This window comes from Sphingomonas sp. HMP6 (genome assembly GCF_013374095.1).
In the GTDB taxonomy this organism is placed as follows: domain Bacteria; phylum Pseudomonadota; class Alphaproteobacteria; order Sphingomonadales; family Sphingomonadaceae; genus Sphingomonas.
This window is the reverse complement of the sequence record NZ_AP022672.1, coordinates 1091992-1205033: the sequence shown is the minus strand read 5'-3', so window position 1 is coordinate 1205033 and position 113042 is coordinate 1091992. Positions and strand designations below refer to the sequence as shown.

Annotated in this window: 106 protein-coding genes and 4 tRNA genes (1 of these 110 running past the window's edge); 69 read left to right on the top strand and 41 right to left on the bottom strand. The window is 64.0% G+C overall.

Features of this window, described 5'->3' with window-relative positions:
• Positions 1 to 129 precede the first annotated feature (129 nt).
• Entirely contained in the window at positions 130 to 1863 is a 1734-nt protein-coding gene (gene rpsA / locus HMP06_RS06090; RefSeq protein WP_176496292.1) for a 30S ribosomal protein S1, read from the bottom strand.
• A 284-nt stretch (positions 1864 to 2147) separates the two neighbouring features.
• On the opposite strand from rpsA, the gene HMP06_RS06085 reads away from it, so the two are divergent.
• Both HMP06_RS06085 and HMP06_RS06080 read left to right on the top strand, forming a co-directional pair.
• Positions 2148 to 2345 (top strand): ribbon-helix-helix domain-containing protein, encoded by a 198-nt coding sequence (locus HMP06_RS06085; protein WP_176496291.1) that lies wholly within the window; start codon positions 2148 to 2150, stop codon positions 2343 to 2345.
• Positions 2326 to 2724, top strand: a complete 399-nt coding sequence (locus HMP06_RS06080) for a hypothetical protein (protein ID WP_176496290.1) — start codon at positions 2326 to 2328, stop codon at positions 2722 to 2724. The genes HMP06_RS06085 and HMP06_RS06080 overlap by 20 nt, the downstream gene beginning before the upstream one ends.
• Here the strand turns inward: HMP06_RS06080 and cmk are convergent.
• From cmk to aroA, 3 genes are read right to left on the bottom strand one after another with little or no spacing between them, the layout of a single operon-like run.
• On the bottom strand, positions 2699 to 3331 hold the full coding sequence (gene cmk / locus HMP06_RS06075; protein WP_176496289.1) for a (d)CMP kinase: 633 nt from the start codon (positions 3329 to 3331) through the stop codon (positions 2699 to 2701). The genes HMP06_RS06080 and cmk overlap by 26 nt on opposite strands.
• Complete coding sequence (locus tag HMP06_RS06070; protein WP_176496288.1) at positions 3328 to 3576, bottom strand: CBU_0592 family membrane protein; 249 nt, start codon at positions 3574 to 3576, stop codon at positions 3328 to 3330. The genes cmk and HMP06_RS06070 overlap by 4 nt, the downstream gene beginning before the upstream one ends.
• Entirely contained in the window at positions 3573 to 4904 is a 1332-nt protein-coding gene (gene aroA, locus HMP06_RS06065) for a 3-phosphoshikimate 1-carboxyvinyltransferase (RefSeq protein ID WP_176496287.1), read from the bottom strand. Before aroA ends, HMP06_RS06070 begins: the two co-directional genes overlap by 4 nt.
• A 114-nt stretch (positions 4905 to 5018) precedes the next feature.
• Between aroA and HMP06_RS06060 the strand changes: the two genes are divergently transcribed.
• From HMP06_RS06060 to HMP06_RS06040, 5 genes are all read left to right on the top strand, one after another.
• Positions 5019 to 5336 (top strand): FYDLN acid domain-containing protein, encoded by a 318-nt coding sequence (locus tag HMP06_RS06060; RefSeq protein WP_176496286.1) that lies wholly within the window; start codon positions 5019 to 5021, stop codon positions 5334 to 5336.
• Between the two features lie 110 nt (positions 5337 to 5446).
• Positions 5447 to 5522: transfer RNA gene (locus HMP06_RS06055), tRNA-Ala, on the top strand.
• A gap of 91 nt (positions 5523 to 5613) precedes the next feature.
• Positions 5614 to 6693 carry a DUF6538 domain-containing protein gene (locus HMP06_RS06050; RefSeq protein ID WP_176496285.1) on the top strand — a complete coding sequence of 360 codons (1080 nt, stop codon included), beginning with the start codon at positions 5614 to 5616 and terminating at the stop codon, positions 6691 to 6693.
• A gap of 96 nt (positions 6694 to 6789) precedes the next feature.
• Positions 6790 to 8142 (top strand): IS1380 family transposase, encoded by a 1353-nt coding sequence (locus HMP06_RS06045; RefSeq protein ID WP_176495742.1) that lies wholly within the window; start codon positions 6790 to 6792, stop codon positions 8140 to 8142.
• A 204-nt stretch (positions 8143 to 8346) separates the two neighbouring features.
• Positions 8347 to 8844, top strand: a complete 498-nt coding sequence (locus HMP06_RS06040; RefSeq protein WP_176496284.1) for a hypothetical protein — start codon at positions 8347 to 8349, stop codon at positions 8842 to 8844.
• A 47-nt stretch (positions 8845 to 8891) separates the two neighbouring features.
• Here HMP06_RS06040 and HMP06_RS06035 read toward each other — a convergent pair whose 3' ends face one another.
• The 4 genes from HMP06_RS06035 to HMP06_RS06020 all read right to left on the bottom strand — a co-directional run bounded on the left by HMP06_RS06035 (position 8892) and on the right by HMP06_RS06020 (position 12645).
• Positions 8892 to 9353: a DUF4826 family protein gene (locus HMP06_RS06035; RefSeq protein WP_176496283.1), complete on the bottom strand. Its 462-nt coding sequence runs from the start codon at positions 9351 to 9353 to the stop codon at positions 8892 to 8894.
• 70 nt (positions 9354 to 9423) lie between these two features.
• Entirely contained in the window at positions 9424 to 10263 is an 840-nt protein-coding gene (gene istB, locus HMP06_RS06030) for an IS21-like element helper ATPase IstB (RefSeq protein ID WP_269473422.1), read from the bottom strand.
• 17 nt (positions 10264 to 10280) lie between these two features.
• The gene (istA, locus tag HMP06_RS06025) at positions 10281 to 11768 is read right to left on the bottom strand and encodes an IS21 family transposase (protein ID WP_176495463.1); all 1488 of its coding nucleotides are present in this window, start codon (positions 11766 to 11768) and stop codon (positions 10281 to 10283) included.
• Positions 11769 to 11988: 220 nt separating this feature from the next.
• Complete coding sequence (locus tag HMP06_RS06020) at positions 11989 to 12645, bottom strand: hypothetical protein (RefSeq protein WP_176496282.1); 657 nt, start codon at positions 12643 to 12645, stop codon at positions 11989 to 11991.
• Between the two features lie 288 nt (positions 12646 to 12933).
• Here HMP06_RS06020 and istA (HMP06_RS06015) point away from each other — a divergent pair, with 288 nt between their 5' ends.
• Positions 12934 to 14460 (top strand): IS21 family transposase, encoded by a 1527-nt coding sequence (istA, locus tag HMP06_RS06015; RefSeq protein ID WP_176496194.1) that lies wholly within the window; start codon positions 12934 to 12936, stop codon positions 14458 to 14460.
• 13 nt (positions 14461 to 14473) lie between these two features.
• On the top strand, positions 14474 to 15214 hold the full coding sequence (gene istB / locus HMP06_RS06010) for an IS21-like element helper ATPase IstB (RefSeq protein WP_176495471.1): 741 nt from the start codon (positions 14474 to 14476) through the stop codon (positions 15212 to 15214).
• Between the two features lie 567 nt (positions 15215 to 15781).
• Here istB (HMP06_RS06010) and HMP06_RS06005 read toward each other — a convergent pair.
• Complete coding sequence (locus HMP06_RS06005) at positions 15782 to 16009, bottom strand: hypothetical protein (protein ID WP_176496281.1); 228 nt, start codon at positions 16007 to 16009, stop codon at positions 15782 to 15784.
• Between the two features lie 48 nt (positions 16010 to 16057).
• Here HMP06_RS06005 and HMP06_RS06000 point away from each other — a divergent pair, with 48 nt between their 5' ends.
• Positions 16058 to 16228, top strand: coding sequence for a hypothetical protein (locus HMP06_RS06000; RefSeq protein ID WP_176496280.1), 171 nt, complete (start codon positions 16058 to 16060; stop codon positions 16226 to 16228).
• Positions 16229 to 16356: 128 nt separating this feature from the next.
• Here HMP06_RS06000 and HMP06_RS05995 read toward each other — a convergent pair whose 3' ends face one another.
• Together HMP06_RS05995 and HMP06_RS05990 are read right to left on the bottom strand one after the other, a co-directional pair.
• Complete coding sequence (locus HMP06_RS05995) at positions 16357 to 16614, bottom strand: hypothetical protein (RefSeq protein WP_176496279.1); 258 nt, start codon at positions 16612 to 16614, stop codon at positions 16357 to 16359.
• 580 nt (positions 16615 to 17194) lie between these two features.
• Positions 17195 to 17950: a recombinase family protein gene (locus HMP06_RS05990; RefSeq protein WP_232089881.1), complete on the bottom strand. Its 756-nt coding sequence runs from the start codon at positions 17948 to 17950 to the stop codon at positions 17195 to 17197.
• 472 nt (positions 17951 to 18422) lie between these two features.
• Between HMP06_RS05990 and HMP06_RS05985 the strand changes: the two genes are divergently transcribed.
• The 3 genes from HMP06_RS05985 to secA all read left to right on the top strand — a co-directional run bounded on the left by HMP06_RS05985 (position 18423) and on the right by secA (position 22802).
• A complete protein-coding gene (locus tag HMP06_RS05985; RefSeq protein WP_176496277.1) occupies positions 18423 to 19478 on the top strand; it encodes a hypothetical protein in 1056 nt (351 codons plus the stop codon).
• Positions 19479 to 19656: 178 nt separating this feature from the next.
• Positions 19657 to 19983, top strand: coding sequence for a hypothetical protein (locus HMP06_RS05980; RefSeq protein ID WP_232089880.1), 327 nt, complete (start codon positions 19657 to 19659; stop codon positions 19981 to 19983).
• 86 nt (positions 19984 to 20069) lie between these two features.
• Positions 20070 to 22802, top strand: a complete 2733-nt coding sequence (gene secA, locus HMP06_RS05975; RefSeq protein WP_176496275.1) for a preprotein translocase subunit SecA — start codon at positions 20070 to 20072, stop codon at positions 22800 to 22802.
• A gap of 59 nt (positions 22803 to 22861) precedes the next feature.
• On the opposite strand, the gene HMP06_RS05970 is transcribed toward secA, so the two are convergent.
• Positions 22862 to 23488 carry a CC0125/CC1285 family lipoprotein gene (locus HMP06_RS05970; RefSeq protein WP_176496274.1) on the bottom strand — a complete coding sequence of 209 codons (627 nt, stop codon included), beginning with the start codon at positions 23486 to 23488 and terminating at the stop codon, positions 22862 to 22864.
• Positions 23489 to 23727: 239 nt separating this feature from the next.
• On the opposite strand from HMP06_RS05970, the gene HMP06_RS05965 reads away from it, so the two are divergent.
• Positions 23728 to 23802 (top strand) — tRNA-Asn (locus tag HMP06_RS05965).
• A 22-nt stretch (positions 23803 to 23824) separates the two neighbouring features.
• On the opposite strand, the gene HMP06_RS05960 is transcribed toward HMP06_RS05965, so the two are convergent.
• Together HMP06_RS05960 and moaA are read right to left on the bottom strand one after the other, a co-directional pair.
• A complete protein-coding gene (locus HMP06_RS05960; RefSeq protein ID WP_176496273.1) occupies positions 23825 to 24604 on the bottom strand; it encodes an NAD kinase in 780 nt (259 codons plus the stop codon).
• Positions 24601 to 25608, bottom strand: a complete 1008-nt coding sequence (gene moaA / locus HMP06_RS05955; RefSeq protein WP_176496272.1) for a GTP 3',8-cyclase MoaA — start codon at positions 25606 to 25608, stop codon at positions 24601 to 24603. The genes HMP06_RS05960 and moaA overlap by 4 nt, the downstream gene beginning before the upstream one ends.
• 89 nt (positions 25609 to 25697) lie before the next feature.
• Between moaA and HMP06_RS05950 the strand changes: the two genes are divergently transcribed.
• On the top strand, positions 25698 to 27704 hold the full coding sequence (locus tag HMP06_RS05950; RefSeq protein WP_176496271.1) for a putative bifunctional diguanylate cyclase/phosphodiesterase: 2007 nt from the start codon (positions 25698 to 25700) through the stop codon (positions 27702 to 27704).
• Here the strand turns inward: HMP06_RS05950 and HMP06_RS05945 are convergent.
• Positions 27661 to 28641 carry an acyltransferase family protein gene (locus HMP06_RS05945; RefSeq protein ID WP_176496270.1) on the bottom strand — a complete coding sequence of 327 codons (981 nt, stop codon included), beginning with the start codon at positions 28639 to 28641 and terminating at the stop codon, positions 27661 to 27663. The genes HMP06_RS05950 and HMP06_RS05945 overlap by 44 nt on opposite strands.
• A 78-nt stretch (positions 28642 to 28719) precedes the next feature.
• Here HMP06_RS05945 and HMP06_RS05940 point away from each other — a divergent pair, with 78 nt between their 5' ends.
• Positions 28720 to 29157: an SgcJ/EcaC family oxidoreductase gene (locus tag HMP06_RS05940; protein ID WP_176498383.1), complete on the top strand. Its 438-nt coding sequence runs from the start codon at positions 28720 to 28722 to the stop codon at positions 29155 to 29157.
• Between the two features lie 152 nt (positions 29158 to 29309).
• On the opposite strand, the gene mfd is transcribed toward HMP06_RS05940, so the two are convergent.
• Complete coding sequence (gene mfd / locus HMP06_RS05935; RefSeq protein WP_176496269.1) at positions 29310 to 32762, bottom strand: transcription-repair coupling factor; 3453 nt, start codon at positions 32760 to 32762, stop codon at positions 29310 to 29312.
• An 81-nt stretch (positions 32763 to 32843) separates the two neighbouring features.
• Complete coding sequence (locus HMP06_RS05930; RefSeq protein ID WP_176496268.1) at positions 32844 to 33110, bottom strand: FAD assembly factor SdhE; 267 nt, start codon at positions 33108 to 33110, stop codon at positions 32844 to 32846.
• A 73-nt stretch (positions 33111 to 33183) separates the two neighbouring features.
• Here HMP06_RS05930 and recG point away from each other — a divergent pair, with 73 nt between their 5' ends.
• Positions 33184 to 35244: an ATP-dependent DNA helicase RecG gene (gene recG, locus HMP06_RS05925; protein ID WP_176496267.1), complete on the top strand. Its 2061-nt coding sequence runs from the start codon at positions 33184 to 33186 to the stop codon at positions 35242 to 35244.
• Here recG and HMP06_RS05920 read toward each other — a convergent pair.
• The 6 genes from HMP06_RS05920 to HMP06_RS05895 all read right to left on the bottom strand — a co-directional run bounded on the left by HMP06_RS05920 (position 35241) and on the right by HMP06_RS05895 (position 40728).
• On the bottom strand, positions 35241 to 35561 hold the full coding sequence (locus HMP06_RS05920; RefSeq protein WP_176496266.1) for a PilZ domain-containing protein: 321 nt from the start codon (positions 35559 to 35561) through the stop codon (positions 35241 to 35243). The two genes, recG and HMP06_RS05920, sit on opposite strands and share 4 nt — an antisense overlap.
• 124 nt (positions 35562 to 35685) lie before the next feature.
• Positions 35686 to 36927 carry a tyrosine--tRNA ligase gene (gene tyrS, locus HMP06_RS05915; protein WP_176496265.1) on the bottom strand — a complete coding sequence of 414 codons (1242 nt, stop codon included), beginning with the start codon at positions 36925 to 36927 and terminating at the stop codon, positions 35686 to 35688.
• Positions 36928 to 37087: 160 nt separating this feature from the next.
• Positions 37088 to 38179: a M23 family metallopeptidase gene (locus HMP06_RS05910; RefSeq protein ID WP_176496264.1), complete on the bottom strand. Its 1092-nt coding sequence runs from the start codon at positions 38177 to 38179 to the stop codon at positions 37088 to 37090.
• 29 nt (positions 38180 to 38208) lie between these two features.
• A complete protein-coding gene (gene surE / locus HMP06_RS05905; protein ID WP_176496263.1) occupies positions 38209 to 38973 on the bottom strand; it encodes a 5'/3'-nucleotidase SurE in 765 nt (254 codons plus the stop codon).
• 134 nt (positions 38974 to 39107) lie between these two features.
• Positions 39108 to 40388, bottom strand: a complete 1281-nt coding sequence (gene serS / locus HMP06_RS05900) for a serine--tRNA ligase (protein ID WP_176496262.1) — start codon at positions 40386 to 40388, stop codon at positions 39108 to 39110.
• Between the two features lie 106 nt (positions 40389 to 40494).
• Positions 40495 to 40728, bottom strand: a complete 234-nt coding sequence (locus tag HMP06_RS05895) for a hypothetical protein (protein WP_176496261.1) — start codon at positions 40726 to 40728, stop codon at positions 40495 to 40497.
• 37 nt (positions 40729 to 40765) lie between these two features.
• Between HMP06_RS05895 and HMP06_RS05890 the strand changes: the two genes are divergently transcribed.
• The 3 genes from HMP06_RS05890 (at position 40766) to HMP06_RS05880 (ending at position 43099) form a co-directional block, all read left to right on the top strand.
• Complete coding sequence (locus HMP06_RS05890) at positions 40766 to 41443, top strand: hypothetical protein (protein ID WP_232089878.1); 678 nt, start codon at positions 40766 to 40768, stop codon at positions 41441 to 41443.
• Positions 41444 to 42177: 734 nt separating this feature from the next.
• Positions 42178 to 42639 (top strand): RNA polymerase-binding protein DksA, encoded by a 462-nt coding sequence (gene dksA, locus HMP06_RS05885; RefSeq protein ID WP_176496260.1) that lies wholly within the window; start codon positions 42178 to 42180, stop codon positions 42637 to 42639.
• Positions 42640 to 42718: 79 nt separating this feature from the next.
• On the top strand, positions 42719 to 43099 hold the full coding sequence (locus HMP06_RS05880; RefSeq protein ID WP_176496259.1) for a PilZ domain-containing protein: 381 nt from the start codon (positions 42719 to 42721) through the stop codon (positions 43097 to 43099).
• Between the two features lie 42 nt (positions 43100 to 43141).
• Here the strand turns inward: HMP06_RS05880 and HMP06_RS05875 are convergent, their stop codons facing one another.
• Entirely contained in the window at positions 43142 to 43297 is a 156-nt protein-coding gene (locus tag HMP06_RS05875) for a YdcH family protein (protein ID WP_176496258.1), read from the bottom strand.
• Between the two features lie 175 nt (positions 43298 to 43472).
• Between HMP06_RS05875 and HMP06_RS05870 the strand changes: the two genes are divergently transcribed.
• The gene (locus tag HMP06_RS05870) at positions 43473 to 43670 is read left to right on the top strand and encodes a YdcH family protein (RefSeq protein ID WP_176496257.1); all 198 of its coding nucleotides are present in this window, start codon (positions 43473 to 43475) and stop codon (positions 43668 to 43670) included.
• A gap of 122 nt (positions 43671 to 43792) precedes the next feature.
• Positions 43793 to 44236, top strand: coding sequence for a DUF1465 family protein (locus HMP06_RS05865; protein WP_176496256.1), 444 nt, complete (start codon positions 43793 to 43795; stop codon positions 44234 to 44236).
• Positions 44237 to 44290: 54 nt separating this feature from the next.
• Here the strand turns inward: HMP06_RS05865 and HMP06_RS05860 are convergent, their stop codons facing one another.
• Positions 44291 to 45262, bottom strand: coding sequence for an NAD(P)H-dependent flavin oxidoreductase (locus HMP06_RS05860; RefSeq protein WP_176496255.1), 972 nt, complete (start codon positions 45260 to 45262; stop codon positions 44291 to 44293).
• Positions 45263 to 45430: 168 nt separating this feature from the next.
• On the opposite strand from HMP06_RS05860, the gene HMP06_RS05855 reads away from it, so the two are divergent.
• Positions 45431 to 48022, top strand: coding sequence for a M1 family metallopeptidase (locus tag HMP06_RS05855; RefSeq protein WP_176496254.1), 2592 nt, complete (start codon positions 45431 to 45433; stop codon positions 48020 to 48022).
• Here HMP06_RS05855 and HMP06_RS05850 read toward each other — a convergent pair.
• Positions 48019 to 48543 (bottom strand): gamma carbonic anhydrase family protein, encoded by a 525-nt coding sequence (locus HMP06_RS05850; protein WP_176496253.1) that lies wholly within the window; start codon positions 48541 to 48543, stop codon positions 48019 to 48021. The two genes, HMP06_RS05855 and HMP06_RS05850, sit on opposite strands and share 4 nt — an antisense overlap.
• Positions 48544 to 48653: 110 nt before the next feature.
• Between HMP06_RS05850 and HMP06_RS05845 the strand changes: the two genes are divergently transcribed.
• Entirely contained in the window at positions 48654 to 49106 is a 453-nt protein-coding gene (locus HMP06_RS05845) for a YaiI/YqxD family protein (RefSeq protein WP_176496252.1), read from the top strand.
• A gap of 128 nt (positions 49107 to 49234) precedes the next feature.
• Positions 49235 to 49309 (top strand) — tRNA-Val (locus tag HMP06_RS05840).
• A 99-nt stretch (positions 49310 to 49408) separates the two neighbouring features.
• Here HMP06_RS05840 and HMP06_RS05835 read toward each other — a convergent pair.
• From HMP06_RS05835 to HMP06_RS05825, 3 genes are all read right to left on the bottom strand, one after another.
• Positions 49409 to 52171 carry a TonB-dependent receptor domain-containing protein gene (locus tag HMP06_RS05835; RefSeq protein ID WP_176496251.1) on the bottom strand — a complete coding sequence of 921 codons (2763 nt, stop codon included), beginning with the start codon at positions 52169 to 52171 and terminating at the stop codon, positions 49409 to 49411.
• Positions 52172 to 52249: 78 nt separating this feature from the next.
• A complete protein-coding gene (locus tag HMP06_RS05830) occupies positions 52250 to 53986 on the bottom strand; it encodes a hypothetical protein (RefSeq protein ID WP_176496250.1) in 1737 nt (578 codons plus the stop codon).
• A gap of 194 nt (positions 53987 to 54180) precedes the next feature.
• A complete protein-coding gene (locus HMP06_RS05825) occupies positions 54181 to 54846 on the bottom strand; it encodes a prolyl hydroxylase family protein (protein ID WP_443026499.1) in 666 nt (221 codons plus the stop codon).
• A 140-nt stretch (positions 54847 to 54986) separates the two neighbouring features.
• Between HMP06_RS05825 and HMP06_RS05820 the strand changes: the two genes are divergently transcribed.
• The 14 genes from HMP06_RS05820 (at position 54987) to HMP06_RS05755 (ending at position 67535) form a co-directional block, all read left to right on the top strand.
• A complete protein-coding gene (locus tag HMP06_RS05820; protein ID WP_176496249.1) occupies positions 54987 to 55853 on the top strand; it encodes a type II secretion system protein N in 867 nt (288 codons plus the stop codon).
• On the top strand, positions 55850 to 58060 hold the full coding sequence (gspD, locus tag HMP06_RS05815; protein ID WP_176496248.1) for a type II secretion system secretin GspD: 2211 nt from the start codon (positions 55850 to 55852) through the stop codon (positions 58058 to 58060). The genes HMP06_RS05820 and gspD overlap by 4 nt, the downstream gene beginning before the upstream one ends.
• A gap of 164 nt (positions 58061 to 58224) precedes the next feature.
• Positions 58225 to 59772, top strand: a complete 1548-nt coding sequence (locus tag HMP06_RS05810; protein WP_176498380.1) for a GspE/PulE family protein — start codon at positions 58225 to 58227, stop codon at positions 59770 to 59772.
• Positions 59773 to 59885: 113 nt separating this feature from the next.
• On the top strand, positions 59886 to 61112 hold the full coding sequence (gspF, locus tag HMP06_RS05805; protein ID WP_176496247.1) for a type II secretion system inner membrane protein GspF: 1227 nt from the start codon (positions 59886 to 59888) through the stop codon (positions 61110 to 61112).
• Between the two features lie 8 nt (positions 61113 to 61120).
• The gene (gene gspG, locus HMP06_RS05800) at positions 61121 to 61579 is read left to right on the top strand and encodes a type II secretion system major pseudopilin GspG (RefSeq protein ID WP_176496246.1); all 459 of its coding nucleotides are present in this window, start codon (positions 61121 to 61123) and stop codon (positions 61577 to 61579) included.
• Positions 61580 to 61586: 7 nt separating this feature from the next.
• Entirely contained in the window at positions 61587 to 62051 is a 465-nt protein-coding gene (locus HMP06_RS05795; protein ID WP_176496245.1) for a GspH/FimT family pseudopilin, read from the top strand.
• Positions 62014 to 62424, top strand: coding sequence for a type II secretion system minor pseudopilin GspI (gspI, locus tag HMP06_RS05790; protein ID WP_176496244.1), 411 nt, complete (start codon positions 62014 to 62016; stop codon positions 62422 to 62424). The genes HMP06_RS05795 and gspI overlap by 38 nt, the downstream gene beginning before the upstream one ends.
• Positions 62421 to 63059, top strand: a complete 639-nt coding sequence (gene gspJ, locus HMP06_RS05785) for a type II secretion system minor pseudopilin GspJ (protein ID WP_232089877.1) — start codon at positions 62421 to 62423, stop codon at positions 63057 to 63059. The genes gspI and gspJ overlap by 4 nt, the downstream gene beginning before the upstream one ends.
• Positions 63043 to 64035: a type II secretion system minor pseudopilin GspK gene (gene gspK, locus HMP06_RS05780; RefSeq protein ID WP_176496243.1), complete on the top strand. Its 993-nt coding sequence runs from the start codon at positions 63043 to 63045 to the stop codon at positions 64033 to 64035. Before gspJ ends, gspK begins: the two co-directional genes overlap by 17 nt.
• The gene (gene gspL, locus HMP06_RS05775; protein ID WP_176496242.1) at positions 64032 to 65129 is read left to right on the top strand and encodes a type II secretion system protein GspL; all 1098 of its coding nucleotides are present in this window, start codon (positions 64032 to 64034) and stop codon (positions 65127 to 65129) included. Before gspK ends, gspL begins: the two co-directional genes overlap by 4 nt.
• The gene (gene gspM / locus HMP06_RS05770) at positions 65126 to 65602 is read left to right on the top strand and encodes a type II secretion system protein GspM (protein WP_176496241.1); all 477 of its coding nucleotides are present in this window, start codon (positions 65126 to 65128) and stop codon (positions 65600 to 65602) included. Before gspL ends, gspM begins: the two co-directional genes overlap by 4 nt.
• On the top strand, positions 65599 to 66324 hold the full coding sequence (gene gspN / locus HMP06_RS05765) for a type II secretion system protein N (RefSeq protein ID WP_176496240.1): 726 nt from the start codon (positions 65599 to 65601) through the stop codon (positions 66322 to 66324). Before gspM ends, gspN begins: the two co-directional genes overlap by 4 nt.
• A gap of 53 nt (positions 66325 to 66377) precedes the next feature.
• Positions 66378 to 66454: transfer RNA gene (locus tag HMP06_RS05760), tRNA-His, on the top strand.
• A 28-nt stretch (positions 66455 to 66482) separates the two neighbouring features.
• Positions 66483 to 67535, top strand: a complete 1053-nt coding sequence (locus tag HMP06_RS05755) for a Leu/Phe/Val dehydrogenase (protein ID WP_176496239.1) — start codon at positions 66483 to 66485, stop codon at positions 67533 to 67535.
• Here the strand turns inward: HMP06_RS05755 and HMP06_RS05750 are convergent.
• The gene (locus tag HMP06_RS05750; protein ID WP_176496238.1) at positions 67532 to 68284 is read right to left on the bottom strand and encodes an HAD-IIB family hydrolase; all 753 of its coding nucleotides are present in this window, start codon (positions 68282 to 68284) and stop codon (positions 67532 to 67534) included. The two genes, HMP06_RS05755 and HMP06_RS05750, sit on opposite strands and share 4 nt — an antisense overlap.
• Positions 68285 to 68401: 117 nt before the next feature.
• Here HMP06_RS05750 and HMP06_RS05745 point away from each other — a divergent pair, with 117 nt between their 5' ends.
• Positions 68402 to 69019, top strand: a complete 618-nt coding sequence (locus HMP06_RS05745; RefSeq protein WP_176496237.1) for a tetratricopeptide repeat protein — start codon at positions 68402 to 68404, stop codon at positions 69017 to 69019.
• A gap of 78 nt (positions 69020 to 69097) precedes the next feature.
• Here the strand turns inward: HMP06_RS05745 and HMP06_RS05740 are convergent, their stop codons facing one another.
• Positions 69098 to 69367, bottom strand: a complete 270-nt coding sequence (locus HMP06_RS05740) for a hypothetical protein (protein ID WP_176496236.1) — start codon at positions 69365 to 69367, stop codon at positions 69098 to 69100.
• 156 nt (positions 69368 to 69523) lie between these two features.
• Positions 69524 to 70933 (bottom strand): M20/M25/M40 family metallo-hydrolase, encoded by a 1410-nt coding sequence (locus HMP06_RS05735; protein WP_176496235.1) that lies wholly within the window; start codon positions 70931 to 70933, stop codon positions 69524 to 69526.
• A gap of 102 nt (positions 70934 to 71035) precedes the next feature.
• On the opposite strand from HMP06_RS05735, the gene HMP06_RS05730 reads away from it, so the two are divergent.
• The 3 genes from HMP06_RS05730 to HMP06_RS05720 all read left to right on the top strand — a co-directional run bounded on the left by HMP06_RS05730 (position 71036) and on the right by HMP06_RS05720 (position 74940).
• Complete coding sequence (locus tag HMP06_RS05730; RefSeq protein WP_176496234.1) at positions 71036 to 72085, top strand: 50S ribosomal protein L11 methyltransferase; 1050 nt, start codon at positions 71036 to 71038, stop codon at positions 72083 to 72085.
• 112 nt (positions 72086 to 72197) lie between these two features.
• Positions 72198 to 73877 carry an energy-dependent translational throttle protein EttA gene (gene ettA / locus HMP06_RS05725; protein ID WP_176496233.1) on the top strand — a complete coding sequence of 560 codons (1680 nt, stop codon included), beginning with the start codon at positions 72198 to 72200 and terminating at the stop codon, positions 73875 to 73877.
• A gap of 100 nt (positions 73878 to 73977) precedes the next feature.
• Complete coding sequence (locus HMP06_RS05720; protein WP_176496232.1) at positions 73978 to 74940, top strand: hypothetical protein; 963 nt, start codon at positions 73978 to 73980, stop codon at positions 74938 to 74940.
• Here HMP06_RS05720 and HMP06_RS05715 read toward each other — a convergent pair.
• The 4 genes from HMP06_RS05715 to HMP06_RS05700 form a co-directional block, all read right to left on the bottom strand.
• On the bottom strand, positions 74930 to 75202 hold the full coding sequence (locus HMP06_RS05715; protein ID WP_332103023.1) for an acylphosphatase: 273 nt from the start codon (positions 75200 to 75202) through the stop codon (positions 74930 to 74932). The genes HMP06_RS05720 and HMP06_RS05715 overlap by 11 nt on opposite strands.
• Positions 75203 to 75337: 135 nt before the next feature.
• Positions 75338 to 75829, bottom strand: a complete 492-nt coding sequence (locus tag HMP06_RS05710) for a GreA/GreB family elongation factor (protein ID WP_176496231.1) — start codon at positions 75827 to 75829, stop codon at positions 75338 to 75340.
• Between the two features lie 5 nt (positions 75830 to 75834).
• On the bottom strand, positions 75835 to 76584 hold the full coding sequence (locus HMP06_RS05705) for an NYN domain-containing protein (protein ID WP_176496230.1): 750 nt from the start codon (positions 76582 to 76584) through the stop codon (positions 75835 to 75837).
• Between the two features lie 44 nt (positions 76585 to 76628).
• A complete protein-coding gene (locus HMP06_RS05700) occupies positions 76629 to 78647 on the bottom strand; it encodes a lytic transglycosylase domain-containing protein (protein ID WP_176496229.1) in 2019 nt (672 codons plus the stop codon).
• A gap of 87 nt (positions 78648 to 78734) precedes the next feature.
• On the opposite strand from HMP06_RS05700, the gene dapA reads away from it, so the two are divergent.
• Together dapA and HMP06_RS05690 are read left to right on the top strand one after the other, a co-directional pair.
• On the top strand, positions 78735 to 79607 hold the full coding sequence (dapA, locus tag HMP06_RS05695; protein WP_176496228.1) for a 4-hydroxy-tetrahydrodipicolinate synthase: 873 nt from the start codon (positions 78735 to 78737) through the stop codon (positions 79605 to 79607).
• A 24-nt stretch (positions 79608 to 79631) separates the two neighbouring features.
• Entirely contained in the window at positions 79632 to 80549 is a 918-nt protein-coding gene (locus HMP06_RS05690; protein ID WP_176496227.1) for a DUF808 domain-containing protein, read from the top strand.
• Positions 80550 to 80560: 11 nt separating this feature from the next.
• On the opposite strand, the gene HMP06_RS05685 is transcribed toward HMP06_RS05690, so the two are convergent.
• On the bottom strand, positions 80561 to 80977 hold the full coding sequence (locus tag HMP06_RS05685) for an acyl-CoA thioesterase (RefSeq protein ID WP_176496226.1): 417 nt from the start codon (positions 80975 to 80977) through the stop codon (positions 80561 to 80563).
• A 146-nt stretch (positions 80978 to 81123) separates the two neighbouring features.
• Here HMP06_RS05685 and smpB point away from each other — a divergent pair, with 146 nt between their 5' ends.
• From smpB to HMP06_RS05645, 8 genes are all read left to right on the top strand, one after another.
• Positions 81124 to 81606 carry an SsrA-binding protein SmpB gene (gene smpB / locus HMP06_RS05680; RefSeq protein ID WP_176496225.1) on the top strand — a complete coding sequence of 161 codons (483 nt, stop codon included), beginning with the start codon at positions 81124 to 81126 and terminating at the stop codon, positions 81604 to 81606.
• Entirely contained in the window at positions 81599 to 82180 is a 582-nt protein-coding gene (locus HMP06_RS05675) for a DUF2062 domain-containing protein (protein WP_232089876.1), read from the top strand. The genes smpB and HMP06_RS05675 overlap by 8 nt, the downstream gene beginning before the upstream one ends.
• Before the next feature lie 58 nt (positions 82181 to 82238).
• Positions 82239 to 84308, top strand: a complete 2070-nt coding sequence (locus tag HMP06_RS05670; protein ID WP_176496224.1) for a M13 family metallopeptidase — start codon at positions 82239 to 82241, stop codon at positions 84306 to 84308.
• A 124-nt stretch (positions 84309 to 84432) separates the two neighbouring features.
• Positions 84433 to 86493 carry a M13 family metallopeptidase gene (locus HMP06_RS05665; protein ID WP_176496223.1) on the top strand — a complete coding sequence of 687 codons (2061 nt, stop codon included), beginning with the start codon at positions 84433 to 84435 and terminating at the stop codon, positions 86491 to 86493.
• Between the two features lie 220 nt (positions 86494 to 86713).
• The gene (locus HMP06_RS05660) at positions 86714 to 89137 is read left to right on the top strand and encodes a response regulator (protein WP_176496222.1); all 2424 of its coding nucleotides are present in this window, start codon (positions 86714 to 86716) and stop codon (positions 89135 to 89137) included.
• Between the two features lie 37 nt (positions 89138 to 89174).
• The gene (locus HMP06_RS05655) at positions 89175 to 89528 is read left to right on the top strand and encodes a response regulator (RefSeq protein ID WP_176496221.1); all 354 of its coding nucleotides are present in this window, start codon (positions 89175 to 89177) and stop codon (positions 89526 to 89528) included.
• A gap of 151 nt (positions 89529 to 89679) precedes the next feature.
• Positions 89680 to 90753 carry a recombinase RecA gene (gene recA / locus HMP06_RS05650; protein ID WP_176496220.1) on the top strand — a complete coding sequence of 358 codons (1074 nt, stop codon included), beginning with the start codon at positions 89680 to 89682 and terminating at the stop codon, positions 90751 to 90753.
• A gap of 310 nt (positions 90754 to 91063) precedes the next feature.
• Positions 91064 to 91696 (top strand): glutathione S-transferase family protein, encoded by a 633-nt coding sequence (locus tag HMP06_RS05645; RefSeq protein ID WP_176496219.1) that lies wholly within the window; start codon positions 91064 to 91066, stop codon positions 91694 to 91696.
• Between the two features lie 188 nt (positions 91697 to 91884).
• Here HMP06_RS05645 and HMP06_RS05640 read toward each other — a convergent pair whose 3' ends face one another.
• A complete protein-coding gene (locus tag HMP06_RS05640) occupies positions 91885 to 93213 on the bottom strand; it encodes a dicarboxylate/amino acid:cation symporter (RefSeq protein WP_176496218.1) in 1329 nt (442 codons plus the stop codon).
• Between the two features lie 117 nt (positions 93214 to 93330).
• On the opposite strand from HMP06_RS05640, the gene HMP06_RS05635 reads away from it, so the two are divergent.
• From HMP06_RS05635 to alaS, 3 genes are all read left to right on the top strand, one after another.
• Positions 93331 to 94584: a M24 family metallopeptidase gene (locus HMP06_RS05635; RefSeq protein WP_176496217.1), complete on the top strand. Its 1254-nt coding sequence runs from the start codon at positions 93331 to 93333 to the stop codon at positions 94582 to 94584.
• Positions 94539 to 95258, top strand: a complete 720-nt coding sequence (locus HMP06_RS05630) for a phytanoyl-CoA dioxygenase family protein (RefSeq protein WP_232089875.1) — start codon at positions 94539 to 94541, stop codon at positions 95256 to 95258. The genes HMP06_RS05635 and HMP06_RS05630 overlap by 46 nt, the downstream gene beginning before the upstream one ends.
• 67 nt (positions 95259 to 95325) lie before the next feature.
• The gene (gene alaS / locus HMP06_RS05625) at positions 95326 to 97983 is read left to right on the top strand and encodes an alanine--tRNA ligase (RefSeq protein WP_176496216.1); all 2658 of its coding nucleotides are present in this window, start codon (positions 95326 to 95328) and stop codon (positions 97981 to 97983) included.
• A gap of 36 nt (positions 97984 to 98019) precedes the next feature.
• Here alaS and HMP06_RS05620 read toward each other — a convergent pair whose 3' ends face one another.
• A complete protein-coding gene (locus tag HMP06_RS05620; RefSeq protein WP_176496215.1) occupies positions 98020 to 98190 on the bottom strand; it encodes a hypothetical protein in 171 nt (56 codons plus the stop codon).
• Between the two features lie 194 nt (positions 98191 to 98384).
• Between HMP06_RS05620 and HMP06_RS05615 the strand changes: the two genes are divergently transcribed.
• Complete coding sequence (locus HMP06_RS05615; protein WP_176496214.1) at positions 98385 to 98798, top strand: BLUF domain-containing protein; 414 nt, start codon at positions 98385 to 98387, stop codon at positions 98796 to 98798.
• 180 nt (positions 98799 to 98978) lie between these two features.
• On the opposite strand, the gene HMP06_RS05610 is transcribed toward HMP06_RS05615, so the two are convergent.
• On the bottom strand, positions 98979 to 100769 hold the full coding sequence (locus HMP06_RS05610; RefSeq protein WP_176496213.1) for a cation:proton antiporter domain-containing protein: 1791 nt from the start codon (positions 100767 to 100769) through the stop codon (positions 98979 to 98981).
• Between the two features lie 36 nt (positions 100770 to 100805).
• Positions 100806 to 102026: an NADP-dependent isocitrate dehydrogenase gene (locus HMP06_RS05605; protein ID WP_176496212.1), complete on the bottom strand. Its 1221-nt coding sequence runs from the start codon at positions 102024 to 102026 to the stop codon at positions 100806 to 100808.
• Between the two features lie 164 nt (positions 102027 to 102190).
• Here HMP06_RS05605 and HMP06_RS05600 point away from each other — a divergent pair, with 164 nt between their 5' ends.
• The 12 genes from HMP06_RS05600 to bamA form a co-directional block, all read left to right on the top strand.
• Positions 102191 to 102937, top strand: a complete 747-nt coding sequence (locus tag HMP06_RS05600) for a phosphatidylserine decarboxylase (RefSeq protein ID WP_176496211.1) — start codon at positions 102191 to 102193, stop codon at positions 102935 to 102937.
• A 10-nt stretch (positions 102938 to 102947) separates the two neighbouring features.
• The gene (locus HMP06_RS05595) at positions 102948 to 103769 is read left to right on the top strand and encodes a CDP-alcohol phosphatidyltransferase family protein (RefSeq protein WP_176496210.1); all 822 of its coding nucleotides are present in this window, start codon (positions 102948 to 102950) and stop codon (positions 103767 to 103769) included.
• 2 nt (positions 103770 to 103771) lie between these two features.
• Positions 103772 to 103945 (top strand): hypothetical protein, encoded by a 174-nt coding sequence (locus tag HMP06_RS05590; RefSeq protein WP_176496209.1) that lies wholly within the window; start codon positions 103772 to 103774, stop codon positions 103943 to 103945.
• Between the two features lie 247 nt (positions 103946 to 104192).
• On the top strand, positions 104193 to 105038 hold the full coding sequence (gene rpsB, locus HMP06_RS05585) for a 30S ribosomal protein S2 (RefSeq protein ID WP_176496208.1): 846 nt from the start codon (positions 104193 to 104195) through the stop codon (positions 105036 to 105038).
• A gap of 85 nt (positions 105039 to 105123) precedes the next feature.
• Positions 105124 to 106059 (top strand): translation elongation factor Ts, encoded by a 936-nt coding sequence (gene tsf / locus HMP06_RS05580; RefSeq protein ID WP_176496207.1) that lies wholly within the window; start codon positions 105124 to 105126, stop codon positions 106057 to 106059.
• 218 nt (positions 106060 to 106277) lie between these two features.
• Positions 106278 to 106952, top strand: coding sequence for a UMP kinase (gene pyrH, locus HMP06_RS05575; protein WP_443026510.1), 675 nt, complete (start codon positions 106278 to 106280; stop codon positions 106950 to 106952).
• Positions 106953 to 106954: 2 nt separating this feature from the next.
• Positions 106955 to 107512 (top strand): ribosome recycling factor, encoded by a 558-nt coding sequence (gene frr / locus HMP06_RS05570; RefSeq protein WP_176496205.1) that lies wholly within the window; start codon positions 106955 to 106957, stop codon positions 107510 to 107512.
• A gap of 83 nt (positions 107513 to 107595) precedes the next feature.
• On the top strand, positions 107596 to 108264 hold the full coding sequence (gene uppS / locus HMP06_RS05565) for a polyprenyl diphosphate synthase (protein WP_232089948.1): 669 nt from the start codon (positions 107596 to 107598) through the stop codon (positions 108262 to 108264).
• A gap of 23 nt (positions 108265 to 108287) precedes the next feature.
• The gene (locus HMP06_RS05560; protein ID WP_176496204.1) at positions 108288 to 109061 is read left to right on the top strand and encodes a phosphatidate cytidylyltransferase; all 774 of its coding nucleotides are present in this window, start codon (positions 108288 to 108290) and stop codon (positions 109059 to 109061) included.
• 11 nt (positions 109062 to 109072) lie between these two features.
• Positions 109073 to 110254 carry a 1-deoxy-D-xylulose-5-phosphate reductoisomerase gene (locus HMP06_RS05555; protein ID WP_176496203.1) on the top strand — a complete coding sequence of 394 codons (1182 nt, stop codon included), beginning with the start codon at positions 109073 to 109075 and terminating at the stop codon, positions 110252 to 110254.
• Positions 110251 to 111384 carry an RIP metalloprotease RseP gene (gene rseP / locus HMP06_RS05550; protein ID WP_176496202.1) on the top strand — a complete coding sequence of 378 codons (1134 nt, stop codon included), beginning with the start codon at positions 110251 to 110253 and terminating at the stop codon, positions 111382 to 111384. The genes HMP06_RS05555 and rseP overlap by 4 nt, the downstream gene beginning before the upstream one ends.
• Positions 111385 to 111451: 67 nt before the next feature.
• A protein-coding gene (gene bamA / locus HMP06_RS05545) for an outer membrane protein assembly factor BamA (protein WP_443026498.1) crosses the window boundary here: on the top strand, positions 111452 to 113042 show its 5' portion. 1184 nt of this gene lie beyond the right edge of the window; the window shows 1591 of its 2775 coding nt (coding positions 1–1591); it begins with the start codon at positions 111452 to 111454; its stop codon lies off the right edge, out of view.

The following is a 113042-nucleotide window of genomic DNA, read 5'->3' as shown; positions in this document are numbered from 1 at the left end:
CTCGATTTGAAACGGAAAGGCCACTTCGGACTTAATATAGCTCAAGTCCATTTACGGGTATAGGCACGAAACGACACGAAAAAACAGCGGCGAGGCTACTCAATTTGGACGAGTAGCCTCGCCTGCCGCTTACTTCTTGCTGTCGGAGCCCTGCGCCTTCAGCGCAGCGCCGAGGATGTCGCCGAGCGACGCGCCCGAATCCGACGAACCGTATTGCGCGACGGCCTGCTTCTCTTCGGAGATTTGCATCGCCTTGATCGAGAAGGTCGGCTTCTTCGAACGATCGAAGCCGGTGACCATCGCATCGAACTTCTGGCCGGTCTGGAACCGCTCCGGACGCTGCTCGTCGCGATCGCGGCCGAGGTCGGTGCGCTTGATGAAGCCCGTCGCGCCGTCGTCGCCGACCTGCACTTCGAGACCCGCGTCGCGGACTTCGAGCACGGTGACCGTGACGATGGCGTTCTTGTTGAGGCCTGATGCCGCGGCCGTGGTGCCGCCGGCCGCAACGCCGCCAGCCGCCGGAGCGCCCCGCTCAAGCTGCTTGATGCCAAGCGAGATACGCTCCTTTTCGGCGTCGATGTCGAGCACGATGGCCTGAACCACCTCACCCTTGCGATGCAGGTTGAGCGCGTCTTCACCCGAAACGCCCCAAGCGATGTCGGACATGTGGACCATGCCATCGACATCGTTGTCGAGACCGATGAACAGACCGAACTCGGTCGCATTCTTGACTTCGCCTTCGACGGTCGAACCGATCGGATGCGCTTCGGCGAAGGCCTCCCACGGGTTGCTGATCGCCTGCTTGAGGCCGAGCGAAATGCGGCGCTTGTCGGGATCGACCTCGATGACCACGACGTCGACTTCCTGCGAGGTCGAGACGATCTTGCCCGGGTGGACGTTCTTCTTGGTCCAGGACATTTCGGACACGTGAACCAGGCCTTCGATGCCCGGCTCGAGTTCGACGAACGCACCATATTCGGTGATGTTCGTGACGCGGCCCGACAGCTTCGCGCCGACCGGATACTTGGCGGATGCGCCTTCCCACGGATCGCTCTCGAGCTGCTTCATGCCGAGCGAGATGCGCTGCGTGTCCTTGTTGATGCGGATGATCTGCACCTTGACGGTATCGCCAATGTTGAGAACCTCGCTTGGGTGACCAACGCGCTTGTACGACAGATCGGTGACGTGCAGCAGGCCGTCGATGCCGCCCAGATCAACGAACGCACCGTAATCGGTGATGTTCTTGACGACGCCGTCGATGATCTGGCCCTCGGCGAGCGACAGGATCAGGCCCGAACGCTGCTCGGCGCGGGTTTCTTCGAGGATCGCGCGACGCGACACGACGATGTTGCCGCGCTTGCGGTCCATCTTGAGGATCTGGAAAGGCTGGGGGATGTCCATCAGCGGGGTGACGTCGCGCACCGGACGGATGTCGACCTGCGAACCCGGCAGGAAGGCCACGGCGCCGTTGAGGTCGACGGTGAAGCCGCCCTTGACGCGGCCGAAGATGACACCCTCGACGCGAGCGGTCTTGGCGAATTCGGTTTCGAGCGTGTCCCAAGCGGCTTCGCGGCGTGCGCGGTCGCGCGACAGCATCGCTTCGCCGTGGACGTTCTCGACGCGGTCGACGAACACTTCGACTTCGTCACCGACCTTGAGGTCAGCCTTTTGGCCCGGCATTGCGAATTCGCGCAGCGGCACGCGGCCTTCCGACTTCAAGCCGACGTCAATGACGGCGAGGTCGTTTTCGATTGCGGTGACGGTGCCCTTGACGACGCGGCCTTCGAAGCTGTCGGCACCGCCGAGAGTCATTTCGAGAAGCGCGGCAAAATCGTCGCGGGTTGGGTTTGGCTGAGTGGCCATAAAGTCCTGTATTCCTAAGCTATGTTCCGGCCAGCCGGTTGTCTCCGGCGGTCTTGGCCTATGCTATCGCACGGGCCGAGTGCCGAATGCGACATCCATCCGGGACGTTTTTCATGAAGGCTTCGTCAAGCGAAAAAGGCGCAGGAAGAAACCTTCCGCGCCGGACCTCCACGAACCACGGCTCGCTGGACGCATGCGCCTTAGCGGAACGAGGTCGTTGGGGCAAGCAGGCGCTGTGTTGACAGGGTGAATGAAAATGGCAGTCTGTATCAAGGGAGTTTGTTGTGGCGATCCTGAAAGTCTCTTTACCCGACGAAGCGCAGCATTGGGTGGACGGACAAGTGCAATCCGGCCTCTTTCTCGATGAAAGTGATGTGGTGCGTCACTTGATTCGTTGCGAAATGGTCCGTGCGGACAAGCTCGCATGTGTGGAGCCTTCTTCGATCGTCGAGGGTGAAACCGGTGGCAACGATCGTGCGTGATCGTTCCGCGCCGCATGTTTGGCGTGCGCTGATCGTTGGATGCACCGGTGCCGCCCTTCTGATTGGTATAACATTAGCTTTTAACGATACTGCCCGGACTAATTGGCCCGATGTGTTGTTTGGCGGAGTGCCAATTGCCGTAGCCTTTTCCTTCCCGTTCGTCTGCATGGCACTACTTAAATATGACCGTCCGGAAGCGTGGATCACCGTCGGCAGCCTCGAAGTGGCGATGTGCGCTTGGCTGGCGGGTGACTTGATCTGGCGGCCGGGTGACATGGATTTCGGGTGGGCCTTTGCCTTGCTTCTTTCACCAGGGTGGCTGTTGTTTGCCGGATGGGCGGTCGAAAAGGCCGTTAGGCTCCGGACGGAGTGCGTTTAGCCTCCACGATCGCAATCGCGCGCTGGACCGATGCCTCGATCGACAGAAAGCTCGTGTCGAGCAGTGCCGAATCCTTCGCCGGTACCAAGGGCGCGCTCGATCGCGTCGAATCGCGTAGATCGCGCGCGCGGATGTCGGCGAGCACCTTGTCGATACTGATCGTCGATCCGGCGGTGCGCAGCTCCGCGTGGCGGCGTTTCGCGCGGATGTTGGGGGTTGCGCGGATGAAAAGTTTGGCGTCGGCGTCGGGCGCGATCACGGTGCCGATGTCCCGTCCGTCGAGCACTGCGCCGCCGGGCTGGTTGGCGAAACGCCGCTGCCGCTGCAGCAGCGACGCGCGCACCAGCGGATGCGCCGAGACGACCGAGGCGAGCGTGCCGATCGGATCGCTGCGCAGGATCGGATCCTCCAGCAACGAATCGTCGAAATCGCAGGCGGCAATCGCGTCGGCCTCGATCGAGCCGTCGAGTTCGAGCCGCAGCACGTTTGCCGCGACCGCGCGGTACAGCAGGCCGGTATCGAGATGCGGCAAGCCATAATGCCGGGCCAGAGCACGTGCGATCGTGCCCTTACCCGATGCGGCGGGGCCATCGACGGCGATAATCATCGGCGAGCCACCACGGTGCGTACCAATCCAAATAAAGCGATTGCCGCCCACGCTGTCTCCAGCAGAAGCGCGGGCAAATTATAGTTCACGATCAGCGACAGCGCGAGCAACGAAGCGCCGATGAAGTTGAGCGCGTTGGACAGGCGATCGGGCGCGGCGTTGCGCAGCGTCTGATAGGCGAAACCGCTTAGGATCGTTACCGCGCCGATGAACCCGGCGATATCGGCGGTGGCCGAATCGATCATGCCGCGTCGCCCTGAAGCTGTGCGATCTGGTCGAAGAAGGCCGGATAGCTGGTTGCGACGGGCGAGGCATCATCGAGCGTCACGTCCGCGCGACAGTTGAGCGCTGCAACGCTCATGCTCATCGCGATGCGGTGATCGAGCAGCGTCGCGATCGTCGCGCCGCCGGGTAGTGGATCGCCGCCGCTGCCCTCGATTAGCAAGCCGTCTCCCACTTCCTCGACCCGCGCCCCGATCGCGCTCAGCGCGGCGGCCATCGCGGCGATCCGGTCCGATTCCTTGACGCGCAATTCCTCCGCCCCGCGTGCGATCGTGCGCCCCGTGGCATAAGCAGCGGCCACGAACAGGATTGGATATTCGTCGATCATGCTCGGCGCGAGATCGTGCGGTACTTCGATCCCGGACAGTGCGGCGTGGCGCACCCGCAAATCGGCGACCGGCTCGCCGCCGACCTCGCGGCGGTCCAGCTCCTCGATGCTCGCGCCCATCAGGCGGAGCGCGGTGAACAGCCCGGCGCGAGTCGGGTTGAGGCCGACATTTTCGACCACTACGTCCGATCCCGGCACGATCGTCGCTGCGACCACCAGGAAGGCGGCAGAGGAGGGGTCGCCCGGCACAATGATATGCTGCGGCTTGAGGTCTGCCTCGCCGGTGATCGAGATGATCTTGCCCTGCGCTGCGGCCTCGACCGTGACGGTTGCGCCGAAGCCGCGCAGCATCCGCTCGCTATGGTCGCGCGTGGCGATCGGTTCGATCACGCTGGTGATTCCCGGGGTGTTGAGCCCGGCAAGCAGTACCGCCGACTTCACTTGCGCGGATGCAACGGGAAGCGTGTAAGTGATCGGAATGGCGGGATACAGGCCGCGCAGCATCAGCGGCAAGCGGCCGCCCGGGCTCGCAGTGAACTCCGCGCCCATTTGTGACAGCGGCGTGATGACACGCCCCATCGGCCGCTTCGAGAGCGATGCGTCCCCGATGAAGGTGGCGGTGATCGGATGGCTCGCCACCAGCCCCATCAGCAGCCGGGTCGAGGTCCCCGAATTGCCCATGTCGAGCGCACTCGCCGGTTGCAGCAACCCGCCAACGCCGACCCCGTCGACGCTCCAGCCGTCGGCATCGCGCACGATCGTCGCGCCCATCGCGCGTAGTGCTGCGGCAGTGGCGAGGACGTCTTCGCCCTCCAGCAGGCCTTCGATGCGGCTGGTGCCGACCGCGAGCGCCGAGAACATCAGCGCGCGGTGGCTGATCGATTTGTCGCCGGGTACGCGGACGCGGCCGGTGAGAGGACCGGAGGGAGGGATGGTGCGCGGTGCAGGGGAGGGGTGTGCCATTGGCCCGGCGCTTTGACAGTGCGCTTGCGCTATGGCAAGGCGCGCCCCACTTTGCTGGCCAAGGACCACCACGGTCTGCAAAACTCCCATCTTTGACAATGAGGTCTACGGCATATGATCCAGCCGGAATGGGGCACGAAGCGTTCGTGCCCGAAATGCGCCACCCGCTTTTACGATCTCGGCAAGGACGATCCCGTCACGTGCATCAATTGCGGTGCGCATTGGGAGCCGGAGCCGATTCTGAAGTCCAAGCAGCCGCTGCCGTTCGAGCAGGCCAAGCCTGAGCTGATCAAGAAGGACGACGATCTGGCCGGCGATGACGAGGATATCGACACCGGTGAAGACGAGGAGCCCTCGCCCGACGACGAGGTCGATCTCGGCGGCGACGATGATCTCGGCGTGGAAGCCCCGATCAGCGAAGATGAGCATTGATCTGCACGTAATCGGAAATTTTTAAGGGCAAGCGGCAGTCAGGCCGCTTGCCAAGGGTGCGTCGCCTCGGTAGGGGCGACGCCTTGCCCGGGACCGCCCACCCGGGAGATGGGGCCGTAGCTCAGCTGGGAGAGCGTTCGCATGGCATGCGAAAGGTCAGGGGTTCGATCCCCCTCGGCTCCACCAATCTGTATAAGCCACTGAAAACTGGCTAGATACTTGGAAAACATAGGCTTTTTACGGGCGTCTGTTACATCTGGAACAGGAGCCAAGGGCCATGTGCAACTATCTCGATAAGGTAGGCTCGACCTATTATTTCCGTCGCGCTGTGCCCGATGGAGTGCGACCGTTCATCCGAACAGCCTCCGGGGCGGCGCGCACCGAGTGGAAGTTTTCCCTCCACACCAAAGACCGCGACAGGGCGAAACGGCTTGTGCCGTCCCACACCCTCGCGACAGACGCTCAGATCGATGCGGCCAGGGAGCAGGCTCAAGCTGCCCAGCAAACCCCTCAGGCGGTCCCTCAGGCCCTTTCGCCCCGCGCAGAGGCGATGGCAGCCGCGACGTGGGAAGCTGGCCTAGAGAGCGCGCTCGTTGAGTCGCGGGCGATTGCCGAAAAAGATCATCGGCGTGAGGATGTCGCTCGCTTGATCGCGTTTCTAGAAGGCAGGCTGCGGGGGTCCACTGCTGAAATGCCCAGAGGCTTGCGCGCCTTCCGGTATATTCTCGACGGGGTAAACTTTGATAGGGACCGCTTGAAGGAAAAGCTTCGAACCGCGAAAGCCCTTCCGGGCGCACTTGTTGCCTCTACCCCAGTGCAAACCAATGAACACACAGATGCGGCTCCCATTGAAGGCGCTGCCGCTACCGGCGGCGGGACGATGCTCGATACCACCGTCGTTGACCTTTGGGCCGCAGAGCGAAAGCCGGTGCAGAAAGGCATCGATACCCATAGGGCGGTAGCCCGTTGGTTCTATGAACGGGAAGGGCAAATCCCTGTTGATCGAATCACCCGCAAGCAGGTGTTGAGCTTCAAGAACAAGCTGGTCGCTGAGGGGCAATCTCCTGCGAACATCAATATGAAGCTCTCTCGGCTGCGGACGCTGCTGCAATGGGCGTTCAACAACGACCATACCTCAGCGAATGTGGCGGATGGCATCACGATCAAGGACACGGACCGGGCACGCAACCAACGTTTGCCGTTCGATCTCCCCGCGCTCAGGCAGATATTTTCAGGCCCGGTGCATACCAAGGGCATCCGGCCTGCTGGCGGTAAGGGAGAAGCTGCATACTGGTTGCCGCTACTCGCGCTATTTACCGGGGCACGCCTAGCCCGGATTATTCATCGGGAGCGATAATCGGTGGTGGCGATCGTGGTCTAAGTCTTTGGTTTGGAGTAGAGAAAGGGTGCTTACGCCATCCCTCTGCTCCAGACAGAAAGTGCCACGACCGCCATGGCCGACGATAGTGGGTTCTCCTTCACCTTCCCAGCCATTCGTGGTCGAAAAATCACCGCCGCGTTCGACGGCGGTCGGCTGACGTCGGACGGCGGCGTGCTACTGCTCGCACAGGCCGAGCGGCGGTTGGGGATCGCGGATCGGCTCGCCGCCTGCATCGCTGATCCGCGCGATCAGGGTCGGGTGATCCACCGGGTCGCCGACATCTTGCGCGCCCGCATGCTCGCGATCTCGTGTGGGTATGAAGACGCCAATGATCTCGACGCCCTGCGGCATGATCCAGGGTTCAAGCTGGCGCTCGGCAAACTGCCGGGTGATCCGTTCGGGCTGGCCAGCCAGCCGACGATGAGCCGGTGGGAAAACGCGCCGACTACGCGCGAGTTGATCCGTCTGACCGGTACGCTGGTCGACCTTTATTGCGCGAGCTACCCCGTGCCACCTGCGGCGGTGACGCTCGACATCGATGATACCGTCGACGTCGTACACGGCGCGCAGCAGCTCTCTTTCTGGAACGGCCACTACGGCGAGCGCTGCTTCCTGCCGATCCATGTCTACGACACCGCTACCGGGCGGCCGGTTGCGATGCTGCTGCGCACCGGCAAAACGCCGTCGGGCAAGGAAGTCGCCGGCCATGTTCGCCGGCTCGTGCGACGTATCCGTCGCCACTGGCCCGATACCCGGATCACGCTGCGCGGCGATGGTCATTACGGTCGGCCAGAGCCGATGGCCTGGTGCGAGGCGAACGGAATCGACTACATCTTCGGGCTGCCCGGCAACCGCACGCTCCACGCCGATCCCGTCATCGTTCGGGAAGGCGATGCCTGCGCGACCGACCGGGCATTGCAGGGACTGGTCGAACTAAGGCGTTACGCAGAGACGCGCTACGCTGCGAAAACCTGGGGGAATACCGAACGTCGCGTCGTTGCTCGCATCGAGGCGAGCAGCCTCGGCCTCGACATCCGCCTCGTTGTCACCTCGCTTGCCGAGGGCAGCGCTGAACGGATCTATGACACGCTTTACTGCGCCCGCGGCCAGGCGGAAAACTTGATCAAGCTGCATAAAACGCAGCTGAAGAGCGACCGAACCTCCTGCTGCTCGGCCAACGCCAATCAGATGCGGCTCATCCTTCACACCGCCGCCTACTGGCTGATGTGGGCCGTGCGGCACGCTATGCCCGCAACCGCCACGCTCCGCACCGCCGAGTTCGCGACCATCCGCCTGCGGCTGCTCAAGGTCGCCGCGCGCGTCGTCGAAACCACCAGCCGCATCCGCATCGCCTTCGCAAGCGCCTGTCCCGATGCCGCGCTGTTCCGATCCATCGCGCTCAACTTGCGCACCACGGGACCATGATCGATGCGGCAGTGGCCGCCAAACGAACCCCGCCCATCAACTCCGCCCCAAACTGTGAACCCGCGATGAGACAGGCGCTTGGGACCCATGCGCCCTGCCTGCGGCTACACGACGCCTGCGCTGACCCATCGGCTGAGAAACGCTGCCGGTGAATAGATCAGGCTAGAGGAACTAGGCCAGCTACGCCCCGGTGATGTCGCTCAGATGGATTACCCGGATGCGGATGGGGGCGATCAGCGCGGCTGGTTCATTCGCGTTACCGAGGATCGGAAGGACGACGCCAAAACCGACACCCGATTGAAGAACGCTGACAGTGAGCGCGTTGTGCCCCTTCACCCGGAACTAGTGCGATTGGGCTTCATCGCTTTCGTAGAGGCAGCGATTGCCGCCAATACCGCTCGCCTATTCCCGATGCTCAAAGCCAACGTCTACGGGCGCTTGTCCGCCAAATGGGGTGAGTGGTTTGGCCCATATATGCGAACCACCTGCGGCATCACCGATAAGCGCATGGTTTTCCATTCCTTCCGCCATACCTTCAAACACTACGCCCGTAGTGCTGGCATCATCGAAGGTGTGCAACGTCAGATCATGGGGCACAGCCCCGGCGACACTGCGGATGAGTACGGAAATGGGTATCCGCTGCATCGATTGGTCGCGGGTATGGCAATGTACAGGGTGCCGGGGCTCAACATAGGCGTCTAGCGGCTCGTCGCCTGTATGTCTCAAAGTGGTGGCAAGCCGACGGGCGGCTATTGCTCCCAATTGCGGTCGTCGGCTGCGAAGTCGAGGAACAGTTGCGCACGGGTTGCAAGCAATGGTGCCAGTTCATGCTCGTGCGCAGCGTTTCGTAGCTGGAAGCCTTCCGCAGGCTTCTCGTCAAGCCAACGCGCGGCGGCTTGTCCCCAGCGGTCGCCGATGTCGCGAAGCGCTTGGCGCGGGTTCCGATCTCCCGAACAGATTATGTAATCGGTTGGAAAGTCGCCGGAAACAGCCCACCAGCCAACGGCTCCGGGATGCTCAATGCTCTCAACAGCCCAGACGGACACAACAGGGGTGACGTGCCACGCGGGCCAATCCCCCACGGCTGGCGCGCGGAAGCCTTCCTCGGACAGGTAGGCAATGACCTGCTCACGCTGCTTGGCGCACCACCGGCGATCCGTGTCAACGCCGGTCGGATTCCAGGCCAGCGGGGCGGAGTAAAAGCAGGCCATTGTTGATGCGGGCCTGACGATATGAAGAGGGCCCCGATCGGGGCCCTCTTCATATCGTTGTCGTCGTCGATCAGGTGTCGGTGATCTCGCCGGTTTCGGGGTCGATGATCTCGGTGCCCTGGTTTTGCTCTGCCCTTGCGGCCGAGCGTCGACGGCCGGCGGACTGCTTCAGCCGGTAGCTGTCGCCGTTCATCGTCAGGATGCTGACGTGGTGAGTGAGCCGGTCGAGCAGCGCGCCGGTGAGCCGCTCGCTGCCGAGCACCTGGGTCCAGTCCTCGAACGGCAGGTTGGAGGTGACGATCGTGGAGCCACGCTCGTACCTTTGGGAGAACACCTCGAACAGCAGCTCGGCGCCCGTGGGCGACAGCGGCACATAGCCAAGCTCGTCGATGATCAGCAGCTTCACCGCTGCAAGGTCGCGCTGCATCTTCAGCAGGCGCCGTTCGTCGCGCGCTTCCAGCAGCTGGCTGACCAGCGCGGCGGCGGTCGTGAACGTCACGGTAAAGCCCTTCTGGCAGGCGGCCAGACCGAGGGCGAGCGCGACATGCGTCTTGCCCGTGCCGCTGTTGCCCAGCGCGATGATGTTCTCTCGCCGCAGGACATACTCACAGCGGGCAAGCTCCAGGACGAGCATCTTGTTGAGGCTCGGGATCGCGGTAAACTCGAACGTGTCGAAGCTCTTCACCGCCGGGAACCGTGCCGCGCGGATGCGCCGCTCGATCGTGCGCCGTTCGCGATCGATCAACTCGAGCTCGATAAGCCGCAACAGATAGCGCGGGTGGTCGGTGCCATCGCGCGCGCACTCGCGGGCCACCTTGTCATACTCGCGCAGCACGGTGGGCAGCTTCAACTGCTTGAGGTGATGGGCCAGCAGCACCTGCGGCGTGCCGCTCATCGTGCCGACCGGCATCGTATCGGGTGCGCCGCTCATGCCGCCAGCACCGCATAATCGGCGGCCGAGGTCGTCTTCACCGCCGTTCGCGGCAGGTGCGGATACGCCGCCAGGTCGAGCCTGGCAGGTCGCTGCTCGATGCGCGCCAGCGCGATCAGCTTGATCGCATCGAACCCGACCGCGCCGATCTGGATCGCGTGAGTTACGGCACCCGTGACGATGTCGAGCGGCAGCGCCTCCAGCAGGCGCAGCACCTGGATAAACTCACGCTTGCCCCGGTTGCCCATCCGCGCTTCGAGCAGGTGTCGCAGGTGCTGGAACACGTCCGGCAACGCCCAGCCCTGCAACGCCGCGGCTTGGTCGAGCGCGCCGGGCTTGGTTTCGATCAGCGCCAGATAGTGGAGCGGGTCGGCGACGAACACGCCTTCGCCATAGCACCGCTGGTGGCGAGCGATCTCCTTGCCGCCGCACAGGATCACGACCTCGGCGACGAAGCCCTTCACCACCACGTCCTGGAAGCCGTAGGCGGTCGGCACCGAGTAGTCGTTGGTCCGATAGCGCACGAGCGCCATCGACGAGACCCGCCCGCTGCGCTTCTCGCAGGGCTCCAACGGCACCGCTGGCAGCGCCCGCAGCGCTGTGCGATCGGCCACCAGCCGCTCGCTGATCGTCTCGGCATGGCGGCCGGCACGATCGCGCTGTCGAGCGCGGCAGCGCTCTTCCAACATGGCGTTCAGATCGTCGAAGCTGGCAGCGTGCGGGACCGGCACCATGAAGTTGGCGCGCGAGAACTTGACCAGCCCTTCGACCTTGCCCTTGTCGTTGCCCTTGGCCGGCCGTGCGAAGCGATCGCGGAACAGATAGTGGCTGCACAGCTCGGTGAAGGCCCGCGTGCGTTCACGCTTCCCGTCGCCCAGGATCTTCGCCACCGCGATCGTCGTGTTGTCGTACAGGATCGACAGCGGCACGCCGCCGAAGAACGCGAACGCCGACACATGCCCGTCGAGGAACGCCTCCGTCGTCTCGCGCGGATAGGCCTTCACAAAGCAGGCATCCGACTGCGGCAGGTCCATGCACATAAAGTGGATCTTCTGACGCACGCCGCCGATCACGCCGACCGCCTCGCCAAAATCCACCTGCGCATGACCCGGCGGGTGTGACAGCGGCACGAACGTCTCGCGCCCTCGTGCCCGGCAGAGCCGAACATGGTCCTTCACCACGGTATATCCGCCGGCAAAGCCATGCTCGTCGCGCAGTCGTTCGAAGATCCGCTTGGCCGTATGCCGCTGCTTCACCGGCGCTGTCTGGTCCGCTTCCAGGATCGCATCGATCACCGGCAGCAGCGGCCCCAGCTTCGGCTTCGCTGCAGGCTCCTTGCGCGTATATCCCGGCGGCAGTGAGAACCGGCACATCTTGGCCACCGTCTCCCGGTTCAGCCCGAACACCCGCGCTGCCTCCCGACGGCTGTGACCCTCAACGAACACGAAGCGCCGAACGGCGGCATAGCTCTCCACGGCAAACATCCCCGGCCGCTCCCAAAAGAAGCAACCTTACCAACGGCCGGATTTTACTCCGCCACGCTCAGCACACCGCCGGCGTTCCGATGGCCTGCTTTGTCACCGCCGCATCCAGATCCGCCTCTTCGTCTGGATCATCGAACACTCGAGCACGATATCTCCCAAGGGGAACCTGAGCAACGTGGGAACGACCGACTTTGGGCGTTTCCTGCCTGTCCGCTTTTCCCTAGATGCTACCGCTGTCCGGGGTCACGGATGAATGCCCGGCGGCTGATACCCGTGCCGCTTCCCGCATTGCCTCAAGTGTAAGGCCGTTGAATGCGGACACGTCGGGGGCAAATCCGCTGTAGTGGGCAGGCGCAAGATTAGCCTTTGCTGCAACCATGCCTGCACCGGCAACCGCCGATAGCTGATACCCATTGGAGTCGGTCGGGGAAGGTTCCTCAGGGGTAGTGCTGACATCAGAAAACGCTTGCTGCATGGCAGGGCTAGGGACGGCCCCCAGTGCTGCCTCTCCCGTGTCGCCTGCCTTCATTTCCCCGGCGCGGATAGCGAGCGCCATGCTGTCCGCTGCGATCATCGGGGCTAAGGCGTTCATGGCGGCATCATTGCCGGTGGCGATGTACTCGGTCAGGGCGCGGTCATAGGTAACGATGGATTCCGGGGAGCTTGCGCCGATCAACCGGGTAACCTTTGACAGCATCGGCGCTAGATCGGCGTGTTGCCCTGCGAAGGCGTTTAGCGCCAAGCCGTAGGCGGCACCGGGCGCTAGGCCCCTCGCGATATTGACGGTAGCTGCCTGTGTGATGGCGCTGGCATTAAGTCCGTTGTCGTGGATGATACACAGGGCGGCGTTCACCTGAGCGCGCTCCTTCGTCGTCATTGTCGTCAAATCGAGGTTCCTTCGGGGTTGGGATTCCGCCGCCGATATACGGCGATAGTTTCGTGGGTGCTGGCGATAGCGCGCAACAGGTGAGGTGCTGATTCCGAGGCAAGCCGCCCCCTCATTCCGAAATAATGCCGCCCCCGGATTCCGAGAAATAGTCGCCCCCGGATTCCGAGATGATGTCGCCCCCTTGCGGGGTGGGTCGGACCGGGATCGCCGGCAGGGTTATCGTCGCTCCTTTGGGTCTGTCCGAAGGAGTGAATGATGCCGGCGGGAAGGGTGAGTATGCGACGTGTCCGCGAGATGATGAGATACCGGTTCGAACAGGAGCTGGGATACAAGGCGATATCGCTGCGCGTGGGTGCGGTGCCCTCGACGGTGCGGGCGACCTTGAAGCGTGTCGCGGATGCGGGACTGAGATGGCCGCTGGACGAGACGCTCGGCGATGCTGCGCTGGAGGCATCACTCTACCGCGATGCGGGCAAGAAGACCGGCCACCGCCGCTGTCCCGAACCCGACTGGGCGCAAGTTCATCGCGAGCTGAAGCGCAAGCATGTCACGCTGCAGGTGTTGTGGGACGAGTATATCGCCGAGCATCCGACCGGCTATCGCTACAGCCGATTCTGCGACCTGTATCGCGGCTGGGCGATGAAGCTGCCGGTTACGATGCGTCAGAACCATGCGCCGGGTGACAAGCTGTTCGTCGATTATGCGGGCGACAAGATCGCGGTGGTGATCGACCGACTGACGGGCGAAGTGCGTGACGCGCATATCTTCGTGGCGGTGCTGGGGGCGTCCAGCCTGACCTATGCCGAGGGAAGCTGGACCGAGACGCTGCCCGACTGGCTGGCGGCGCACACGCGCGCGCTCGCAATGTTCGGCGGTGCGCCGGCGCTGTTCGTGCCCGACAATGCGAAGGTCGCGGTGATCAAGGCTTGTCTTTACGATCCGCAGGTCAACCGCAGCTATGCCGAGATGGCGGCGCATTACTACAGCACGGTGCTGCCGACGCGGCCGCGCCGCCCGCGCGATAAGGCAAAGGTCGAAGCTGCCGTGCTGATCGTCGAGCGCTGGCTGTTCGGACGCCTTCGGCGTCGGATCTTCTACAGCCTGGCCGAACTGAACGCCGCGATCGCCGGGTTGCTTGCCGAGTTGAACGATCGGCGCGTGCTGCGCCGGGTTGGGCAGACGCGTCGTCAGTTGTTCGAAGAGATCGACCGGCCCGCGCTGAAGCCGCTGCCAGCCGAGCCCTATGTCTACGCCGAATGGCGGCGCAGGCGCGCAGGACTCGATTATCACGTCGAGATCGAGCGGCATTATTACTCCGTCCCATACCGCTTCGCACGCGAGCCGATCGAAGCGCGGATCACCGCGGCGACCATCGAGCTGTTCCACAAGGGCGAGCGGATCGCCGCGCACATGCGCGGCTCGGGCAATGGCCGCCATACCACGATCCCGGAGCATATGCCCTCGTCGCACCGGCGCTTTGCCGACTGGACAGTAGAGCGGATCGCGCGCGATGCGACCGCGATCGGGCCATGTACGGCATTGCTGTGCGAGAAGATCCTCGTTGAACGGCGCCATCCCGAGCAGGGCTTCCGGGCCTGTATGGGCATCATGCGCATGACGCGCAGCTTCGGTGCCAAGCGGATCGAAGCGGCTTGTTCGCGCGCGCTCGATATCGGTGCGCTCACCTACGGCTCGGTCAGATCGATCCTCGACAAGAACCTCGACCAGATCCCGTCATCGCCTCCGGTTGAGAGCCCGCCGGTCGATCATCCCAACATCCGGGGCTCACGCTATTATCACTGAAAGGAACACGACGATGCTCGCACATCCGACGCTTGATCGGCTGAACGAAATGGGCCTGGCCGGTATGGCCAGGGCGTTCGACGAACTTGCCACCAATGCCGAAGCGGATCGGCTTACCCATCCCGAATGGCTGGCACTCCTCCTCGATCGCGAATGGGGCGTCCGTCACGATCGCAAGCTTGCCGCCAGGCTGCGGTTCGCCAAGCTGCGCCATCAGGCCTCGCCCGAGGACATCGATTATCGCAAACCCCGCGGGCTCGACCGCGCGCTGGTCGTGAAGCTCGTGGTCGGCGACTGGATCGCCGCCCACGACAATCTGGTCATCACCGGACCCACCGGGGTCGGTAAGAGCTGGCTTGCCTGCGCGCTTGGTCACAAGGCCTGCCGCGACGATCGCTCGGTGCTCTATCAGCGCGTCCCCAAGCTGTTCACCAGCCTCGCGCTTGCCCGCGGGGATGGTCGTCACGAACGCTTGCTGCGAAAGCTCGGCGGCGTGCAGCTACTCATCCTCGACGACTGGGGCCTGGAGCCGCTCGACGCACTCGCGCGCCACGATCTGCTCGAGATCCTCGAAGAACGCTACGGGCGGCGCTCGACGATCGTTACCAGCCAGCTGCCCATCGCCAGTTGGCATCAGGTGATCGCGGATCCGACCTATGCCGACGCGATCCTCGATCGCCTCGTCCACAACGCCCATCGGCTCGACCTCGATGGCGATAGCATGCGGCGTGCGAAAACCAGCCAGATCGCTTGACGTAAGCACCGAACGAAACAACAACGATCATTGCCGACAAGGCCCCGCTTCCGGGGGGCGACATCATCTCGGAATCAGGGGGCGCGATCATCTCGGAAACGGGGGGCGACTTCGTCGGAATCAGCAGGTGAGGGCTTCCCACCTGCTTCCAATCCTCGACCGTTTCGTTGGCTACCCGCACTGCCTCCGCCTGCAATTCCGGCGAAAGGCTAGGCAGTTCGTTTGGCTGTGGCTTGCCAGACAGACTGGGGTAACCCCGAGCGCGATCAGCATTGCGACACAAATTGATTGCCCCAACGGCGACCGCCACGCTGTTCGAAAGTTGCACTTCCGGGGACATGCCCATCAGGAACCCAGACACGGCACCCCAAGATGCTTCACGTACCGCCGCATCCCCGTATTGCCCGCACACAGTCCGTAACTCGTCGAGCGACTGAGGGCGTAGTTTCACGGTGATGTAGCGGGTGTGGCTGGGACGCTGCATCTGATTAGCCCGCTGAGAGAAAACCGGGGAATACCGGTCTTCTACCGGGGCCGTTCGGCGTAGCCCCGCCAACGTCCTGTTGCTCATGCTCCACGCACCGGGGAAACGTCATGATTGGATGCGGTCAGGTGACCACGAGCTAAGCCCACAAAGAACCGATTGAAGGCATCGGCAGGGTTAGGCGCAAGCCGCATGATCTTGTCGGGAATCTGGTCCGGATGACGCTCGATAAGGTACGCCAGCACGTTCGACGGCAGGCTGTCAAAGCCGACAATGGTGTTCGATGCAGGCAAGGACTTGTTCGAAAACATGTCATAGGTGAGAGCGATATAGGTGATCTCATAGCTAGACCGAAGCGCTTGCTCATCTGGTGTTTTATCAACGACGACGATGCCGGACAGGCCGGTAAACCGAGCATTGGCATCGAGTTTGGCCCGTGCGGCGACCTCGGATTGATGTTTCCGTGTCAGCCGGTCATGCTCAGCAAGGAGTTCGATCAGGCGGGCACGGGCATTAGTGAGGCGCTCTAGCTGGGTAATATCAGACCGGGCTTGCTCAATTTCCGCAGCATTACGGCGTAGGTCGTTTGGGGTATCGCGTAAGGTAGTTATCTCGTCAGTCCTTTTCAGATGGGAATGCGGTTAAGCCGGTAGGGCTGTCAGGCTGTGGCTGAATTGGGTTTGCGATCTGCCAGCACGGTTGAGGGTGTCGGGGGATTGTCCCGGTTATACGCCTCTAGGGCAGCTTTCGCCGGGGTAACCCCAGTTGCCTTCCGGCGAGCATATTCAGGGACAGGAAGCCGCAGCATTTCGAGTGTAGCCCTGAGGCCGATCATCACGCGTCTGTCGGCATTGGTGAAGTAAGTTGCGGCCTGCTGGCTTTCGATAAGATCGGTCGTCACGGTAAGAGTCGGCATTATTTCTCCGGGTTGACATTGGTTGAACGATTGACGGACGGTTATATTGAGTCCCAAAGATGGATAGAGATGGCTCTCAGACGGAGTGATTTATCGGCACCGCCTTGTGCTTATTTGGGTGTCCGGCTGATTATAGTGGGTCGGTGTCACGAGTTCGCTACCTAGGCTTCCTATTATGGTTTCCTAGTTCATATTCTACTTGGGTATCCCGATCGAAGGTATAGATGGGCTCATCCCGCCTTCGGTCCACAAATAGATATGCGTTTAATGTAACCGGCCTTGCCAGAAGGGTTGGCGAAACTGCATTCTACTTGCTCAACCCCGTTAGTGTCGCAGTTAGATCGGGCATGGTTCGGTTTTATCGCGCAGCCCTGATGCGATCCTGAACGGACTACGCCTGTTTCCCTGTGGGAGACGGTATCAGAACGTGCCCGGTGGTCCCTGCGGCCCCGCGCGGCATCCCCGGGGCACTCTCGTGGAGTCCGCATGCCCGCCAGCCCCGGCACAAGCCCCGTGAGCGCATTGGTGGCGATCCGGGCATCATCGCGTCTTCGGCCTTTCAGGCAGCGCAGTTGCGGCCTCAGGCGGCGTGGTTGTGCCCCGCGATCTGGCCAGCGCCAATTATATCGCTCACGGACTGAGGACCCCATTTGCCCCCGCGTGCGGTCATGATCCCGCGAGCGTTTAGTTCGGCGGCAATGGCTCTCAAGCTACTATGCCCATCGGCACGTATCGCAGCGACGATAGGAGCAACATCGGCTGCGAATGCTGCTGACTTCGCCTTGATCGCTTCGACCGCAGCGACGTTGCCGCCCGAGCGTGCCGCGATCTGTGCAGCCCGGTTAGCCTGCTGTGGACGTTCTGCCCGCATCTTACGGCTTCCCCCAAAGGCTGCTGCACCATCGGGATTGCCCAACTTGGTGCCTCGGGCTTTGGCAGCGGCAAGTGCTTCCTTCGTGCGGCGGCTAATTGCTTTCCGCTCCGCCTGTGCGATTACCGCCATGATGTGAATGGTGACCTCATTGGCCTCCGGCATGTCCGCCGCGATGAACTTGGTGCCAGCGTCCTGTAGAGTGGCGAGGAACGCGAGGTTGCGGCTAAGGCGGTCGAGCTTGGCGATGATGAGTGTCGCCCCGGTGACCTTCGCATGCTGCAACGCCTTGATAAGCTCCGGTCGGTCATCCCGCTTTCCGCTTTCAACCTCGACGTACTCGGCAACCTGTTCGCATCCGCGTTCTGCACAAAACGCCTCGATTGCGGCACGCTGTGCTGCTTCACCCAAGCCGCTCCGCCCCTGCTTGGCAGTGGAGACACGGTAATAATTGATGGTGCGCACTGGGCTTGCTCCGTGTGGTGAGCAGCCCATTTAGGCGCATGTCCAAGATTGTCAAACGTTCGTTAGGGGGTTGTGGACAAGGGGCTGAATTGATCGTGGTCTTGTTTTGTTCTCTCGGGCTAATGCCATGATGCTATTAGATGCGCGAGCGGAGGTTATCTCGATGACACGATGGGAAGCTGAGACGTTGCAGACGTTGGCGTTGATCGACGCGGGCTATCCGAGGCTTGCTGCGGGTCTTGCAGTCGTGCGCAGCCCCGTGGCCCGGATCGTCGCCGGGGCCGCTGCGAGCGGTGCACTCGTTTGGGTTGGCCTGCCGACAGCGGTCTTAAAGTTGTGGGGCTAGGGGCTACGGGGGAGAACGCCCGCTATTTTGGTCGGACTTGCCCTCTCAAAAACCAATATCATTTTTTGGTCGTTGGCAGATTGGTGTATGTCGGGGAGCCGGATACCTCAAGTTTGGACGTCGAAATTGAACGCAAGTCAGCCTCATCCGCTCATCAGTTTTGCCCTCAGGTATAGTGATCCGTCCCTCGACTACCTGAACGCTTACATGGCCGAGCAACGGTTAGATGTGCTCCTAGATGATCTGATATCTCTTCGTAAAACCGTCGAAGATAGTACCCCTGAAGAACGGCGTTGGTCTCCGTGGTACGGATCTGAGATATTCTCATACTACGCGGTGGGATTCGTAACGTGTCTGGAATGGCATGCAAAATCTCGCTTAGTGGATATGCTGTCCTACAACCCTTCTAGCATCCGTATCGATGACATTAAGGGGACAATAAGCGACAAAGTCATTGTCCAGGCCGTGGAGAAAAAGGCTTCGGTTATTCAGTTAGTCGGCGCGAGCGTAAAGGTTAGTACCACCGAGTCATACTTTTCGGTAATTGGCAGAGTATTTAAAGAGCTGGGCTTTCCATTTTCTCTCAAAGAATGGCTCACCGGAACAGCCGAAGGGTCAACGGTATGCTGGGTGCAAGGCGATCAGATCGCTGTGTTAGATAGCATATTCACATTCAGGAACCAGCTCGTTCACGAGATCGGTCTTGAGTCTATGGGCCACCCTAATGCTAGAGACTCATGGGACCCAAAGTTAGCATTAGCGAACGGTCTAATCGTGGCCTCAGTTATGAGGGGCGTGGAGGCCGCATTTACGGCCCATGCTCCAAGTTTGTTTCCCAACCTTATGACCAAAGAAGGATATCCCGTAGGAAATGTGACGAGGCTTCAAAATGAACTTAACCGCTTAGATGAGGTTGCCGACAGGGCAATTAGGATTTGGGACTGGACCGACCCTAATAGCGCTGAGGGTTGGAAGGCGGCTCGCGATAAGTTCAGAGACTACATGATCTGCGAGACTGAGTTCATCGATAAAGCCGGTCTATTTCATTGGAAATACTTTGACGCTCGGTCTCCGATGATGGTTCGTATGATTCAGTATCGCATCGATACTATCAACGAACTTCTCTCCCACATTGATCTGACAGAAGAGCCACCCGACGCCATGTCTAGCTTCTCAGCATAGTCTACCATCCGATTTGATTCATTGCGGAGCACGTGTTACATCCACCTATAGCAACGGTAACAGGCGAAAAGAAAAAGTCTTTGTTTTCCAATGGTTATGGACCGGGTTTTCGATCCCCCTCGGCTCCACCATCTTTCCAAAATTTCCGGTCTTCGTACCGTCGGGGCCTGGCTCCCGCGTGGCCGCAACCACAGTTCGTCATGGACGTTACGCTGGCGAACGCTTACATGCGCGGCACACGATGAACTGGTTACTCGTTCTTTCCGCGCTTTTTTCGACGCTGACCGGCGTAAGCGTCGGTGCGCGTCCGCTTGCCGCGGTCGTGCAGCAGTCGGCACTTGCGACCGCGATTCGGCAGCGTGTCGCAACCGCCGCACCGATGGCGCGCGCGCATGTCCATCTGCTCGGAGCCTTTGGTGTGCAGCGGGTGTTCGCGCTGGTATCGAATCTGCCTGCACCCGCGGCAACGCGCGTGCCGTTGTATCTGGGTCGCCTGCGGGTTTGATCCTGCGGCGCTGATCGCGCTGCCTCACCATATTTTTCGGCACCGCGCGCCGCGCGGGCCACCTCCCTTCATTTCAGGAAATCTCTATGCTCGGCGGCATTGCCAAAACGCTTTTCGGGTCGTCGAACGACCGGTACGTCAAATCGCTCGGATCGATTGTCGACAAGGTCGGCGGGTTCGAACCGTCGCTGCAGGCCATGTCGGACGCTGATCTCGCCGCGCAGACCATGAAGTTCCGCGCGCGGCTGGAGGCGGGCGAGACGCTCGACGATCTGCTGCCCGAGGCGTTCGCGACGGTGCGCGAGGCCGCCAAGCGCGTGCTCGGCCAGCGGCATTACGATGTGCAGATGGTCGGCGGGATCGTGCTTCACCGTGGCGAGATCGCCGAGATGCGCACGGGCGAGGGCAAGACGCTGGTGGCGACGCTGGCGGTCTATCTCAACGCGCTGCCGGGCAAGGGCGTCCACGTCATCACCGTGAACGATTATCTCGCCGCACGCGATGCCGGGTGGATGGGGCAGGTCTATACCTTCCTCGGCATGACGGTCGGCGTGATCGTGCCAAACCTGTCGGACCAGCAGCGCCGTGACGCGTATCATGCCGACATTACCTACGGCACGAACAACGAGTTCGGCTTCGATTATCTGCGCGACAATATGAAATATGATCGCGAATCGATGGTGCAGCGGCCGTTCGCGATGGCGATCGTCGACGAAGTCGATTCGGTGCTGATCGACGAAGCCCGCACGCCATTGATCATTTCCGGCCCGACCGACGACAAGTCCGACCTGTATCGCTCGGTCGATCTGGTCGTGAAGGAGTTGAGCCCGATCGATTACGAGAAGGACGAGAAGCAGAAGTCGATCATCCTGACCGAGGATGGCACCGAAAAGGTCGAGCGTATGCTCGAGGCGGCCGGGCTGCTCGAGGGCGCGAACCTGTACGATTTCGAAAATACCCAGGTCGTGCATCACCTGAACCAAGCGCTGCGCGCGAACATGATGTTTCGGGCCGATACCGACTATATCGTCAAGGACGGCAAGGTCATCATCATCGATGAATTTACCGGCCGCATGATGGACGGGCGGCGCTGGTCCGATGGCCTGCACCAGGCGGTCGAGGCGAAGGAGGGCGTCGAGATCGAGCCCGAGAACCAGACGATGGCCTCCATCACCTTCCAGAACTATTTCCGCATGTACCCCAAGCTCAGCGGCATGACCGGTACTGCGGCGACCGAGGCGGCGGAATTCTACGACATCTACAAGATGAACGTGGTGACGATCCCGACCAATGTCGGCGTTAAGCGCGTCGATGAGGAAGACGAATTCTACAAGGACACCGCCGACAAGTTTGCTGCCATCGCCAAGAAGATCAAGCATCACGCCGATCTCGGCCAGCCAGTGCTGGTCGGTACGGTGTCGATCGAAAAGTCGGAATTGCTGAGCGAATTCCTCGTCAAGGAAGGCGTCAAGCATGAGGTGCTCAACGCGCGCCAGCACGAACGCGAGGCGCATATCGTCGCGCAGGCGGGGCGCAAGAGCGTGGTGACGATCGCGACCAACATGGCTGGGCGCGGCACCGACATTCAGCTTGGCGGCAATCTCGAATTCATGGTCGAAGACGAGCTTTCGGCGATGCCCGAGGGGCCCGAGCGCGATGCCGAGGTCGCCCGGATCAAGGCGCAGATCGCGGCCGAAAAGGCCGAAGTGCTCGCCGCCGGCGGGTTGTTCGTGCTGGGTACCGAGCGACATGAGAGCCGCCGCATCGATAACCAGCTGCGCGGTCGCTCGGGCCGCCAGGGCGATCCGGGCCTCTCGCGTTTCTACCTCAGCCTCGACGACGACCTGTTGCGCATTTTCGGGCCGGACACGCTGTTTGCCAAGATGATGCGCTCGAACATTGGCGATGGCGAGGCGATCGGCAGCAAGTGGCTGTCCAAGGCGATCGAGACCGCACAGAAAAAAGTCGAGGCGCGCAACTACGACATTCGCAAGCAGGTCGTCGAATATGATGACGTGATGAACGATCAGCGCAAGGTGATCTACGAGCAGCGCGCCGACATCATGGATGCCGATACCGTTGGCGACGTGGTCGAGGATATGCGCGCCGAGACGGTCAACACGATCGTCGGTGGCGCGTGCCCGCCGGGCACCTATCCCGAGCAGTGGGACATTGCCGGGATGAAAGCCGGGCTCGCCGAGATGCTCAATATCGAGCCGCAAATCGAGGCGTGGCTGGAGGAAGAGGCGATCGATCCCGAGATCATCGAGGAGCGCGTCCAGAAGATGGCCGACGAGATGATGGCCGAGAAGGCCGCCTCGCTCGATCCCGAAACCTGGATCCGGGTCGAAAAGTCGATCCTGCTGCAGAACCTCGACCATCATTGGAAGGAGCATCTTGCGACACTCGATGCGCTGCGCCAGGTCGTTCACCTGCGCGCCTATGCGCAGAAGACGCCGATCAACGAATATAAGCAGGAGGCGTTTTCGCTGTTCGAGCGGATGCTGACCAATATTCGCGAGGATGTGACGCGCACGATCTCCTTCGCGCAGTTCCAGATCGAGGAGGCCCCTGCGCTTCCCAGTCTGCCCGACTTCATCACATCGCACTTCGACCCGTTCACCGGCGACGACGACACCTATGATCGCGATGGCGGCAGCGGCCTGATCACCACACGCTTGCCACCCTTGTCGATCCCGCAGCCCGATGGCAGCGAGATCGGGCAGGATCCGGCGGAATGGTCAGGCACGGTCAGCCGCAACTCGCCGTGCCCATGTGGATCGGGGCGCAAATACAAGCACTGCCACGGCGCAGTGTGACAGCAAAAAGGCCCCGCGCTCATCGCGCGGGGCCTTTTTTTTTGAGCGCCGGTGCCGGTTTATTTCGGCAGAACGATCGCCGGCCCTAGGTTCTTGATCACGTCGCGCGCGTCGAAGGCGCGGATGTTATCCTTGGGCTTGGGGCCGCGCCCGACGATAAGCTCGGCAGTCGCCTCATATTTATCGATCGTATCGATATTCATGCCGCGGTCGAAGAAGGGATCGCCGAAGAACGGGTCCCAGCTCCGCCAGCCGAAGCCAGCGCCACGATAGCGCCAGCTCGGACCCCAATACCCGCCACCGAAGCCCCCGCCATATCCGAAGCCGCCCCCGAAGCCGGCGCCGCCGAAACCACCGCCGAGCCCTGGCGTGGAATAGGTGCGCGAACGGCGATCGACGTTGCGGTCGGCGAACACGAAATAATCATAGCCGCGCTGCACGGTGAGTTCGGCGGCGCGGTACAGCAGGTATTTCTCGACCGTCTCGCGTGAGGTGTAGCTGTTGCCCGAAAAGCTGACCATGAAGCGGTTCTCCTCGATCTGGCGATCGCTGTAGCCCGAGCGTTCGAAGCCGCGACCGACCGCGGGTCGATAGGTCGATTCGGTCGCGCAGGCCGAGGTCAGTAGCGTCGCCGCACCGAGCGCCACTGCCAGCGACTTGCGGATTGAAGGGGAAGGTATCGGCATTTCAGTCTCCAATGACTCGGCCTGTCCGGCATACCGTGCCGACAACCCATGAAGCGCAGAACGAACGATCGTGCGCAAGGCTCCGGCTATCGCGATCTGCTCGCACGATACTACCGACGCTGAGATGAACCCAAGGTGACGGAGCGAACGATTCCAGCGGCAAAGCGTTGATTTCGAAAAGGCGAAAACGGCGCTTGCGCGTTCGCGAAAGTCGCTGCTATAGCCCCGCCACCGCATGTTCCCCGATAGCTCAGCGGTAGAGTAGGTGACTGTTAATCACTTGGTCGTTGGTTCGAATCCAACTCGGGGAGCCAGCGGCGCAATCGTATAGCGCTATCATGCGACGAACTGCTCCATCGTGATGCGGTCGTCGAGCGCATGCTCGGGATCGAACAGCAGCGTCAACTCACGCGTGCGCTCGATCACGATCTCCACCAAAGCGACATCACGGATTTCGCGCTGATCGGCGACCGCGCTGACCGGGCGCTTGGCGGGATCGAGCACGCGCAGCCGAATCCGCGCCTTGTCGGGCAGGATCGCGCCGCGCCAGCGCCGCGGACGGAACGGGCTGATCGGGGTGAGCGCCAGCATGTTCGATCCGAGCGGCAGGATCGGCCCCTGTGCCGAAAGGTTGTAGGCAGTCGAGCCCGCCGGCGTCGCCACCAGGATACCGTCGCACGCCAGTTCCGGAAGGACGACGCGATCGTTGACGGTGACCTCCAGATTGGCGGTCTGGCGCGTTTCGCGCAGCAGCGAGACCTCGTTGATCGCGGGAAGTGCGAAGGTTTCGCCCGCCACCGTCGTCGCGGTCATTGCCAGCGGTACGACCTTGAACAACTTGGCGCGCTCCAGTCGCATGTCGAGCCCATGCGCGCGCCATTCGTTCATCAGGAAGCCGACGGTGCCGAGGTTCATCCCGAACACCGGCACGACGGGTTTGCGGCGTTCGAGCATGGCGTGGAGCGTCTGCAGCATGAAGCCGTCGCCGCCGAGCGCGACGATCAGCTCGGCATCCTCCGGTGCGACCCAGTCATGCGCATCGGCGAGCGCCGCCGCCGCCGCCTGTGCGGGCGGGGTGGGGGAGGCGACGAGCGCGCGGCGCTGCGGCACGCTCATCCGCCGGTGACGCTCATATGGCGCGCGACGGCGGGGGCGGCGGCATCGATGTCGAAATCATGCCGCGCCGGCTTGCTTAGCATTGCCGCGTCGATGGCTGCGTCGAGCCCGGCCACGCCTTCGCCGCGCAGGATCGCCTTCAGATCGACTTGATCGTCATGGCCGAGGCAGGTGTACAGCACGCCCTCGGTGGTCAATCGAACGCGGTTGCAGGTGTCGCAGAAATTCCCGGTGAGCGGCGAAATGAGGCCGAGCCGCGTGGCGCTGCCATCCACCCGCCAATAGCGCGCCGGGCCGCCGCTGCGATGCGAATCGCGCGCGAGGGTGAAGTCGCGCGACAGAGCGTCGAACACCGCGGGCAGGGGCACGAATCGGTCGGTGCGATCCTCGTCGATCTGGCCGAGCGGCATCGTCTCGATCAGTGTGAGGTCCAGCCCTTCCGCAACGCACCAGCGCAGCATCGGCGCGATTTCCCGATCGTTGAGACCCTTCAACGCGACCATGTTGATCTTGACCGCCAGCCCGGCGTCGCGCGCCGCACGGACGCCGCCGATCACGCGCGAGACATCGCCGTGGCGGGTGATGTAACGGAAGGTATCGGGATCGAGACTGTCCAGACTGACGTTGATCCGGCGCATCCCGGCGGCAACCAGCGCCGGAGCGTGTTCCGCCAGCGCATTGCCGTTGGTCGTCATGGTCAGCTCATCGAGTCCGGCCCCGACATGCCGTCCGAGCCGCTTGATAAGCTCCCCGACATCGCGCCGCACCAGCGGTTCGCCCCCGCTCAGGCGGATCTTGGTGATACCGCGGGCGATGAAATGTTCGGCGATGATCGCGATTTCTTCGAGGCTCAGCACTGCCGCCTTGGGCAGGAACGTCATCTGTTCCGCCATGCAATAACGGCAGCGCAAATCGCAGCGATCGGTGACCGAAATCCGCAAATAACTGATGGTGCGCCCGTGACGGTCGATCAAAGTGTCCGTGGGGGCAGGGCCGATGTGCATGTTGGTTTGAGCTAAGCCTTCGGAGGAGCGGGAACAAGGGCGATTGCGTGCCTCTTCTTTAACCCGCCATCCCGCATTAGGGTCCGGTTATGACGACTGCGCCCGCTCCGCTGTTCATCCTGTCGTTCCGACAACGCGATGAACTCGCATCGCTCGCCGCCGGGGCAGGGTGGCAAGTCGTCGCCGCACGCCGCGTCGGCGGTGCCGAGCGGCGCTTCCTCTCCAGCGGGGCGGCGGTCGCCGTGATTGATGCGCGCGGTGCGCCCGCCGACGGGCTGACGGCGGCGACGCTGCTGGGCGGTGCAATCGAAGCGAATGGCGGCGCTTTGCTTGCTTTGGTGTCGCGCGGCGAGACCGCAACGATTGCCGCGCTGTACGATGCTGGCGCCACGCATTTTCTCGCGAGCCCGTTCAGCGATTCCGAACTGCTACAGGCGCTGCGCTTTGCCGCGCGCCATGCGGACCGCATGGCGCGCGAATGGCAGACCGGGCCGGTGTTCGCGCCGCTTGGGTGGCGCTTTGACCTGACGACCCGTGATTTGGTTCTGACGCCGGGCCTCGCGGCGCTGCTTGGCGTCGCGGAGGAACTCGGCGTGCGCACATTGCTGCGGCGGCTCGATGCGGGTGATCGTTCGGTCGCTGTGGGGGCATTGCGACGCATGTCGCAGGCCCGGCCCGCCACGGCCTTTGCGCACGATGCGACCGGCATCGGCCGCGTCGTGCAGCATCTTCAGCTCGATTTGGCCGAGCAGCGGATCGATGCCGTGATCGAACCGCTGGGCAGTGCCCCCGAGCCCGCCGCCGAAATGCGCGAGGCGCTGGCTGGCGCGCGGGATGCCGGAAGCGCCCGGCGATGGTTGACGCGGCGGCTAGAGGTCGGTGGCGACGCGCCGCTGCACGCTATGCTGATCGCGCTAAACCGGTTCGATATGGTCAACACGGCATATGGCCGCGCCGCCGGTGATTCCCTGCTGCGATCAGCGCAGAAGCGCGTCGGTGATGTCGTCCACGAGGTGCTTGGTCGGGACGCCTTGATCGCACGGATGAGCGGGTCGACCTTCGTTGTCGCTGCGGCGGCCGCGCGCGCGCGAATCGATCTCGCGCTCGAACGGATCGTCGGGGAACTGGCGCGGCCATTCGTGACGGGCGAATCGATTGCAGTGCTCGGCTGTCGCATCGGTCTTGCCGAGGCGTTGCCCGCCGATTCAGCCGCTTCGCTGCTGCGCCGGGCGAGCGAGGCGCTGGCCGAGGCGCGCGATTCGGATAGCGCCACGATGCGCGTCGCCAATGGTGCAGCCGACAGCAGCAACGCCGCGATCGACCGGCTCGCCGTGGACCTCAACCATGCGATGGAGCGAGGCGAGATCGGTATCTTGTTCCAGCCGCAAGTCTCCGCCTCCAGCGGCGCGATCGTCGGGGTCGAGGCGCTGGCGCGGTGGGAACATGGCGTATTGGGGTCAATCGGCGCGGAAACGCTGTTTGCCGCTGCCGCACGTGCTGATCTCGAAATCGGGCTGTCCGACCATATCCAGAAGCTCGTGTTGGCGCAGGCCGCGGGCTGGCCCGCGGCGTTGTCGGGGCTGCGGCTTGCGCTCAATCTGACCGCCGCCGACATCGCGCGGCCCGGCTTCGCCGATCTGTTTCTCGACCGCGTCGATGCAAGCGGCTTCCCGCGCAACCGGCTGACGCTGGAGATAACGGAAAGCGGGCTGATCGAGGATTTGGGCATCGCGTCTGCGCTGTTGTCGGTGCTGCGTGGTGCCGGATGCCGGATCGCGATCGACGATTTCGGGACAGGCTATTCGAGCCTTGCCTATCTGAAGGCGCTGCCGCTCGACTACCTCAAGATCGACAAGAAACTGGCGCAGGACATCACCGGTAGCCCACGCGACCGGATCGTGGTGCGCGGGGTGATCGACATGGCGCGATCGCTTGGCCTGACGGTGATCGCGGAAGGGGTCGAGACCGACGCGCAGCTTGAGGCTCTGGCGAAGGAAGGCTGCCAGATCTACCAGGGATTTCTGTGTTCCGAGGCGGTGTCGATTGGCGCGCTCAACGCGCTGGTCGTGAACGCTGCATCATCGGCGCTTCAATAAAGCGATAGCATACCGCCGACAGCGCGACGGTCACAGCGACCACCACTGCCTTGCGCCACAAACTGTGGTCGGCCGATCCGATCGTATGTTCCGCCAGGGCCAGGACGGGCACGTGCAGCAGATAGATCGAATAGGACCAGCGCCCGAGTGCCTGAAAAGGCACGCTCGACAGGATCGTATGCGTGCGTGATCCGAACCAGATCGCTGCCACCGCGAAGACGGGTACCAGCGACGCGACCAAGGGATAGCGCGCTGCCAGAGCCATCAGCGCAATCGACGCCCCGAAGAGGCCCAGCACCAGTCGCGGCCGGGGCGCAACCGCGGGGGCCAGCTGCCACAGGCGCGCAAGCAGCATGCCCGTCGCCAGCCCGAAAATGCCGCGCGAAATCCGGTCGTCGGTATGCAAGGCGACCAACGCCGCGCACGTCGCACAACCGATCAAGGCAAAGCCGAACAGGATCGCGACCGGTACTTTCGGCGCACGTGCGAGAATTGGCAGCAGCGGCAGTCCGGTCGCGGGCAGAAACAGTTCGAGCGGGATGCTCCACGCGGCGAAGTTGATCGATGCGCGATTAAAAAATGTCTGCAGCATTGCCAGGTTAAACAGAATCATTGTCAGCGGGACGCCGCGTCTAAGGAAAATCATCGCCACCGTGCCGATGAGATAGACTGGCGCGAGCCGCCGCACCCGCCGCACGAAATAGCCCGGCAAACTGGGCCGTGTGCGATCGAGCGCGAGAAACAGAACGAACCCGCTCAGCACGAAGAACACGTCGACGCTGACCGACCATGCCCAATTTTGCTTCGGCAACCATCCACCGGTAAGCGCCGATACCGCCGGATTGAGCCCGAGATGCAGCATCATCACGATCATCGCTAGCACGCCGCGCATCCCGTCGAGATCGGTGAAATGTGCACGCGGCGGCAACGTCTGCATCGGTAGAAGCGCTCCCCGTCGCTCAACGGCCGTGCTACGCAGGCTGTCAGGGAAAGTCTATTGAGCGGGGCCGAGCGGATGTGGAAGGTTTTGATCGCGTGCGTGCTGCTGTTTTCAGCGCCCGCTATGGCGCGCAGCCTACCTGCTACACAGGTCGCGGTGGAAGCGGCCATGGCCGATAGCGCGAAAGGCTGGAATTCGGGCGATCTCGCCGGTTTCATGGCGATCTATTCGGACGCGCCAGACACCAGCTTCGTCACCAAGACCGGCGTGCTGCGCGGCAAGGCGGTGATGGCGGAGCGCTATCGTACCAAATATGATTTCACCAATGCCGCCAAACGCGGCGTGCTCGGCTTCGCGACGCTGGATTTCCGGCTGCTCGATCCTCGCCACGCGCTCTACATCGGTCGGTATACGCTGACCGCAGCCGATTGGAGCGTGCAATCGGGGATGACCTCGCTGGTTTTCCGCAAGGAGCGCGGGCGCTGGCGGATCATCGCCGACCACAGTTCGTGACTGTGCCGTGCAAGGCCCTTCAAGTCTGAATCAACCCTAAATCCGTTCGGGCTGAGCTTGTCGAAGCCCCCGCGCAACATGAGCGGCTGGATGTAGGGAACGCAGCCCTTCGACACGCTCCGGGCGAACGGGAGTGGGTATGCTCCGATGCTCTATCCCGCCGCCTTCGCCAGACCCCGCGACAATTGCAGCGCGCCATGCAGCCGCGCCTTGGGGTCGCCCCAGACGCGGTTGACCACGAGCTTGCTGTCGGGCCGCAGCCGCGCGACGCCGTCGAGCTTCGTGACCCACGCGAGCAGCCCTTCGATATTGGGCGGCGTATTGTCGAAGAAGGTGACGAGCGCGCCCTTCGGCCCGATATCCATCTTCTGAACCGCCGCCTTTTTGGCGTTGAGCTTTATCTCGATGATGCGGATCAAATTGTCGGTCGGGTCGGGCAATTTGCCGAAGCGATCGATCATTTCCGCGGCAAAGGCCTCGAGCGCGTTCTGGTCCTCGACATCGTTCAGGCGGCGATACAGGCCCATGCGCAGATCGAGATCGGGGACATAATCCTCGGGGATAAGGATCGGCGCATCGACGGTGATCTGCGGGCTAAAATCCTTCGGGCGCAGACGCTGGCCACCGGCCTTGGCGTCCATAATCGCCTCCTCCAGCATCGACTGGTAAAGCTCGTAGCCGACTTCCTTGATGTGCCCCGATTGTTCGTCGCCGAGCAGATTGCCGGCACCACGCTGGTCGAGATCGTGGCTGGCGAGCTGAAACCCGGCCCCCAGCGTGTCGAGATCCGACAGCACTTTCAGCCGCTTTTCGGCGGTTTCGCTCAGGATGCGGTTTTCGGGCGTCGTCAGATAGGCATAGGCGCGCGTCTTGGCGCGCCCCACGCGGCCGCGGAGCTGATAGAGCTGCGCGAGGCCGAAGCGATCGGCGCGGTGGATGATCATCGTGTTCGCGCTTGGGATGTCGAGGCCCGATTCGACGATCGTGGTCGACACCAGCACTTCGAACTTCTTGTCGTAAAAGGCCGACATGCGCTCCTCGACCTCGGTCGGGGCCATTTGCCCGTGCGCAACGACGTAGCGGATTTCGGGGACGTGCTTGGTCAGGAATTCCTCGATATCGGGCAAATCCTTGATCCGCGGGGTGACGAAGAAGCTTTGCCCGCCGCGATAATGTTCGCGCAGCAAGGCCTCGCGCAGCACGATCGGGTCCCACGGCATGATGTAGGTCCGCACCGCGAGACGATCCACGGGAGGCGTCTGGATCACCGATAGCTCGCGGATGCCCGACATCGCCATTTGCAGCGTGCGCGGGATCGGCGTCGCGGTCAGCGTGAGCACGTGGACGTCGGTCTTCAGGCCCTTCAGCCGCTCCTTGTGGGTGACGCCGAAGCGCTGTTCCTCATCGACCACGACGAGGCCTAGCCGCTTGAACTCGATGCCCTTGGCGAGAATGGCGTGCGTGCCGATCACCACGTCGATCTGGCCGCTGGCGAGGCCCTCCTTCGTCGTCCGGGCCTCGGCTGCGGGAACGAGCCGCGACAGGCGACCGACGTTGAGCGGGAAGCCTTCGAAGCGGGCGGTGAAATTGTTGAAATGCTGGCGCGCGAGCAAGGTCGTCGGGCAGACGATCGCGACTTGCTGCCCCGACATGGCGGCGGCGAAAGCGGCGCGGAGCGCAACCTCGGTCTTGCCGAAGCCGACATCGCCGACGACAAGCCGGTCCATCGGCGTGCCCTTGACCAGATCGCCCATCACATCCTCGATCGCGCGGTCCTGATCTTCGGTTTCCTCATACGGGAAGCGATCGACGAACGCCGCGTATCCGCTGTCACGTTCGATCGTCTCGGCCGGGCGCAGCGCGCGCTCCGCCGCCGTCGCGATGAGCTCGCCCGCGATTTCGCGGATGCGCTCCTTCATCTTCGATTTGCGGCGCTGCCACGCCTCGCCGCCGAGGCGGTCGAGGCTCGCGCCGTCCGAATCGGAGCCGTAGCGGGTGAGCACTTCGAGATTCTCGACCGGCACGAACAATTTGTCGCCGCCGGCATAGGTCAGCGCGACGCAATCGTGCGGCGCTTGCCCCACGGGAATCGAGGTCAGCCCTTCGTACCGCCCGATGCCATGATCGGCATGGACGACGAGATCGCCGGGCGTGAGCATCGCCAGTTCGGCCATGAACGCGTCGGCGGATTTCTTGCGTTTCGCCCGCCGCACCAACCGGTCGCCGAGCATGTCCTGCTCGGTCAGCAGCGCGACTTGCGGGCTGTTGAAGCCATGGTCGAGCGGCAGGACCAGCAAGGCAACGGTGCGCTCGCCCGCGCCCAGCGCTTCTTGCCAGGTCTCGACCAGTTTGAGGTTCGTGGCACCGTGATCGTTCAGCAACCCCGCCAGCCGCTCGCGCGCGCCGGTCGAATAGCTGGCGAGCACGGCCTTGCGCCCATCGAGCGCGATCGTCTTGAGGTGATGGACCACCGCCTCATAGATGTTGGTGCCGTTGGCGCGCTCCGCCCCGAAATCGCGCGGGCCATCGACCGCGAAATCGAGCACGGTTTTGGATTCCGGCTCGTGGAAGGCAGTGATGCGGTGCGCAGGCGCCGCATCGAGCCGTTCGGCCAGGTCCTTCGCGGTCAAATACAGCGCGTCGGCGGGGAGCGGGCGGTAGCTGCCCGGGTCGCTCGACTGCGCCTTCACGCGGTTGCCGTGATAATCGGTGATCGCCTCGAACCGCGCCTCGGCCGCCGCGACTGCACCCGCATCGCGCAGCACGACCGCACCCTCTCCCAAATGGTCGAACAGCGTGGCCAGTTTCTCCTCGAACAGCGGGAGCCAATGCTCCATCCCCGCGAGCCGTCGCCCGTCGCTGACCGCCTGATACAGCGGGTCGCCGGTCGCGGTGGCACCGAAGCGCTCGCGATAGCGCGCGCGGAAGCGCTTAATGCTGTCCTCGTCGATCAGCGTTTCGGACGCCGGGAGCAGCACGAACCCGTCGATTCGCCCGGTCGTGCGCTGGTCGGCGGGGTCGAAGGTCCGCACGCTTTCGATTTCATCGCCGAAGAAATCCAGCCGCAGCGCTTGTTCCTCCCCGCTCGGAAACAAATCGACCAGCCCGCCGCGCACCGCGAATTCACCCGCATCGGCGACGGTCTCGACGCGGACATAGCCGTTCGCCTGCAATTGCGCGGCAAGCCGGTCGCGCCCGATCCGCTCCTTGGGCGCGAGCCGCGCGACGAGCTGGCGGATGCGAAACGGGGTCAACGTACGCTGCGCGACGGCATTGACGGTGGTCAGCAGGAGCTGCGGCCCCTTTTGGGGTTGCTGCAAGCGGTGGAGCGTCGCCATGCGCTCGGCCATCACCCGCAGCGTCGGGGAGGCGCGATCGTAGGGCAGGCAATCCCACGCCGGGAAGGTCAGCACTTCGAGTTCGGGCGCGAAGGTCGTTGCGGTCGCGGCGATCGCGCGCATCGCGGCTTCGTCGGGCGCGACGAACACGGCGCGGCTATTCGCGGCGCGGGCAAGATCGGCGAGAAGCCACGGTTCGAACCCGGTGGGGACGCCGGAGAGCGTCAGCGGGGTCTTGGCGGAAAGAATTTTGTTCAGGTCGGGCATTCTATTCCTTGTTCCCCGGCGCAGGCCGGGGTCCAGCATCGGGCCGGTAGTAACTGGACCCCGGCCTTCGCCGGGGAACAGTTATTCCGCAATCGGCACGTAGTTGAGCGTCTTCAACGCCGCGACGATCGACCCGACATAGCGTTCCGGCGGTACCGCCGTCCCGATCGCCCACGCCATGATGTCGACGTCCTGCTCTTCGAGCAGCTCCTCGACCAACGTAATCTCGGTGTCGCTCCAGCCGGCCGAGCGTGCATCGAAGAACCCGCCGATCAACAGATCCGCCTCCTTCGTGCCACGGTGCCAAGCGCGGAAGCGGAGGCGTTTCAGGCGGGTTTCGCGGTCCATAGTTTTTCCAACGGCAATTGGCCGGCGGTGCTTGGAGCAACCGTCGGCTGGGTCTATTGGACATCAGATAGTCATGCGGCCCGATATCCTCAATCCATTGTTCGCCGAAGTGACGGCGCTGAAGGGCATTGGCCCCGGTCTTGCCAAGCCGCTGGACCGGCTCGGGCTGTCGCGCGTCGTCGACGTGGCGTTTCATTTGCCGACTGGCTGGGTCGATCGGGTCGCGCGCGACGAACTCGACATGGCCGATGCCGGGCGCGTCATCGCGATTACGCTGACCGCGCAATCCTACCGATCGAGCAACGGACGCGGGCCGACGCGCGTGCAGGCGACCGACGCGCTCGGCAATTATGTCAGCCTGGTCTATTTCGGCGGCCATTCGGGCTGGGCGAAGAAGCTCGCGCCGATCGGCGAGCCGCGCCGCGTCTCGGGGCGGCTTGAGCAATATGGGCAGGAATTGCAGATCGTGCATCCCGACTACGTCCTGCCGCTCGAGGAGGCAGGGGACACGCCGGAGCGCGAGGCGATTTACCCGTTGTCGGAGGGGCTCACCTCCAAGCGCATGGCGCAACTGGCGGCGCAGGCGGTCGAGCGCGCGCCCGATCTGGCGGAGTGGATCGAACCCGGCTTGCTGGCGAAGCACGAATGGCCCGCATGGCGCGCGGCGCTGGTGCGGATCCATGCTGATCCCTCCGACGCCGTGGCGCGCGAACGGCTGGCGTATGACGAGATTTTCGCCAACCAACTCGCGCTGATGCTGGTGCGGCAATCATCGCGCGCACGGCGGGGCAGGGCGCTCGTCGCGACCGGCAAGCTGCGCGATGCGTTGCGGCTGCCTTATGATCTGACTGGCGCGCAAGCGCGAACGGTGCGCGAGATCGAAGGCGATCTGGCGCAGGCGCAACCAATGCTGCGGCTGTTGCAGGGCGATGTCGGGGCGGGCAAGACCCTCGTCGCGACGCTGGCGATGCTCACGGCGGTCGAGGCGGGTGCGCAAGCGGCGTTGCTGGCCCCGACCGAAATCCTTGCGCGGCAGCATTACGATTCGCTGCGGCAGATGCTCGCGGGGCTGCCGGTCGAAATCGCCGTGCTGACCGGGCGCGACAAGGGGAAAGTGCGCGAGGCGACGCTGATGGGCCTGGCCGATGGCACGATCGACATCCTGATCGGCACGCATGCGATTTTTCAGGAAGCAGTCGCATATAAGGATCTCGGTCTGGTCGTGGTCGACGAGCAGCACCGCTTCGGCGTCGCGCAGCGGATGATGCTGCAAGCCAAGGCCAAGGCCGCCCCGCATCTGCTCGCCATGACTGCGACGCCAATCCCGCGCACGCTGACGCTCGCCAATTATGGCGAGATGGACGTCAGCCAATTGGACGAAATGCCGCCGGGTCGTCAGCCGATCGAAACCCGCGTGATCTCGGAGGATCGCCTTTCCGATGTGGTGGATGCGCTCGGCCGCCACCTCTCTGACAATGGCCAGGCCTATTGGGTGTGCCCGTTGGTCGAGGAAAGCGAGAAAAGCGACATGGCCGCCGCCGAGGCGCGCGCTGAAACGCTGCGTGCGCGCTTCGGCGACCGCGTCGGGCTGGTCCATGGCCGGATGAAGCCGCCCGAAAAGGATGCCGTCATGGCGGCGTTCGCGGCGGGGCAGATCGGCGTGCTGGTCGCGACGACCGTCATCGAAGTCGGCGTCGATGTGCCCAATGCCACGCTGATCGTGATCGAACATGCCGATCGCTTCGGCCTTGCCCAACTCCACCAGTTGCGCGGGCGCGTCGGGCGTGGCTCGGGAAAATCGAACTGCCTGCTCATCCGCGGCGGGGCGCTGAGTGAGACATCGCGCGCGCGGCTCGCCTTGATGCGCGAGACGACCGATGGCTTTCGCATTGCGGAGGAGGATTTGCGGCTGCGTGGCGCGGGGGAACTGCTGGGCACGAAACAATCGGGCGAGGCGGGGTTCCGGCTGGCGACGCCCGATATGCTCGGCACGCTATTGCCGGTCGCCACCGACGATGCGCGGCTGCTGATCGACCGCGATGGCGGTCTCGAGGGGCCGCGTGGGACAGCAGCACGCACGGCGCTCTATCTGTTCGAGCGCGATGCCGGCGTTGCGCTCTTGCGGTCGGGCTAACGCGCCTTCAGCATCACCGCGAGCACTTCGTAATAGTCCGCGAGATCGATCGGCTGGTCGAGCTCACACCCGATCCGGCCGCCAAGCGACCAGCGGAGTTCTGCGATGACGACGCCGACTACCGGCAGAGTGATGCGCAGCCGTTCGCCCACCGCATACGGGAGATCCGCCCGCGCCATCAGGCCCATGGCCGAGAGATTGACGATGAGCAGCGAAATTTGGCGCGCGTCGGGACCATAGGCCCGCGCCCGATAGTGAACTTCGTCTCGGGCCAGCGCACGGTTGTCCGTGACCGGCAAAGCCAGTGTCGTCGCCATTGTCAGACCCTCTGTTCGGCCATCCAAAAGTACGACTGGGAGATGAAGCACGTCGCAACGAGCCCGCTTAACGAAAAGTTACTGCGCTACATTTTTCGAGATTTTCGGAAATAATGTGTTGGGGTTAGCCGCGCACGAGCAATCCGTGATGCTTCTTGCCTGCGGAGAGGCGGATGGGTTCGTCGCCGATGTCGATCGTCATCGTCTCGTCGCTCACCTTGTTGGCCCCGATCCGCGCGCCGCCGCCCTTAATCAGGCGACGCGCCTCGCCTTTGGAGGCGGCAAAGCCCAACCCGATCAGCGCGTCGACGATGCCGATGTTGCCCGAAACCGCAAACGTCGGCAACGCATCGCCGGCGGCTCCCTCTTCGAACGTGCGGCGCGCGGTTTCCGCGGCCTCGCGCGCGGCCGCATCGCCACGGCACAAGGCCGTCGCTTCATTGGCGAGGACCACCTTCGCAGCGTTGATTTCGGCACCCGGCAGCGCCTCCAGTCGGGCGATCTCGTCGAGCGGCAGATCGGTGAACAGCCGCAGGAACCGCCCGACATCGCGGTCGTCGGTGTTGCGCCAGAATTGCCAATAATCGTAGCTCGAAAGCTGGTCCTCGTTGAGCCACACCGCACCGCTCGCGGTCTTGCCCATCTTCGCGCCATCGGCGGTGGTGATCAGCGGCGTGGTCAGTCCGAACACTTCGACGCCGTCGATCCGGCGGGTGAGCTCGATCCCGTTGACGATGTTACCCCATTGATCCGATCCGCCCATCTGCAGCCGGCACTCAACGCGACGCGACAGTTCTAGGAAATCATAGGCCTGCAGGATCATATAGTTGAATTCTAGGAAGGTCAGCGCCTGTTCGCGCTCGAGACGCAGCTTGACCGAATCGAACGCCAGCATCCGGTTGATCGTGAAATGCCGTCCGACGTCGCGCAGGAACGGGATGTATTCGAGTTTGTCGAGCCAGTCGGCATTGTTGACCATTACCGCATCGGTCGGGCCCCCCGCTTCGCCATCTGGGGCGAAGGTGAGGAAGCGTTCGAACACGCGGCGGATCGAGGCGATGTTCGCCGCGATCCCGGCATCGTCGAGCAATTTGCGCGATTCGTCCTTGCCCGACGGATCGCCGACCTTGGTCGTGCCGCCGCCCATCACCACGATCGGCTTATGCCCGGCCTGCTGGAGGCGGCGCAGCATCATGATCTGCACCAGGCTGCCGATATGCAGCGACGGCGCGGTCGCATCGAAGCCGATATAGCCCGGCACGACCTGTTTCAGCGCGAGCGCATCGAGCGCGGCCCCGTCGGTCAGTTGATGGATGTAGCCACGTTCGGACAGCAGGCGGAGGAGATCGGAGGCGTGTTCGGTCATGCGGCCGCTCTAAGCGACAGCGGTCCCGTTTGTCATCCCTGCGCAGCAGGAAGAAGGGATTCACGTGAAGGCCGCGAAGGAAAGAAGGGCGCGAAGCCCTACGTTCTTCCTTCGCGCCCTTTTCTTCTCTTCGCGCCTTCGCGTGAACCCCTCCTTCTTCTTAAATCCCAGGCAATTGCCGCTGCGGGTCGACCGGCAAGCGCCCCTTGCGCATTTCGAAATGCACCTCAGGCCGGTCTGCCACCCCAGAATCGCCCGACAGCGCAATGGTTTGCCCGCGCTTCACCGATTGCCCGCGCTGGACCAGCAACTGGCTGGCATGGCCGTAGACCGTAGTCCAGCTATCGCCATGCTTGACGATCACCAGCCCGCCGAGATTGGGCACGCCCGACCCGGCATAGGCCACCACCCCGTCCGCCGCCGCCAGGATCGGCGTCCCGAGCGGCACTGCGATCTTCACGCCGTTATATTTCTCGCCGGTCGCCCCGCTCGGACCGAAGCGGGCGACGATGCGGCCATGGACGGGCCAAGCGAAACCGCTGGTCAGACGGCTGGGCTCGGCAATCGCTTGTGTGGCGGAGAGGACGCGGCGCGGCGACGCGCTCGGCTTTGCCGGACGATCGTTGACCGCGAGCGCGGGTTCGCCGCCCGTCACGATGTCGTCAATATCGAGCCGGAAGGCGGCGGCGCGTTCTGCCACGCTGCTCCCGCTGGTGGTGCCGGGGACCAGAATTCGCATGCCGACGCGCAGGATATAAGGCTCGGCGAGATCGTTCGCGGTGACGATACGGGACCAATCGACGCCATAGGCGCGCGCGATCGCGATGCCGGTCTGTCCCACCCGCACGAGGTGATAGCGCCCACCGGGGATTTCGAGCCGCTGGCCTGCGCGGATTACGAACGGAGCAGGTAGGCCGTTTGCCCGGGCGATCGCTTCGGAACCCGCCCCGGTGCGATCTCCCACCGCGCGGAGCGTGTCGCCGGGGCGGACGACGTAGCTGCCGGACGCTATCGTCGCGGCATCGGCCGTAACCGGGCGCGCCTGCCACGCGGGCGGCGGCGCGGGGAGGGCGGAGACGCCCTCGTCGATCCGGCGCGGTTCATACGGGTCTTGCGGCGCGTCATAGGGCCGCCCGCCGGCCGGCTCATAAGGCCGCTGGTCGTCGCGCGGCTCATAACCGCGCTGCGGGCGATCCGGGTTCGGGATGCAGCCGCCGAGCGCGAGGGTCAGGAGGAATCCGCCAAATGTCATCCTGCGCCGACCGCCCATGCTTATCCCCCTCACCCGTATAGCGCTCCCAGCATAGCGAGCGACGGGCGGTGTGTCAGGTCGAGATGGAGTGGCGTCACCGCGACGTAACCGTCGGCCACGGCTTCCAAATCGGTCGAATGCGCCGGGGTCTCCACCGTCGGCCCGAGCGCGAACCAGTGATATTCGTAGCCGCGCGGATCGCGGTTGGTGACGATCTGCAGCCGCCCGTAATCGCGCAGACCCTGTTGCGCGATCCGCACGCCCTTGACCGCGTCCGCCGCGACCGCCGGGAAGTTGATGTTGACCAGCGTGCGCGGTTCGAGCGGCGCGTCGATCAGCGGGCGCAGCACGCGTTCACCCCAGGCCGTGGCGGCTTCGAACGGCACGGAATCGCCCATGCCTTCGCGATTATACGCCTGGCTCAGCGCGATCGAACGCACGCCCGCCAGCGCGCCCTCCATCGCGGCGGAGACGGTACCCGAATAGGTCACGTCCTCGGCGAGGTTGGCACCGCGATTGACCCCCGACAGGATCAGATCGGGCTTGTGATCCTGCATGATCTTGGCGAGCGCCATCATCACCGCGTCGGTCGGCGTGCCGGCGACGGCGAAACGCTTTTCGCCATGTTTGCGCACCCGGATCGGGCGGCTGAGCGTCAGCGAATGGCCCGCGCCCGATTGCTCTTCGGCGGGTGCGACGATCCACACATCGTCGGAAAATTTCGCGGCAATCGCCTCGAGGATTTTGAGGCCCGGCGCGTGGTAGCCGTCGTCATTGGTGAGCAGGATGCGCATCGGATCTCTTTCAAATTCAAACCAACCCCCGTTCGCCCTGAGCCTGTCGAAGGGCAGCGTGCGACACGTCCCGGAGTGTGTGTGGCGCGCAGTGCTTCGACAGGCTCAGCACGAACGGGAAGGAGGACAGGGCATCAGGCCTTGGGCTCCAACCGTGTCACGCCGCCCATATAGGGCAACAGCGCCTCGGGCACCGTAACGCTGCCGTCGGGATTCTGGCAATTCTCCAGCACCGCCACCAGCGTGCGACCGACCGCCAGGCCGGAGCCGTTGAGCGTGTGGACGAACTCGGTCTTCTTCTCGGCCGCGACCCGGTAGCGCGTGTTCATGCGCCGCGCCTGGAAATCGCCGGTGTTCGAGCAGGAACTGATTTCGCGGTACGCGCCCTGGCCGGGCAACCAGACCTCCAGATCATAGGTCTTGCGCGCGCCGAAACCCATGTCGCCGGTGCACAGCAGCAGCTTGCGATAGGGCAGGTTCAGCCGTTCGAGGATCGTCTCGGCCGCGCGGACCATGCGCTGGTGCTCGGCCTCGCTCTCCTCGGGGCGGACGATGCTGACCAGTTCGCATTTCTCGAACTGATGCTGGCGGATGAAGCCGCGCGTATCGCGCCCCGCCGCGCCCGCCTCGGAGCGGAAGCACAGGGTCAGCGCGGTGAGCCGCAGCGGCAGCGCACTTTCGTCGAGCAAGTCACCCATGACGCTGGCGGTGAGCGAAACTTCGCTGGTCGGGATGAGCCAGCGATCATCGGTCGTACGAAAACTGTCCTCGGCAAATTTCGGAAGCTTGTCGGTGCCGTACATCGCCTCGTCCCGGACAAGCACGGGCGGGTTGCATTCCTCATAGCCATGCTCGCGCGTCTGCACATCGAGCATGAACTGGCCGAGCGCGCGGTGCAGGCGCGCCACGTCACCGCGCAGGAAGGTGAAGCGCGCCCCCGAAAGCCGTGCGCCGGTTTCGAAATCCATGCCGAGCGCTGGGGCAAGGTCGGCATGTTCCAACGGGGTAAAGTCGAACGCGCGTGGCGTGCCCCACCGCGCGACTTCGACATTGTCGTCCTCGCTCGCGCCAGTGGGCACATCGTCGGCGGGCAGGTTGGGAATGATCGCCAGCTTCGCTCTTAGCTGCTCGCCGAGCGCCTTTTCCTCTGTCTCGATCGCGGGCAGCCGCTCCTTGAGCGCCGCGACCTCGGCCATCAGCGGCGCGGCGGTGGCGTCGTCCTTCGCTGCCTTGGCCGCGCCGATCGCTTTTGAGGCTTCGTTACGGCGCGCCTGCGCAACCTGCGCCTCGGTCGACAGCGCGCGGCGGCGTTCGTCGAGATCGACCAATTCGGCGGCGATCGGGGGGAGGGCGCGCCGGGCGAGGGCTGCGTCGAAAGCGGCGGGATTTTCGCGGATGAAGCGGATGTCGTGCATGATCGGGCTATGGCGTTGCGCCGTCCGACACGCAAGCCGGAGCGCTCAATGCAAGACGGCCCCCGCGCGGTGACGCGGGAGCCGGCTGGAAGCCATAATGCGCGGTTTAGGCGGTAATCGTGGTCGGCTTGGCGAAGCGCTTGCGGGCAACCAGCGCCGCTGCCGCTGCGCCGAACAGCAATACCATAGGCGGTGCCGGAACCGGGGCGGGCGGGCCGCCGCTGGATCCGGGCGGAGGGCCGCCAGTGCTGCTCCAATGCCCACCAGTCGAATTCCAGCCGCCAGTCGAGCCCCAGCCGTGACTGCTGGAGCCATAGCTGCTCGAACCGGACGAGGACACGTTCCCGCTCGACGACGTGGATGCGGAGGACGAAACGTTGCCGCTCGAACTTGAGCTGGTCGACGAGGCTGACGAAACGTTGCCGCTCGATGCCGACGAAGAGGACACGTCGCCGCTCGACGCGGAAGAGACGTTTCCGCTCGACGACGAGGACACATTGCCACTGCTCCCGCCGGACGCGGACGAAACGTTACCGCTGCTGCCCCCGGACGCGGATGAAACGTTTCCGCTGCTCCCGCCCGATGCCGAGGAGGAGCCACCGGTCGAAGACGTACTCGACACCTCGGCGCCGCCGGTGCTGCTCGACGTGGACGAGCCGCCGCTACCGCCCGAGGATGACGTGCTGCTGACCGCGCCGCTCGACGTGGAGGAGCCGCCGGTGGAACTCGAGGTCGAAGAGCCGCCGGTCGAGGTCGAGGAACCGCCGGTCGAAGAGCCGCCGGTCGAGGTCGAGGAACCGCCGGTCGAAGAGCCGCCGGTCGAGGTCGAACTGCTCGATCCGCCCGAGGAAATGTTGATCACAGTGCCGCTCGACCCAGAACTTGCGCTCGAACCCGAGCCGCTCGACGACCCGGTCGAGGTGGAGGATATCACGATGCTGCCGCCGCCCGAGCCGCCGCCGCCGCCAAAGAAGCCGCCCGCGAAGAAGCCGCCGCCGCCGCCAAAGCCGCCACCGCCGACCGCCGCCGCCGCGCCACCGCCGCCGCCCGAATAGCCGCCCGACGGGACGAAGGCGGGAGGAAGCGGAATTGGCGCACCCTGCGTCGTCACCAGCACGACTTGCGGTTGCGCTGCGGTGCGGGTGGTCTTCACGACTCGGCGGACGCGGGTGCCGGTGCGGCTGTAGCGAGCGCCGGCCGAGGCAGCCGTGGTCCGTCGGACGATTCGCTTGGTCGCCTTGTGCGTGTAGACACTGCGCGCCTTCGCAGTGTCTGCGACATGCACGGCACCGCCGCCGATGACAGCACCGCCGCAGGCACAGGCACAAAGTTTGGCTAAAGCCATCCGTACCGACATAAGCTCACTCTCTCGTTACCGTTGCCGCTTTAGGCAACGCCCCGTTTGCATCGGCCTTTCAGCCGCTATCCGGTAAAGTGCCGAACAAATCATTAAGTGCAAGGACGTTAACCAAACTTTGGCGTTACTTGGAGCAATTCACCCGGCTATTGGCGCGATCATCGTGGTTAACGTTTCATGATGATACAGCTCGTGCGTTAACCGTGCGGACAATCGCAACGTGCACATCTGTTCATCATGCTGCGACTCGACCCGACTCAGGTCGGCCGATTGGAGGGCAAATCCGCCGGTCAGCCACGTCCTATGCAAACTCCGATCGGGATTGCTTGTGGAGCGCCCGTCGCATGGCTATAGGCCCGCCTGTCAGGGAGTTGGCCCCGGGGGCGGTTCAGAGGCGCGCAAAGCGTTGAGCGACCGAAGGGAGATAGTGGGATGGCGACGGTCTTGAATCGATTGGAAGAATCCGAGAAGTTTGCGGTGCCGCCGGTGGGCGACGATGGCTATCGGCCAAGCGCGGACGAAGAGTTTATGAACCCGCGGCAGCAGGCCTATTTCCGCGCCAAGCTGCAAGCTTGGAAAGAAGCGATCCTGCGCGAGGCGGCAGGCACGCTGTCGCAGCTGCAAGTCGATACGCTACGCGAAGCCGATCTGACCGATCGGGCGTCGAGCGAGACCGACTGGTCGATCGAATTGCGGACGCGCGACCGGCAGCGGAAGCTAATCTCCAAAATCGAGGCGGCGATCCGCCGCATCGACGATGGCGAATATGGCTATTGCGAAGTGACTGGTGAGCCGATCTCGCTTGCGCGGCTTGAGGCGCGTCCGATCGCGACGATGACGGTCGAGGCGCAGGAGCGTCACGAGCGGCACGAGAAAATTTCGCGCGAGGATTGAGCTGCGGGGCTGGTCTTAAGCACTTCGACACGATTGCGGGCTATGCCGATCCCAAACGGAGATCGGTAAAATTCACGCGATGGACCAGTATTCGCAAGATCCCTTCAGCCCCGTGAACGACGACGGGGTCCACAACCGTCAGGACTCGCGTGACAGCTTGTTCCTGATGGCGGATTTCCGCGTTCATGGCGAAAAGGACGTTCGAGCAGTGCGTGTCCGCAACCTGTCGCAGGGCGGATTGATGGCGGAATTTCCGGACGGCCTGACACAAGGGTTGCGCGTCGAGTTTGACGTGCGCGGGATCGGCTGGGTCCCTGGTCACGTTGCCTGGTCGGCTGCCGGCCGAATCGGTGTGGCGTTCGACCGCCAAATTGATCCGATGCTGGCGCGTAAGCCGGTCGGGCAGGGCGCGCATACGCCAACTTTCGTGAAACCGATCTTCACGCGTACCCAGCGCTGATGCGTGCGGCCCGGGCGCGATGCGCCCGGACCTGATACAGCGTTAAATCTGCATCATTTCCTGTTTGATTCGAAGTTTTTGCTTCTTCAGTTCGGCGAGCGTTACGGCGTCGGGCAACGGGCGCTGTATTTCTGCTGCGATCTGACGATCGAGGACTGCATGCTTGGCCGTCAGGGCCGATTGATGCGCGGTCTGCATGGAATGCGTACCTCCTTCATGTACTGCTTGGGGAGTGAATAAAACATGCTTCGGGTTAATTGTCTCCTTCCGATTCGCCGACACGCGACATGCTAGCGCAATCGTGCGACGGATCGATTTTATGCGGTTCACACGCGCGTGATTTGCTAAGGGCGCCGCATCGCATGGGGATCTTATGGACGACAGCCTGATCGCAAAGCGCCTGGAGATGTTGCGGTTGGAACATCGCGATCTCGATTCGGCGATTGCGGCGCTGATCGACTCCGGATCGGCCGACCAACTCCAACTCGCCCGGTTCAAGAAACGCAAGTTGCGCCTGCGCGATGAGATCGCGCTTTTCGAAGATCAGTTGATCCCGGACATCATCGCGTAAACCGAGCCACGAAGTGCACCGGATTGGGACAGTTTTACGGAGCTCGGACGATGACACTATACCGTTTCGGCCCGGTTTGTGAGACGTAAAGCATCATGAGGGGTCATGGCTACGATTTACGGATGCAACGCCGCGTAATCGATACGCTCTATATCGACGCGATGGTGCTGGCCGATGAGGCCCGCAGTTATTTCGACGAGGGGGGGCGGAACGATCGCGAGGCGCTCGATCCGATGGCACGAGTCGCGTTCAGCTGCGAATCGCTGAAGGTGACGACGCGACTGATGCACGTGATCGCCTGGCTGCTGACGCAACGCGCGGTCGATGCCGGCGAGATGGCTCCGCGCGAGGCGCTCGATCCATCCCGCCGGCTCGGGTCTGCACCGGTTACCGAGGTTGCTGCGCTCGCGTCGATGCCCAAAGTCGCGCGCCAGCTTATCGAAGCGAGCAGCGATCTTCATCGGCGCGTCGCGCGTCTGGACGAAGCGCAGACTGCCGATGCGGAGGCCGAAGCGTTCCCCAGCCCGGTGCGGTCGCTGCACGCGCGTCTTGCGCTCGCCTTTTAAGGCCTACGCGCCAACACCGCGCGATCTAGGGCCCAGCGCGCCCAACGCGCGTGATCACAGCTTAAGCCGCGCCCGCGCCGCCAGATATTGCCGCTCCAGCCGATCGACCATGTCGGCGACAGGCTCGACCCGGTCGATCACGCCGATGCCTTGGCCCGATCCCCAGATTTCCTTCCACGCCTTGGGCTTGGCACTGCCACCACTATTGTTGGCGCTGCCGAAATCCATCGTCGAGAGATCACCCTCGGGCAGATTGTCGGGGTCCATCCCCGCCGCGACGATCGATCCGCGCAGGTAATTGCCGTGTACGCCGGTGAACAGATTCGAATACACGATGTCGGCGGCCTTGCCCTCGACGATGCCCTGCTTGTACGCTCCCTCGGCGTTGGCCTCGGTCGCGGCGATGAAAGGCGATCCGATATAGCCGAAGTCCGCGCCCATCGCTTGCGCGGCGAGCACGGCGTCACCGGTCGCGATCGACCCTGACAGCGCCAGTGGGCCATCGAACCACTGGCGGATTTCCTGGATGATCGCGAAGGGCGACAAGCGCCCGGCATGGCCACCGGCACCCGCCGCGACCGCGATCAGGCCGTCGGCGCCCTTTTCGATCGCCTTACGCGCGAAACGGTCGTCGATGACGTCGTGGAGCGTGATGCCGCCCCAACTGTGCACCGCGGTGTTCAGATCCTCGCGCGCGCCAAGCGAGGTGATGACGATCGGCACTTGCCACTTGGCGCAGGTCGCCAGATCCGCCTCGAGCCGCTCGTTCGAGCGATGCACGATCTGGTTGACCGCAAACGGGGCGGCCGGGCGATCGGGGTTGTCGCGATTGTGCGCGGCCAATTCTTCGGTGATGCGGTGCAGCCATTCGTCGAGCATCGCCTGGGGCCGCGCGTTCAGCGCGGGGAAGGACCCGACGATCCCTGCCTTGCACTGGGCGATGACCAGCTCGGGTCCGGAGATGATGAACAGCGGCGAGCCGATGATTGGGAGCCGCAGGCGATCGAACAGGGGGGGGATGCTCATGTGGGTTTCATAGCGCAACCGAAAGGACTGTCCAGCCACCCCGCGTTTGCCCCCCGCGTTTGGCCCACGCGTTTGCCTCACGCGTTTGCCCCACGCGTTTGCCCCACGCGTTTGCCAAGCCCGGCGGAAGCGCTAAGGAAAAGGCTTGATCGTTACCGGAGTAACCAAGTGAAGCTTCCTCTCGCCGCCGCCCTTCTCCTCGGAACCGCGACTCCGGCCTTTGCTGCGGGGCAATTGCCCGCGGGCGTGGCGCCGGTCTCGTACGACATAACGGTGCGGCCCGATGCGAAGGCGATGACCTTCTCGGGCGAGGAAGACATCACGATCACTGTCGAGCGCGCGACCAGGACGATCGTGCTCAACGCTGCCGATCTGAAGATCGCGGCCGCCACCCTCGACGGGCAAGCCATTCCGTTCACGCTCGATGCGACCAAGCAGCAACTGACGCTAACCGCGCCGATGCTGGTATCCGCTGGGCAGCACACGCTACACTTCGCCTGGACCGGCACGATCAACACCTCGGCCGCAGGGTTTTTCGCGATTGATTACACCAATCAGGACGGTTCAGCGGCGCGGATGCTGGCGACGCAGTTCGAGGCACCCGATGCGCGCCGCTTCGCGCCGATGTGGGATGAGCCGGCCTATAAGGCGACCTTCAGGGTGAGCACGGTCGCGCCGGGCGAGCAGATGGCCTTCTCGAACATGCCGACCGTCAGCGTGACCAAGCAAGGCGACGGCACCAAGCTGTATCGCTTTGCCGAGACGCCGAAAATGTCGAGCTATCTGCTGTTCCTCGGCATGGGCGATGTCGAGCGCAAGACGGTGATGGCGGGCAAGACCGAGATCGGCGTCATCACGCGGCGCGGCGTGGTCGATCAGGGCGATTATGCGCTCGCCCAGGCCAAGCGCCTGCTGACCTATTACAACGACTATTTCGGTCAGCCATACCCGCTGCCCAAGCTCGACATGATCGCGGGGCCGGGCTCGTCGCAATTCTTCGGAGCGATGGAGAATTGGGGCGCGATCTTCTATTTCGAGCCCGAATTGCTGTATGATCAGAAGCGCGCCACGCAGAGCGGCAAGCAGCGCATCTACACCGTCGTCGCACATGAAATGGCGCACCAATGGTTTGGCGATCTCGTCACGATGCGGTGGTGGGACGATCTCTGGCTGAACGAAGGCTTCGCCTCGTGGATGGAGAATAAGAGCAGCGTCGATCTCAACCCCGAATGGTATGCCGCCGCGACTGCCGTGGCGCAGGACCGCGAAGGCGCGCTACAGGCCGATTCGACCGCCGCGACGCACCCGATCATCCGCAAGATCGAGACTGTCGACCAGATCGGCGAAGCGTTCGACGGGATCACCTATCTGAAGGGCCAGGCCGTCATCGGCATGATGGAATCGACGCTCGGCCCGGATACGTTCCGCGATGGCATCCGTCGTTACATGGCGAAGTACAAATATTCGAACACCGCGACCGATCAGCTTTGGGCCGAATTGTCGGCGGCGGCGGGCAAGCCGGTCGCAGCGGTGGCGCATGATTTCACGCTGCAGCCGGGCGTGCCGCTCGTGACGATGACGAGCGCGCGCTGCTTGGGCGGAAACACCCGTGTCATGCTTAGCCAGACCCGCTTCGGCTATGACGCGACCGCGCAAGCCGCGCAAACCTGGCGTGTACCGCTGACGCTCGGCATGGTCGGCAAGCCGGCCACCAGCGTTACGGTGCGCGGTGCCGCCGCAACCCCGGTGACGGTGCCGGGCTGTGGGACGCTCGTGCTCAACCGCGACAAGCAAAGCTATGTCCGCGTCGCCTATAATTCCGCGGGCCACGCTGCGATCGTCCGCGATTTCAACACGCTCGCGCTGACCGATCAGCTCGGCACGCTCGGCGACGACTTCGCGCTGGCGAAGGGCGGCAATCAGAAGCTCGACCGCTATTTCGCCGATGTCGCCGCCGTTGGCACCGACGCGAACCCGCTACTGTGGCAGACGATTGCGGCGCAGTTGGCCGATCTCAGCCGCCGCGCGCCAAAGGGCCGTGCGCACGATGCTATGCGGACCCGTGTTGCCGCGACGCTCGCGCCAGTGATGCAGCGCGTCGGCTTTGCCGCGAGCAAGGACGAAACGCCGCTCATCTCGACCCTGCGAGAAACGTTGATCTCGGTTCTAGGCGATGTCGGCGACGCCGATGTCGCGGCCAAGGCGCGCGCCTATGTCGCGGCGCTGAAGAGCGATCCGCAGGCGATCCCGGCGGCGATCCGCGCGCCGATCCTCGGCACCTATGCCAGCAACGCAACGCCCGGCGAATGGGACGCGCTGCTCGCGCTTGCCAATGCCGAGAAAAACCCGGTGGTGAAAAACGGCTATATCCGCTTGCTCGGCGCGGCGGATGACGATGCGCTGGCCAAGCGCGCGCTCGGCTTGCTCGAAAGCGATCGTTTCACCAACCCGCAAAAAGCGAGCCTGCTGCGCGCAATCGCGGGTGGGCATCCCGATCTCGCCTTCGATTTCGCCATCGCCCACATGGCCTTGGTCAACACGCTGATTGAAACGAGTAATCGCGCTGGTTTCGTCGCCAGCCTGGGGGCCGGGTCCGACGATCCCAAGATGCCCGCCAAGATCACCGCGTTCGCTACGGCGAACTTGCCGGTTGCGGCGCGTGGCGGCGCGAAGGCGACGGTGGCATCGATGGCGGCGCGGCGGATGGTCAACGCGCGCATCCGCGCCGACATCGCGAAATGGGCGCTCGGCGGGTCCTAATCGACCCGTTTGAGCCCGACGGCATAGTTGCGGGCGTTGGCGACATAATGGTCGGCCGACGCCTGCAGCATCGCGTTGGTGCTGTCATCGAGCGTGCGAACGGCGCGCGCGGGCGATCCGACGATCAGGCTGTTCGGCGGGAACACCTTACCCTCGGTCACCAGCGCGCCAGCGCCGACGATGCAGCCGTCGCCGATCTCCGCGCGATTGAGCACGATCGCGCCCATCCCGATCAGCACGCGATCGCCGATCGTGCAGCCGTGCAGGATCGCGTGATGGCCGATCGTGCAGTCGCTCCCGATCGTCAGCGGCGCGCCATGATCCGAATGGCACATCGCGCCTTCCTGAATGTTGCTGCGTTCGCCCACGATCATCGGAGTGTTGTCGCCCCGGATCACCGCGCCGAACCAGATGCCGACGTCATCGCCCAATTGCACGTCACCGATCAGATCGGCGCTGGGTGCCACCCACGCGTTCGCGCCGAGCGTCGGGCGTTTTCCGTCGATTTCGTAAAGCGGCATGGTGCGTCCCGTTCATCCTGATCCTGTGTGCCGACCTTGGCGCAGCAGCCTCGCGAAGAACAGCCCCGCCGCCGCTCGCCCGCGCGGCGCTTTTGCTCTAGCGTCGCGCGATGCCGCTCCACATTTACGTCGATGCCGACGCCTGCCCCGTGAAGGATGAGATCTACAAGGTCGCGCTCCGCCGCGAAATCGCCGTCACGATCGTCAGCAACAGCCCGATCCGCATCCCGATCCACCCGCTGCTGTCGCGAATCGTGGTCGGGGCCGGGTTCGACGAAGCCGATGACTGGATTGCCGAGCGCGCCGATGCGGCGAGCGTGGTGGTGACCGGCGATATTCTGCTCGCGGACCGTTGCCTCAAAGCCGGGGCCGCGGTGCTTGCCCCCAATGGCAAGCCGTTCACCACCGCGTCGATCGGCAATGCGATCGCGGTGCGCGCGATCATGGCCGATCTGCGCGCGGGCGGTGATGCGATCGGCGGGCCGGCGCCCTTCGCCAAGACCGACCGTTCGCGCTTCCTGTCGGCGCTCGATGAAACGCTTGGGCGGCTGCAACGGCGATAGCGGCGGCCAGGCAGAGATTGTTGGGCTGGACAAGCGCGGGGGCGGCGCATTAAGGCCTTGCTCAACGGGGCGGCACACGCTGCCCCGATCCGTTTCGCCCAACCCGCGTCTGCCGCGGGCAGGGCAGCGGGCGCGTAGCTCAGTGGTAGAGCACACCCTTCACACGGGTGGGGTCGCAGGTTCAATCCCTGCCGCGCCCACCATCATCGAAAAGGCCCACCGCTCCGGACTGGAGTGGCGGGCCTTTTCGTTTTCGACGACCGTCGTCCCGCCGGGGGGCGGGACCACGGTGCGTGGGGCGATCAGAAATTCACGCTCAGCCCGAAGTTGAAGATCGTGCCGGCGTTGTTGCGGTTGTAATAGACGCGGTTTTTGCCGCTTTGCTGATATTCCTGATATTTCGTGCCGGTGATGTTGCGCACTTCGAACTTCATCTCGGTATTTACCCCGGCAATCTTCACGCCCTGGCGCGCGACGAAGTCGAGGTGGATGCCGGGCTCTTCAAAGATATCCGGCTGGCCGGACGGCCCACGCCGCGTCACGCGCTTGCTGGCATAGGACAGCAGGAACGTCTGCTGCGAAAGGTGGTCCTTCTCCTCCAACCCGACCTGCAAATTGACCAGATGATCCGACTGACCGGTGAGTGGGGTGCCATTGCGGAACAGCTGGTTGGCGTTGGTCAGTGACAGCGGATAGGCGTTGATCGGATCGTTCGGCCCGACCAGAATTTTCGACTTGGTGAAGGTGTAATTGGCGATCGCGAGCAAGCGCCGCTTGGTAAAGAAATCACCGTCTGACAGCCAGTTCATCGTAAAGTACTTCTGCGTCTCGAGTTCCACGCCGTACAGATCGGCCTTGGGCGCATTGGCGAAACGGTTGGTCAGCGTATTGCCGTTATCGTCGGCATAGACCTCGATCGGCTTGTCGATCCGCTTGTAGAATCCCGAGAGCGAAATCCGCTGCTCGCGCGCAAAATACCATTCGTAGCGCGCTTCGGCATTGTACAATTGGCTGTCGACCAGCAGCGGGTTGCCTTGCACCGCGGTGTTCTGCTCGGGGTCGAAATACGTCTGGAACACGAGCTCGCGGAACTGCGGCCGCGCGATCGTCTTCGATCCGCTGACGCGGATCTGCATGTCGGGCGCGAGCTGATAGGTGACCGTTGCAGCGGGCAGCCAGTAATTGCGGTTCAGATTGGTCGCCGGTGGCAGGATCGTGGCCGTGGTATAGACCGTCACGGGAGCGACGGTTTGCTTCGCCGTTTCGTACCGCACGCCGAGCGTGGCGCTGAGCTTCGGCGAAATCTGCGCCTGCACCTGGCCGTAGGCACCGTGGATCCGCAACTTCGCGTCGAACGTCGGGTTGCCGCCGAGATTGTCCTCGAGCCGCACGAAGAAGTCCTTGCCCGGGAACGCCGTCACGACCGCCGAGCCGAGCAGCAGATCGGGCCGCAGCAACGTCACCGCTTGTGGCAGCTGGCCGTTCTGGCGGAAGGCAAATTCCCGCACTTCGGTGCGGCGTTTCGTGTCGGTATAGGCATAGCCGATCGTCGCAGTGATCTCGGGGATGATCTTGTACCCGAGATCGATCCCGCCCGCGAACAGGTCTTCGTTCAGGTTCGAAAAGCCGATCGTCGCGCCATTCGGGCGCGCGCCGACGCCGAGCGAGTTGGCGTAGCAGCCGTTAAGACTGGTGTTGTCACAGGCGAAGTTGGCGTCCCGCGCATAGGTGACGCCGATCTCGTTGGGCGATTCACGTTGCGTGTTGGCGTAACTGCCACGCACGTCGAGCGAAAGATCGGGGTTGAGCTTGAATTCGCCAACCAACTGCGTGTCGATCAACTGGCGTTCGAACCAGGCGGTATCCTGCTCCTGCACGATGATATTGGACCCGAAGTTCCGGACCGTCGTGCCGACGCCAAGACGCGTCTGCTTGAGCGTGTCGCGGATATACAGTGTCGTTTCGCGGATCTTGTTCTGTCCGAATTCGAGGCTGAGCCCGAGCATGCCGTTCACAACCACCCGGTCGTCGGTGATGACGCGTTCGAAATTGCGGTCGAGCTGTGAAAGATCGGTGGCATTGGCGGTCTGCTGCAACGTGTCGCGGGTGCGCCATTTGTTGCTATAGCCCGCGGTCGCGATCACCCCGAGGGTCGCGCCGCCCAGATCGAACGATTTGCCGCCAGTGATATTTCCGCTCCAATTTGGCGGCAACGCCTTGTTGCGTTGAATGACGGCGTTGCGCCCGGTGATCAGTTGCGCGGCAATCGCAGTATTGGCGGCGTTGGACAGATCGGCGATCTGCGCGCCGCTCTTCAGGAATGCGGCGAGCAACGGTGCGGTGTTACGCTGGCCATTGTCGAACCCGGTCCAGTCGCTCGCGCTGCCGAAATAGGTGTAGCCGAGCTGGCCGGTGGTGACGGTGTCGAGCCCGATCCCGGCGCCGATCGTCAGGAATGCTTGCTTGGGGGCCGATTTGGTCGTCAAATTGATGACGCCACCGCCGAATTCACCCGGGAAATTGACCGAATACGTCTTCTGGACGAGCGACGACGCGATCACGCTGGTCGGAAAGATGTCGAGCGGCACGACGCGCTTGAGTGGCTCGGGGCTGGGCAGGGGCGAGCCGTTGAGCAAGGCCAGCGAATAGCGATCGCCCAGGCCGCGGACATAGACGAAGCCGTTGCCGACCACGCTGAGCCCCGTCACGCGGGATAGCGACCCGGCTATGTCGCCTTCGCCGGTGCGGGCGATATCGGCGCTCGACAGGACCGAGACAACTTGCGGCGCGCTGCGTGCGACGTTGCGGTTGCGCGATCCGACGACGACGATGTCGGTATTGCCGCCGGGGACCGAAATCTCTGGTGCGGGCGGCTCGGGTGTCTGCTCGGGCGTTGCCGATGGAACGCCTGGGGCGGAGGTCTGGTCGACCGTGTCGGCGGGTGAGGAAGGGGCTGGCGTGGCCGAAGTCGGCGCGCTCGGCGACGCCTGCGCCCGCGCAACCGACGGCGCGATCAGCGCGGATGAAAACAGCAACAGGCTCGCAAAGCTCACTGGCTTCGACATGGTCAACCCCCTCTTATATTCCGAAAAGGGGCGGAGCGCCGCACGTGCGACCCTCCGCCCCATATCACGCAGCCGTTATCAGATCGTCGGCAGCGTGGTGCAGTTGCCCGTCAGGCTGGTGCCGAGCGCTGCGGTCGTGCTGTTGCAGGTCCAGCCCTGGTACCACGTGTCCGCCGCATCCTTGACCGCACCGATGTAGGTCGTCTTCTCGAAGAAGCCGGCCGGGGTGATCGTGATGCCGTTGAACACACGACCGTTAAGCGTGGTCTGGTCGAACGGGGTAACCGCAGTTTCGTTCGCGCCGTTGATGAACAGGTTCGTCAGCGTCGGGGTATAGGTCGTCGCATTGTTGTTGGCACCGCCATTGAACAAGGCGGCGACGTCAGCGTCGGTCAGCGTCTGGCCGCTGAGCGGCGAACCGATGAACGGACGCGACGCCAGGCACTGCATGACGACCGAGCGGAACACGGGTGCGCCGTTCTCGTCGGATGCTGCGTCAACCGTTGCAGCAGCGGTACGCGAGTCGCTGATACGCAGGCACGAATGCGCCGGGTTGGTCGTCATGACCGAATTGACCAGCGTGTAGTCGGTCGCGCCGCGCAGCAGGATCGCCGCCTGATCGGCATTGCCCGGGCCGGTGCGGTCGATGAAGGTCGCATTCGAGACCGTGGTGTTCTGGCGGGGATTGTCGAGCACCGAATTGTTGTCGGTGTCGGCCTCGATCATCGCGTCGGCACCCTGCGCGAGGCTGCCTGCACGCTGTGCCACGATGACGTACTGGAAGTTCGCCTTCGTGCCGACGTCGGTGTCGAGATTGTCGTCCTCGGCGCCGATCGAAACGTAGTATTTCATCGCGACATGGCCGCCGAAGAATTCGGCACCGTCATCCGAGCTGTTGAACGACTGGATGTTGTTGAGGACCGTACCCTCGCCGACGCCCTGCGTGGTGAGCGACTGCAATTCGGTCGCGGCCGAGAGGACGAAGCCCGAGTAGCGGATCTGCACATAGCTCATGCGACCGCTGTTATCGAGGTTGTTGGTGCCGCCGTAGAGTGCGGGATCGACTGCGCCTTCGGTCTGGCGTTCGCAAGCGACGGTACCGGCGTTGGGCGAGCTGCCATTGGCGAGCGCGGGCGACCCCGGAACGGCGCAATCGGTGATCTGCGCACGGCCCGAAAGCACGACGCCACCCCACTGGCCCGACGAGCTGTCGGTGTTCAGGCCGAGCACGTTGTCGCGGCTGGTGAAGACAATCGGTGCGGTTGCGGTGCCGACGGCGTTGATGCGGTTGCCGCGGTTGATGTTGACCCACGACGCACCCGACGCGGCATAAAGCACCACGCCCGGCTGGATCGTCAGCGTGACATTCGAATCGGCGGTCAGCGTGCGGTTGGTGCCGTCAGGCTGGGTCACGACGCGGGTGTTCGACGCGCTGAGCGGCGTCGGGCCATTGTCATAGCCGACATCGACACGGCCGGGGATGAAGTAGAGCAGGCCCGGGATGCGCGTCAGGTTGATGCTGGAGACGATGCGCGACGGCAGCGCGCAGACGCGATACGTGCCGGTCGGGCCAGTGATCGTGCCGCGGTCGTTGAGACCCTGGGCGTCGGCGATCGTCGGGCAGCCGGTGGCCGGCGTAACGAGGCTGACCGTCGGGGTCGGCGTGGGTGAGGGGGCCGGGGTCGGCGCCGGGTTGTTGATGATGCTGATGTTGCCGCCGGTGCCGGGCGAGGCGATGTCATTTGCACCGCAGCCACCGAGCGCGGCGATCGATACGGTCGCAATCAACATGCGACGCAGATTCGAATTGGTCATGTTCCCTGTCTCCAGCTCGCTGAGCCGCCTGGTTGGCGGCTTTGATCAGACGATGCAGTCGCGAGTCGGCTCGCCCCCTCGCATCCTCATCGAGGGTCGCTCTAGGAAAGGGATGTGACGCGCTCAGTGTATTTTCGTGACAGAAGCGTATCACTTACGTGACAAATATAAGTCGTGACCCGCACGCACCGCGGTCAGGAAGCCCACCCCCACGGCCGTTCGCGAAACCATTTGGTTACAACATACTTGGTCCCCGCGCGCACCTTCATGCCGTGGTGCATCGTGGCGGGATTGAGCGTGCCGTCGGGGCGGCGATTGTTCCACGCGAGCAGCTTGCCAAGCTCGGGCTGGACGATCTTGTCGATCGTCTTGAAGCGCGTCGCACCACCGGCCTCGGGCGTGTTGAGATAGATCATCACGGTCCATGTCCGGTTGCCGGCGACGCTACAGAATTTGTCGAAATCCGGTCCGTTCGGTTCGAAATAGTCGGTATGCTGCTTGAATTCCTGGCCGACGGCATAGCGCTGCCCTTGTATCGGCTCGCCATGCAGCGGATCGAGCCCGGTGAACGCCGTGATCTTTTCGTTGAGCGTGATCGTGAGCGGGTCGTCGGGCGGGAGATCGCCGGTCTCGCTGGTACGATAGGTCGGATCGCCGTTAAAATCCGCGACGGTCGATGGTCGCCGGGTCGCATCGACCGCGGCACAGATCGCCGCGCACGTTTCCGCATCGAGGAAATGCCGGCGGATGAAGAGCGTCAGCTTGGGACTCGGCACGCGCTGGACCCCGGATTGCGCCAGGATGTGATCGACCACCGCCTCAGAGGGGTGACCCGAGCCGAGATTGAGGGGGTGCATCATGACCGCCTCTCTGCCAAAGTGATTGCGCTTATTCCAGTCGCTTGCGCGGGCGGCGGTGATATGACGCATGGCTTCACACGAATGACGCCGGACTGTAACACTCGCCGCCTAGCAGGGTCGCGATCGGGGATTGGTGCCGCATGCGGTTGGTTTTGGATGCGCGGGCGCGAGCCTTTTTGCGACGCGTACCCGTCACGAAAGTCTATACCGGCGTCGAGCTGCTGCTGATCGCGCTGCTCGCGGTGCAATGCGCGCGCCTGGTGTGGGCGGTGCTGACGCCGGTCGGGCCGGTCGGCGTGTGGCGGCCTGAACAAGGCAACATCGCCGCCGCGCCGCAAGCGATCTTGCGCGGGTTCGATCCTTTCTTCCTGATCAGTGGCGGTGATGCCGCCGGGCCGAGCGTTGTCACCACGCTGCAACTCACGCTGTTCGGCACGCGTCTCGACGAAGCGCAGGGTGGTGGATCGGCGATCATCGCGGGGCCGGACGGCGTGCAGCAAAGCATTGGCGTGGGGCAGGAGATCATGCCCGGCGTACGGTTGAAGGCGGTCGCGTTCGATCATGTCACGATCGACCGCGGCGGCGCTTCGGAAGATCTGTTTCTGGTCCAGCCGGATCAGGCACCCGCAGCGGCGCCGGTGCCCAATGGACCCCCGCTGATCGGCGGCAATGGCGCGGCACCGCCAGTCGGCCCGCCAGCGCCGGGCGGCAATGGTGCCAACGGCGTCAGCTTTGGCCAGATCAAATCCGATATCGGCTTCATCCCGCGGATCGACCAAGGTCGCGTCAACGGCATGACGGTCCGCTCGCAAGGCGGCGGCGCGGCCTTCCGCGCGGCGGGTCTGCGCGACGGCGACGTCGTGACGCAGATCGGCGGGCGCCCGGTCAGCGGTCAGGCCGATATCGAGCGTATCGGCGCACAATATGCCAAAGGCGGCACGCTCTCGATCACGGTTGAGCGCGGCGGCGCCACACTCCCACTTGCCATCACGATTGCGGGGCCATGAAGAAACTGATCCTCGGCCCCATCATGGCCTTCACGCTGGCAGGTACCGCGCTTGCGCAGACGTCGATGAACGTGCGCGATGCCGATATCCGCGCCTTCATCGCCGATGCCGCGCGCGTGACCGGGCGCACCTTCATCATCGATGCGCGGGTGACCGGCAAGGTGACCGTCGTCACCGATCATCCGGTGTCGAAATCCGAATATTTCGAGATTTTCCTGTCCACGCTGCGCTCGAACGGGTTGATCGCGGTGCCGACCGGCAATGGCGCGTTTCGTATCCAGCCGACCGACAATGCCGCGTCGCAGCCGAGCCGCGTCGGATCGCGCGGGGTGGCGGGCAACAGCTTTGTGACCGAAGTCGTGCGGCTGCGCGCGATCGAGGCATCGACCGCAGTCGATACGGTGCGCGGGCTGGTTTCGGCGCAAGGGTCGGTCACGGCCAATCGCGGCGGCAACAGCCTGGTCATCGTCGATTTCGCCGACAATATCCGTCGCGTGCGCGAAGTGCTTCGCCGGATCGATGCCGATACCTCCGCCACACGCGTCGTCGCGCTGAAGAACGCCGGCGCGCGCGAAATCGCCACCGCGCTACAGGCGCTTTCGGGGCAAAGTGGCGGCGGCGGGGCAGGCGGAGCCGGTCCCTCGACTGGGGTCAGCGTCGTCGCGGTCGCCAGCTCCAATTCGGTCGCGATCCGCGGCGATGCCAATTCAGTCGCGCGGCTTGCCGCCGTTGCCGAGGATCTCGACCGGCGGGCAAAGAACGGCACCGAGATCAAGGTCATCTTCCTCGAAAACGCCGATGCCGAGCAGCTCCTGCCCGTGCTGCAGCAACTCGTCGGGCAAACCCCGTCGCCGATCACCAACCAGCAGCTTTCCGCCTCGAATTTCGGTGGCAACAGCGGCCAGCAAGGCGGCGGCAGCGGCTTCCAGCCGACGTCGCGGCCCGCCAATACCCCCGCCGTCCAGCAGGATGTCGGGGGTGGCGGTGGCCAGCAGGGCCAGGCCGCGATCAGCGCGGGCGGGCGCTCGGCCTCGGTCGTCACGCGCTTCGTCGGCGCCAACGCCATCGTCATCGCAGCCCCCGCCGAGGTGCAGCGACAACTCGCCGATGTCGTGCGGCAGCTTGATACGCGCCGCGAACAAGTCCTGGTCGAGGCGATCGTCGCCGAAGTGTCGGACCAGACCGCCAGCCAGCTTGGCGCGCAATTCGCGATCGCCAATATCAAGGGCGGTGTCTTCGCCGCCTCCAGTTTCCAGAACACCGCGCCGAGCCTGTTGACGATTGCGGGCGCGATCGGTGCGCGGCAGCTCAACACGCAGACCACCGTCATCAACGGCAGCACGGTTACGACCAGTTCGAACAGCTCCGCCAGCGATTCGCTGCAGCAATCGGCGCTGCAATCGATCCTTGGCGCGAGCGGCGGTTTCGGCGGCTGGGCGGGCAAGATCGGCGACACGGTGTTCGGGTCGATCATCAATGCGGTCAAGAGCGACACGACCTCCAACCTGCTCCAGGTTCCGCATCTTGTCATGCTCGACAATCAGGAAGCGCACAGCCTGGTCGGGCAGGAAATCCCGATCACCACGGGCCAGGCGCTGTCGACCAATTTCGATAACGCGTTCCGCACGACGCAGCGCGAGAATGTCGGCATCGAGCTGACGGTGCGCCCCCAAGTCAATTCGAGCGGCACCGTGAAGCTCAATCTGCGGCTCGAAGTCAGCTCGATCGCGGGGCCGGTGTCGAGCGACAATAGCGATTTGATCCTCAACAAGCGCGAGGTCGAAACCGTTCGCACCGTCGATGACGGCGACATTGCGGTGATCAGCGGCCTGCTCGACGACAATGAGCGTCGCACGATCGAGAAAATTCCGTTGCTCGGTGATATTCCGGGCCTCGGCAATCTGTTCAGATCGAAGGCGAAGTCGCGGACCAAGACGAACCTGATGATCTTCATCCGCCCGACGATCCTGCGCAGCGCCGAGGACAGCCGCAAGCTGACCGAGCAGCGCTATGGCTATCTGCGGCTGCAACAGGGTTTGGCGACGCCGAACGAGGAACCCTCGATCGATCAGCTCGTCCGTGACTATCTCGGTGCCACGCCCCCGATCCCGAGTGCGCCGATCCCGGGCAATATCGAGGATCCGCGTATTTCGGTGCCGATCCAACGTAGCTCGAGCAGTGTGATCAAAACAAAGCGGAGTCGGTAGGTGCGCGGTCGCTTGCTTGGTCGCTCCCCGGCGAAGGCCGGGGCCCAGTCGGGAAGGTCGACGAGCCTGAACGTTGCGCCTCGGCAAACGACGCCACGGAACTGGACCCCGGCCTTCGCCGGGAAGGGAAAAGAGCTATGAGCGACCTCCACCAGACGCTCGCGATGGGCGAGGCAGTGTCGGACGCCTTAGCAACCATCCCCAACATCACCATTCCCTATGCGTTCGCGCGCCGTTTCGGCGTGGTGCTAGATCCCGGCACCGATTCGCATTTCGCGGTCGCGATGCGCGAGGGGGCCGATCCCAAGGTGCTGCTCGAACTGCGCCGCCACCTCGCGCGCCCGTTCGACGTCGGCTTCGTCTCGGCCACCGAATTCGACCGCCTGTTGTCGGAAGCCTATGCGATGGACGGCCAAGCCGCCGCCATGGCCGCAGGCACGCTTGGGCTTGGCGATGAGCTCGACATGCTCGCCGATCACCTCCCCACCGCCGACGATCTGCTCGATACAGCCGACGATGCGCCCGCGATCCGGCTGATCAACGGCATCATCGCGGACGCCGCGCGCAACGGCGTTTCGGACATTCATATCGAGCCGTATGAGACTGGCCTCGTCGTGCGAATGCGGATTGACGGCGTGCTGCGCGAGACGCTGCGGATGCCGCCACACGTCGCGCCCGTGGTGGTCAGCCGCGTGAAGGTGATGGCGCGGCTCGACATTGCCGAGCGCCGCGTGCCGCAGGACGGCCGCATCGGCCTGACGCTGGGGGGCAAACTGCTCGACGTGCGCGTCTCCACGCTGCCGTCCCGCGCGGGCGAACGCGTCGTGCTGCGTATTCTCGACAAGGAAAATGCCGGCATCACGCTCGACGTGCTCGGCATGACTGCGGCGATCAACGGCCTGCTCAAGGAAGCGATTACCGAACCCAACGGCATCATCCTGGTCACCGGGCCGACCGGGTCGGGCAAGACCACCACGCTCTATGCCGCGATGCGCCTGCTCAACGACGGCAGCCGTAATATCCTGACGGTCGAGGATCCGGTCGAATATGCGATGGAGGGGATCGGCCAGACACAGGTCAATCCCAAGGTCGGTCTGACCTTTGCCGCGGGCCTGCGCGCGATCCTGCGACAGGACCCCGACGTCGTGATGGTCGGCGAAATTCGCGACCGCGAGACTGCCGAGATCGCGGTCCAGGCCTCGCTCACCGGGCATCTCGTGCTGTCCACCGTCCACACCAACGACGCGGTCGGCGCGATTACCCGTATGCGCGACATGAAGGTCGAGCCGTTCCTGCTCGCCTCCACGCTGCGCGCGGTCATCGCACAGCGGCTGGTGCGGCGGCTATGCGAGAATTGCCGCAAGCCGGTGCAAGCCGAGGGCTCGGTTTCGGCGCTGCTCGGCTTCGATGCGGGGACGATCGTCTATGAGGCGGTGGGATGTGAAATGTGCCAGGGCACCGGCTTCAAGGGCCGCGTTGGCGTTTATGAAGCGATCCGCATCGACGAAACGGTCCGCCGCATGATCAATGACGGCGGCGACGAGGCGCTGATCGCGCGCCACGCTTTCCTCCATGCGCCAACGCTGGGCTCGGCCGCACGCCAGCTCGTCCGCGACGGCGTCACCACGCCCGAGGAGGCAGTCCGCGTCTCGCGCCGCGATATGGCCGATGCCGAGGCCCCGATGGCGCTGCCTGAGGTGGCGGATGGGTAAGGTCGCCCCTCCGTCCGTTCGTTTCGAGCGAAGTCGAGAAACCGAGCAAAGGGCAGGTTTCTCGACTTCGCTCGAAACGATCGGTTTTGCGATCGTCTCTGGTGACGTGGCCAATGGCTGACTTCGATTACCTTGTGATCGACACCAAGGGGCGCGAGGTGCGCGGGCATATCGCCGCGCCTTCGATCGACGAGGCGCGTTCCGCGCTCGACCGGCGGCGGCTTTACGTCGTCAAGGTCGAGCCCGGCTCGGGCCGCCCGGCAAAGGGCAAGGCGCTGCTCTCCGATTTTCGGATCGGCGGCGCCAAGATGAACACCAAGCAGTTGACGCTTTTTACGCGCCAGCTCGCGACGCTCAACCGCGTTTCGCCGCTGGAGGAATCGCTCCGCACGATCAGCCGCCAGACCGAACAAGAGCATGTCCGCGCGATCGTCGATTCGGTCCATTCGGGCGTGATGGAGGGGCGGCGCCTGCACGAGGCGATGGCGCGCGAGGCCAAGAGCTTTCCCGCACTCTACCGCGCGATGGTATCGGTGGGCGAAACCTCGGGCTCTCTCCCGGTCATTCTCGAACGCTTGTCGGTTCTGCTCGAACGTCAGGCCGAAATGAACGGTAAGATTCTGACCACGCTCGCTTACCCGTCAGTGCTGGCGGTGGTGGCGATGGCGGTGGTGACCGCGCTGATGGTGTTCGTCGTCCCGCAAGTGGTCGAACAATTCGATACCGTTGGTCAGGAACTGCCCTTCCTTACGCGCGCGGTGATGGCGGTTTCTGGCTTTCTCGTCGGCTATTGGTGGGTCCTGCTGCTGGTCGGCGCGATGGCCATTTTCGGCACGTGGCGCGCGTTAAAGAACCCGCGCATCAAGCTCGCGTTCGACACCCGTATCCTGAAGCTTCCCTTGCTGGGAAGGCTGCTGCGTGATCTCCACGCCGCCCGCATGGCCCGCACACTGGCGACGATGGTCGCGAGCCGCCTGCCTTTGCTCGAAGGGTTGACCCTAACCGGCGGCACGATCCACAATTTGCGGCTGAAACAGGCGTCGGACGAGATCATCGACTCGATCCGTGGCGGCGGCAGCCTGTCGGCCGCGATGCGGCGTACGGGCGTGTTCCCACCGCTGCTGACCTATCTCGCCGCCTCGGGCGAGACCGCCGGGCAGCTCGACGATATGCTGGAGCGCGCCGCCGACTATCTCGAGCGCGAGTTCGACCGCTTCACCACCACGGCCCTGTCGCTGCTCGAACCACTGATCATCGTCGTGATGGGCGGCGTCGTCGCCACGATCGTGCTATCGATCCTGCTCCCGATCCTGCAACTCAACACTCTTGCCGGACAATGAGGTCTGTTATGTCTGAATCTGCCCCGAAATCCGCTGGTGCGACCCGCGTTCGCCCGTCCGAACAGGGTTTCACGCTGATCGAACTGATGGTCGTGATCGTCATCCTCGGCTTGCTCGCCGCGATCGTGACGTTCAACGTGCTGCCGCTCGGTGACCGCGGTAAGATCACCAAGGCCAAGGCCGACATCGCCACGATCGAAGGCGCGCTCGATCTCTACAAGCTGCAGAATGACGGTTATCCGACGACGACTGACGGGCTGCAGGCGCTTGTTTCGCCGCCGGCCGATGCCGATGCGTCCAAATATCAGCGCGGCGGCTATATCAAGAAACTGCCCAACGATCCGTGGGGCCGTCCGTATCTCTACGCCGCGCCGGGCGAACATGGCGACGTCGATATCTGGACGCTGGGCGCGGACAAGAAAGTGGGCGGCGAGGGGCCCAACGCCGATATCGGTAGCTGGCAATAACGCCTCGATGGAGCACCGCGTCGCCTCGAAGACCGAAAACGGCTTCACGCTGATCGAGTTGATGATCGTGATCACGATCATCGGCCTGGCCAGTGCGGCGGTGGTGCTTGCCTTGCCTGATCCGCGCGGGCGGCTGGCGGACGAGGCCGAACGCTTTGCTGCGCGGACGCGCGCCGCGCACGACCTCGCGATCGTCGGCGCGCGCCCGATCAGCGTGTGGGTGTCGGCGGGCGGTTATGGTTTCGACGAGCGCCGCGACGGCGCGTGGGTTGCGATGGCCGATCGCCCCTTGCGCGTGACGCAGTGGAGCAAGGGCACGCGCGCCGAACCAAGCGGGGCAAGCCCGCGCGACCGGGTGCTCTTCGATTCGACCGGCATTGCCGACCGGCCGCTCGACGTCACGCTGGCGCGCGCCGATCAGACGATCGTCGTGCATGTCGGTAGCGACGGCAAGGTGCGCATCGGTGGATAAGCGAACGCGCCGCGCGCAGGGCTTCACCCTTATCGAAATGATGGTCGCGCTCGCGGTATTCAGCCTCGCCGCGCTCGCGCTGATCCGGCTCGAGGGGGCGACGATCCGCGGGGCCGGCACGCTCGATACGACGCTGATGGCGCAGATTGTCGCGCGCAACGTCGCGTTCGAGGCGCTGACCGATGCACGCGCGCCGACGATCGGCACGGCGACCGGCATCGAACAGAATGCCGGGCGCGCGTGGAACTGGACTCGCGTGACCCAGCCGACCGGCGACGTCCGCATCCTGCGCATCGACGTCACGGTGAGCGATGCGTCCGGACGTAACGCAGGGCGCCTGACGGTGGTCCGCGATGGAGCGACGAAGCAGTGAGCGCAGCGTCCGGCCCGAACCGCCAGGAAAGCGGCTTCACGCTGATCGAAGTGATGATCTCGCTGCTGATCTTCGGCTTGCTCGCCGCCGCTGGGGTTTCGCTCTTGTCCTTTGCGGTCCGCGCGCAGGGCGCGACGGGCGTAAAGCTCGAACAGATTTCCGCGATGAACCGGCTGTCATCGATCCTCACCGCCGATCTCGCCCAAGCCTCGATTCGCCAGACGCGCGGGGTCGGAGGGGAAATCCTCCCCGTCTTCACCGGCGAATCGGGCGCGACGGACAGCACGATGCTGCGCTTCGTCCGCGACGGCTGGAGCAATCTGGATGGGGCGCCGCGCGCGTCCGAACAGAAGGTCGAATATGGCATCGTGGACGGGGCGCTGGTACGGATCGCCTATCCGATGCTCGACGGTGCCGCTCCGCTCCCGCCGACCGCGATGCTCGATCATGTCCGGCAAGTCGCTTTGCGGTATCGCATCAACGGCGCGTGGAGTGATCGCTGGACCAGCACGCCGCAGTTCCCGGTGCCGGCAGCGCTTGAGCTCCGCATTCAGCGCGACAACGGCGTCGAGACACGGCAGCTTTTCCTCGTCGGCACCGGATATGGAAAGCGGGTCGATGTCCAAGGCAAATGACGTCGCCCCGTCCGAACGCGGGGCGGCATTGCTGACGGTGCTGTTGCTCGTCGCGGTGATCGCCGTGCTGGCGGGCACCGCGCTCGAAAAGCTGCGGTTGGCGACGCGGCTGGGCGGTAATGCGGTCGCGCTCGACCAGGCGCGCGCATATTCGTTCGCTGCGGAAACGCTGGCCGTCGTGAAAGTAACCGATCTGTTGTTGAAGGCCGAGGACCGCGTCACACTACAAGGCGGCTGGAGTGGCAAGCCGATCCCGCTGCCGGTGCCGAGCGGCACCGCCAGCGCGGTCGTCGTTGATGGCGGCAATTGCTTCAACCTCAACAGCCTGGTGACCGAGACGGGGCCGGGCGTGTACGCTTCCTTCACGCCGGCACGGATTCAGTTCGCGCGGCTGATCCGCCTGGTCGATCCCGCCGCGCGCGCGCCCGATGCGATCGCCGCGGCGGCATCCGACTGGATCGACACCGATTCCGACGCGATCCAGGACGGTGCCGAAGACGGGGCCTATGCCGGCGGCAAGCAGGGATACCGCACCGGCAACACGCTGATGCGCGATCCAAGCGAGCTGCGCGCCGTCGCGGGCGTGGCGCGGGTCGATTACGACACGCTCCGCCCGTGGATCTGCGCTTTGCCCATTGCCGCGCCATCGAAGATCAACGTCAACACGATCCTGCCTGAGCAAGCCCCGCTGCTGGCGATGCTCCGCCCGAATTTGACGGTCGAGGCGGTGCGCCAAGGGTTGCTGCGCCGCCCGCCCGCCGGGTTCAGCACCGCCGCCGCCTTCTGGTCGCAGCCGATCATTACGGGGGCAGGGGCCTCGGACGATGCGGCGGGGCAGAGCGATATCAAGACCGTGTGGTTTTCGCTGCAGGTCGATGTCGCGATGAACGGGGCGATTCTGCAGCAAACCGGGTTGATCGATGCATCGGTGCTTCCCGCGCGCCTCGTATCGCGGCAATGGGGCGAGCGAACATGACCGACACCCTCGTCCTCTTTATGCCAGCGCACGACGTGCCGTGGCGCTGGCTGCGAATTGCCGACAATGTCGTGTCGGCGCGCGGCGAGGGGTTCCCGGCGTTGCCCGCCGAAAGCGAAGAGGCGCATGTCGCGGTCGTGCCCGCCGACGCGGTTACGCTGCACTGGGCCGAATTGCCCGATCGCTCGCTCGCGCAATCGGTGACGGCGGCGCGGATGCTCGCGGCGGACGCCAGCGCGACGCCGATCGGTGAGCTGCACGTCGCGGTCGGACGCGAGGGGAGCAACCTCGAACGCCCGATCGGTGTGGTCGCGGCCTCGCAGATGCAGGCGTGGCTGGTCGAGCTTGCCGCCAATGGCGTGGACCCGGAGTTGGTGCTGCCGGCACCCATGCTGCTGCCGCGTCCCGAATCGGGCTATCTGCGCGCCGATCTCGGCGGTGAAGGCGTGGTGCGGGGGCCGACCAGTGGGTTTGCCGACGAAGCACGCCTGACCGAACTCATCACCGGCGGGGCGGCACCAGAGGTGATGCCGCGCGAGGCGCTGGAGGCGGCCATCGTGGCGGCGGTCGCAGCGCCATCGCTCGACCTGCGGCAAGGTATGTTCGCGCGACGCACGAGCATCGCCATCGATTGGCGGCTGATTCGGCGGCTCGGCTGGCTGAGCGCGGCGATCGTCGCGGCCACAATTCTGATCACGTTGGTGCAGGTGCTGATCTATTCAAGCGCAGCCGACGAACTCGAGCGCCGCGCCGACCTGCTCGCCCGCACCGGACTGTCGCGCGGCGAAGCGGTGAACGATGCGGATCGACAACTGACCGCGCGGATCGAACGGCTGCGTGGCGGCGGCATGGGCTTCAGCCGCACCGCTGCCGCGGTGTTCGGCGCGATCCGGGCGACGCCGGGGACCGAAGCGCGCACCCTGTCCTTCGATCCAGCCGGCGCGTTGCGCGTCACCGTGGGCGTTCAGAATGAAGGACAGATTCTGCAGCTTCAGCGCAATCTCGATGCCTCGGGTTTCGACGCCACACCGATGGGGCAATTTCAGTCGAGTAGCGGCCGTCTGTCGGGGGATATCATGGTGAAGCCGCGATGACCGAGCAAGTCCTGACCTGGTATCGCGCGCGGACGCAGCGCGAGCGCTATATGGTGGCGGGGGCGGGCATCGCCGTCATTCTGGCCTTCGTCTATTTCCTGATCGTGCCGCTCAGCGATGCGCTCGCCTCGGCCAAGGCGCGGCATGCCGATGCGGTGATCGCGCTCGGCGAAACGCAAGCGCGCGTCGATGCGGTGAAGACGCTGCAAGCCGATCGTGCCGCACCGCTCGACGCGCCGATCGAATCGGTGATTCGCGCACGCGCGAACGACGCTGGCTTCGCGCTGACCATCGTTACGCCACAGGGCAGCGACCGAGTCCAAATCGCCATCGCCTCGGCCCGCCCCGGGGCGTTGATCAGTTGGATCGCCGGGCTCGAAGCCTCGGGGCTGTTAGTCGATCGGCTGGGCACGACCGACAATGGGGACCGTACGGTCGCCGTGCAGATGACCGTGAAGGCGCAGGGGCAATGACGCGGTTCCGCCTGACGACCGGCCCGCTCGCCCTGTTTGGCGCAATCTTCGTGATCGCTTTGATCGCCCTTTTGCCGCTCAGGCTCGTGCTCGGCCAGTTCGATCTGGCGCGCACCGGCTTTGCTGCGCGCGAGGCGACCGGCAGCGTGTGGTCCGGGGCGCTGCGCGAAACCGCGGTCGGTAGCATTGCGCTCGGCGACATGGGCGCGGCGCTGTCGCCGTGGCCGCTCTTCGTCGGGCGCGCGCGAGTCGATCTCGCCGGCCATTCGACCAGCACGACGCGCGCGGTGCACGGCGCGGTGAGCGTATCGCGCCACAGCGTGGGCGTCGACGACATGACCGCAATCTTGCCGGGCGGGGCGGTGTTCGCGCGCTTCCCGGTCAGCGGGCTCGATCTCGACGATGTCAGCGTGCGCTTCACCGATGGCAATTGCGAGAAGGCCGAGGGGCGCGTGAAGGCGACGCTCGGCCGCGACATTGCCGGGATCAGCCTGGCGCAAGGACTGTCGGGCACCGCGCGGTGTGACGGCGGCGCGCTGTTGTTGCCGCTCGCCAGCCAGGCGGGAACCGAGCAAGCCCTGGTGCGAATCTGGCCGACCGGACGCTTTCACGCTGAGTTGACGGTCAAACCGGTCGACGCCGCGTCGGCGTTGCAACTGGAGATGAGCGGTTTTCAGCAGACGGCGCGCGGGCATGTGCTGACCGTCGAAGGCAAATTCTGACGCTCCATTCTTGACGCTTGCCCCTGCGGACCGCTAGGGGCGCTTCCTCTGCGGCGATCGTAGTTCAATTGGTTAGAGCGTCGGCTTGTGATGCCGGATGTTGCGGGTTCAAGTCCCGTCGGTCGCCCCACTTCTTTTTCAGCCAGGAAATCAACATCGTGACGACCGGATGGGGCTTTGCCGATTTCGACGATCATGAGGGCGTGCACCTCTTCACCGATCCCGTGTCCGGGCTGCGGGCCGTGATCGCCATTCACTCGACCAAGCTCGGGCCTGCGACGGGCGGGGTGCGCTTCTGGCATTATGCCGATAGCAACAGCGCGATCACCGACGCGCTCCGTCTGTCGCGCGGCATGAGCTTCAAGAATGCTATGGCCGATCTGCCGATGGGCGGCGGCAAGGGTGTCGTGCTGGCGGCAAAGCCGGGCGACTCGATCAGCCAGGCGCAACTCGAAGCCTTTGGCCGAGTCGTCGAGTCGCTGGGCGGGCGTTATGTCACGGCGGAAGACGTTGGCATGTCCGAAGCGAGCATGAAGACGATCGCCACGATGACCAAGCACGTGTCGGGGCTGCCCGTTGCGGCGGGTAGCGCCGGCGGTGATCCAGGGCCTTACACTGCGATGGGTGTGTATCTCGGTGTCAAAGCCGCCGCCGAGCGTGGTCTCGGCGCGGATGGCATGAAGGGAGTGCATGTCGCGATTCAGGGCGTTGGCAGCGTTGGCGGTGGCCTTGCGCGGCTGCTCGCCAAGGACGGCGCACGGCTGACCCTGGCAGACGTCAATGCCGGCCGCGCTGCGGCGCTGGCGGACGAATTGGGCGCGCAGACAGTCGCGGCCGACGCGATCCTTGCGATCAAGGCCGATGTCGTCAGCCCCAACGCCCTGGGCGCTATCCTGACGCCCGAGTCGATCGCTGCGTTGCGGACGACGGTCGTTGCGGGCGGCGCCAATAACCAATTGGCGACGAAGGCGGAAGGTGCCGCCTTGCAGGCACGCGGGATTCTTTACGCGCCCGATTATGTGATCAACGCCGGTGGTATCATCAACGTCGGGTTGGAATATCTGGGTGAGGGCGACCAGGCCGAGGTCAACGCCCGGATCGCGCGCATCCCGAATCGCCTGATCGAAGTGTGGGACGAAAGCGATCGCACTGGCGCGCCGGCGGCCGACGTGGCCGACAGCATCGCGCGCCGCTTGATCGGCCGGGTCTAACGCACCGGCAGGCAGGCTACCATCGCGCCGACCGCGGTGATGGTCTCCTGCACATCGCGCACTTTCAGCGTATCCATCCCCGCCGCGCGGACGGCGTCGTCGTTTCCGCCGGGATAGATCGCGTCGCCCAGGAACAGCATGTCCCCGGTCGAGATTCCCGAATGCTCCGCCAGGCGGCGCATCGCATAAGCCTTGTCGATCCCGCTGTGCGTGATGTCGAGCGAGGTCGACCCGCCGATATTGACCGACAGATCGGGCAGAGCTGCGCGCAATGACGCTTGCAGCGCCTTGCGCTTGGCGAAATCGGGGTCCCATGCCTTCTTTGCATCGAGCGGCGCTTCCTGGCCGAGGCCAGAGAAGGTGATCTGGCTGCCACGATCCTCGACCCGCTCTCCCCAGATCCGCTCGTCGGCCAAGCCTGCCGTGGCGAACGCAGTGTCGATCGACTTCAGGATATGGTCGCGCTCAGCGGGCTCGAAAATCTCGGCATAGATCGCGCGCCATTGACCCTCTTCGAAACGGTATAATTTGGTCCCGGTGGTCGGCATAATGAAAAGGCGTTCGACTCGCGCCGCCGACGGGATTGCCGCGATCACCTGTTTCTCGAATTGCGGCCAGTCACCGCCCGAAATCACCGCCACCGCCACGCGATCGAGCAATTGCGCGAGCAGGCCCGCCATCTCCGGCTCGATCCGTTGCTTGCTTTCGGCAAGCGTGCCGTCGAGATCGAACGCAACCAGCAATTTCATGTTCAGACCCTTGAATATTGGTTTCGCGGTCAACGTCCGCGGGGCCGCGACGGTTGCACTTATCCGGCGCCAGAAAAGCGCCTACACGATATCCATGCAAATACGCTGCCCCGCGCGATGAATGGCTGGATTGCGCTCGTGCTAATCGCGGGCCTGACCGGGTTTGCATTTGCCTGCGCCGGGGCCGGCCGCGTGCTGTGGAGCGGCGTGATCGCAGCGCTGCTGTTCGGGGCGGGCGGCTATGCGCTCCAGCAGCATGCGGGCCTGTCCGGCAGTCCGGCACGCTCGGACCGCGAACCAATCGTCATCGATCCCACCACCACCATGTTGCGCGGTGCGATGCTCGGGCAATTTACCGGCGATGGCGCCTATCTGATCGCGTCCGATGCGCTGATGCGGAGCGGCAGCCGCCGCAGCGGGACCAAGGCGGTCCTGCTCGGCCTCACACGATATCCGCGCAGCCAGACGCTGTGGACCGGCTACGGCACGGCGCTGGCGCAGCATGACGGCACGATGTCACCCGCCGCGTCGTTCGCCTTCGACCAGGCGACACGGCTTGCGCCCGAACATCCGGCACCACCCTATTTTCGCGGGCTGGCCTATGCCGAGACTGGCGATTTCGGGATGGCGCGGCGCTATTGGCTGCAGGCGCTGGCCTTGTGCCCGCGTGAGGCGTCGTATCGGCGCCAGATTGCCGTTCAACTCACCACGCTCGATGCGGCGATGATGCAGTAAGCGGCACAAAAAAAGGGCGCTCCCCGGAAGGGAAGCGCCCGATCTTCGTCAGAGCCGGGCAGAACGCCCGCGACTGCCTTACTTGGTGACGTTGTCGGCCTTGGCCTCGCCCGCGTCGCGGACGTTGTCGGCGGTGTCGCGCATCGCGTCGGCCGAATTCTCCATCATGTCCGAAGCGACGGCATTCGACGAATTGTCAGCCATGTCGTCCATCATCGCGGCATTGTTATCTATGCCGTCAGCCATCATCTCGGCATTGTTCTCGATGGCGGCAGCTTCAGGGTTCTTGTTGCAGGCGGCCAGCGAAACCAGGCCGGCGGCGACGAGAACAAGGGCGATCTTCTTCATGCAATTGCTCCCAAGCAATATATAGGGTTCGAAGCAGCCCAGTGCCGCCGCGAAGCGCGGTGGCATAACGTCCTGCTTGGGTGCGTCAATCGCCAAGCCGCGACAAAGTTCCCGGCCCGCCACCTTTTCGCCGTATTTGCGACGAGACGAGTGCGTTCATTTCTTTGGACTTACTGGTCCCATCGCCTCCGGCGCGTCTGCGACGATGGCGAGCATCGTGGTCCATGCCGCGACGTTTTGCCGCAATTGTTCGGGATCGATCCGGTCAAGCGTGTCTTCCGGCGTGTGGTGCCAATCGAAGTAGCGCAAGCCCGACTGGTTGAGGTCGATCGCGGGGACACCGGTTCTGAGCATCGGCCCGACATCGGTGCCGTCGCCGCCGACGCCGGCACCGCGCACGATCCCGATCGGCGCGAGGGCGACCGCGAGGCGATCGGCGATCGCCTTTGCCGTGTCGGGCAGATTGACCTCGAAGCGCCACACCCGGTCCGCGCCGAAATCCGATTCGGCGGCCAGCGCATGCGGTTCGCCGGCATGGTGCTTGGCATAGGCGATCCCGCCCCAACCGCCGGTTTCCTCATCACCGAACCATACGACGCGAATCGTGCGGCGGTGCTTGCCCGCATCCATCAACCGCTTGGCGGCGGCAGCGGTGATCGCGATGCCCGATGCATCGTCGATCGCACCGGTGCCCAAATCCCAACTGTCGAGATGCCCGCCGATCAGGATCGTGCCCGCCGCCGGATCGGTCCCCGGTACTTCGGCGACCACATTGCCCGAGGTCCGCGTTGGTGCAAAGGTGGGGGTCAGCGTCAGATGCAGCGTCACCGCCTTGCCGAGTTTGACCATCCGCTCAAGATTTTCGGCATCGGCCACCGACAGCGCCGCAGCCGGGATCGGCGTGACGCCGGGGGCGAAATTGGTGTTCCCGGCGTGCGGCCCACGGCCATGATCGGTGCCGATCGAGCGGATCACGATCGCTGCCGCACCCTTAGTCGCTGCGATGTTCGGCCCAACGAACCGCGCTGCGCCTTGCGAGCCGTAGCTCGATCCGTCCTGCGTCGGCTGCATCGCGTTCGAAACGAACGCGATCTTGCCGGCCAGGCTACCGGCCGGGGCCAACAAAAGATCATTGAAGCTGGCGAAATAGGCGACCGGCAGCGTGAGGCCCTCGGGCGGCGTCGCACCCGAATTGCCCAGCGCGGTAAGGCGCAGCGGCTGCGGGTAGGGGGCGACGACTTCGGCGGTTTCCTGCCCGCGCACCCAGACGTTCTGCAATTCGTACGGCTCGATCCGCACATTTTTGAAGCCCAACGCTTTCAGCTTGGCGACCGACCAAAGCCGCGCGCGCTCCTGCTGCGGAGAACCGTCGGGCCGCGGACCGATCTCGGTGGTGAGGCCTTCGACGATGTCATAGGCGACGTCGTCCTTCAGCGCCGCGTCGCGCAGTTTCGCAATGGCGGGATCGACGATCGCTGCTGCCGGAGCGGTGCGCTGTGCGAGGGCGGGAGCGCTAAGCGCAATGGCGGACGCTGCACAGGCAACGAGTTTTGCGTTTTTGATCATTGCCTTTGGGTACTGGCCTCCGGCGCATTTGCCAATCCATCGGCACGGGCATCTTGGCCAACACGCAACGGTATGCCTAAGCGTGCTGCGAGGGGAGTAGCGATGGACCAAAAGCGATTGATCGACGCCATGCACCAGCAGGCGAAGGGCGACCCGATGAAATTGCTGCGAGTCGCGGAACTGGCGCTTGCTGCGCAGGATGACGCACGTTTGCGCGCGCTGTGCGCCGAGATGCTCGCCGCTGCTCCCGCCGGATCGCCTGCGCTGAACTTTGCCGATGCGGTGCTCGGAAAGGCTGTCCCGTCGTGGCATTTCACGATGATGCGGGATGCCCGCCGTAATCGGGCCTATGACGCCGCGTTGCGCTGCGCGATAACGCCGCAGTCGCGCGTGCTGGAAATCGGAACGGGGGCAGGCCTGCTGGCCATGATGGCCGCCCGCGCGGGCGCGCGCGAGGTCATCACTTGCGAAGTGAACCCCGTGATCGCGGCTGCGGCGCGGGAGGTCATCGCGCTCAACGGCTTTGCCGATCAAATCCGCGTGATCGGCAAGCATTCAAGCGATCTTACGCTCGCGGATATCGGGGGTCGGGCCGATATTCTGGTGTCGGAGATCGTCGATTCCAGCTTGCTTGGTGAAGGCGTCCTTAATGCACACGAGGCGGCGATGCGCGATCTCGTCAAGCCCGGTGGCGTCGTCATTCCGGGCCGCGGGGCGATCCGCGTGGGGCTGATCGATTCGCCGAAGCTCGAACGGGAAACGCTCGGCATCATCGACGGATTCGACGTCCGCCCCTTCAATCGGGTGCGCCGTCGCGGGCGCGGCGGTCATGCGGGCCGAGCGTCCGACGTGCAGCGCAGCGCGGCGATCGACCTGTTTCGCTTCGATTTCGCATCGACCACCAAAACGCCACCCGCCAAGACGACCGTTGAATGCATCGCGTCGGGCGGGCGCGTTAACGCGATCGCGCGCTGGATCGCGCTCGATCTCGACGATGCCACGCGGTATGAAAATGCGCCCGGGGCAGGACCGAAATCGTGCTGGCCGGTCATTCTCTACCACCTTCCCGAGCCGATCGAATCCGAGCCCGGGCAACGGATCGTCGTCCACGGTCGGCACAATCGGACGAGCGTGACGCTCTGGACCGAGTGATCGCGCCGCTATCGTGATCCGGCACGATGCTCCCGCGTTGCGTTCGGCGCTTGCGATGGCTACATCGCGCGCCTGACATCTCCCTTAAGCGATCGAACGGAGCCCGCAGCCGATGGCCGTGCAGTACAGCTATGTGATGAAGGGCCTGACCAAGACCTTCCCCGGTGCGCCGAAGCCGGTGCTCAACAATATCTCGCTCCAATTCCTACCCGACGCGAAGATCGCGATCATCGGGCCGAACGGTTCGGGCAAATCCACGCTGATGAAAATCATGGGTGGAATCGACCCCGATTTCACCGGTGAGGCCTGGGCCGCGGACGGCATCAAGGTCGGCTATCTGCCGCAGGAGCCAAAGCTCGACGAGACCAAGGACGTGATCGGCAACGTCCGCGCCGGGGCCGGCCCGATTGGCGGGATGGTCGATCGTTATAACGAAATCGTCGCGATCATGGGTGATCCGCCCGAAGATTGCGATTTCGACGCGCTGCTCGCGGAAATGGGCGAGTTGCAGGAGAAGATTGATCTGGTCGATGGCTGGAGCCTCGACAATCAGCTCGAAATCGCGATGGAAGCGCTACGTTGCCCGCCGGGCGACAGCCCCGTTACCAATCTTTCGGGCGGTGAAAAGCGCCGTGTTGCCTTGTGCAAACTGCTGCTCGAAAAGCCCAACATCCTGCTGCTCGATGAGCCGACCAACCATCTCGATGCCGAAAGCGTCGCCTGGCTCGAAAACTATCTGCGGGACTATGTGGGCAACGTTATCCTCGTCACCCATGATCGCTACTTTCTTGATAACGTCGTCAATTGGGTGCTCGAGCTCGATCGCGGGCGCTATTACACGTATGAATCGAACTATTCGGGCTACCTCGAAAAGAAGGTCAAGCGGCTCGAGCAGGAGGATCGCGAGGAGCAGGGCAAGGCCAAGGCGATCTCCGACGAGCTGGCGTGGATGCGGCAGACCCCCAAGGCACGTCAGACCAAGTCCAAGGCGCGTATCCGCGCGTTCGACGAGCTGATGGAGAAGCAGGAAAACCGCTCGGTCGGCAAGGCGCAGATCCTGATCCAGCTGCCCGAGCGGCTTGGCGGCAAGGTGATCGAGGCCAAGGGCCTGACCAAGGCGTATGGCGACAAATTGCTGTTCGACAATCTCGATTTCGTCCTCCCGCCGGGTGGGATCGTCGGCGTGATCGGGCCGAACGGCGCGGGTAAATCGACGCTGTTCAAGCTCATCACTGGCCAGGAACAGCCCGATGGCGGATCGATCGAGGTCGGCCAGACGGTCAAGCTCGGTTACGTCGATCAGTCGCGTGACGATCTGACCCCGACCAACACGGTATGGGAGGAAATTTCCGACAAGCTCGAAATCTTCCGCTTCGGCAAGCAGGAACTGGGCACGCGCGCCTATGTCGGCGCGTTCAACTTCAAGGGCCAGGACCAGCAGAAGAAGGTCGGTCAGCTGTCGGGTGGTGAGCGCAACCGCGTCCATCTCGCCAAGATGCTCAAGGAGGGTGGCAACGTCCTGCTGCTCGACGAACCAACCAACGATCTCGACGTCGAGACGCTGCGCGCATTGGAAGAGGCGCTCGAATCGTTCGCAGGGTGCGCAGTGGTCATCAGCCACGATCGCTTCTTCCTCGATCGCCTCGCCACGCACATCCTGGCGTTCGAAGGCGACAGCCATGTCGAATGGTTCGAAGGCAATTTCGAGAGCTACGAAGCCGACAAGCGTCGTCGCCTGGGCGATGCGGCGGATCGTCCGACGCGGCTGGCGTATAAGAAGCTGACGCGCTGAGGGATATTGGCGGCGCGGACCTTTCCGCGCCGCCAAATGGTTGCGGTCATCACGACCGTGACCTATCCCCACCACGGAGTTGACCGTCAGGGGGGCGCGGATGTTTCTGGCATTGCTTGCAGCGGCGATCGGCGCGGCGTCTCCGCCGGTAGACTCACCGGTTCCGAAAGCGGCAGCGACAGCGAAAGCCGGGACGCTGACCGATCTCACGCCGGATTTTGCCGAACTCGCCGACCAAACCGCCACGCTGAGTGATATCGAGCGCGTGACGGCATTTCATGCCCATTTCGACCCGCTGCTGCCGGGCTATTTCAACGGCAAGAGCGAGCGCCAGCCGCGCTTCGACATCACCGCGCTTCGCTTTCTGCAGAGCTGGCCCAGGCAGCGCGCCAAGATCACGCAGACCGCTGCCGCCTTCGGCGATGCCTTTGCGCGCGGGCAGGCGCATTTCAAGACGGCGTTCCTCGACTATAGCCTCACTGTGCCTGTGTATCTGGTCCACTCGATCGGCCAGCAGGATGGCGGGACGCGCACGATCGGCGGACGGACGGTCCTGTTCTTCGGCGCCGACGTAATGGCCGAACTTCATGATGAGACGACGATCGGGCCGTTCCTCGATCATGAGATTTTCCACATCTATCACGAGAAATATTTCGGCGGTTGCTCGGCGCTGTGGTGTTCGCTGTGGCGGGAAGGTCTAGCGACCTATGCCGCGTCGCGGCTCAATCCCGGCGTCGGCGACCGCGCGCTGCTGCTGACGCAACCGCAACTGATCCGCCCCAAGGTCGAGCCGCGCCTCGCCGAGGCGATGTGCAGCCTGCGCGCCAAATTGGATTCACCGCGACGCGAGGATTACGCGCCGTTCTTTTTGTTTGGTCTAGCCAAGGGGCCGTTCCCGTCGCGCTACGGCTATTTTCTCGGCTATCTGCTCGCCGCGAAAATCGGCGCTACAATGCCGCTGCAAGCGCTCGCCAAGCTACCGCCCGAACAGGTCAAACCACTGCTGAAGGCGGCGATCGACGGCTATGGGCCGTGCACCGAGCCCAACGGTGCTACGCCGTAAAGCGCTTCGTGAAGCCTTTGGGGAGGCGTTCGCTGTCGGCGCGTGTTTCAACATGATCGACGCGCGCGTGCGGTGGACCCTCGTGGCACGCTTCGATCAGCGCGGTCATCGCGTCTTCCTCACCCGCGACCAGCATCTCGACCCGGCCGTCCTTCAAATTGCGCACCCAGCCGACGACGCCGAGATCGGTCGCCCGACGCACGACCCAGTCGCGAAAGCCGGTTCGTTGAACCTTGCCGCTGATAAACACGCGCTGCATCATCGTTCTAACCGCCCTTGATCCGCGTCGCCAAATTCGCGCGGCGGGGCCACTATACAGGGTCGGCGCGGGAACGCGGTGCCATCTGCATGACGTCCACCGCAAATCGTACAGTTTCCGTCGCTTGTGCGACATTCTTTACGGGTAGTGGATCGCGACCACTTCATAGCTGCGCTCGCCCGAAGGGAGCGTAACGCGGCGGACATCGCCGATTGCGGCACCGCGCAGCGCGCGGGCGATCGGCGCGTTCCAGCCGATCTTGCCGCCCGCCGCATCGGTCTCATCGTCGCCGACCAGCGTCAGCACGCGCTCGGCGTCATCCCCCATGTCATTAGCGTCGGCGATCGTGACAGTCGCGCCGAACCACACGCGATTCCGGTCGGGTTGAGCGGCGGGGTCAATCACCTTGGCCGCCTTCATCCGCCGCGCGAGGAAACCCAGCCGCCGGTCGATCTCCCGCAGCCGTTTTCGGCCGTAAATATAGTCGCCATTCTCGGACCGGTCGCCATTGCCCGCCGCCCAGGAAATGACATCGACCAGCTTCGGCCGCTCCTCGCCGAGAAGCTGGCGATATTCCGCACTCAATACGGCGTATCCGGCGGGGGTGATGTAGTTGGGACGGTCGTCCATGGGGATCACTTACGGCCAGGCCGCTCTCGGACGCGCTTGACCAGCGCCCCGCCGTCGCGGCGCTCGACGATGAAACCGGGCACTGCTTCGACCAGATCCGAAAGCCGCGAAAAACCGTAGTTACGGGTGTCGAAGCTCGACCGGTTACCGGCGCGTTGGCCGACCTCGCCGAGCGATGCGAAGCCCTGTTCATCGCGCTTCGACGCCTGATATGCATCGATCAGCAAGCGGGCGAGGGCAGTGTCGATCGGGGCTTTCCCCTCCTTTGGAAGGATTGCGGGCGGGAGCGGCATCGGTGTCTCGGCGGCCGTCTTCTCCAGCGTCTCGACGTCGATGAAGCGGTTGCACGCCTGCCGGAAACCCTCGGGCGTGTTGGCGCGACCGAAGCCGTAGACCTGCAACCCCTGCTGGCGGATACGCGTCACCAGCGGCATGAAATCGCTGTCGGATGACATGATTCCGAAGCCCGTGACGCGACCTGTGAGCAGCAGGTCCATAGCGTCGATCGTCATTTTCATGTCGGTTGCGTTCTTGCCTTTGGTCACGTCGAACTGCTGCTGCGGGTCGAGCGCATAGCGCAGCGCGACCTCGCTCCAGCCCTTAAGCGCGGCCTTGCTCCAGTTGCCGTAGATACGCCGGATGTTGACGGTGCCAAGATCAGCCAGCGCGGTCAGCACCGGGTCGATGGCATTGTGGCTGGCATTGTCGGCGTCGATCAGTAGCGCGACGTTGCCGGTAGGAAGGAGTTCGCTCATCGCGCGAGCCTAGTCGCTCGCCACGAGCCGGGCTAGACGCCGCCTCAACCCGCGGTCCGCTTGCCGAGATACCAGCTGATCCGGTTCGCTCCGGCCGAGCGTGAGCGCTGCGGGTTCATCAGATCATAGACCACCGCGTTCTCAAGCACGCGTTGCACGTAATTGCGCGTCTCGTAGATCGGGATCGCCTCGATCCAATCGACTATGTCGACGCCGGGCATGCGCGGATCGCCATTCGCGCGCAGCCATTTGTTCACATTCCCCGGCCCGGCGTTGTACGCCGCAACCGCCAGCGGATAGCTGCCGAACTGGCCGTAGATCCGCCGGAAATAGGCCGAGCCGACCATGATGTTGTAATCGGTATCGCTGGTCAGCGATGCGGCGTTGTAGGACAGGCCGAGCTTGGTCGCCTGCTCGCGCGCGGTGCCCGGCATCAACTGCATCAGCCCGCGCGCGCCGGCATGGCTGATCGCGGCGCGGTCGAACTGGCTTTCCTGCCGCGCGATCGCGTGGATCATCGTCCAATCGTCCTGACTGGCGGCGGGGACGCGGACATTCGGAAAGCCGATCGTCGAATAATCGCTGAGCCCGTTCTGCAACGCGCTGCGTCCGACCATCACGCCGAGATCTGGCCGCCCGAGCGTGCGCGAGAGTTCGGTCGCCAGCACATGATCGCTATCACTCTTGGCGTCGGTCGCGATTTGGAGGACGAAGGCGGTCTGGTCCTCCCACGCGCCGGTCGTGCCGAGATATTGCGCGGCGCGAACGGTCTCGCGCGCATAGAAGGCCGCGCGGACGGCGGGATCGACCGGGCGTAACGCCGGGTCACCGGGCGGCGTCAGCGGCTTGCCGAGCCGTTCATTCGCCAATTGCCCGTAGAATACGTCGCGGAAACCCGCAGCACGGGTATAATAACCGGTAGCCTCACTGCCCCGGCCGGCCGCCTCCGCCGCGCGCGCCGCCCAATACAGGCCCTTGGCCTGGATCGCAGGCGCCTTCGATGCCGACGCATAGCGCAGGAATGGCGTGACCGCATCGCCCGGGCGCGCCAATTGCTTCAGCGCGGTTTGCCCGGCGAGCCACGTCAGATTTGTATAGTCGTCGCGCTCGCCATAGGGTCGCGTGGTGATGTCCGTGCCGGCGGGATAGGCGTCGCCGACTTGGCGCGCGATGTCATAGGCAAGTGCGGCTTGCCCGTCGTTCGCGGCGGCGCGCGCGTTGGTCCACAGCACCTCGAACCATTCGCCCGGGGCGGCCGGTACGCTCGTCAGGGCAGGGCGCTGCGCCAGCGTATTGCGCGCGCTCATCGATGCGCCGGTGTTGCGGTACCAACTCGCGCGGTCGGCAAGCCAGCCGGGATCGGCCATGCCGAGCGCCTGCGTCGCGAGCGCGCGATCGGCTGCATCCGGCGCGTTGGTCTTGAAGGCGAGTCGTGCGGCGAACAGCGGTTGGCGCGCCGGGCTGGTCAGCGCGAGTTGGCGCTGGGCAGAGGTGGTCGCCCCTTGCCACAGCAGCATATCCATCCGCGCGTCCTGATCCGCCGGAGACAGCGCGGATGCAAAGCCGCTTCCGATTTTTGCTTCGTCCGCCAACGACAGCGCGCCCGAAGTCCAGGCGACACGGGCTGCGGCATTGGCCTCGTCGCGCGCGCTGATCGCGGCCAATGCTTCGGCGAAGCGTGTCTTGCCCGCCGCAGTCAGCGCCGGGAAGCGACGGAAGAAGCTGACGACGGTCGATGGCGACCAGCCGATCGTGTCGAGGGATTTTTCCGCGGCGCGGCGCATCGCGAGTTCGCCCGGCCAACCGGGATGCGCGAGCAGGAAACGCGAATAGGTCTCGAACCCATAGCCCGATCCCGCCGACAACATCTTCCATTCGGAAATCGCCGAGGCAAGCGCCGCGTTGCTTGCGGTCGTACCAGTCAGCACCTGTGTCGCGCGACCCCAGCCGAGTTGGTCCTGCGCCGGATCCGCGGTCGCAGTGTCCGAATTGGCGCTCAACGACACCGCGAGGGTCGAAATCCCCGCCAGCAGCAACCCCGATTTGATCAAAGATGCAATCATGTGGACAGACTATGCTTCCCATCCGTATTTGTCGCGCATCATATTTGAAAAATGCGACGGAATCCGGTCGCACAGGAGCCATCAACCATGTTTTCGGGATCGATCCCGGCGCTCGTCACGCCGTTTGCCGCTGACGGCAGTTTCGACGAGGGCGCATATCGCGATTTCATCGAGTGGCAGATCGCCGAGGGCTCCGCTGCGCTCGTTCCCGTCGGGACGACGGGGGAGGCCGCGACGCTGAGCGCCGAGGAGCATTTTTACATCGTCGGCGTCTGTGCCGATCAGGCGCGTGGCCGCGTCCCGGTGATCGCCGGTGCCGGATCGAACGACACGCGCGTTGCGATCCACAACATCGCCGCGGCCAAGGCGGCGGGGGCCGATGCCGCGTTGATGGTGCCGCCCTATTACAACCGCCCGAATCAAGAGGGGATCTTCCGTCATTTCGAGGCGGTGGCGGGTTCCTGCGGTTTGCCGATCATCCTTTACAATGTGCCGGGCCGCACGGTGACCGACATCGCGGTCGAGACCGTCGCGCGGATCGCACGAGCGCTCCCGAGCGTGGTCGGGATCAAAGATGCCACCGGGCAGCTCCAGCGCGTCTCGAGCCACCGCGCCGGGGCAGGGGAAGCTTTTTGCCAGCTCTCGGGCAATGACGAGACTGCGCTTGCGTTCAACGCGATGGGCGGGGTGGGGTGCATCTCGGTCAGCGCAAACGTCGCGCCGCGGCTGTGTGCCGAATTCCAGGCGGCCTGCGCGGTTGGCGATTATACCACGGCGCGCGCTAGGCACGACCGGTTGTTCGCCCTGCATCTGGCGATGTTTACCGACGCATCGCCGGGGCCGGTGAAATATGCGGTGAGCAAAGTGCGCTCTGGCTTTCCCGAGACGCTGCGCCTGCCGATGACTTGGCCCAGCGCGGCAAGCCGAACCGCGGTGGATGCCGCAATGGCTGCGCTGTAAAAGCACGAAGAAGGGGAACGCGACATGCCGGGCGGACTTGTAGCTTTATTGGACGATATCGCGGTGCTGGCGCGTTTGGCGGCGGCATCCGCCGACGATGTCGCCGCTGCGGCTGGCAAGGCCGGGAGCAAGACGTTGGGCGTGGTGATCGACGATGCCGCGGTCACGCCAGGCTATGTCGTCGGATTGTCACCCGCGCGCGAACTCCCGATCATCTGGAAGATCACGCTCGGATCGCTGCGCAACAAATTGCTCTTCATCCTGCCGGTCGCGTTACTGCTCAGCGCTTTCGCCCCCTGGGCGCTGACGCCGATCCTGATGTTGGGTGGTCTATACCTGTGTTTCGAGGGGGCCGAGAAGGTCCTGCACGCGTTGCAAGGCGATCATGCGGAGGAAGCGGTCGCGACGATCGAGGACCCCGCCGCGCTCGAGGCGCGTCAGGTCGGCGGGGCAATCCGCACCGACTTGATCCTCTCGGCCGAGATCATGGTCATCACTCTGAACGAGCTGACCGGGTCGCCGATCCTCACGCAGGCGGGCGTGCTGGCGCTGGTCGGCGCGGCGGTGACGATCGGGGTGTACGGCGTGGTCGGCCTAATCGTGAAGATGGACGATATCGGCCTGCATCTTGCCCGCTCTGGCGGGGCGGCCGCGGGCTTTGGCCGCGGGCTCGTGAAGGCGATGCCGCTGCTGCTGCAGACGCTGTCGGTGGTGGGCACCGGTGCAATGCTCTGGGTCGGCGGCGGCATCCTGATCCATGGCTTCGCGCAGTTCGGATTCACCGCGCCCGAGCATTTGATCCACGAACTCGCGGTCGGCATCGGCCGCGGCATGGGCGCGATCGAATGGGCGATCACCGCGCTGAGCGGCGGGCTGGTCGGGCTCGCGGCGGGTGCGCTCGTCGTCGGGGCTTTGCATTTGAAGCCCGGCGCAACGCATTAAGCGCGCCGGGATCAATCCTTCGCGAAGAACCGATCGATCACGCCCTGCGCCAAGCGAGCCGGGCGTAGCGTGGTCGCGTCGAGGCAGCACCAGCTCGATTTCACTTCGGCCAACACATCCTCGCCACGCTTGATGATCGTTTCGTAAAACGCGCGCGCGCCCTGCACTTTTTCGAGCAGGACGGTGGCGATCACTTCGTCGTCGAGAAAGGTCGGCTTGCGATAGGTGATCTCGTGCTTGAGCGCGACCCAGGCGTGCGACGCGACCGCATCGGCCGGGGCGAAGCGCTGCCAATGGCTGACCACCGCATCCTGTACCCATTTGAGATAGGATGCGTTGTTGACGTGCCCCATGAAATCGATGTCGGCCGCGTCGATGGCGACCTGAAAGACGTGGGAGGCGAATTTGGGGGCGGCGAGATCGGACATGGGCATATCCTAAACTGTAACGGGCGTCGGTGCGAGCGGACAATCGACCCTAGCTGTAGATAAGCCGTTAGCGCGCTTTTACGATACCTGGTAAATTACGCAGGTGACTTTCGCTTGCACGCGGTACGCCCTACATCGCGCTGGATATGGCCCGTCCCAAACCCCCGATTTTCGAAAAAACCAAGATCGTCGCCGAGAACCGCCGCGCGCGGTACGATTACGCGATCGACACCGTCTATGAAGCAGGTATCGCTTTGGTCGGCACCGAGGTGAAGTCGCTGCGATCTGGCACAGGATCGATCGCCGAAAGCTATGCCGAGGTGAAGGACGGCGAAGTGTGGCTGATTAATTCCAACGTGCCCGAATTCAGCCACGGCAACCGCTTCAACCACGAGCCCAAGCGCGCCCGCAAGCTCCTGTTGAAGGAGCGCGAGATCAACAAGATGCACGGCGCGGTGGCGCGCGATGGCATGACGTTGGTGCCGTTGATGATCTATTTCAATTCCAAGGGCCGCGCCAAGATCGAGCTAGCGCTCGCCAAGGGCAAGAAGGCGCATGACAAGCGCGAGGCGACCAAGGAACGCGATTGGAAGCGCGAACAGGGGCGGTTAATGCGCGACCGTGGTTGAGGCCGCGATCAGGCCGGGGTTTTGGGCGCGCGCGCTCGCACGCCTCCACCGCCACGTGCCGACCCGCGAACGGATCGAGCAGAACCGGTATCTCCGGCCAGTCGCGGCACGCATTCTGGTGCCATCGCTGTGGCGCTTCAATCGCCGTTCCGTTCCACGCGGTGTCGCGCTCGGTCTGTTCACCGGTGTTCTGTTTCCCTTCGCGCATGCGCCAATGGCGGCGGTATCGGCGCTGCCGGTTCGTGCCAACGTGCCCGTCGCGGTCGCCACCACGCTGCTGCACAATCCGCTGACGACGGTGCCGATCTATTACGGTTCGTTCCTGCTCGGCCACTGGATCCTGCATTTCGATCCCTATTTCGGTAGGCCGGTCGCCGCGAACGTGAGCGCCAACGCGAGCTGGCTGCACTGGTTGGTGGCGCAGGGCGGGCCTGCGACGATCGTCGGGATGATTGCGCTGGCGGTCGTGTTGGCCGCGGTCGGCTTCGTGGCGAGCGGCCTGTTCTGGCGGCTGCGGGTTGCGCGCAAATGGCGCGGCCGTGCGCATCGATTAGGGCCGAATCAGGCGAATTGACTAGGCGTATCGTCCGGCTACAACACGCGGCAATCTGTTCTCAACGAAGGATTACCGCATGCGCCGCTCGCTGATCGCCGTTTCTTTGCTCGCTTCTGCCGCACTTGTCGGTGCAAGCTACGCCAAACCGGCGCCCAAAGCGAAACCGGCAGCAGCAAAGAAAGCGGTCGCAGGCAAGGCCAAGGCCGGCCCCAAGATCGGCAGTTTTGGCTTCGATGTGGCCGGCATGGACCGCAGCGTTAAGCCCGGCAATGATTTCGCCGCCTTCGCCGGCGGCACTTGGTCCAAAACGACCGAAATCCCGGCCGATCGCGCGACCTGGGGCATGTTCAACGTGCTGCAGGACGTATCGACCGAGCAGACCCGCACGATCCTCGACGAAGCCGCCAAGGCTCCAGGCAGCAAGATCGGCGATTTTTACGCGACCTTCATGGATGAGGCCGCGATTAACGCGAAGGGTGTCGAGCCGATCAAGCCGTGGCTCGCCCAGATCGACGGTGCCAAGGACAAGACCGCGCTCGCGGTCGAGATGGCGAAGCTCGCGCGCTACGGGGTTGGCGGCATCTTTGGCATGGGCGTCGGTCAGGACAGCAAGGATCCGCAGACCTATGTCGTCAATCTCGGGCAAGGCGGACTCGGCCTGCCGGATCGCGATTATTATCTGAAGGACGACCCGAAGCTCGCCGACACGCGCGAGAAGTACAAGATGTACCTGGCGACGATGCTCGGTTTCGTCGGCACGCCCGATGCGGCCGCGCGCGCGAATGCGATCTTCGATTTCGAAAAGTCGATCGCGACGGTCCATTGGACGCGGATCGAATCGCGCGATGCCGACAAGCGCTACAACAAGCTCAGCTTCGCCGACATTGAGGCCAAGGCACCCGGTTTCCCGTGGGCCGCCTATGTCGCGCAGAACGGCATGGGCGGGCGGCCCTATTATCTGGTCGGCCAGCCGAGCGCGATCGCAGGCGAGGCGAAGGTGTTCGCTGACACCTCGCTGTCGGTGCTGCAGGATTATATGAAGCTGCGCGTCCTGCGTGCCTATGCCAATTATTTGTCCAAGCCGATTGTCGATGCGAATTTTGCCTTCACCGGCACCGTTCTGAGTGGCACGCCGCAGCAGCAGCCGCGCTGGAAGCGCGGCGTCGCCGCGACCAGCGGCGCGCTGGGTGAGGAAATCGGCAAGGTGTATGTCGCGCGCTACTTCCCGCCGGAATCGAAGGTGGCGATCGACCAGCTCGTCAAGAACGTGATCGCGGCGATGAGCGTGCGGCTCGACAAGCTCGAATGGATGGCACCCGACACCAAGGTGAAGGCGCAGCAGAAGCTCGCGGCCTTTACACCGAAGATCGGCTACCCGACGAAGTGGCGCGACTACAGCAGCGTCAAGATCACGCGCGGTGATCTGGTCGGCAACGTGGCGGCGGCGAACGAGTTCGAATATTTGCGCAATCTCGGCAAGCTTGACAAGCCGATCGACCGCACCGAATGGGGCATGACGCCCATGACGATCAATGCCTACGCCAATCCGGTGCTGAACGAAATCGTCTTCCCGGCGGCCATCCTGCAAGCACCGTTCTTCGACGCGAAGGCCGATCCGGCGATCAACTATGGCGGCATTGGGGTCGTGATCGGCCACGAGCTGAGCCATCATTTCGACGATCAGGGCCGCAAATATGACAAGACCGGCAAGCTGACCGAATGGTGGACGGCGGAGGACGTCAAGCGCTTCACCGCGCTGACCGACAAGCTGGTCAAGCAATATGACGCTTATGAGCCGATCCCCGGCCAGCATATCCAGGGTGGCCTGACGCTGGGCGAGAACATGGCCGATCTGGCTGGCCTGGCCGTCGCCTATGATGCGTATCACCGGTCGCTCGGCGGCAAGCCTGCGCCGGTGATCGGCGGGATGACCGGCGATCAGCGCTTCTACCTCGGCTATGCGCAGGTGTGGCGCAACAAGTTCCGCGAACCCGCGCTGCGCTCGCAATTGCTGAGCGATCCGCACTCGCCGGGGCCGTTCCGCACCGCCGAAGTGCGCAACGTCGATGCCTGGTACGCCGCGTTCGGCGCACAACCGGGTGACGCGCTCTACCTCGCGCCCGCCGACCGCGTCCGCGTTTGGTGACGCCGCTGCGCGGGATTAGGCGAAGCCAGATCCCGCGCGGCGGCGCGGCCGGTGCCGCCCCGGCGGCATCCGACGGCGCGGCTTTGCCGCGACGACCTTTCTTTTTCGATCAGGGAATAATTTGATGAAGCGCTCCTATCTCGTCGCGCTGGCTTCGGCGGGCGCGCTCGCGACCGCCATCGCCGGGGCCGGCATCGCCAAGACCGCACCGAAACCGGCCGCCAAGGCTGCACCCGCAGCCGCCAAGCCCTATATTGGCAGCTTCGGCCTCGACACCGACGGCATGGACAAGGCGGTCGCGCCGGGCGACGATTTCGTCAAATATGCCGGTGGCGCATGGGAAGCGAAGACCGAAATCCCCGCGGACAAGGCAAGCTGGGGGGCGTTCAACGCGCTGGGTGACCGCTCGCTTGACCAAACGCATACGATTCTTGAGGCGCCGTCCAAGGCGTCGGGCAGCAAGATCGGCGATTTTTACGCGAGCTTCATGGACGAAGCCGCAGTCAATGCGAAAGGCATTGCGCCGGTACAGCCGTGGATCGCTGCACTCCAGGGCGCAGGCGACAAAACTTCGCTCGCGGTCGAGATGGCCAAGCTTGAGCAGCAGGGCGTCGGCGGCCTGTTCCGCGGTGGCGTGCAGCAGGACGACAAAGCCCCCGAGAACTACATCTTTGGGTTCAGCCAGGGTGGGCTCGGCCTGCCCGATCGCGCCTATTATCTGAAGGACGACCCGAAGCTCGCCGACACGCGCGCGAAGTATCAGGCGTATCAGGCGCAGATGCTGGGCCTTGCCGGGGTGGAGAATGCACCCGCTCGTGCAGCGGCGGTCTTCGCCTTCGAAAAGCAGTTGGCAACCGCGCACTGGGACCGGATCAAGTCGCGCGACTCCGACCTGACCTACAACAAGTGGGCGATGGCCGATTTCGCGGGGAAGGCCCCCGGCTTCCCGTGGGACGCCTATTTCAAGACCGTTGGCACCGCGAGCCAGGCCAATTTCCTCGTCGGGATGCCCGACGCCTTGACCGGGGAGGCTAAGGCCTTTGCCGACGCGCCGGTGCAGGTGCTGCAGGATTTCATGACGCTCAAGGTGATGCGCGCGTACGCGGGCTATCTCTCCAAGCCGATCAACGATGCCAATTTCGCGTTTTACGGCACCGTGCTGAGCGGCGCGCCGCAGCAGCCGGCACGCTGGAAGCGCGCGGTCGGCACGGTCAGCGGCGCGCTGGGCGAGGAAGTCGGCAAGAGTTATGTCGCGACCTATTTCCCGCCCGAAACCAAGGCGGCGGCGGATCAGTTGGTCAAGAACATCATCGCCGCGATGCGTGTCCGGCTCGACAAGCTGACCTGGATGGCGCCCGAGACCAAGGTCAAGGCGCAGGCGAAGCTCGCCGCCTTCACGCCCAAGATCGGCTACCCGTCGGTGTGGCGCGATTATAGCGCGCTGACAGTCAAGCGCGACGATCTGGTCGGCAATGTCGCCGCCGCCAACGCGTTCGAATATAAGCGCGATCTCGCCAAGCTCGGCCAACCGATCGACCGCACCGAATGGGGTATGACCCCGATGACGGTGAACGCCTATGCCAACCCGCCGATGAACGAGATCGTCTTCCCGGCGGCGATCCTGCAAGCGCCGTTTTTCGATGCCAAGGCCGATCCGGCGATCAATTATGGCGCGATCGGCGTCGTGATCGGCCACGAGCTGAGCCACCATTTTGACGATCAGGGCCGCAAATACGATCCGACCGGCAAGCTTACCGACTGGTGGACCGCCGAGGACGTCAAGCGCTTCACCGCGATGACTGACCAGCTCGTCAAGCAATATGACGCGTATGAGCCGCTCCCCGGCCTCCATATCAAGGGTGGCCTGACGCTGGGCGAGAATATGGCAGATCTCGCCGGTCTCGCGCTTGCTTACGACGCGTACCAGCGTTCGCTTGGCGGCAAGCCGGCTCCGGTGATCGGCGGGCTGACCGGTGATCAGCGCTTCTACCTCGGCTATGCCCAAGTGTGGCGGATCAAGTTCCGCGAACCGGCGCTGCGCTCGCAAGTGATCTCGAACGAGCATTCGCCGGGGCCGTATCGCACTGCCGAAGTGCGCAACGTGGATAATTGGTACAAGGCGTTCGGGGTCAAGCCGGGTGACAAGATGTATCTCGCGCCGGCGGATCGGGTGAAGGTTTGGTAAGGCCGCCGTCCAAGATTTAGCGAAGCTAAATCGCGGATCGACGGCGGCCCGGCCGGCGCCGCCCCAGCGGCGTCCGACGCCTCGGCTTTGCCGAGGCGATCCGTTCTCCTCCCCTCCGCCGGGGAGGGAGAAACGCCCGGCAGCACTTACCGTGACAAACCCCCGTCGTTCCGCCGCTTAGCTCTTGACGCTCCCGGCCGTTGCCCCAAAGCATGACGCAATGGCCACGCTCCCCGCGACCCCGCAGTCCACCGCCTTTCGTAGCGCCGCGCTGATCGCGATCGGCTGTGGCGTGGCGGCCGCGCTCGTCATTCTCGGGCTGATCGGGAGTTTGTCCATCGCCGCCGCCTTCCTGGCTGCTGCACTCCTGGTGACGGGTGGGCTGCTCGCATTCCGGCGCCTGTTCCCGCCCACGGCCGCCACCGCGCTTGAGCCCGACTGGAGCGTGGCGCGGGCTCTCGCCGAAAGCAGTCCCGATGCGATCGCCGTGACCGATCGGGCCGGTCGGCTGGTCTGTGCCAACGATCGCTATGAAGCGGTGTTTGGCGGCTTCCCGACCCCGCCCGGCCTGCCATTCGACGCAACCGGGGTCGAGCGGCTGGGCAATGCCGGGCGCGCCGCCTGGCGTGACGGTGGCGCGGCGATCGATCGGCTGCTGATCAATGGCACCAACCTCTCGGCGCAGGTCTCACGCGCCGGGGAGGACGAGAATCTGCTCGTCTGGCGCTTCCATGCAGCGCAGGGGCTTGATCTGGCGCAGACGATGGAAAATTTGATCGCGGGCGCCACCGGCGACCGGCTCGGCAGCGCAGGAATCATGGCCGCCCTGATCAAGCCCGACGGCCGGATTCGCGCCGCCAATCGCGTCTTGCGCGCTCGCGCGATGGGGCATGAGGAAGGCGCGATCATCGGCCGCGACTTCGCGCAATTTCTCATCACCGATGCGCACGGCATGGCGCGTTTCGAACGCGAGGGGCTGACGCAAAACCCCCTGCGCGTGCTACAAATCCCGTTCCTCGATGGCGAGGATGCGCCGATGCTCGTCGCCTTGATCGACGAGGAGGAGAACGGCCACCCCGCAATCGGCGAGAGCGCGAGCGCGCACATCAAGAGCCTGGTGTCGCTGATGCCGTTCGGGATCGCGTTGATCGGCGGCGACGGGCGGTTCCTGCAGATGAACGATGCGTTCGCGCGCGCCGCTGCGGTCGATCCGCAAAGTCCGCCAATCTATCCGGGTGACCTGGTGGTGCGGGAAGACAAGGGCGTGGTGGCCGACGCGATCCGCAGATTCGCTGGCGGCGCGACGCATTCGACCGATCTCGCGGTGCGACTGAAAGACCATCCCGACGAACCCGTTGCGCTGTCGATCGCCGGTGCGCGCGGCCTGGGCAGTTCCGCGGTGTTGCTCAGCCTGAAGGACAATAGCGAGGAAACCCGACTCAAACGCGAAGTAGCGCAAGCGACCAAGATGCAGGCGGTCGGACAGCTTGCCGGCGGCGTGGCGCATGATTTCAACAATATCCTGACCGCGATCATCGGGCATTGCGATTTGATGCTGATGCGCCATTCGCCTGGCGACAGTGATTATGACGACATCCAGCAGATTCGCGCCAATTCTAACCGCGCAGCCAGCCTGACCCGGCAACTTCTCGCCTTCTCGCGCCAGCAGACGCTGCGCCCGCAAGTGCTGCAATTGCCCGACGTCATCTCTGAAGTGTCGAATCTGCTCAAGCGGCTGCTGGGGGAAACGGTGACTTTGACCGTCAAGCACGGCCGCAACCTGTCTCCGGTGCGTGCCGATCCGGGGCAGCTCGAACAGGTGGTCGTCAATCTCGCGGTCAATGCGCGCGACGCGATGATGTCCAAAGATCCACGCGGTACCGGGACGCTCGCAATCCAGACCTATGCCGTTACCGCGAGCGAGGTGCGCAAGCTCGGATCGGACATTCTGCCCGCCGCCGATTATGTCGTGCTCGAAGTGGCCGATACCGGCGGCGGCATCCCGCCCGATATCCTGCCCAAGATTTTCGAACCCTTCTTTACCACCAAGGAAGTCGGAAAGGGTACGGGCCTCGGTCTCTCCACCGTTTACGGCATCGTCAAGCAATCGGGCGGTTGGATCTTCGCCGAGAACGTCAAGGGCGGGTCGAAGGGCGGGGCAGGCGCCGTGTTTAAAATCTACTTGCCGGTCCACACTGCCGGGGCGCTGGCCGAACCGACGCCCGCCCGTGTCGTGCCAAAGGAGAAGCCGGTCGATCTGTGGGGCACCGGCACGATCCTGTTGGTCGAGGACGAGGACATGGTCCGCGCGGTCGCCGAGCGGGCGCTGACGCGGCAGGGCTATACCGTGCTGACCGCCGAGCATGGCGAGGCAGCCCTTGAGCTTCTCGCGGCCAGCGCACGCCCCGATCTGCTCATCTCCGACGTGATGATGCCCCTGATGGACGGCCCGACGATGGTCCGCCACGCCCGCGCGCGCTATCCCGACCTGCCGATCCTGTTCATGTCCGGCTATGCCGAGGAGACGATCCGCAAATCGATCGATCTCGAGAATGTCGAATTCCTCGCAAAGCCCTTTTCGGTGCAGGAGCTTGCCGAAGCGACGCGGGCGGTGTTGGCGCGGGCGGGTGCGGTTGCGAAATGATATGGCGCAGGCCGCGGGCGGCGGCTAAGGCGTTGGAATGGGCGCACCGCACACTATTCTGATCGTCGAAGACGAACCTTTGATTGCGATGATGATCGAGGATTTTCTGGAGGTGCTTAACAAGGCACTGGCCGGGTCGGTCGATACCGTCGACGCGGCGCTGGCGCTGATCGCCGCGGGTGGGATCGATGCCGCGATCCTCGATGTGAATCTGCGTGGTGGCGAGAAAAGCTTTCCGATCGCCGATGCACTGGCGGCCAAAGGCATTCCGTTTGTGTTCGCGACTGGCGGATCGCACGATACCGTGGCCGAAGCCTATCGCGACCGCCCCACGCTCCCAAAGCCGTTCACGATGGACGGCGTAGCGAAGGCTCTCGACGCGCTGGGCTGAGGCCGCTGTTTCCCGGAAAATACTTTCGTTCCTCTCTTGTTCTTTCGGAACAAACGCGATACACACTCCAACACGCATTGAACGCGGCGGGCGTTCGGGCTAGCGATGGAGGCTCCCAGTGGCGGTATCTTTGAAGGTCATCGACAGCAAAATGGCAGCATCCACGGACAAGGCCGCCGAAAAGGCCAAGGACGAACGGGCGAAGGCGCTCGAGGCCGCTCTGGCTCAGATCGACCGCGCATTCGGCAAGGGCTCGGCAATGAAGTTGGGCTCGAAGCAGACGATGCAGGTCGAGGTGATCTCGACCGGCTCGCTCGGGCTCGACATCGCACTCGGGGTGGGCGGTTTGCCACGCGGGCGTGTGATTGAAATTTACGGGCCGGAATCCTCGGGTAAGACGACCCTCGCTCTGCATGTGATCGCTGAGGCGCAAAAGACCGGCGGCACCGCTGCCTTCGTCGATGCCGAACACGCGCTTGATCCGGTTTACGCCAAGAAGCTCGGCGTCAACATCGACGAACTGATCGTGTCGCAGCCCGACACCGGCGAGCAGGCGCTCGAGATCGTCGATACGCTGGTACGCTCGAACGCGATCGATGTGCTGGTGGTCGATTCGGTCGCGGCGCTGGTCCCGCGCGCGGAAATCGAGGGCGAGATGGGCGACAGCCACGTCGGCCTGCAAGCACGCCTTATGTCGCAATCCTTGCGCAAGCTGACCGGCTCGATCAGCCGTTCGCGCTGCATGGTGATCTTCATCAACCAGCTCCGCATGAAGATCGGCGTGATGTATGGCAACCCGGAGACGACGACGGGCGGCAATGCGCTGAAATTCTATGCTTCGGTGCGCCTCGACATCCGGCGCACCGGACAGATCAAGGATCGCGACGAGATCATCGGCAACACGACGCGCGTCAAGGTCGTCAAGAACAAGGTCGCGCCGCCGTTCAAGCAAGTCGAATTCGACATCATGTATGGTCAGGGCGTCTCCAAGATCGGTGAAATCCTCGATCTCGGCGTCAAGGCCGGGCTCGTCGAGAAATCGGGTGCATGGTTTTCCTATGACAGCGTCCGTATTGGCCAAGGCCGCGAGAATTCGAAGACGTTCCTGAAAGAGCATCCCGAAATGTCGGATCGGCTGGAAGCGGCGATCCGGTCGCGGACCGACAAGGTAGCCGAGGAAATGATGGCCGGCCCCGAGCCGGACGAGGGCGACGAAGAGTTGTGAGTTTCGCGTTGGCGCTGCCCCTGATCGGCAGCGTGGCGTGCGGAGCGGCGGGCGTGCACGCCGCCGGTCCAGCCAAGACGGCCCGCGGAACCGCGCCGCCGTCGCAGAAACCGGGAAGGCCCGTCGGCAACGGCGGGCCTTTCATATTGGGGGTGTTCAAGCGTGTCAGGCCAGGCGGACCGGACGCAAGCGCGCGGATGCTCCGCGCCGTCGCGGTGGCCGATCTTCTCGGAGCCGCCACCGCGCGGCCTTGGGCGTTGGTGCGCAGGCTGCTAGAACAGGTCGATTAGTGCGAAATCCGGAGACCGCCATGACGCTCATCGTCCATCATCTCGAAAATTCCCGGTCACAACGGATCCTGTGGATGCTCGAGGAGCTCGGGCTTCCCTATGACATCAAGCGCTACGAGCGCGACAAAGACACGATGCTGGCGCCGCCCGAGCTCAAACACATTCATCCGCTCGGTAAATCGCCGATTCTCCAGGATACCGACGCGGCACAGACGATCGTCGAAACCGGCGCGATCATCGACTATCTGGTCGAACTCGCCGACGGAAAGTTGGGGCCACCGGCCCACCGCGGCGACACGCTGCGCTATCGTCAGTTCCTCCACTATGCCGAGGGATCGATGATGCCGCCCTTGCTGGTATTGCTGGTGGTCAATCGTATTCCGTTGCTCGGCAAGACCGCGGCCAAGCGCATCCACCCGATGATCGACGTGCACCTCGATTATGTCGAGTCCGAGCTGTCGAGCCGACCCTATTTCGCGGGGGACGAACTGAGCGGCGCCGACATCATGATGAGTTTCCCGCTCGAAGCTGCGCGCAGTCGCGCCGGGCTCGATGGATCGCGCCCGGCGACGATTGCGTGGCTCGACAAGATTCATGCGCGCCCGGCCTATCAGGCGGCGCTCGCCAAGGGCGGGCCGTACGCTTACGCTTGAGTGGCGGCGTTCGGGCCGGGAAAAAGAAACGGGTTCACGCGAAGGCGCGACGAGAAGGGCAGAGCGCGAAGCAGAAGGATTCCGACGCCGCGGAAAATCGTCTGACCAGAGGTTGAGGGCGCTGTCGCGCGACTTCTAACTTCGCGCCCTTTTCTTCTCTTCGCGCCTTCGCGTGAACCTCTTCTTCTTCAAACCGCGCCGTGTGGCGACTTTGAAGAATGCGGCGCGTGCGGCGGCTCGATCTCGGGCTCCTGCGGATCGGCCAAGCTCCCCTCCCATTTCGCCACAACCGCGGTCGCTACCGCATTGCCGACGACGTTGGTGCCCGATCGACCCATGTCGAGGAACTGGTCGACCGGCAGGATCAGCAAAAGTCCCGCCTCGGGAATGCCGAACTGCCCCATCACCGCCGCAATCACGACGAGCGAGGCGCGCGGCACGCCGGCGATCCCTTTGGACGTTACCATCAGAACGAGCAGCATCACGATCTGCGTGCCCAGCGGCAGGTCCACGCCGTATACGCGCGCCAGGAAGAGCGTCGCGAAGGTCATGTACATCATCGACCCGTCGAGATTGAACGAATAGCCAAGCGGCAGCACGAAGCTGGCGATCCGGCGCGGCACGCCGAAGCGCACCAGCGCCTCCAACGTGCGCGGATAAGCGGCTTCCGACGATGCGGTCGAGAAGGCGAGCAGGATCGGTTCTCGGATATAACGCGCGAGGCTGAAGGCACGCGGCCCGATGAATACGAACGCCGCGCCAAATAGCAGCAGCCACAACACCGCCAGCCCGAGATAGAAGCTCCCGACGAACAGCCCGAGCGTCCAGATGATGCCGAGGCCGTTAACCGTGATCGTGGCGGTGATCGCGGCGAACACCGCCAGCGGTGCCAAACGCATCACATAATCGGTGATCTGCAGCATCATCGCGGCCAGCGCCTCGGCCCCGCGCACGATTGGCGCACCCTTCTCGCCAATCGCAGTCAGCGCGACACCGGCGAAGACCGAGAACAACACGATCTGGATGATCTCATTGGTCGCCATCGCATCGACCACCGAGGCGGGCACGATGTGCGTGACGAAATTGGTAAGGTTGAATGCCTTTTCATCCAAGCCGACGCTCGCATCGGGCGGCGGCAGTTTGAAGCCAAAGCCGCTGCCCGGCGCGACCGCATCGATCACGAATTCAATGCCGTGGAACAGCAGCAAACCGAGGCTCAGCGAGATCAACGATGCGCTGACAAACCACGCCATCGTCCGTCCGCCGATCCGGCCCAGCGCGTTGATGTCGCCCATATGCGCGATGCCGACGACCAGCGTCGAAAACACCAGCGGCGCGATGATCATCTTGATCAGCCGCAGGAAAATCGTCGTGACGATCGAGAAACCGGCGCCGATCTCCTTCAACCGCGCGGTCGCCGCCGGGCTGCCATCGGCGATGTTTGTGTTGATCGCCCAGCCAATGATCAGCCCGAGCACCAGCCCGATCAGGATATAGGTCGTCAGTCGCTTCGCCACGTATCGGCCCCCGGTGTTATGGTCACGGCCATCAACGGGAGAATGGCGCGGGGGTCAAGCGATGCGCGGCGGGATTGACGCGTTGCGGGCGCCGCATCGTGCTGGCACAGTGCCGCGATGAAGCTGACCCGTCGCGCGTTTGCCGCTGCCACCGCCGCCATGCCGGCCCTTTCCGCGACCAGTGTGCTCCGCGCCGCTGCGCCCGATCTCGCCGGGCTTCGGCCGATCACCGGTGCTGCCGCGCCGATCGGCGAGTCGGAACGCCGCGCGCGAATCGCACGCGCGCAATCGGCGATGCGCGCCCACGGCATCGGTGCGGTGTTGATCGAATCGGGGTCGAGCCTGGTCTATTTCACCGGTGTCGAATGGCACCGCAGCGAAAGGCTGACCGCCGCCATCCTTCCGGTCGAGGGTGATCCGTGCATCGTCACGCCGTTTTTCGAGGAACCCTCGGTCCGCCAGACGCTCGGCATCACCGCCGATGTGCGGGTGTGGCAGGAGGATGAAGACCCGCTGAAACTGGTCGCTGGCTTCCTCGGTGAACGCGAGCTCACCGCCCGGCCGATCGGGATCGAGGAAACCGTGCGCTATTTCGCGGTCGACGGTCTTGCGCGGGCACTGCCGGGGGCAAAGATCGTCAGCGCCAATCCGGTCGTCCGCGGGGTGCGGATGCGCAAGACCGCGCCCGAGATCGCGTTGATGCAAGCTGCGACCGACGTGACGATCGCCGCCTATCGCTGGACTTGGCCGCGCGTCGAAAAGGGCATGAAGCCCGCCGATGTCTCCGCCCTGATGAACGCCGCCACCCGTCAGCTCGGCGGCGATCCCGAATTCGCGCTTGTCCTGATCGGCGCAGCGGCGGCCTATCCGCACGGCAGCCGCGATGCGCAAATCGTCGCCGACGGCCAGATCGTACTGATGGATTGCGGGTGCACCGTGCAGGGCTATCAATCCGACGTCTCGCGCACCTTTGTGTTCGGGTCGGCCAGCAAGGAACAACGCCAGGTGTGGGACCATGTCCGCACCGGCCAGGCCAAGGCCTTCGCCGCTGCGCAGATCGGCACGCCTGCGGGCGCGGTCGACGATGCGGTGCGCAGGTTTTACCAAATGCTCGGCTATGGCCCGCGCTACCAGCTGCCCGGCCTGTCGCACCGCACCGGCCACGGCATCGGCCTCGACGGACACGAACCGGTCAACCTCGTCCATGGCGAGACGACGCCGCTCGCTGAGGGCATGTGTTTCTCCGACGAGCCCGGCCTGTACTTGCCTGGCAAATTCGGCGTCCGGCTGGAGGATTGCTTCCACATGACGGCGGCGGGTCCGAAATGGTTCAGCGTCCCGCCGCTGTCGCTCGATGCGCCGCTGGGGTGAGGATGGTGGACTGGAGCAGCTACGAATCGGCTGGGTTCGCCAAGCTGCCCCAAGGACGTGACGAGGATGCACTTGCGGAAATTGAGCCGCTGTTTGTCGACTTGCCCGCCGCACGGGCCGGGCACCGGCTGCCGCGCAGTAAAGTCGCGGCCCTGACGGCGATCGACACGATACGGGGCGTTCTTGCCTGCCGCATCGGCGCAAGCGTTCGCCCAGTCCGGGCATTGCTGTTCGACAAAAGTGCCAGCAAGAACTGGGCTCTCGGCTGGCATCAGGATCGCACCATCGAAGTTCGAGCCCGAATCGCTGTTCCGGGATTTGGTCCATGGACCGTCAAGGCGGGTGGTCATCACGTCGCGCCACCGATATCCCTGCTCGAGGCGATGGTGACGGCGCGTATCCATCTCGATGATGTCGACACTGACAATGCTCCATTGTTGGTCGCCCCGGGTTCGCATCGGCTCGGTCTCGTGCCGGAAAGTGATCTCGCCGCGACAGTTCAGCGGTGCGGCGTAACGGCGTGCCTCGCCGAGCGTGGCGACATTTGGCTGTATTCGACCCCGATCCTGCATGCGTCGGATGCGGCCGCGCATCCGCGCCATCGTCGCGTATTGCAGGTCGATTTTGCCGCGATCGATTTGCCGAGCGGCTTGCACTGGGCTGATCTCGTCTGACCTGACACCACACGACGAACCGAGCCATGCTTGAGATACGCAGCAGCCTCGCCTAAGCCCTGCGGCCATGACCCAGCTCCCGATTTCCACGAACGACATCCGCCGCAGCTTTCTCGATTATTTCGCGGCGAACGGCCATGCGAAGATCGCCTCCGCGCCGCTGGTGCCGCAAAACGATCCGACGTTGATGTTCGTCAACGCCGGGATGGTGCCGTTTAAGAACGTCTTCACCGGCCTCGAATCGCGGCACTATGTCACCGCGTCGTCAAGCCAGAAATGCGTGCGGGCCGGGGGCAAGCATAATGATCTCGACAATGTCGGCTATACTGCGCGCCACCACACCTTCTTCGAAATGCTCGGCAATTTCTCGTTCGGCGATTATTTCAAGGAACGCGCGATCACGCTCGCCTGGGGGCTGCTGACCAAGGAATGGGGGATCGACCCGAACCGGCTGACCGTCACCGTCTATCACACCGATGACGAAGCGTTCGATCTGTGGAAGCGGATTGCGGGGCTCCCCGAGGAGCGCATCATCCGCATCGCCACCAACGACAATTTCTGGTCGATGGGGGACACCGGGCCGTGCGGGCCGTGCTCCGAAATCTTTTTCGATCATGGCGACCATATCCCCGGTGGCCCTCCGGGCAGCCCGGATGAGGATGGTGATCGCTTCGTCGAGATCTGGAACCTCGTCTTCATGCAGTTCGACCAATCGGCCGACGGCACGCGCACGCCGCTGCCCAAGCCGTCGATCGACACCGGCATGGGGCTGGAGCGGATCGCGGCGGTGCTGCAGGGCGTCCACGACAATTACGATACCGACACGTTCAAGGCGCTGATCGCGGCATCCGGCGCGCTCACCGGCACCGCGACGACGGGCGACAATCAGGCGAGCCACCGCGTGATTGCCGATCATCTGCGCACCTCGGGCTTCCTTGTGGCGGACGGCGTGCTGCCCGCCAATGAAGGCCGTGGCTATGTGCTGCGTCGCATCATGCGTCGCGCGATGCGCCACGCGCATCTACTCGGTGCGAAGGAGCCGTTGATGCACCGGCTGGTGCCCGCGCTGGTTGCCGAAATGGGCGCGGCATACCCCGAACTCGTGCGCGCGCAGGCATCGATCGAATCGACGCTGTTGCAGGAGGAAACGCAATTCCGCCGCACGCTCGTCAATGGCTTGCGCTTGCTCGACGAAGCCACCGCCGCGATGGAACCGGGCGCTACGCTCCCCGGCGAAACCGCGTTCAAACTCTATGACACCTTCGGCTTCCCGTATGATCTGACCGAGGACGCTCTCCGCGCGCAGGGCTTCGGGATCGATCGCGCCGGGTTCGATACCGCGATGGCCGAACAGAAGCGCGCCGCCCGCGCCGCGTGGAAGGGATCGGGCCAGCGCGCCTCGGACGAGGTCTGGTTCGACATTGCCGAAACCGCAGGCGGCACCGAATTCATCGGCTACGCATCGGAGGAAGGCGAGGGCCAGGTCGTCGCGATCGTCAAGGATGGCGCGCGGGTCGACTCCGCAACGACCGGCGAAACCGTCGAAATCGTCGTCAACCAGACGCCTTTCTACGCCGAAAGCGGCGGGCAGGTCGGCGATACCGGTACGCTGACCGCACCCGGCGTGCTTGGCCAGGTCGAGGACACGCACAAATATCTCGGCCGCCTCTGGTCGCACCGCACGATGATTAGTGAAGGCAAGATCGCGGTCGGCGATGCGCTGCATTTGACGATCGACCGCGCCCGCCGCGACCGCATCCGCGCCAACCATAGTGCAACGCATTTGCTACACGAGGCGCTGCGCCAGCGCCTCGGCCTCCACGTCGCGCAGAAGGGCAGCCTCGTCGCGCCTGAACGTCTGCGCTTCGATTTCTCGCAGCCAAGCGCGATCGATCCCGCCGCGCTCAGCCAAGTCGAGGCCGATGTGAACCACCATATCCGCGCCAACGGCACCGTCAGCACACGCCTGATGACCCCCGACGAAGCGATTGCCGAAGGGGCGATGGCGCTGTTCGGCGAGAAATATGGCGAGGAAGTCCGCGTCGTGTCGATGGGGACCGAAGGCGAGGCGACCTACTCGCTCGAACTGTGCGGCGGCACGCACGTCCGCGCGCTTGGCGATATCGGCCTGTTCACGCTGGTCGGCGAAGGTGCGGTGTCCTCGGGCATCCGCCGCGTCGAGGCGCTGACCGGGGAGGCTGCGCGCGCCTATCTCACGTCACGCGACGACAAGCTGAAGGAAGCCGCGACCGCGCTAAAATCCTCGCCCGACGAAGTCCCGGCGCGCGTCCTGGCGCTGGTCGAGGACCGACGACGTCTTGAGCGCGAATTGGCCGAGGCCAAGAAGGCGCTGGCGCTCGGCGGCGGGGCAGGGGCGGCAGCCGCTGGACCCGAACAGGTCGGTGGCGTCAATTTCCTGGGGCAGGTCGTCGATGGCCTCGATCCCAAGGGCCTGCGCGGCGCCGTCGATGACATGAAGCAGCGGCTCGGCGGGTCAGGCGTCGCGATGATCGTCGCAGTCAATGACGGACGCGCTTCGGTCGCGGTCGGGATGACCGAGGATCTGGTCGGCACGAAAAGCGCGGTCGATTTGCTCAAGATCGCGGTCGCCACGCTTGGCGGTCAAGGCGGCGGCGGACGGCCCGACATGGCGCAGGGCGGTGGCCCGGATGGATCGAAGGCTGCTGAGGCCGTCGCAGCGGTCAAGGCTACGCTGGCGGGGTAAGCGTTCCCCCGGGCACCTCGTGCCAGGCGCGGTTGGCTAACGGACAGCTTGCTTGTCGGTGCGGAAATGCTCCCGCGCCGCGCGCGACAGGTCGTTCAGCATCGCCACGATCTGCGCGGTTGAGGCGGGGGCTTCTGGCGGTCTTTCCGTTTCGCGCGCCAGCGTTTCGATCCCGTCATGGTCCGAGAGGACTTGGTCATAGGGCATATACGGTCACCTGTTCTGCAGCGCCTTTCTGGCTAACGGACTTGGGTTAGCGGCGGCTTGCCGGGTCCGGTTAATCCGCGTTTACCGCGTTGCTCCGGCGCGTCGCGGAGAAGAACCGAAGCGTTCCCGTTGGTGCTGTTCGTTCCGCCTGCGATCGCGTAGCCTGACTGCCGCGCACCACAGGAGAGCGGACGATGAAGCAGATGATCTATCGCTCGCAACCCTTCGGTTTCGATCGCGCCATGCTGGCCAGCATCCTCGTCGATGCCCGCCGCAACAATCCACGGGACGCGATTAGCGGTGCGTTGATTTGCCGGCAGGATCTGTACCTGCAGTTGATCGAAGGACCGGACGCCGAGATCGACGCGCTCTACGGCCGGATCACGCGCGACAACCGCCACGACAACATCGTGTTGCTGCTTTCCGAGACGGTTGATCGGCGGCTGTTCGCGGAATGGGCGATGCTCGATGACGAAGCGCCCTCGCTCGCCTGGTCGGCCGAAGAGGTGGAGGAGGGCGCGCTCGATACGGCAAGCCCTGCGGCGCTCCGGGGCGTTTTCGAACGGCTCGCGGTGCGCGCGCGGGAGAACGCGTCCGCCGCTTCATAACCCCGGCCTCCTTGGTCTGTCCTACAGGGCGTCGCGCTGGCAAGATGGCGCTGCGTGCGCTTCGAATCCGAAAGAACGCCGTTACCTCGGCGCAACCCCGCACCGTACGCCGACGGTGTGACCTTTTGTGACTTTAGCGAAAGCGGCGTCACAAAAAGGTCATCAATCCAATAACCTAGGCTAAATCTCAGCCACCTCGCCCGTCGCTGCGCCGCGCCGCACGCGCTTCAACCGCGGTAGCGCGACCATCTCGGCTGCTGCCTTGATCTCCTGCCGCAGCTCATCGCGCTTCTGGTGGATCGAGGCGATAACCGGGCCGACCGCGACGCCGAGGTCGGTCAGCACCGCCTCGGCCAATTGCAGCGAGGATTCGAGCGTCTCGGGCACCGCGTCGCTTGCACCGGCTTTGTAGAGTTCGGCGGCATGCGCCGTGTCGCGTGCGCGCGCCACGATCGTCAGTTCTGGCACCCAGCCGCGCACGCGCCGTGTCAGCGTGACGCTCAGCACGGGATCGTCCATCGTCAGGATCAGTGCCTTGGCGCGCCCGAGATTGAGCCGGTCGACCAGTTCGGGCCGCACCACGTCGCCGAAAATAACCGGATAACCCTCGGCGCGGGCTGCCATCACGGCATCGATATTGGCCTCGACCGCGACATAAGGCTGCCCGTGGACAGTCAGCATGTCGCACACCATCCGCCCGACTCGGCCGAAGCCGATCACGACTGTACCGGGGCCTTCCGGTGAAATCTCGGCATCGGGCAAATCGCTGCGTTGCTCCAGCCCGCGCGCTGCGCGCTTGCCGAGCATCGACAGCAAGGGCGTGATCGTCAGGCCGATCGCGGTGACGGTCTGCCAAAAGCTGGCGAGGCCCGGTGCGATCAACTGCGCTTGGGCCGCGGCGCCGAGCACGATCAGCGTCGTTTCCGATGGGCTGCCCATCAGTACGCCGGTCTCCACCGCCACGCCGCCACGAATCCCGGCCAGCCGGAGCAGGACGAACGTTACCGCTGCCTTCACCGCGACCACCGCCGAAATGCCGAGGAAATAGGCGCCCCAATCCGCCGCAACCGCGCGCAGGTCGACACTCATCCCCACCGTGATCAGGAACACGCCGAGCGCCAGCCCCTTGAAGGGTGCGGTGATGACCTCGACCTCGCTATGGTAATCGGTCTCGGCGATCAGCAGCCCGGCGATCAACGCGCCGACGATCGGCGACAGGCCGACCGCGCCGGTGGCAAGGCTCGCCGCGATCACGACGAGCAGCGATGCCGCCAGAAACAGCTCCGGGCTCTTGGTCCGTGCGGCCTGCGCGAACAGCCGGGGCAGGAAGAAACGGCCACCAACGAACAGGATCGCCACGGTCAACACCGCCGCCCCGCCGACTCGCGCGAAGCCGGCCAAGCCACCGGCCGCTGCCATCGGCCCAAGCGCGCCCAGGATGAAGATAATCGGCACTAGCGCCAGATCCTCGAACAGCAGCATCGCAAACGCCGTCCGCCCGACCGGTCCGCTGGTCCCCGCAATCGGAAGCACCAGCGCCGTCGAGGACAATGCCAACGCAATGCCAAGCGCCATGGACCCGGGCCAATCCAGCCCGGTGAGCATATGCAGCCCGATCCCGATCGCGCCCCCCGCACCGATCAACTCGGCCGCGCCGACCCCGAACACCAGCCGCCGCATCGACCACAGCCGCTTGAACGACAGTTCCAGCCCGATCGAGAAGAGCAGCAGAACGATGCCGAATTCGGCGAACGGCTCGATCGCGTGCGGATCGGAGATCGTGAAATGGTAAAGCCACGGATAATCGACGACGAGCGCGCCGAGGCCGAACGGCCCGACGAGCAGGCCGACCATGATGAAACCGATGACCGGACTGATTTTCGCACGGGCGAATGCGGGAATAACCAGACCCGCCGCGCCGAGAATGACGAGTGCGTCGCTGAACCCGGCGTTGGCAAGGGGAGAGGCCATCCGCGCACTGTGGCGCGAATGGCCGGCTTTGTCAGCCTATCCCTGCACGCCCATCTTGGTTTCTAGGTTCAAGCGGACCTGCTCGAAGAATTGCTCGGTCGTCATCCACGGCTGATCGGGGCCGATCAGCAGCGCGAGATCCTTCGTCATGTGACCGTCCTCGACCGTCTGAATGCACACGCGCTCGAGCGTCTCGGCAAACTCGGTCACCTCCGGCGTCCCGTCGAACTTGCCGCGATACTTTAAGCCGCCGGTCCAGGCGAAGATCGAGGCGATCGGGTTGGTCGAGGTCGCCTTGCCCTGCTCGTGCTGGCGGAAATGGCGGGTCACGGTGCCGTGCGCCGCTTCGGCCTCGACCGTCTTGCCGTCGGGGGTGAGCAGCACCGAGGTCATCAGGCCGAGCGAGCCGAAGCCTTGCGCGACTTGGTCCGACTGCACGTCGCCGTCATAATTCTTACACGCCCAGACAAATTCGCCGTGCCACTTGAGCGCCGATGCGACCATGTCGTCGATCAGGCGATGCTCATAGGTGATGCCCGCTTCCTTGAACTTGTCCTTGAATTCGGCCTCATACACCTCGGCGAAGAGGTCCTTGAAGCGCCCGTCATAATATTTGAGGATGGTGTTCTTGGTCGACAGGTACACCGGCCATTTCAGGTTGAGGCCGTAATGCATCGATGCGCGGGCAAAATCGCGGATCGAGTCGTCGAGATTGTACATTGCGAGCGCGACGCCCGGCGACGGGTAGCGAAATACTTCTTCGTCGATCACCGTGCCGTCATCGCCATGGAATACCATCCGCAGCGTGCCGGGGCTGGGCACAAGGAAATCGGTCGCACGATATTGATCGCCAAAAGCGTGGCGGCCGACGACGATCGGGTGCGTCCAACTCGGGATCAGGCGGGGCACGTTCTTGATGACGATCGGCTCACGGAAAATCGTGCCGCCGAGGATGTTGCGGATCGTGCCGTTGGGCGACTTCCACATTTTCTTGAGGCCAAATTCCTCGACACGCTGCTCGTCAGGGGTGATCGTCGCGCACTTCACGCCGACGCCGTATTTCTGGATCGCCTTCGCGCTGTCGACGGTCACCTTGTCGTCGGTGGCGTCGCGGCTCATCATGCCCAAGTCGTAATAGTCGAGATCGATATCGAGATAGGGGAGGATCAGGCGCTCGCGAATCCACTGCCAGATGATCCGCGTCATCTCGTCGCCATCGATTTCCACGACGGGCGTCTTCACCTTGATCTTCGCCATTACGCTCTTTCCTATGGGGAGGTTTGAGGCAGCGTCTAGGAGGAAGGTGGGCGGCGATCAACCCAGCGTAGGCGCCCAGCATGAGCGCGATGTCGTCAGGCCGCGATTCCGCTGCTGCCCGTTGGCGATTGTCGCGGTAAGGGGTGTGCGATAGGAGCAGAACCATGTCACCTATAGAAAAACCCGTCGCCCCCGCCGAAGCCGTGAAATGGCGTGTGCCTGATCTCCACCCGGAGGGACGCAAATATGTCGTTATTGCCGGCGTGGTCGCCTTCGTCGCCTGGGTGTCGCTGGGCTGGTTCGTCGCTTGGCCGCTGGTGGGGCTGACGCTGTGGGTCGCGCTGTTCTTCCGCGATCCGGTGCGGGTGACGCCGAGCGGTGCGGACCTGATCGTATCGCCAGCCGACGGCCTCATCTCGATGATTGAACGCGTCCCCGTGCCGCGTGAACTGGCCGGGCCGAACGCGCTGGGCGACGCACCGCTGATTCGCGTGTCGGTGTTTATGTCGGTGTTCGATGTCCACATCAACCGCACGCCGATCGCTGGCACGATCAAGCAAGTCGTCTATATCTCGGGCAAATTCGTGAATGCCGAACTCGACAAAGCGAGCGAGGACAATGAGCGGCAGCACCTTCTGGTCGAAGGGCGCCCCGATGCCAACGGTCACGTCCGGCGGATCGGCTTCACGCAGATCGCCGGGTTGCTGGCGCGGCGGATCGTGCCGTTCGTCAAGCCCGGCGACATGGTGGCGAGCGGTCAGCGCATCGGCCTGATCCGCTTTGGCAGTCGGGTCGATGTCTTCTTGCCCGACGATTGCACCTGCCAGGTCGTGCTGGGCCAGCGCAGTGTGGCTGGGGAGACGATCCTCGGCCGCGTAGGTGGGATGACTGCGACCGGAATCGCACAATGACCGCCGCATTGTGCCTGTAAATCACCGGTTGCGCCGCCCGACGGCGCGCGGGCTTCCGCTGCGCGCGGTTGCGCCGAATGCGGTAACCGCGCTTGCGCTGTGCTCGGGCCTTACCGGCATCCGCTTTGCGATCGCCGGCCAGTGGGAAACCGCCGTCGTCATGGTAATGATCGCCAGCGTGCTCGACGGGATCGATGGCCGCATCGCCCGGATGGTGCGCGGCGAGAGTCGTTTTGGTGCCGAACTCGATTCGCTGTCTGATGCGATTTCGTTCGGCGTGTCGCCAGCGTTGATCCTGTATCTCTGGTCGCTGCAGGATTTGCCGCGCGTCGGTTGGTTGATCGCACTGGTCTTCGCCGTGTTTTGTGCGCTGCGTCTGGCGCGGTTCAACGCGGCGATCGACGTTGCGGAGCAGCCGCATAAATCTGCCGGATTTCTGACAGGGTCACCTTCACCGGTCGGGGCGGGGCTTGCGATGCTACCGATGTATCTGTGGTTCTGGACCGGCCTGGACATCTGGCGATCGCCGCTGATTGTGGGGCCTTGGGTCGCACTTATGGCGATCCTGATGGTTTCCAGTGTCGCGACCTACAGTTGGTCGTCGCTCAAACTCCGCCATAATATCCGCTTTGAAGCGATTGCGGTCGTAGTGCTGCTAGGCGCGGCGCTGATCTCGGCGCCCTGGCACTCACTTACCTTCTTATGCGCCGCCTATCTTGCAACGCTGCCGTTCAGCATCTCGGCCTATGCCCGCGTCAAGCGGCTGCGCGCCACTGTGGGCGAGCCACTTGTGTCACCGTCCGTGCCCGTGCGCGAAGCCGACCCTCGCTGACGATGACCGACGGGACAGCGGGCGTCACCGGATCGACAGAATTGCGGAGAAGCGCCACGATGCGCGGCATGGCAGGCACCAACGTCAACCAGAATACCGAAATGCTCGCGGCGAGTGCGCTTGCGAAAACCAGAAAACCGACAACAGCCATCTTCCAACTCCATCCTTCACGGTGACGAGTCACGTTTCCGCAACCGGCTAGAACGAAAACGGTTCCATGTTCCGCCCGTGAACATGATATGTTCTATTTACGTTCCGACTGTCAAGGGCTGTTACGGAGTTGCGTTCGCTCGATACTTCCGCTATCGAGCGCGCCTTCACACCGCATGGGAAGCACACATCGCCGGTGTCCGACGCTGGGGTTTTACCCCCGCATTGAGGATTACTCGCTTCCCAGAGGATCAACCGGAAAGGAAATATCTTATGGCGGCACCAGTCGTCTCCATGCAAGCATTGCTCGAAACGGGCGCGCACTTCGGCCACCAGACGCATCGCTGGAACCCGAAGATGAAGCCTTACATCTTTGGCGACCGTAACGGCGTCCACATCCTCGATCTGTCGCAGACCGTGCCTTTGTTCGCACGTGCGCTCGAATTCGTCGCAGCCTCGACCGCGTCGGGCGGCAAGGTTTTGTTCGTCGGTACCAAGCGCCAGGCGCAGGAGCCCGTTGCTGACGCAGCGCGGCGTTCGGGCCAGCATTTTGTCAACCATCGCTGGTTGGGCGGCATGCTCACCAACTGGAAGACGATTTCGGGTTCGATCAAGCGCCTTAAGACGCTTGAAGAGCAGCTTTCGGGCGACACGCACGGCCTGACCAAGAAGGAAGTGCTCCAGCTCACCCGCGAGAAGGACAAGCTTGAGCTTTCGCTCGGTGGCATCCGCGACATGGGCGGCATTCCGGACGTGATGTTCGTGATTGACGCGAACAAGGAAGAGCTCGCGATCAAGGAAGCCAACACGCTGGGTATCCCGGTCGTGGCGATCCTCGATTCGAACGTTTCGCCCGACGGCATCGCTTTCCCGGTTCCGGCGAATGACGACGCGAGCCGCGCGATCCGCCTGTATTGCGAAGCGATCGCGATCGCCGCGACCCGCGGCGGCAACGAGCAGCTTGCCCGCAAGCAGGACATTGGTTCGATGGAAGCGCCGCCAGCCGAGGAAGCGCTGACGGTCGCGCCGGAAGCGCCAGCCGCTGAAATCACGCCAGCAACCGATGCCGCCCTGCAGGCCGAAATGGTTGCAGAGGCCGAGCGCCAGATCGACGCATAAGCGTCGCCGAACTGACATGTGGGCGGGGTAGGGCTGAGGCCCCGCTCCGCCTATATGCGTTTTTTCCAGATAGAAGGATTTTGACATGGCCGAGATCACGGCAGCAGCAGTGAAGGACCTGCGCGAGAAGAGCGGCGCGGGCATGATGGATTGCAAGAAGGCGCTGACCGAAGCCGCCGGCGATATGACGGCAGCGATGGATTGGCTCCGCGCCAAGGGCCTTGCCGCCGCCGCCAAGAAGTCCAGCCGCACCGCGGCCGAGGGGCTTATCGGCGTCGAAGTGTCGGGCACCAAGGGCGCTGCGGTCGAGGTCAATTCCGAGACCGATTTCGTCGCGAAGAACGAGCAGTTCCAGACCTTTGTCCGCGACGTGACCTCGGTCGCGCTCGAGCTGGGCGATGACATGGACACGATCAAGGCGGCGCATCTCGGCGCAAAGACCGTCGAGGAAATCCTTACCAACAACATCGCGACGATCGGCGAGAACCAGAATTTGCGTCGCGCCAAGCGGCTCGAAGTGACGCAGGGTGCGGTCATTCCGTACATCCACAACGCGGCGGCCCCTGGGCTCGGCAAGATCGGCGTGCTGGTCGCGCTTGAGAGCGATGCCGATCATGACGTGCTGCTGCCGCTCGGCAAGCAGATCGCCATGCACATCGCGGCGGCCTTCCCGCTGGCGCTCAACGAAGACGGCCTCGACCCCGAGATTGTCGCGCGCGAGCGTGCGATCGCGACCGAAAAGGCGTCGGAGAGCGGCAAGCCCGCTGACATCGTCGCCAAGATGGTCGACGGTGCGATTGCGAAATATTGCAAGGAAAATGCGCTCGTTAGCCAGTTGCTGGTGATGGACGGCAAGACCAAGATTTCGGACGTCGTCGCCAATGCCGCCAAGGCCGCCGGCAAATCGATCGAGCTCAAGGACTATGTTCGTTTCCAGCTTGGCGAAGGCATCGAGAAGGAAACGAGCGACTTCGCCGCCGAAGTTGCAGCAGCCTCGGGCGTGCCACAGCCGGTCGCCTGATCGTCCCTCTCGTAATGAACAAGGGCCGTGCCGTGAGGTGCGGCCCTTGTCGCATCAAGAAGGTATCGCATCGGCGCACCGTGATCTGCACGGTTTCCACGCTTCCAATCCGCGAACGCGCCCGATAAGGTCCCCGCCGCCCACCTTCAGCAATTTGGATCCCTGTGACCGACCCCCGCTACAAACGTATCCTACTGAAATTATCGGGCGAAGTCCTGATGGGCAGCTCTGGCCTGTCGATCGACCCCGATGTTATCGCCCGCGTCGCCGCCGAAATCGCTGACGTGAAGGCGCAAGGGTATGAATTGTGCGTCGTCGTGGGTGGCGGCAACATTTTCCGCGGCATTTCCGGCGCGGCGCGCGGGATGGACCGCGCGACCGGCGATTATATGGGCATGCTCGCCACCGTGATGAACGCGCTCGCGGTGCAGAACGCGCTCGAACAGATCGGCGTCGAGACCCGCGTGCAATCCGCCATCCCGATGGCCTCGGTCTGCGAGCCCTTCATCCGCCGCCGTGCCGAACGGCATTTGGAAAAAGGGCGTATCGTGATCTTTGCCGCAGGCGTCGGAAGCCCGTTTTTCACGACCGACAGCGGTGCCGCTTTGCGGGCCGCGGAAATGAAGTGCGACGCGTTGTTCAAGGGCACTTCGGTCGATGGTGTCTATGATGCCGATCCGAAGCTAATCCCCACGGCAAAGCGTTTTGACACCGTCAGTTACGGCACTGTCCTCGCGCAGGACCTCAAGGTGATGGATGCAAGTGCGATCGCCTTGTGCCGCGACAACAATATCCCAATCGTCGTGTTCAACATCCGCGAATCCGGCAATCTTGCCGCGGTTTTGCGGGGTGAGGGCGTTTCGACGACCGTCCAGCACAGCACAGGAGACTGAACATGGCCGCTTACGAAAAGGCCGATCTCGAACGCCGTATGGCAGGCAGTGTGGAGGCGCTGAAGGGCGATCTCCAGGGCTTGCGCACCGGTCGCGCCTCGATCTCGTTGCTCGATCCGGTGACGGTCGAGGTGTACGGCGCGCAAATGCCGCTCAACCAGGTCGCGACCGTATCGGCGCCCGAGCCGCGCATGCTGTCGGTGCAGGTGTGGGACAAGAGCAATGTCGGCCCGTGCGACAAGGCTATCCGTTCGGCTGGGCTTGGCCTCAACCCGATCGTCGACGGTACGACGCTGCGTCTGCCGATCCCCGATCTGACCGAGGAGCGCCGCAAGGAACTGGCCAAGCTCGCCGGCAAATATGCCGAGGAAGCCCGCATCGCGGCACGCAACGTGCGCCGCGACGGGATGGATTCGCTCAAGATCGACGAGAAAAAGGGCCTGTTCGGCGAGGATGAGCGCAAGAAGCTCGAAACCGAAGTCCAGAAGCTGACCGACAAGACGATCGGCGAGATCGATGCCGCTGCGAGCGCCAAGGAAAAGGAAATCCTCGGCAAGTGAGGCCGTTTGCCGCCCCGGTCGCCGATCCGGTGATTGCGACAGCGTGCGGGGCCCAACCGCTCCCGCGCCATGTCGCGATCATCATGGATGGTAATGGACGCTGGGCGAAAAAGCGCCATTTGCCGCGCCTTGCTGGTCACCGCCAGGGAATAGAAGCCGTCCGGCGCGTCGCGCGAGCAGCCCGCGCGCTCGGGATCGAGGCGCTGACGCTCTATGCTTTTTCGAGCGAGAATTGGCGGCGACCCGAGGAAGAGGTGAGCGACCTGATGGGGTTGCTGCGGCTGTTCATCCGGAGTGATCTCGACGAATTGGTGCGCGACAACGTTCAGTTGCGCATCATTGGGGACTACCGCCGTTTCAGCCCCGATCTGGTCGAGTTGATCGATAATGCGGTCGCGCGTACTGCCGTGAATGACGGGCCTATCCTGGTGATTGCGCTCAACTATGGTGCGCAGGCAGAGATTGCGGCGGTGGCGCGACGGATGGCCGAACGCGCGCGCGACGGGGTGCTCGATCCGGCGACGATCGACGCGGCCTTGTTTGAGAGTGAGCTGGAAACGCGCGATTTGCCCCCGCTGGATTTGCTCATCCGCACCTCGGGTGAGGTTCGGCTATCCAATTTCCTGTTGTGGCAGGCAGCCTATGCCGAATTGCTGTTCGTCGATACGCTGTGGCCTGAATTCGACAGCGATACGCTGGCGCAAGCGATCGCGGCCTTTGGGCAACGACAACGGCGGTTCGGCGGTCTGTGATCTCGCCATTGCCGCCAAAAGGTATGTCCAATCTGATGCTGCGTGTGCTGGTCGGGATCGCGTTGATCGCGGTTGCGCTGGCGGCGGTGTGGTTCGGCGGTATTCCGTTCTGGATGTTGTGCGTGGTGCTCGGAATCGTGATGATGGGCGAGTGGGCCGACCTGCACGCGACCCCGGCGTCCACGAAGCGACTGTCGCAATATGCGCTGTCGGTCCCGCTGGCGGCAATGATGCCGATGCTGGGCGTAGGTCCGGGCTTCTTCGCGCTCGGCTTGTTGGCGGGCGCTGCCTTCTTCGTCGTCATCACGACCCGGCTGAGCGGCCTTGCGCGCGGGATTTTCTATGTCGGGCTGCCGATCATGGCGTTGCTGCTGCTCCGGCGGCAGGAAGAGGGGATCGTCTTCACGATCTGGGCGCTCGCCTTGGTATGGGCGTGCGATATCGGGGCCTATGCCGCCGGGCGTCTGATCGGCGGGCCAAAGCTTGCGCCGTCGGTCAGCCCGAACAAGACCTGGGCAGGCCTGGCAGGCGGCGTGTTGCTGGCCAGCCTGTTCGCCGCGTTCATGCACTATCGCTTCGGCCTGGCTTTGCGCCTGACGCTGGCGACTCCAGCGCTCGCGGTGCTGGCGCAAGGCGGCGATTTGTACGAAAGCTGGCTGAAGCGGCAAGCCGGGGTCAAGGACAGCGGGACAGTGTTGCCGGGGCATGGCGGTGTGCTCGACCGGCTCGACGGGCTGGTGCCGGTCGCACCAGTCGCGGCTTTGCTGGTGCTGTTGCCAAAATTCTATTGGTGGTGAAGACAGTTCCGATGAAGTCGATTACAATTTTGGGGGCGACGGGTTCGATCGGCACATCGACGCTCGACCTGGTCGAGCGCGAGCCGGACCGGTTTGAGGTTCTCGCGCTGACGGCAAACTGCGATGTCGCGCGCCTCGCCGCGGCGGCGATCCGGACCCGCGCAAAGCTGGCGGTGGTAGCCGACGAAAGCTGTCTGGCCGCGCTGCAAGCGGCGCTTGCCGGCACCGCCACCCGGTGCGCTGGCGGGCGCGCGGCCGTGATCGAGGCCGCGAGCCTCAATGCGGACATCACGATGGCGGCGATTGTCGGATGCACCGGGTTGGAACCGACGATGGCGGCGATTGCGGGTGGCAAAACCGTCATCATCGCAAACAAGGAACCGCTGGTTTCGGCCGGAGAAGTCGTACTGGCGGCGGCGCGGGCGTCGGGCGCGACGCTGCTGCCGGCCGATTCGGAGCATAATGCGATTTTCCAATGCTTCGACGCGAGCCGGCCGGAACGTGTGCGCCGCATCATCCTCACGTGCAGCGGCGGGCCGTTCCGCACGTTCTCGACCGAGGAAATGCGCGGGATGAAGGCCGATCGCGCGGTCGCGCACCCGAACTGGTCGATGGGCGCGAAGATTTCGGTCGATTCGGCAACGTTGTTCAACAAGGGGCTCGAACTGATCGAGGCGGCGCGGCTGTTTCCGGTCGCGCATGACGCAATCGAAATCGTCATCCACCCGCAATCGGTCATCCATTCGCTGGTCGAATATGTCGATGGGTCGACGCTCGCGCAATTGGGGCCGCCCGACATGCGCGTGCCGATCGCCTCGTGTCTCGCCTGGCCCGACCGGATGGCGACGCCGATGGCCCCGCTCGATCTGGTCGCGGTCGGTCGGCTCGACTTCGAGGCACCCGATCCGGTGCGCTTCCCCGCGATCCGGTTGACGCGCGATGCCCTCAATGCAGGGGGCGCGCGACCGGCAATTCTGAACGCTGCGAATGAGATCGCCGTCGCAGCTTTTCTCGCAGGTCAGATCGGCTTCCTCGAAATTGCCGCAATCGTCGAAGATACGCTGTCGGCATACGATCCGGCCGCGCCGGGGACATTGGGCGATGTCCTTGCGGTCGATACCGAAGCGCGGGAGCATGCGCAGCGGCAGATCGCGGTTCGCAACGGGGCGTTTTTGAAGGATACCGTCGCTTGAGCCAATCCCCCGGCCTATTTCTGACGATCCTGGCGTTCGCGCTGGTGATCGGGCCGCTCATCTTCTTGCATGAGATGGGTCATTATCTTGCCGGCCGCTGGTTCGGCGTGAAGATCGATGCGTTTTCGATCGGCTTCGGCCCGGAAGTGTTCGGCTGGACCGACAAAAGCGGCACACGGTGGAAATTCAGCGCCTTGCCGCTCGGCGGCTATGTGAAATTCGCTGGTGACCTGAACCCCGCAAGCGTGCCCGATCCGGCGTGGCTGGAATTGCCGCCCGAGGAGCGCGCGCGCAGCCTGCAGGGGCGCCCGGTGTGGCAGCGCGCGATCGTTGTCGCGGCGGGACCGGTGATGAACTTTATGATCGCGATCGTCGTACTGGGCGGAATGGCGATGGCGTACGGCGTGGACGCCACGCCCGCCACGATCGGCGGTGTTCAGCCGGGCAGCGCCGCGGCAGTGGCGGGGCTTCAGCCCGGTGATCGGATAACGTCCCTTGGCGGTCGCGATGTCGCGACCTTTTCCGATCTCGCGAGCTTCACCCTCATGCGCCCGAACGAGCGGGTCGCGGTATCGCTGCTGCGGAACGGACAGCCGGTGCAGATCGATGTGACGATCGGTGCGCTGACGCAGAAGGACCGCTTCGGCAACGAATCCAAAATCGGTCGCCTTGGGATCTCCCCGGGCGCGCCCGCGCTGCGCAAAGTCGGCCTGATCGAGGCACCGGCGGCCGGCGTGCGGGCGACGGTTGAGGCGTTGCAAGGTACGGTCGACGGGCTCGGCCAGATTATTTCTGGCCGGCGGTCGGTCGAGGAACTGGGCGGGCCGCTACGGATCGCCAAGATGTCGGGCGAAACGCTGAGTTTGGGCACGCCCTACCTCATTTGGTTCATCGCGATGATTTCGATTAATCTGGGATTCATCAACCTGTTGCCAGTCCCACTGCTGGATGGCGGTCACCTCTTTTTCTATGCGATCGAGGCGATCCGGCGCAGGCCCGTACCGCCGCATGTCCAGGAATGGGCGTTCCGCGGCGGTTTGGCGGCGATCTTAGCGCTGATGGTGACGGTGACGTTCAACGATCTCGGCGCGTTTGGCCTATGGACGACCCTGCGCGGGTTGATCGGTTGACGCAGGTAAGGCAGGGCGGGCCAATAGTTTTCGGCCACGCGGAATTTTCTCCGACTTGGGGTGGGATGTGACAGCGATCAAGGTTTCGAATTTCGGAGCGCGGGCCACCGCCGCGCTGCTTACCGGCTCGATGCTGGCAGGCCTGCCCGTGGCTGCGTTCGCGCAGACCACCGGTCAACCGACCGCTCCCGCCGCGCAGGCGCCGGCCCCCGCTCCGGCTCCGGTCGCTGCCCCCGTTACCCGCACGATCAAGACACTGCGCGTCGAGGGATCGCAGCGGCTCGAACCCGAGACGGTGCTGTCCTATACCAAGCTGCGCAGCGGTCAGGCCTATACCAACGAGACGCTCGATCAGGCGCTCAAGGATCTGATCGCAAGCGATCTCTTCGCAGACGTAACGATCAGCGGCGTCGAAAGCGGCGACATCATCCTGCGTGTGCGCGAGAATCCGGTCATCAACCGCGTGATCTTCGAGGGCAACAAGCGCCTGAAGGAAGATAAGATCAAGAAGGAGGTGAAACTCGCCCCCCGCCAGATCTTCACACGTACCGCCGTCCGCCAGGATGTTGCGCGGATCGTCGAGCTCTATCGCCGTCAGGGCCGCTTTGCCGCTGTGGTCGAACCGAAGATGGTCAACCTCGACCAGAATCGCGTCGACGTCATTTTCGAAGTTTCGGAGGGACCGAAGTCCAAGGTCCGCCAGATCAACATTCTCGGCAACACGGTCTATTCCGACAACAAGCTGCGCGAGCAGATGGCGACCAAGCAAGCGCGCCTGACCACCTTGCTCAGCTCGAACACCAGCTACGATCAGGACCGTCTGGCGTACGACCAGCAGAAGTTGCGGCAATTCTATCTGACCGAGGGATATGCCGATTTCCGTGTGACCTCGGCGGTCGCGGAGCTGACACCCGACAAAAAGGACTTCATCATCACCTATGTGGTGGAAGAAGGGGATCGCTACAAATTTGGTGACGTGACCGTCGACAGCGACATTCGCGATTTCGACAATAAGCGGCTCGCGGCCAACCTGGGTATCAAGAAGGGCGATTGGTACGATGCTAAGAGGGTCGAGACCTCGATCGATTCGCTGAGCGAAGCTGCCGGCCTGTTTGGCTATGCGTTTACGGACGTTAACCCGGACTATGCGCGTGACAAAGAAACGCTGACGATGGGACTCAACTTCCACATCGCCGAAGCGAAGCGGTCGTACATCGAGCGGATCGACGTCAACGGCAACACCCAGACGCAGGACAAGGTGATCCGCCGCGAAATCCGCCTGGCAGAAGGCGATGCGTTCAACAGCTTCCAGGTCAAGCGCTCGCAGGACCGCATTAACTCGCTGGGCTTCTTCCAGGACAAGTTCGAGATCAAGCAGACGCAAGGGTCGGCGCCAGATCGCGTCGTGTTGACCGCCGACGTTGAGGAAAAATCGACCGGTGAGCTATCGCTATCGGCAGGCTTTTCGAGCCTCGAGCGATTCATCATCCAGGCTTCGATCCGGCAGCGCAACTTCCGCGGCAAGGGCCAGGAATTGCGTGCGAGCGTGAATTATTCGACATATTCCAAGTCGGTCGAACTGGGCTTCACCGAACCTTATCTCTTCGACAAGAACATCGCGATCGGCGGTGACATTTTCCGGCGTGATTACAACGCGT

Excerpts from the sequence above, each read along its gene's own strand:
- rpsB (WP_176496208.1), top strand. The coding sequence starts at position 104,193 with ATGGCGGCACCAGTCGTCTCCATGCAAGCATTGCTCGAAACGGGCGCG.
- gspL (WP_176496242.1), top strand. The coding sequence starts at position 64,032 with ATGACCGACACCCTCGTCCTCTTTATGCCAGCGCACGACGTGCCGTGG.
- HMP06_RS05635 (WP_176496217.1), top strand. The coding sequence starts at position 93,331 with ATGAAGCTGACCCGTCGCGCGTTTGCCGCTGCCACCGCCGCCATGCCG.
- HMP06_RS05660 (WP_176496222.1), top strand. The coding sequence starts at position 86,714 with ATGGCCACGCTCCCCGCGACCCCGCAGTCCACCGCCTTTCGTAGCGCC.
- HMP06_RS06005 (WP_176496281.1), bottom strand. The coding sequence starts at position 16,009 with ATGTTTTCGAACAAGTCCTTGCCTGCATCGAACACCATTGTCGGCTTT.
- dksA (WP_176496260.1), top strand. The coding sequence starts at position 42,178 with ATGGCGACGGTCTTGAATCGATTGGAAGAATCCGAGAAGTTTGCGGTG.
- HMP06_RS06070 (WP_176496288.1), bottom strand. The coding sequence starts at position 3,576 with ATGATCGATTCGGCCACCGCCGATATCGCCGGGTTCATCGGCGCGGTA.
- HMP06_RS05820 (WP_176496249.1), top strand. The coding sequence starts at position 54,987 with ATGCGGTTGGTTTTGGATGCGCGGGCGCGAGCCTTTTTGCGACGCGTA.
- gspI (WP_176496244.1), top strand. The coding sequence starts at position 62,014 with ATGTCGGTAGCGACGGCAAGGTGCGCATCGGTGGATAAGCGAACGCGC.
- HMP06_RS05720 (WP_176496232.1), top strand. The coding sequence starts at position 73,978 with ATGTTTCTGGCATTGCTTGCAGCGGCGATCGGCGCGGCGTCTCCGCCG.
- recG (WP_176496267.1), top strand. The coding sequence starts at position 33,184 with ATGCGGCCCGATATCCTCAATCCATTGTTCGCCGAAGTGACGGCGCTG.
- HMP06_RS05880 (WP_176496259.1), top strand. The coding sequence starts at position 42,719 with ATGGACCAGTATTCGCAAGATCCCTTCAGCCCCGTGAACGACGACGGG.
- tsf (WP_176496207.1), top strand. The coding sequence starts at position 105,124 with ATGGCCGAGATCACGGCAGCAGCAGTGAAGGACCTGCGCGAGAAGAGC.
- serS (WP_176496262.1), bottom strand. The coding sequence starts at position 40,388 with ATGCACGACATCCGCTTCATCCGCGAAAATCCCGCCGCTTTCGACGCA.
- cmk (WP_176496289.1), bottom strand. The coding sequence starts at position 3,331 with ATGATTATCGCCGTCGATGGCCCCGCCGCATCGGGTAAGGGCACGATC.
- HMP06_RS06060 (WP_176496286.1), top strand. The coding sequence starts at position 5,019 with ATGATCCAGCCGGAATGGGGCACGAAGCGTTCGTGCCCGAAATGCGCC.
- istA (WP_176495463.1), bottom strand. The coding sequence starts at position 11,768 with ATGTTTGCCGTGGAGAGCTATGCCGCCGTTCGGCGCTTCGTGTTCGTT.
- pyrH (WP_443026510.1), top strand. The coding sequence starts at position 106,278 with ATGGGCAGCTCTGGCCTGTCGATCGACCCCGATGTTATCGCCCGCGTC.
- gspG (WP_176496246.1), top strand. The coding sequence starts at position 61,121 with ATGTCTGAATCTGCCCCGAAATCCGCTGGTGCGACCCGCGTTCGCCCG.
- HMP06_RS05620 (WP_176496215.1), bottom strand. The coding sequence starts at position 98,190 with ATGCCCTATGACCAAGTCCTCTCGGACCATGACGGGATCGAAACGCTG.
- HMP06_RS05960 (WP_176496273.1), bottom strand. The coding sequence starts at position 24,604 with ATGAGCGTGCCGCAGCGCCGCGCGCTCGTCGCCTCCCCCACCCCGCCC.
- HMP06_RS05560 (WP_176496204.1), top strand. The coding sequence starts at position 108,288 with ATGTCCAATCTGATGCTGCGTGTGCTGGTCGGGATCGCGTTGATCGCG.
- HMP06_RS05930 (WP_176496268.1), bottom strand. The coding sequence starts at position 33,110 with ATGGACCGCGAAACCCGCCTGAAACGCCTCCGCTTCCGCGCTTGGCAC.
- secA (WP_176496275.1), top strand. The coding sequence starts at position 20,070 with ATGCTCGGCGGCATTGCCAAAACGCTTTTCGGGTCGTCGAACGACCGG.
- HMP06_RS05600 (WP_176496211.1), top strand. The coding sequence starts at position 102,191 with ATGTCACCTATAGAAAAACCCGTCGCCCCCGCCGAAGCCGTGAAATGG.
- HMP06_RS05845 (WP_176496252.1), top strand. The coding sequence starts at position 48,654 with ATGCCGCTCCACATTTACGTCGATGCCGACGCCTGCCCCGTGAAGGAT.
- HMP06_RS05795 (WP_176496245.1), top strand. The coding sequence starts at position 61,587 with ATGGAGCACCGCGTCGCCTCGAAGACCGAAAACGGCTTCACGCTGATC.
- moaA (WP_176496272.1), bottom strand. The coding sequence starts at position 25,608 with ATGCACATCGGCCCTGCCCCCACGGACACTTTGATCGACCGTCACGGG.
- HMP06_RS05865 (WP_176496256.1), top strand. The coding sequence starts at position 43,793 with ATGCAACGCCGCGTAATCGATACGCTCTATATCGACGCGATGGTGCTG.
- alaS (WP_176496216.1), top strand. The coding sequence starts at position 95,326 with ATGACCCAGCTCCCGATTTCCACGAACGACATCCGCCGCAGCTTTCTC.
- HMP06_RS05810 (WP_176498380.1), top strand. The coding sequence starts at position 58,225 with ATGGGCGAGGCAGTGTCGGACGCCTTAGCAACCATCCCCAACATCACC.
- HMP06_RS05940 (WP_176498383.1), top strand. The coding sequence starts at position 28,720 with ATGTGGAAGGTTTTGATCGCGTGCGTGCTGCTGTTTTCAGCGCCCGCT.
- HMP06_RS05970 (WP_176496274.1), bottom strand. The coding sequence starts at position 23,488 with ATGCCGATACCTTCCCCTTCAATCCGCAAGTCGCTGGCAGTGGCGCTC.
- ettA (WP_176496233.1), top strand. The coding sequence starts at position 72,198 with ATGGCCGTGCAGTACAGCTATGTGATGAAGGGCCTGACCAAGACCTTC.
- HMP06_RS06045 (WP_176495742.1), top strand. The coding sequence starts at position 6,790 with ATGGCCGACGATAGTGGGTTCTCCTTCACCTTCCCAGCCATTCGTGGT.
- HMP06_RS06050 (WP_176496285.1), top strand. The coding sequence starts at position 5,614 with ATGTGCAACTATCTCGATAAGGTAGGCTCGACCTATTATTTCCGTCGC.
- istB (WP_269473422.1), bottom strand. The coding sequence starts at position 10,263 with ATGCCGGTCGGCACGATGAGCGGCACGCCGCAGGTGCTGCTGGCCCAT.
- HMP06_RS05850 (WP_176496253.1), bottom strand. The coding sequence starts at position 48,543 with ATGCCGCTTTACGAAATCGACGGAAAACGCCCGACGCTCGGCGCGAAC.
- gspF (WP_176496247.1), top strand. The coding sequence starts at position 59,886 with ATGGCTGACTTCGATTACCTTGTGATCGACACCAAGGGGCGCGAGGTG.
- HMP06_RS05750 (WP_176496238.1), bottom strand. The coding sequence starts at position 68,284 with ATGAAATTGCTGGTTGCGTTCGATCTCGACGGCACGCTTGCCGAAAGC.
- HMP06_RS05745 (WP_176496237.1), top strand. The coding sequence starts at position 68,402 with ATGAATGGCTGGATTGCGCTCGTGCTAATCGCGGGCCTGACCGGGTTT.
- gspN (WP_176496240.1), top strand. The coding sequence starts at position 65,599 with ATGACGCGGTTCCGCCTGACGACCGGCCCGCTCGCCCTGTTTGGCGCA.
- gspM (WP_176496241.1), top strand. The coding sequence starts at position 65,126 with ATGACCGAGCAAGTCCTGACCTGGTATCGCGCGCGGACGCAGCGCGAG.
- HMP06_RS05715 (WP_332103023.1), bottom strand. The coding sequence starts at position 75,202 with ATGATGCAGCGCGTGTTTATCAGCGGCAAGGTTCAACGAACCGGCTTT.
- rpsA (WP_176496292.1), bottom strand. The coding sequence starts at position 1,863 with ATGGCCACTCAGCCAAACCCAACCCGCGACGATTTTGCCGCGCTTCTC.
- HMP06_RS05705 (WP_176496230.1), bottom strand. The coding sequence starts at position 76,584 with ATGAGCGAACTCCTTCCTACCGGCAACGTCGCGCTACTGATCGACGCC.
- HMP06_RS05735 (WP_176496235.1), bottom strand. The coding sequence starts at position 70,933 with ATGATCAAAAACGCAAAACTCGTTGCCTGTGCAGCGTCCGCCATTGCG.
- istB (WP_176495471.1), top strand. The coding sequence starts at position 14,474 with ATGCTCGCACATCCGACGCTTGATCGGCTGAACGAAATGGGCCTGGCC.
- HMP06_RS05630 (WP_232089875.1), top strand. The coding sequence starts at position 94,539 with ATGGTTCAGCGTCCCGCCGCTGTCGCTCGATGCGCCGCTGGGGTGAGG.
- HMP06_RS05860 (WP_176496255.1), bottom strand. The coding sequence starts at position 45,262 with ATGAGCATCCCCCCCCTGTTCGATCGCCTGCGGCTCCCAATCATCGGC.
- HMP06_RS05995 (WP_176496279.1), bottom strand. The coding sequence starts at position 16,614 with ATGCCGACTCTTACCGTGACGACCGATCTTATCGAAAGCCAGCAGGCC.
- HMP06_RS05730 (WP_176496234.1), top strand. The coding sequence starts at position 71,036 with ATGGACCAAAAGCGATTGATCGACGCCATGCACCAGCAGGCGAAGGGC.
- HMP06_RS06020 (WP_176496282.1), bottom strand. The coding sequence starts at position 12,645 with ATGACGACGAAGGAGCGCGCTCAGGTGAACGCCGCCCTGTGTATCATC.
- HMP06_RS05590 (WP_176496209.1), top strand. The coding sequence starts at position 103,772 with ATGACCGACGGGACAGCGGGCGTCACCGGATCGACAGAATTGCGGAGA.
- HMP06_RS05920 (WP_176496266.1), bottom strand. The coding sequence starts at position 35,561 with ATGGCGACGACACTGGCTTTGCCGGTCACGGACAACCGTGCGCTGGCC.
- HMP06_RS05710 (WP_176496231.1), bottom strand. The coding sequence starts at position 75,829 with ATGGACGACCGTCCCAACTACATCACCCCCGCCGGATACGCCGTATTG.
- HMP06_RS05945 (WP_176496270.1), bottom strand. The coding sequence starts at position 28,641 with ATGCAGACGTTGCCGCCGCGTGCACATTTCACCGATCTCGACGGGATG.
- HMP06_RS05615 (WP_176496214.1), top strand. The coding sequence starts at position 98,385 with ATGAAGCAGATGATCTATCGCTCGCAACCCTTCGGTTTCGATCGCGCC.
- smpB (WP_176496225.1), top strand. The coding sequence starts at position 81,124 with ATGGCCCGTCCCAAACCCCCGATTTTCGAAAAAACCAAGATCGTCGCC.
- mfd (WP_176496269.1), bottom strand. The coding sequence starts at position 32,762 with ATGCCCGACCTGAACAAAATTCTTTCCGCCAAGACCCCGCTGACGCTC.
- HMP06_RS05665 (WP_176496223.1), top strand. The coding sequence starts at position 84,433 with ATGAAGCGCTCCTATCTCGTCGCGCTGGCTTCGGCGGGCGCGCTCGCG.
- HMP06_RS05740 (WP_176496236.1), bottom strand. The coding sequence starts at position 69,367 with ATGAAGAAGATCGCCCTTGTTCTCGTCGCCGCCGGCCTGGTTTCGCTG.
- HMP06_RS06040 (WP_176496284.1), top strand. The coding sequence starts at position 8,347 with ATGGATTACCCGGATGCGGATGGGGGCGATCAGCGCGGCTGGTTCATT.
- tyrS (WP_176496265.1), bottom strand. The coding sequence starts at position 36,927 with ATGACCGAACACGCCTCCGATCTCCTCCGCCTGCTGTCCGAACGTGGC.
- HMP06_RS05610 (WP_176496213.1), bottom strand. The coding sequence starts at position 100,769 with ATGGCCTCTCCCCTTGCCAACGCCGGGTTCAGCGACGCACTCGTCATT.
- aroA (WP_176496287.1), bottom strand. The coding sequence starts at position 4,904 with ATGGCACACCCCTCCCCTGCACCGCGCACCATCCCTCCCTCCGGTCCT.
- gspD (WP_176496248.1), top strand. The coding sequence starts at position 55,850 with ATGAAGAAACTGATCCTCGGCCCCATCATGGCCTTCACGCTGGCAGGT.
- dapA (WP_176496228.1), top strand. The coding sequence starts at position 78,735 with ATGTTTTCGGGATCGATCCCGGCGCTCGTCACGCCGTTTGCCGCTGAC.
- HMP06_RS05690 (WP_176496227.1), top strand. The coding sequence starts at position 79,632 with ATGCCGGGCGGACTTGTAGCTTTATTGGACGATATCGCGGTGCTGGCG.
- uppS (WP_232089948.1), top strand. The coding sequence starts at position 107,596 with ATGGATGGTAATGGACGCTGGGCGAAAAAGCGCCATTTGCCGCGCCTT.
- HMP06_RS05825 (WP_443026499.1), bottom strand. The coding sequence starts at position 54,846 with ATGATGCACCCCCTCAATCTCGGCTCGGGTCACCCCTCTGAGGCGGTG.
- HMP06_RS05605 (WP_176496212.1), bottom strand. The coding sequence starts at position 102,026 with ATGGCGAAGATCAAGGTGAAGACGCCCGTCGTGGAAATCGATGGCGAC.
- HMP06_RS05835 (WP_176496251.1), bottom strand. The coding sequence starts at position 52,171 with ATGTCGAAGCCAGTGAGCTTTGCGAGCCTGTTGCTGTTTTCATCCGCG.
- HMP06_RS06035 (WP_176496283.1), bottom strand. The coding sequence starts at position 9,353 with ATGGCCTGCTTTTACTCCGCCCCGCTGGCCTGGAATCCGACCGGCGTT.
- HMP06_RS05670 (WP_176496224.1), top strand. The coding sequence starts at position 82,239 with ATGCGCCGCTCGCTGATCGCCGTTTCTTTGCTCGCTTCTGCCGCACTT.
- HMP06_RS05555 (WP_176496203.1), top strand. The coding sequence starts at position 109,073 with ATGAAGTCGATTACAATTTTGGGGGCGACGGGTTCGATCGGCACATCG.
- HMP06_RS05875 (WP_176496258.1), bottom strand. The coding sequence starts at position 43,297 with ATGCAGACCGCGCATCAATCGGCCCTGACGGCCAAGCATGCAGTCCTC.
- HMP06_RS05700 (WP_176496229.1), bottom strand. The coding sequence starts at position 78,647 with ATGATTGCATCTTTGATCAAATCGGGGTTGCTGCTGGCGGGGATTTCG.
- istA (WP_176496194.1), top strand. The coding sequence starts at position 12,934 with ATGCGACGTGTCCGCGAGATGATGAGATACCGGTTCGAACAGGAGCTG.
- gspK (WP_176496243.1), top strand. The coding sequence starts at position 63,043 with ATGTCCAAGGCAAATGACGTCGCCCCGTCCGAACGCGGGGCGGCATTG.
- surE (WP_176496263.1), bottom strand. The coding sequence starts at position 38,973 with ATGCGCATCCTGCTCACCAATGACGACGGCTACCACGCGCCGGGCCTC.
- HMP06_RS05950 (WP_176496271.1), top strand. The coding sequence starts at position 25,698 with ATGACGACTGCGCCCGCTCCGCTGTTCATCCTGTCGTTCCGACAACGC.
- HMP06_RS05685 (WP_176496226.1), bottom strand. The coding sequence starts at position 80,977 with ATGTCCGATCTCGCCGCCCCCAAATTCGCCTCCCACGTCTTTCAGGTC.
- HMP06_RS05645 (WP_176496219.1), top strand. The coding sequence starts at position 91,064 with ATGACGCTCATCGTCCATCATCTCGAAAATTCCCGGTCACAACGGATC.
- HMP06_RS05655 (WP_176496221.1), top strand. The coding sequence starts at position 89,175 with ATGGGCGCACCGCACACTATTCTGATCGTCGAAGACGAACCTTTGATT.
- HMP06_RS05830 (WP_176496250.1), bottom strand. The coding sequence starts at position 53,986 with ATGACCAATTCGAATCTGCGTCGCATGTTGATTGCGACCGTATCGATC.
- HMP06_RS05910 (WP_176496264.1), bottom strand. The coding sequence starts at position 38,179 with ATGACATTTGGCGGATTCCTCCTGACCCTCGCGCTCGGCGGCTGCATC.
- frr (WP_176496205.1), top strand. The coding sequence starts at position 106,955 with ATGGCCGCTTACGAAAAGGCCGATCTCGAACGCCGTATGGCAGGCAGT.
- recA (WP_176496220.1), top strand. The coding sequence starts at position 89,680 with ATGGCAGCATCCACGGACAAGGCCGCCGAAAAGGCCAAGGACGAACGG.
- HMP06_RS05870 (WP_176496257.1), top strand. The coding sequence starts at position 43,473 with ATGGACGACAGCCTGATCGCAAAGCGCCTGGAGATGTTGCGGTTGGAA.